Source organism: Hyphomicrobium sp. (genome assembly GCF_036780825.1).
Lineage (GTDB): Bacteria > Pseudomonadota > Alphaproteobacteria > Rhizobiales > Hyphomicrobiaceae > Hyphomicrobium_C.
Map to the genome: position 1 here is coordinate 26320 of NZ_DAIQCD010000001.1, position 115343 is coordinate 141662.

103 protein-coding genes, 1 pseudogene and 3 riboswitches (1 of these 107 running past the window's edge) are annotated in these 115343 nt (G+C 64.6%); of the genes and pseudogenes, 35 read left to right on the plus strand and 69 right to left on the minus strand.

Annotated elements, in window-relative coordinates:
* Positions 1–432: 432 nt before the first annotated feature.
* The 4 genes from V7P99_RS00115 to V7P99_RS00130 all read right to left on the minus strand — a co-directional run bounded on the left by V7P99_RS00115 (position 433) and on the right by V7P99_RS00130 (position 4896).
* Positions 433–645, minus strand: coding sequence for a hypothetical protein (locus V7P99_RS00115; RefSeq protein WP_333792782.1), 213 nt, complete (start codon positions 643–645; stop codon positions 433–435).
* The gene (locus V7P99_RS00120) at positions 642–1799 is read right to left on the minus strand and encodes a PepSY-associated TM helix domain-containing protein (protein WP_333792783.1); all 1158 of its coding nucleotides are present in this window, start codon (positions 1797–1799) and stop codon (positions 642–644) included. The genes V7P99_RS00115 and V7P99_RS00120 overlap by 4 nt, the downstream gene beginning before the upstream one ends.
* 73 nt (positions 1800–1872) lie before the next feature.
* The gene (locus V7P99_RS00125; RefSeq protein ID WP_333792784.1) at positions 1873–4173 is read right to left on the minus strand and encodes a TonB-dependent siderophore receptor; all 2301 of its coding nucleotides are present in this window, start codon (positions 4171–4173) and stop codon (positions 1873–1875) included.
* A gap of 243 nt (positions 4174–4416) precedes the next feature.
* Positions 4417–4896, minus strand: a complete 480-nt coding sequence (locus V7P99_RS00130; RefSeq protein WP_333792785.1) for an Lrp/AsnC family transcriptional regulator — start codon at positions 4894–4896, stop codon at positions 4417–4419.
* A 379-nt stretch (positions 4897–5275) separates the two neighbouring features.
* On the opposite strand from V7P99_RS00130, the gene alr reads away from it, so the two are divergent.
* Together alr and V7P99_RS00140 are read left to right on the plus strand one after the other, a co-directional pair.
* Positions 5276–6394, plus strand: coding sequence for an alanine racemase (gene alr / locus V7P99_RS00135; RefSeq protein ID WP_333792786.1), 1119 nt, complete (start codon positions 5276–5278; stop codon positions 6392–6394).
* Complete coding sequence (locus tag V7P99_RS00140; protein WP_333792988.1) at positions 6394–7683, plus strand: D-amino acid dehydrogenase; 1290 nt, start codon at positions 6394–6396, stop codon at positions 7681–7683. The genes alr and V7P99_RS00140 overlap by 1 nt, the downstream gene beginning before the upstream one ends.
* A gap of 148 nt (positions 7684–7831) precedes the next feature.
* On the opposite strand, the gene fae is transcribed toward V7P99_RS00140, so the two are convergent.
* From fae to V7P99_RS00165, 5 genes are all read right to left on the minus strand, one after another.
* Positions 7832–8371 carry a formaldehyde-activating enzyme gene (gene fae / locus V7P99_RS00145; RefSeq protein WP_333792787.1) on the minus strand — a complete coding sequence of 180 codons (540 nt, stop codon included), beginning with the start codon at positions 8369–8371 and terminating at the stop codon, positions 7832–7834.
* 194 nt (positions 8372–8565) lie between these two features.
* Positions 8566–9528 carry an electron transfer flavoprotein subunit alpha/FixB family protein gene (locus V7P99_RS00150; RefSeq protein WP_333792788.1) on the minus strand — a complete coding sequence of 321 codons (963 nt, stop codon included), beginning with the start codon at positions 9526–9528 and terminating at the stop codon, positions 8566–8568.
* Between the two features lie 3 nt (positions 9529–9531).
* Positions 9532–10326, minus strand: a complete 795-nt coding sequence (locus V7P99_RS00155; protein ID WP_333792789.1) for an electron transfer flavoprotein subunit beta/FixA family protein — start codon at positions 10324–10326, stop codon at positions 9532–9534.
* Positions 10327–10329: 3 nt separating this feature from the next.
* Positions 10330–11784, minus strand: a complete 1455-nt coding sequence (locus tag V7P99_RS00160; protein ID WP_333792790.1) for a hypothetical protein — start codon at positions 11782–11784, stop codon at positions 10330–10332.
* Between the two features lie 6 nt (positions 11785–11790).
* Positions 11791–13944: a heterodisulfide reductase-related iron-sulfur binding cluster gene (locus V7P99_RS00165; protein ID WP_333792791.1), complete on the minus strand. Its 2154-nt coding sequence runs from the start codon at positions 13942–13944 to the stop codon at positions 11791–11793.
* 1093 nt (positions 13945–15037) lie between these two features.
* Here V7P99_RS00165 and V7P99_RS00170 point away from each other — a divergent pair.
* On the plus strand, positions 15038–15787 hold the full coding sequence (locus V7P99_RS00170; protein WP_333792792.1) for a TetR/AcrR family transcriptional regulator: 750 nt from the start codon (positions 15038–15040) through the stop codon (positions 15785–15787).
* Between the two features lie 433 nt (positions 15788–16220).
* Here V7P99_RS00170 and V7P99_RS00175 read toward each other — a convergent pair whose 3' ends face one another.
* The 4 genes from V7P99_RS00175 to V7P99_RS00190 all read right to left on the minus strand — a co-directional run bounded on the left by V7P99_RS00175 (position 16221) and on the right by V7P99_RS00190 (position 22886).
* Entirely contained in the window at positions 16221–17405 is a 1185-nt protein-coding gene (locus V7P99_RS00175) for a type III PLP-dependent enzyme (protein ID WP_333792793.1), read from the minus strand.
* Positions 17406–17624: 219 nt separating this feature from the next.
* On the minus strand, positions 17625–19940 hold the full coding sequence (locus V7P99_RS00180; RefSeq protein ID WP_333792794.1) for a Tex family protein: 2316 nt from the start codon (positions 19938–19940) through the stop codon (positions 17625–17627).
* A 16-nt stretch (positions 19941–19956) separates the two neighbouring features.
* The gene (locus tag V7P99_RS00185; protein WP_333792795.1) at positions 19957–21213 is read right to left on the minus strand and encodes a DNA recombination protein RmuC; all 1257 of its coding nucleotides are present in this window, start codon (positions 21211–21213) and stop codon (positions 19957–19959) included.
* Between the two features lie 98 nt (positions 21214–21311).
* The gene (locus V7P99_RS00190; RefSeq protein ID WP_333792796.1) at positions 21312–22886 is read right to left on the minus strand and encodes a DUF4384 domain-containing protein; all 1575 of its coding nucleotides are present in this window, start codon (positions 22884–22886) and stop codon (positions 21312–21314) included.
* Between the two features lie 208 nt (positions 22887–23094).
* Between V7P99_RS00190 and V7P99_RS00195 the strand changes: the two genes are divergently transcribed.
* The 16 genes from V7P99_RS00195 (at position 23095) to cobF (ending at position 42240) form a co-directional block, all read left to right on the plus strand.
* Entirely contained in the window at positions 23095–24759 is a 1665-nt protein-coding gene (locus V7P99_RS00195) for a thiamine pyrophosphate-dependent enzyme (protein ID WP_333792797.1), read from the plus strand.
* Positions 24760–24870: 111 nt separating this feature from the next.
* A complete protein-coding gene (locus tag V7P99_RS00200; RefSeq protein ID WP_333792798.1) occupies positions 24871–26037 on the plus strand; it encodes a GGDEF domain-containing protein in 1167 nt (388 codons plus the stop codon).
* A gap of 282 nt (positions 26038–26319) precedes the next feature.
* Positions 26320–27318 carry a 30S ribosomal protein S2 gene (locus tag V7P99_RS00205; RefSeq protein ID WP_333792799.1) on the plus strand — a complete coding sequence of 333 codons (999 nt, stop codon included), beginning with the start codon at positions 26320–26322 and terminating at the stop codon, positions 27316–27318.
* Positions 27319–27433: 115 nt separating this feature from the next.
* Complete coding sequence (gene tsf, locus V7P99_RS00210) at positions 27434–28393, plus strand: translation elongation factor Ts (protein ID WP_333792800.1); 960 nt, start codon at positions 27434–27436, stop codon at positions 28391–28393.
* Positions 28394–28612: 219 nt separating this feature from the next.
* The gene (pyrH, locus tag V7P99_RS00215; RefSeq protein WP_333792801.1) at positions 28613–29338 is read left to right on the plus strand and encodes a UMP kinase; all 726 of its coding nucleotides are present in this window, start codon (positions 28613–28615) and stop codon (positions 29336–29338) included.
* A gap of 68 nt (positions 29339–29406) precedes the next feature.
* Positions 29407–29970, plus strand: a complete 564-nt coding sequence (gene frr / locus V7P99_RS00220) for a ribosome recycling factor (protein WP_333792802.1) — start codon at positions 29407–29409, stop codon at positions 29968–29970.
* A gap of 168 nt (positions 29971–30138) precedes the next feature.
* Positions 30139–30909 carry an isoprenyl transferase gene (locus V7P99_RS00225; RefSeq protein WP_333792803.1) on the plus strand — a complete coding sequence of 257 codons (771 nt, stop codon included), beginning with the start codon at positions 30139–30141 and terminating at the stop codon, positions 30907–30909.
* An 11-nt stretch (positions 30910–30920) separates the two neighbouring features.
* Positions 30921–31799: a phosphatidate cytidylyltransferase gene (locus V7P99_RS00230; protein WP_333792804.1), complete on the plus strand. Its 879-nt coding sequence runs from the start codon at positions 30921–30923 to the stop codon at positions 31797–31799.
* Positions 31800–31878: 79 nt separating this feature from the next.
* On the plus strand, positions 31879–33132 hold the full coding sequence (gene dxr, locus V7P99_RS00235) for a 1-deoxy-D-xylulose-5-phosphate reductoisomerase (RefSeq protein ID WP_333792805.1): 1254 nt from the start codon (positions 31879–31881) through the stop codon (positions 33130–33132).
* 273 nt (positions 33133–33405) lie between these two features.
* On the plus strand, positions 33406–34812 hold the full coding sequence (gene rseP / locus V7P99_RS00240) for an RIP metalloprotease RseP (RefSeq protein WP_333792806.1): 1407 nt from the start codon (positions 33406–33408) through the stop codon (positions 34810–34812).
* A gap of 277 nt (positions 34813–35089) precedes the next feature.
* Complete coding sequence (gene bamA, locus V7P99_RS00245) at positions 35090–37450, plus strand: outer membrane protein assembly factor BamA (RefSeq protein WP_333792807.1); 2361 nt, start codon at positions 35090–35092, stop codon at positions 37448–37450.
* Positions 37451–37691: 241 nt separating this feature from the next.
* On the plus strand, positions 37692–38750 hold the full coding sequence (gene lpxD / locus V7P99_RS00250) for a UDP-3-O-(3-hydroxymyristoyl)glucosamine N-acyltransferase (RefSeq protein WP_333792808.1): 1059 nt from the start codon (positions 37692–37694) through the stop codon (positions 38748–38750).
* Positions 38751–38814: 64 nt separating this feature from the next.
* Entirely contained in the window at positions 38815–39318 is a 504-nt protein-coding gene (gene fabZ, locus V7P99_RS00255; RefSeq protein ID WP_333792810.1) for a 3-hydroxyacyl-ACP dehydratase FabZ, read from the plus strand.
* Complete coding sequence (lpxA, locus tag V7P99_RS00260; RefSeq protein WP_333792811.1) at positions 39311–40114, plus strand: acyl-ACP--UDP-N-acetylglucosamine O-acyltransferase; 804 nt, start codon at positions 39311–39313, stop codon at positions 40112–40114. The genes fabZ and lpxA overlap by 8 nt, the downstream gene beginning before the upstream one ends.
* 268 nt (positions 40115–40382) lie before the next feature.
* A complete protein-coding gene (gene ada, locus V7P99_RS00265) occupies positions 40383–41417 on the plus strand; it encodes a bifunctional DNA-binding transcriptional regulator/O6-methylguanine-DNA methyltransferase Ada (protein WP_333792989.1) in 1035 nt (344 codons plus the stop codon).
* Between the two features lie 58 nt (positions 41418–41475).
* Positions 41476–42240: a precorrin-6A synthase (deacetylating) gene (gene cobF, locus V7P99_RS00270; RefSeq protein ID WP_333792812.1), complete on the plus strand. Its 765-nt coding sequence runs from the start codon at positions 41476–41478 to the stop codon at positions 42238–42240.
* A gap of 125 nt (positions 42241–42365) precedes the next feature.
* Here cobF and V7P99_RS00275 read toward each other — a convergent pair whose 3' ends face one another.
* Genes V7P99_RS00275 through cbiE form a run of 4 tightly spaced genes read right to left on the minus strand, consistent with a single transcriptional unit; the run spans position 42366 to position 46079 of the window.
* Positions 42366–43709 carry a cobyrinate a,c-diamide synthase gene (locus tag V7P99_RS00275; protein ID WP_333792813.1) on the minus strand — a complete coding sequence of 448 codons (1344 nt, stop codon included), beginning with the start codon at positions 43707–43709 and terminating at the stop codon, positions 42366–42368.
* On the minus strand, positions 43709–44464 hold the full coding sequence (gene cobM, locus V7P99_RS00280; RefSeq protein ID WP_333792814.1) for a precorrin-4 C(11)-methyltransferase: 756 nt from the start codon (positions 44462–44464) through the stop codon (positions 43709–43711). Before cobM ends, V7P99_RS00275 begins: the two co-directional genes overlap by 1 nt.
* The gene (locus V7P99_RS00285) at positions 44461–44847 is read right to left on the minus strand and encodes a cobalamin biosynthesis protein (RefSeq protein WP_333792815.1); all 387 of its coding nucleotides are present in this window, start codon (positions 44845–44847) and stop codon (positions 44461–44463) included. Before V7P99_RS00285 ends, cobM begins: the two co-directional genes overlap by 4 nt.
* On the minus strand, positions 44841–46079 hold the full coding sequence (gene cbiE, locus V7P99_RS00290; RefSeq protein WP_333792816.1) for a precorrin-6y C5,15-methyltransferase (decarboxylating) subunit CbiE: 1239 nt from the start codon (positions 46077–46079) through the stop codon (positions 44841–44843). The genes V7P99_RS00285 and cbiE overlap by 7 nt, the downstream gene beginning before the upstream one ends.
* 25 nt (positions 46080–46104) lie before the next feature.
* Between cbiE and V7P99_RS00295 the strand changes: the two genes are divergently transcribed.
* Positions 46105–46887: a cobalt-precorrin-6A reductase gene (locus V7P99_RS00295; RefSeq protein ID WP_333792817.1), complete on the plus strand. Its 783-nt coding sequence runs from the start codon at positions 46105–46107 to the stop codon at positions 46885–46887.
* On the opposite strand, the gene cobJ is transcribed toward V7P99_RS00295, so the two are convergent.
* From cobJ to V7P99_RS00340, 9 genes are read right to left on the minus strand one after another with little or no spacing between them, the layout of a single operon-like run.
* On the minus strand, positions 46854–47618 hold the full coding sequence (gene cobJ, locus V7P99_RS00300) for a precorrin-3B C(17)-methyltransferase (RefSeq protein ID WP_333792818.1): 765 nt from the start codon (positions 47616–47618) through the stop codon (positions 46854–46856). The two genes, V7P99_RS00295 and cobJ, sit on opposite strands and share 34 nt — an antisense overlap.
* Positions 47615–48373 carry a precorrin-2 C(20)-methyltransferase gene (locus V7P99_RS00305; protein ID WP_333792819.1) on the minus strand — a complete coding sequence of 253 codons (759 nt, stop codon included), beginning with the start codon at positions 48371–48373 and terminating at the stop codon, positions 47615–47617. The genes cobJ and V7P99_RS00305 overlap by 4 nt, the downstream gene beginning before the upstream one ends.
* On the minus strand, positions 48370–49002 hold the full coding sequence (locus V7P99_RS00310; RefSeq protein WP_333792820.1) for a precorrin-8X methylmutase: 633 nt from the start codon (positions 49000–49002) through the stop codon (positions 48370–48372). The genes V7P99_RS00305 and V7P99_RS00310 overlap by 4 nt, the downstream gene beginning before the upstream one ends.
* 3 nt (positions 49003–49005) lie before the next feature.
* A complete protein-coding gene (cobG, locus tag V7P99_RS00315; protein WP_333792821.1) occupies positions 49006–50295 on the minus strand; it encodes a precorrin-3B synthase in 1290 nt (429 codons plus the stop codon).
* Complete coding sequence (cobN, locus tag V7P99_RS00320) at positions 50292–53717, minus strand: cobaltochelatase subunit CobN (RefSeq protein ID WP_333792822.1); 3426 nt, start codon at positions 53715–53717, stop codon at positions 50292–50294. Before cobN ends, cobG begins: the two co-directional genes overlap by 4 nt.
* 8 nt (positions 53718–53725) lie before the next feature.
* The gene (gene cobW / locus V7P99_RS00325) at positions 53726–54766 is read right to left on the minus strand and encodes a cobalamin biosynthesis protein CobW (RefSeq protein WP_333792990.1); all 1041 of its coding nucleotides are present in this window, start codon (positions 54764–54766) and stop codon (positions 53726–53728) included.
* Complete coding sequence (locus V7P99_RS00330) at positions 54760–55164, minus strand: DUF1636 domain-containing protein (protein ID WP_333792823.1); 405 nt, start codon at positions 55162–55164, stop codon at positions 54760–54762. The genes cobW and V7P99_RS00330 overlap by 7 nt, the downstream gene beginning before the upstream one ends.
* A 3-nt stretch (positions 55165–55167) precedes the next feature.
* Complete coding sequence (locus tag V7P99_RS00335) at positions 55168–55902, minus strand: CbtA family protein (RefSeq protein WP_333792824.1); 735 nt, start codon at positions 55900–55902, stop codon at positions 55168–55170.
* 11 nt (positions 55903–55913) lie between these two features.
* Positions 55914–56099 carry a CbtB domain-containing protein gene (locus tag V7P99_RS00340; RefSeq protein ID WP_333792825.1) on the minus strand — a complete coding sequence of 62 codons (186 nt, stop codon included), beginning with the start codon at positions 56097–56099 and terminating at the stop codon, positions 55914–55916.
* A gap of 37 nt (positions 56100–56136) precedes the next feature.
* Positions 56137–56330, minus strand: a riboswitch (cobalamin riboswitch).
* A 199-nt stretch (positions 56331–56529) separates the two neighbouring features.
* Here V7P99_RS00340 and cobO point away from each other — a divergent pair.
* Positions 56530–57141 (plus strand): cob(I)yrinic acid a,c-diamide adenosyltransferase, encoded by a 612-nt coding sequence (gene cobO, locus V7P99_RS00345; protein ID WP_333792826.1) that lies wholly within the window; start codon positions 56530–56532, stop codon positions 57139–57141.
* A 4-nt stretch (positions 57142–57145) separates the two neighbouring features.
* Positions 57146–58606, plus strand: a complete 1461-nt coding sequence (locus V7P99_RS00350) for a cobyric acid synthase (RefSeq protein ID WP_333792827.1) — start codon at positions 57146–57148, stop codon at positions 58604–58606.
* A gap of 22 nt (positions 58607–58628) precedes the next feature.
* Here the strand turns inward: V7P99_RS00350 and V7P99_RS00355 are convergent, their stop codons facing one another.
* From V7P99_RS00355 to V7P99_RS00375, 5 genes are all read right to left on the minus strand, one after another.
* Positions 58629–60767, minus strand: a complete 2139-nt coding sequence (locus V7P99_RS00355) for a TonB-dependent receptor (protein ID WP_333792991.1) — start codon at positions 60765–60767, stop codon at positions 58629–58631.
* Positions 60768–61081: 314 nt separating this feature from the next.
* Positions 61082–61318, minus strand: a riboswitch (cobalamin riboswitch).
* A 103-nt stretch (positions 61319–61421) separates the two neighbouring features.
* The gene (locus V7P99_RS00360; RefSeq protein WP_333792828.1) at positions 61422–62915 is read right to left on the minus strand and encodes a PepSY domain-containing protein; all 1494 of its coding nucleotides are present in this window, start codon (positions 62913–62915) and stop codon (positions 61422–61424) included.
* Between the two features lie 25 nt (positions 62916–62940).
* Positions 62941–65247 carry a TonB-dependent receptor gene (locus V7P99_RS00365; protein WP_333792829.1) on the minus strand — a complete coding sequence of 769 codons (2307 nt, stop codon included), beginning with the start codon at positions 65245–65247 and terminating at the stop codon, positions 62941–62943.
* Positions 65248–65477: 230 nt separating this feature from the next.
* Positions 65478–65697: riboswitch (cobalamin riboswitch) on the minus strand.
* A gap of 177 nt (positions 65698–65874) precedes the next feature.
* Positions 65875–67047, minus strand: a complete 1173-nt coding sequence (locus V7P99_RS00370) for a glycosyltransferase family 4 protein (RefSeq protein ID WP_333792830.1) — start codon at positions 67045–67047, stop codon at positions 65875–65877.
* 63 nt (positions 67048–67110) lie between these two features.
* Entirely contained in the window at positions 67111–68394 is a 1284-nt protein-coding gene (locus V7P99_RS00375) for an O-antigen ligase family protein (protein ID WP_333792992.1), read from the minus strand.
* 467 nt (positions 68395–68861) lie between these two features.
* Here V7P99_RS00375 and ahr point away from each other — a divergent pair, with 467 nt between their 5' ends.
* Positions 68862–69872, plus strand: a complete 1011-nt coding sequence (gene ahr / locus V7P99_RS00380) for an NADPH-dependent aldehyde reductase Ahr (protein ID WP_333792831.1) — start codon at positions 68862–68864, stop codon at positions 69870–69872.
* 212 nt (positions 69873–70084) lie between these two features.
* Here ahr and V7P99_RS00385 read toward each other — a convergent pair whose 3' ends face one another.
* Positions 70085–70825 (minus strand): YggS family pyridoxal phosphate-dependent enzyme, encoded by a 741-nt coding sequence (locus tag V7P99_RS00385; RefSeq protein ID WP_333792832.1) that lies wholly within the window; start codon positions 70823–70825, stop codon positions 70085–70087.
* Between the two features lie 1001 nt (positions 70826–71826).
* On the opposite strand from V7P99_RS00385, the gene V7P99_RS00390 reads away from it, so the two are divergent.
* The 7 genes from V7P99_RS00390 (at position 71827) to V7P99_RS00420 (ending at position 78521) form a co-directional block, all read left to right on the plus strand.
* Positions 71827–74724 carry a monovalent cation/H+ antiporter subunit A gene (locus tag V7P99_RS00390; RefSeq protein WP_442909844.1) on the plus strand — a complete coding sequence of 966 codons (2898 nt, stop codon included), beginning with the start codon at positions 71827–71829 and terminating at the stop codon, positions 74722–74724.
* On the plus strand, positions 74724–75068 hold the full coding sequence (locus tag V7P99_RS00395) for a Na+/H+ antiporter subunit C (protein ID WP_333792834.1): 345 nt from the start codon (positions 74724–74726) through the stop codon (positions 75066–75068). The genes V7P99_RS00390 and V7P99_RS00395 overlap by 1 nt, the downstream gene beginning before the upstream one ends.
* Positions 75069–75130: 62 nt before the next feature.
* Positions 75131–76708, plus strand: a complete 1578-nt coding sequence (locus V7P99_RS00400) for a monovalent cation/H+ antiporter subunit D (protein ID WP_442909845.1) — start codon at positions 75131–75133, stop codon at positions 76706–76708.
* Complete coding sequence (locus V7P99_RS00405; protein ID WP_333792836.1) at positions 76705–77190, plus strand: Na+/H+ antiporter subunit E; 486 nt, start codon at positions 76705–76707, stop codon at positions 77188–77190. The genes V7P99_RS00400 and V7P99_RS00405 overlap by 4 nt, the downstream gene beginning before the upstream one ends.
* Positions 77187–77471 (plus strand): K+/H+ antiporter subunit F, encoded by a 285-nt coding sequence (locus V7P99_RS00410; protein WP_333792837.1) that lies wholly within the window; start codon positions 77187–77189, stop codon positions 77469–77471. Before V7P99_RS00405 ends, V7P99_RS00410 begins: the two co-directional genes overlap by 4 nt.
* Positions 77468–77860, plus strand: a complete 393-nt coding sequence (gene mnhG, locus V7P99_RS00415; protein WP_333792838.1) for a monovalent cation/H(+) antiporter subunit G — start codon at positions 77468–77470, stop codon at positions 77858–77860. The genes V7P99_RS00410 and mnhG overlap by 4 nt, the downstream gene beginning before the upstream one ends.
* A gap of 292 nt (positions 77861–78152) precedes the next feature.
* Positions 78153–78521, plus strand: a complete 369-nt coding sequence (locus V7P99_RS00420; protein ID WP_333792839.1) for a YbaN family protein — start codon at positions 78153–78155, stop codon at positions 78519–78521.
* A gap of 41 nt (positions 78522–78562) precedes the next feature.
* On the opposite strand, the gene V7P99_RS00425 is transcribed toward V7P99_RS00420, so the two are convergent.
* The 3 genes from V7P99_RS00425 to V7P99_RS00435 all read right to left on the minus strand — a co-directional run bounded on the left by V7P99_RS00425 (position 78563) and on the right by V7P99_RS00435 (position 83542).
* Positions 78563–81106, minus strand: a complete 2544-nt coding sequence (locus V7P99_RS00425) for a bifunctional diguanylate cyclase/phosphodiesterase (protein ID WP_333792840.1) — start codon at positions 81104–81106, stop codon at positions 78563–78565.
* A gap of 459 nt (positions 81107–81565) precedes the next feature.
* A complete protein-coding gene (locus V7P99_RS00430) occupies positions 81566–82903 on the minus strand; it encodes a UDP-glucose dehydrogenase family protein (protein ID WP_333792841.1) in 1338 nt (445 codons plus the stop codon).
* A 285-nt stretch (positions 82904–83188) separates the two neighbouring features.
* On the minus strand, positions 83189–83542 hold the full coding sequence (locus V7P99_RS00435) for a hypothetical protein (RefSeq protein WP_333792842.1): 354 nt from the start codon (positions 83540–83542) through the stop codon (positions 83189–83191).
* Between the two features lie 420 nt (positions 83543–83962).
* Here V7P99_RS00435 and V7P99_RS00440 point away from each other — a divergent pair, with 420 nt between their 5' ends.
* Positions 83963–84463 (plus strand): hypothetical protein, encoded by a 501-nt coding sequence (locus tag V7P99_RS00440; RefSeq protein WP_333792843.1) that lies wholly within the window; start codon positions 83963–83965, stop codon positions 84461–84463.
* 126 nt (positions 84464–84589) lie between these two features.
* Here V7P99_RS00440 and rplQ read toward each other — a convergent pair whose 3' ends face one another.
* The 31 genes and pseudogenes from rplQ to rpsL all read right to left on the minus strand — a co-directional run bounded on the left by rplQ (position 84590) and on the right by rpsL (position 104043).
* A complete protein-coding gene (gene rplQ, locus V7P99_RS00445) occupies positions 84590–85015 on the minus strand; it encodes a 50S ribosomal protein L17 (RefSeq protein ID WP_333792844.1) in 426 nt (141 codons plus the stop codon).
* A 102-nt stretch (positions 85016–85117) separates the two neighbouring features.
* Positions 85118–86143, minus strand: a complete 1026-nt coding sequence (locus V7P99_RS00450; protein WP_333792845.1) for a DNA-directed RNA polymerase subunit alpha — start codon at positions 86141–86143, stop codon at positions 85118–85120.
* A gap of 138 nt (positions 86144–86281) precedes the next feature.
* Positions 86282–86677 carry a 30S ribosomal protein S11 gene (gene rpsK / locus V7P99_RS00455; protein WP_333792846.1) on the minus strand — a complete coding sequence of 132 codons (396 nt, stop codon included), beginning with the start codon at positions 86675–86677 and terminating at the stop codon, positions 86282–86284.
* A 79-nt stretch (positions 86678–86756) separates the two neighbouring features.
* On the minus strand, positions 86757–87128 hold the full coding sequence (gene rpsM / locus V7P99_RS00460; RefSeq protein ID WP_333792847.1) for a 30S ribosomal protein S13: 372 nt from the start codon (positions 87126–87128) through the stop codon (positions 86757–86759).
* A 168-nt stretch (positions 87129–87296) separates the two neighbouring features.
* Positions 87297–87923 carry an adenylate kinase gene (locus V7P99_RS00465; protein ID WP_333792848.1) on the minus strand — a complete coding sequence of 209 codons (627 nt, stop codon included), beginning with the start codon at positions 87921–87923 and terminating at the stop codon, positions 87297–87299.
* Positions 87920–89284 carry a preprotein translocase subunit SecY gene (gene secY, locus V7P99_RS00470; RefSeq protein WP_333792849.1) on the minus strand — a complete coding sequence of 455 codons (1365 nt, stop codon included), beginning with the start codon at positions 89282–89284 and terminating at the stop codon, positions 87920–87922. Before secY ends, V7P99_RS00465 begins: the two co-directional genes overlap by 4 nt.
* 269 nt (positions 89285–89553) lie before the next feature.
* Positions 89554–90084 (minus strand): 50S ribosomal protein L15, encoded by a 531-nt coding sequence (rplO, locus tag V7P99_RS00475; protein ID WP_333792850.1) that lies wholly within the window; start codon positions 90082–90084, stop codon positions 89554–89556.
* Positions 90085–90162: 78 nt separating this feature from the next.
* Positions 90163–90363 carry a 50S ribosomal protein L30 gene (rpmD, locus tag V7P99_RS00480; protein WP_333792851.1) on the minus strand — a complete coding sequence of 67 codons (201 nt, stop codon included), beginning with the start codon at positions 90361–90363 and terminating at the stop codon, positions 90163–90165.
* A gap of 71 nt (positions 90364–90434) precedes the next feature.
* Positions 90435–91013, minus strand: coding sequence for a 30S ribosomal protein S5 (gene rpsE, locus V7P99_RS00485; RefSeq protein WP_333792852.1), 579 nt, complete (start codon positions 91011–91013; stop codon positions 90435–90437).
* 16 nt (positions 91014–91029) lie between these two features.
* Complete coding sequence (gene rplR / locus V7P99_RS00490) at positions 91030–91392, minus strand: 50S ribosomal protein L18 (protein WP_333792853.1); 363 nt, start codon at positions 91390–91392, stop codon at positions 91030–91032.
* Positions 91393–91402: 10 nt separating this feature from the next.
* Entirely contained in the window at positions 91403–91945 is a 543-nt protein-coding gene (gene rplF, locus V7P99_RS00495; protein ID WP_333792854.1) for a 50S ribosomal protein L6, read from the minus strand.
* Between the two features lie 42 nt (positions 91946–91987).
* Complete coding sequence (gene rpsH, locus V7P99_RS00500) at positions 91988–92386, minus strand: 30S ribosomal protein S8 (protein WP_333792855.1); 399 nt, start codon at positions 92384–92386, stop codon at positions 91988–91990.
* 16 nt (positions 92387–92402) lie between these two features.
* Positions 92403–92708: a 30S ribosomal protein S14 gene (gene rpsN, locus V7P99_RS00505; RefSeq protein WP_333792856.1), complete on the minus strand. Its 306-nt coding sequence runs from the start codon at positions 92706–92708 to the stop codon at positions 92403–92405.
* Between the two features lie 51 nt (positions 92709–92759).
* On the minus strand, positions 92760–93422 hold the full coding sequence (rplE, locus tag V7P99_RS00510; RefSeq protein ID WP_333792857.1) for a 50S ribosomal protein L5: 663 nt from the start codon (positions 93420–93422) through the stop codon (positions 92760–92762).
* 3 nt (positions 93423–93425) lie between these two features.
* Positions 93426–93752, minus strand: a complete 327-nt coding sequence (rplX, locus tag V7P99_RS00515) for a 50S ribosomal protein L24 (RefSeq protein WP_333792858.1) — start codon at positions 93750–93752, stop codon at positions 93426–93428.
* Complete coding sequence (gene rplN, locus V7P99_RS00520) at positions 93753–94121, minus strand: 50S ribosomal protein L14 (RefSeq protein ID WP_333792859.1); 369 nt, start codon at positions 94119–94121, stop codon at positions 93753–93755. It abuts the gene before it with no gap.
* A 92-nt stretch (positions 94122–94213) separates the two neighbouring features.
* Positions 94214–94447 carry a 30S ribosomal protein S17 gene (gene rpsQ, locus V7P99_RS00525; RefSeq protein WP_333792860.1) on the minus strand — a complete coding sequence of 78 codons (234 nt, stop codon included), beginning with the start codon at positions 94445–94447 and terminating at the stop codon, positions 94214–94216.
* A gap of 12 nt (positions 94448–94459) precedes the next feature.
* Positions 94460–94699 (minus strand): 50S ribosomal protein L29, encoded by a 240-nt coding sequence (gene rpmC, locus V7P99_RS00530; RefSeq protein WP_333792861.1) that lies wholly within the window; start codon positions 94697–94699, stop codon positions 94460–94462.
* A 25-nt stretch (positions 94700–94724) separates the two neighbouring features.
* Complete coding sequence (rplP, locus tag V7P99_RS00535; RefSeq protein WP_333792862.1) at positions 94725–95135, minus strand: 50S ribosomal protein L16; 411 nt, start codon at positions 95133–95135, stop codon at positions 94725–94727.
* 22 nt (positions 95136–95157) lie between these two features.
* A complete protein-coding gene (gene rpsC, locus V7P99_RS00540) occupies positions 95158–95946 on the minus strand; it encodes a 30S ribosomal protein S3 (protein WP_333792863.1) in 789 nt (262 codons plus the stop codon).
* 80 nt (positions 95947–96026) lie between these two features.
* Positions 96027–96407: pseudogene (rplV, locus tag V7P99_RS00545) on the minus strand (50S ribosomal protein L22); the annotation flags it as partial.
* Positions 96407–96688, minus strand: a complete 282-nt coding sequence (gene rpsS, locus V7P99_RS00550) for a 30S ribosomal protein S19 (RefSeq protein WP_333792865.1) — start codon at positions 96686–96688, stop codon at positions 96407–96409. The pseudogene rplV and the gene rpsS, both read right to left, overlap by 1 nt.
* Before the next feature lie 29 nt (positions 96689–96717).
* Positions 96718–97539, minus strand: coding sequence for a 50S ribosomal protein L2 (gene rplB, locus V7P99_RS00555; protein WP_333792866.1), 822 nt, complete (start codon positions 97537–97539; stop codon positions 96718–96720).
* Positions 97540–97551: 12 nt separating this feature from the next.
* The gene (locus V7P99_RS00560) at positions 97552–97845 is read right to left on the minus strand and encodes a 50S ribosomal protein L23 (protein ID WP_333792867.1); all 294 of its coding nucleotides are present in this window, start codon (positions 97843–97845) and stop codon (positions 97552–97554) included.
* Entirely contained in the window at positions 97845–98495 is a 651-nt protein-coding gene (rplD, locus tag V7P99_RS00565) for a 50S ribosomal protein L4 (protein WP_333792868.1), read from the minus strand. Before rplD ends, V7P99_RS00560 begins: the two co-directional genes overlap by 1 nt.
* The gene (gene rplC, locus V7P99_RS00570) at positions 98495–99187 is read right to left on the minus strand and encodes a 50S ribosomal protein L3 (protein ID WP_333792869.1); all 693 of its coding nucleotides are present in this window, start codon (positions 99185–99187) and stop codon (positions 98495–98497) included. The genes rplD and rplC overlap by 1 nt, the downstream gene beginning before the upstream one ends.
* Positions 99188–99249: 62 nt before the next feature.
* Complete coding sequence (gene rpsJ, locus V7P99_RS00575; RefSeq protein ID WP_023788138.1) at positions 99250–99558, minus strand: 30S ribosomal protein S10; 309 nt, start codon at positions 99556–99558, stop codon at positions 99250–99252.
* Between the two features lie 81 nt (positions 99559–99639).
* Positions 99640–100848 (minus strand): elongation factor Tu, encoded by a 1209-nt coding sequence (gene tuf / locus V7P99_RS00580; protein WP_333792870.1) that lies wholly within the window; start codon positions 100846–100848, stop codon positions 99640–99642.
* Between the two features lie 77 nt (positions 100849–100925).
* Positions 100926–103016, minus strand: a complete 2091-nt coding sequence (gene fusA, locus V7P99_RS00585) for an elongation factor G (RefSeq protein WP_333792871.1) — start codon at positions 103014–103016, stop codon at positions 100926–100928.
* A gap of 57 nt (positions 103017–103073) precedes the next feature.
* Positions 103074–103544, minus strand: coding sequence for a 30S ribosomal protein S7 (gene rpsG, locus V7P99_RS00590; RefSeq protein WP_333792872.1), 471 nt, complete (start codon positions 103542–103544; stop codon positions 103074–103076).
* Positions 103545–103671: 127 nt separating this feature from the next.
* Entirely contained in the window at positions 103672–104043 is a 372-nt protein-coding gene (rpsL, locus tag V7P99_RS00595; protein WP_333792873.1) for a 30S ribosomal protein S12, read from the minus strand.
* 729 nt (positions 104044–104772) lie between these two features.
* Here rpsL and V7P99_RS00600 point away from each other — a divergent pair.
* A complete protein-coding gene (locus V7P99_RS00600; protein WP_333792874.1) occupies positions 104773–105573 on the plus strand; it encodes a zinc metalloprotease HtpX in 801 nt (266 codons plus the stop codon).
* A gap of 166 nt (positions 105574–105739) precedes the next feature.
* The gene (gene meaB, locus V7P99_RS00605; protein ID WP_333792875.1) at positions 105740–106687 is read left to right on the plus strand and encodes a methylmalonyl Co-A mutase-associated GTPase MeaB; all 948 of its coding nucleotides are present in this window, start codon (positions 105740–105742) and stop codon (positions 106685–106687) included.
* A gap of 57 nt (positions 106688–106744) precedes the next feature.
* Here meaB and V7P99_RS00610 read toward each other — a convergent pair whose 3' ends face one another.
* Positions 106745–108433, minus strand: coding sequence for an NAD+ synthase (locus V7P99_RS00610; protein ID WP_333792993.1), 1689 nt, complete (start codon positions 108431–108433; stop codon positions 106745–106747).
* Positions 108434–108551: 118 nt separating this feature from the next.
* Between V7P99_RS00610 and V7P99_RS00615 the strand changes: the two genes are divergently transcribed.
* Together V7P99_RS00615 and ppa are read left to right on the plus strand one after the other, a co-directional pair.
* Positions 108552–109499 carry an AEC family transporter gene (locus V7P99_RS00615; RefSeq protein WP_333792876.1) on the plus strand — a complete coding sequence of 316 codons (948 nt, stop codon included), beginning with the start codon at positions 108552–108554 and terminating at the stop codon, positions 109497–109499.
* A 266-nt stretch (positions 109500–109765) separates the two neighbouring features.
* Complete coding sequence (gene ppa, locus V7P99_RS00620) at positions 109766–110299, plus strand: inorganic diphosphatase (RefSeq protein ID WP_333792877.1); 534 nt, start codon at positions 109766–109768, stop codon at positions 110297–110299.
* A gap of 151 nt (positions 110300–110450) precedes the next feature.
* On the opposite strand, the gene V7P99_RS00625 is transcribed toward ppa, so the two are convergent.
* Together V7P99_RS00625 and rpoC are read right to left on the minus strand one after the other, a co-directional pair.
* Positions 110451–111845 (minus strand): class II 3-deoxy-7-phosphoheptulonate synthase, encoded by a 1395-nt coding sequence (locus tag V7P99_RS00625; protein ID WP_333792878.1) that lies wholly within the window; start codon positions 111843–111845, stop codon positions 110451–110453.
* A 387-nt stretch (positions 111846–112232) separates the two neighbouring features.
* Positions 112233–115343, minus strand: partial view of a DNA-directed RNA polymerase subunit beta' gene (gene rpoC / locus V7P99_RS00630; RefSeq protein ID WP_333792879.1) — the 3' portion only. The gene runs 1116 nt beyond the window's last position; only the last 3111 of its 4227 coding nucleotides appear in the window; the start codon falls outside the window, past its right edge — the gene reads right to left on this strand; it ends in the stop codon at positions 112233–112235.

Consider the following 115343-nt stretch of genomic DNA (forward strand, 5'->3'; position numbering starts at 1 on the left):
CAAAAGCAGCACCAAGAAGCCCGACATGCCGTTCAAGTCCCCCTGAGTCGCTGCTTGAGAGGCTAATTTCCGCTCCCGATGGCCGCTCCCTCACCCAGAGGCAAGCAAAAAAGAAGAATGCCCGCGATTGAACCCGCCTGCGCCGATGAGCGAATCGGCAGGCAGATACACCATTGCGCTGAGGATGTTCAAGCCGCGGCACGCGTCCGGCGATCGGAGATGCCCTTGAATATGCGGCGCTCCTATAAACTTGGCCGCCACACGGGCAGACGAATGCTCAGCCACGCTCGCGCGGTCCGGCTGGCCCCTCATACAAGCAGATGGAACGGAATTGCGACGCGGCAGGTCAGCGGGACAAGGAAGATCCGTCAAGGTCCGGCAAGCCAGTCCCCGCGCCGCCGCCAGCGGCCGCTGATCATGCCAGGATGCCTGCTACCGGCCCTCCTGCGCCCGGAACATGAACCAGAGGCCTACCGCCGCCGGCACGCCCAGTCCGATCCAGGCGATAACATCCAGCAGGCCGTCCCCTACAAGGGCCGTGATCAGGCCGATCGAACTGACCAGGGCGATCAGGATCGGGGCGGAAAAAATCTGCCACAGAGATCGCGTGGCGAGGCGAATGCGTTTTTCGGGATGCCTGGTCACGATACGGGCGCCGCCTCAACATTGCCGTCGGCGGCCGTAAGCCCCAACTGCTCCTCCGTCGTCTTGCGGCGGGTGAAGAAAAGATAAAGTCCGGTCACCAGCACGGCAATGGATATGAGATCCAGGATCACCCACAGTATCTTCATCGGCATGCCGCCGTAGTCTCCGAAGTGCAGCGGTTGCGAAACAAACAGCGCGTCAACGTACCAGGGCATGCGCCGCATGTCGGTAATCTGGCCCGTTTGCGCGTCGACCAACACCGGTGTCAGAAGCCTCGCCGTAAGATGCTCCTCGCCCCGGAGAAAGACGCCGTAGTGATGGGCGCCGGAAAACTGGCTGCCCGGATAGGTTATGAATGAAGGCACGCGCCCTTCTGGAGCGGCTTTCTTTGCGGCCTGATAGGCAACATCGATGCCGGCCGGGCTCTGTGGCGCAGGAAGATCCTTGTAGGGCGCGATCATGTCTGCCAGTTGCCCAAACTGCCAGATCTTGAAGATCGAGTCGGCCCAAGTGTTGATCACACCCGTGGCCCCAACGACGCTGAGCCAGGCCAGCGTAACGATGCCGAGAAGATTATGCAGGTCGAGCCATTTGATACGCCGTCCCCGATTTTGGCGCACCGTGCCGAAATCCAGGCGGCGCATGAAGGGCGCGTAAAGAACGACGCCGGAGACGATCGCGGCAATGAGCAGCAGCCCCATCACGCCGAGGAAAAGCTTTCCCGGAATGCCTGCGAACATATCGACGTGCAGCGTGTGCAGGACATACATGATGCCCTGGGTCAGATCCGGCTCGCCGAGGACCTTGGCCGTGCGGCCGTCGACCGCGACCAGCTTTATCGTGTCCGGCGGCGAGTCGTAGGCCTTGGCCATGCCGACGAACAGCAGGTTCTTGTCGTCCTCGTCCCACGAGATGAAGGGAATGACGAGATCCGGATGGCGCGCGAACGCGGCAGCCTCTACGTCCGCGAGCGGGGCCTCGGGCGTATCGGCCGGCATGGCCGGCGGATCGAGCTCAGCATACTGCCAGTGCAGAATGTCATGGTAGAAAACGAGCGGCAGTCCGGTGATGCAGAGCATCAACAGAAACGCGGTGGATATGATGCTCGTCCAGCGATGCACCTTATACCAGTTGCGCACCGTACGCGGGGTCAATGGAGGCCTCCTGGTGAGGTTCGGCGCGTGGAGTGATCCTCATCGCCGTCGCTTAGGAAAAGAGCGCAGGACACTACCATTTGTAGGCCAGCGTTCCGAGCAGCATCCGCCCTTCGCCGAGGCTGCAGTAGATCAGGTCGCAATATCCCTCGACATAGTACTTATCGAAGATGTTGGTCGCGTTGAGTGAGAGTTGGGCGCCCTCGAACACCGGATCGATGCGGCCGAGATCGTATGACACCATCGCGTCGACGAGCGTCCGGCCCGGCGTCAGCTCCGGCGCATAAAGCTCGCCCTTGTAGCGAACGCCCGCTCCGAGGCTCAAGCCCGTGAGCATGCCTTCCGAGAACGTATACTTCGCCCAGGCCGATGCCTGATGCATCGGAACAAGCTGCACCGGAGCGCCGATCTCGGCGAGATTCGAGCTCTTCGTGATCTCGCTGTCGAGATAGGCATAGCCCAGGACCGCTTCGAGGTTCCGCGTCAGGTTTGCCCGCGCATCGACGTCGAAGCCGCGCACGCGAATCTCACCGGTCTGGGTTTGCGGGAACGCCGGATTGCTCGGATCGATCGTCACGACGTTTTGCTCAACGATGTCGAACGCCGCTGCGGTGATCAGGACGTTCGCCCCCGGCGGCTGGTACTTGATGCCAGCTTCGTACTGGCGACCCTCAGAGGGCTGGAAAGGATTGCCCAGGGCGTCGATCCCGGCGATGGGCTGAAAGGACGTCGCGTAGCTGACGTATGGAGCGATGCCGTTCGCGAACACGTAGCTCAGGCCGGCACGCCCGGTGAAGGCGTCGTCCTTCTGCGTCTCCGCCGTTCCTCGCAGCAAATCCTCGGTCTTGGTCTCAACCCAGTCGTGCCGCCCTCCGAGCGTCAGGATCCAGCCGCCCCATTTGACCTGATCCTGGGCATAGATCCCGATCTGATCCTGCGTGATATCGTTTTTCGCGAACGGAAAGAGGGTCTGCACCCGGGCGCCGTAGACCGGATTGAAAATGTTAATCGGATCGATCCCTATCCCAGGCCAGTCTGGCGTCCCTTTCGGCAAATCACCCGTGAAGTCATAGCCGCCCGACATTCGGAAGTAGTCGACACCCACCAGCACCTGGTGATCGAGCGCCCCGGTCGAAAAATCGGCCTGAAGCTGGTTGTCTGCGGCAAAGGATGAAGCGTCGGTGGCCTGGACATAGGCGCCACGATTGACAGTCTCGAGGTCCGCCTGCAGGCCTTCGACGCGATGGGCCCGGAAAAGATTGTCAACGCGGGACACGCGCGCGTGCGAGCGGAACGTAAAGACGTCATCGAACTTATGATCGAGTTCGTAGCCGATCGCCCATTGATCCCGATCAAACTTGTCCCAGCCGGGCTCGCCCAGGAAGGTGCGGCGCGAGATGCGCCCGTTCGGGTTCGGCAGCAGCGAGCCCTGAGCGGGTACGTACTGGTGCGGATATGTGCCGTAATCGGCGCCATAGTGACCCAAAAGCGTGAACGTGGTGTTCGACGTCGGCTTCCAAGTGAAGGCGGGCGCGATGTAGGCGAGATCGTCGCGCGTGTAGTCGACTTCCGTCTCCGCATCGCGGAAGACGCCGGTCACACGGTACAAGAACTTCTTGTCCGCCGTGGCCGGGCCGCTGAAGTCGAACGCGGTCTGGAAGCGCTCATAGCTGCCAACTTCGAACCTCACCTCGTTGAGGGGCTCGTCGAGCGGTCGCTTGCTGACCATGTTGAGCAAGCCGCCCGGAGAATTCTGGCCGAACAAGAATGACGCCGGGCCCTTCAAGGCTTCGATGCGCTCGAGGCCGTATGGCTCGAAGCGAGGCGTACCGAAAAACGTGTTGTTCGGCACCGCGAGGCCGTCGAGATATTGAACCGGCGTGAAGCCACGAATGCGTGCCTCGCTGTATCGCGAGCTGGCGCCGTTCAACTCGACCACGACGCCCGGCGTATACCTCAGAGCTTCCGACAGTGTTCCCGCACCCTGATCTTCGATCTGATCGGCGGTCACCACCGAGATCGACTGAGGCGTTTCGAGGATGGGCGCACCGGTTTTCGTACCGGTCGCGGTGAGTTTCGCGACGTATCCGTTCACGGGTCCTGTGGCCGACGCCTCGCCCCGGGATGCATCAGGCGGCCCCTGCTCTGTATCGACGGCGGGGGCCGGAGCGGCTGCTTGCGGGGGCGCGGCGACGGGTGCTTTCTTGGCCGCTGCCTGCTTCTTTGCCTTAGGCGTGGTGGCCGTCACCTCGACAGCCGGGAGGGCGGTCGAGGCAGCGGCGGGTGCCGGTTCGGCTGCCTCCTGGCCGACCGCCTGGCCAGCAGCGCAGAAAAGGATGGGCAGGGCGACAAAGGCGGGAGCTTTGCGGTTCATGGTGCGGCGAGGTCCTGGCTGCTGCATTCAAATGCCCGGGCGGCACGAAACCTTTGCTCCGATATAATACCTACGGAGTCAACAATATGTCGCCTTGTTTCGTTCCAGGTTGTTGCATGATGGCAACCGGCACTGTCCGTTCTCGGATCTTAGCCGGGCAAGCCCGGCCAGGCCTTTGATTGCAGACCGAGCGGGCCCCTTTTATGATTTTCACAGAACGCTTTGAATTCGCCTCGCTTTTGATTATCCATCACGCCGCCTGGGCGCCGGGCGGCGTCTCGCGGCGAGGACGTTGCGAATCGAAAAGCTGGAGCGGATGCGCGCCACGCCCGGCAGCATCGATAAAATCTCGGTGTGGATGCGCTCGAATTCCGCAGCGTTCTCGACCTCCACACGCAGCAAATAATCCGAATCACCGGTCATCAGATAGCACTCCTGGATCTCAGGGTGGGACCGGACCGCCTCCTCGAACCGCTTGAAGACGTCCTCGGTCTGCTGCTCGAGCGTGATGTTGATGATCACGGCGATGGCTGCCTCGCCAGAGGAATGTCCGACGATCGCGGTATAGCCGCGGAGGACGCCGCGATGCTCGAGGGCTCGGATGCGTCTCAGGCATGCCGATGCGGACAGCCCCACCTTCTCGGCGAGCTTGGCATTGCTCATGCGGGCGTTCAGGCGAAGCAAGCGAACGATTTCGGCGTCTATGGCGTCCAGGCGCTCCACGGCAGATCCTACGATTCCATTGCATGATTTTTGATGAAATTGATCAACGATCGAACAATCCTGCAACAATAGAATGAACATTGCTCGATTCTTGCGCCATTTTCTACGGCTCGGCTAGCGTGCGCTCGCTCTTGATGAAAGCGGACGGCGGAGGGTGAACGCGCTTCAGGCCTTTGTTTGAGAGACGGGTTCACGTTCTCGATGCGAGCCGCTTGCCCAAGGCAAGCAGGGACCGGAGAGCCTTTCCGATCCGATGAAATCGGATCAGAGGCCCCGGCTCTTTGATGAGACCGATAGATCACGCCTTAGACCGATAGGCTCCGAAGTGATCATCGTCAGACGCTCGCATCTCCAACGATCCGGCTACAGGGAGCGGCGCATGGACGGCGGGTTTGAGGCGCGGCTGGACTGTCAGGGTGCAGCAGGCGTGTTGACAATCGATCTCATTGCCTTGCGCAACAACTATCTTGCGCTGAGGGAGCGGCTTGCCTCGGCGCGCGCCGCGGCGGTGGTTAAGGCGGACGCGTATGGCCTCGGCATGGCTCGCGTCGCGCCCGTCCTGTTCGAGGCTGGCTGCCGGGACTTCTTCGTCGCCCAGCTCGACGAGGCGCTGAAGCTCAAGGATATGGTCCCCGCCGATGCGCGGCTTTTCGTGCTCAACGGGTTGATACCGGGAACGGAAAAGATTTGCGCCGATGCGGCGATCGTCCCGGTGCTCAACTCTCTCGACCAGGTGCGGGCGTGGGCCTCCATCGCGCAGGCGACCCGCACCGGGTTGCCTGCGGTCCTTCAGTTCGACACAGGCATGTCGCGGCTCGGCCTCTCCGAGAGCGAGGTGCAGGCGCTCGCTGCCGAGCCGGACCGGCTTCGCGGCCTCGAGCTTCTTTTCCTGATGAGCCATCTCGCATCGGCGGACGAGCCGGAGGATACGCAAAACAGCGAGCAGCTCGCCGTGATGCGGGCGTTCGCCGAGCGCTTCCCGGGCATAGAGCTCTGCCTGTCGAACTCAGGCGGCATCTTCCTCGGAGCCGACTATCACGGCACCCTGGCACGCCCCGGCATCGCCCTTTACGGTGGTGCGCCGACTGCAAATGCGCCCAACCCGATGCGTCCCGTCGTCCGCCTCGAGGTCCGCGTCATTCAAACGCGAGAGGTGCCGGCCGGTGCGCGCATCGGCTACAATGGCAGCTACGTCACGCCCAGGGTGTCGCGCATCGCGACCATCGCGGCGGGCTATGCGGACGGGCTTCCGATCAGCCTCAGCAATCGCGGCTCCGCCTATTTCGGCGGCGCAAGGCTTCCGATGGTCGGCAGGGTGTCCATGGATACGATCACACTCGACGTTTCCGCGCTTCCACGAGGGGCGTTGGCGCCGGGCAGCCTCGTCGAAATCCTGGGCCCGAACCAGACGTTGGAGCAGCTTGCCGCCGACGCGGGCACGATCTCCTACGAGATCTTGACCAGGCTGGGCCAACGCTACTGTCGTCACTATCGCTGATCGCGAACGAGGTCGAACCGGGGGCTTCCATGAAAATCGTCATTCTCGGCGCGGGCGTCATCGGCGTGACGTCGGCCTACTATTTGGCCAAGGCGGGACACCAGGTGACCGTCATCGATCGCCAGCCCGGCCCGGCGCTCGAGACCAGCTTCGCCAATGCGGGCGAGATCTCGCCCGGCTACTCGGCGCCGTGGGCGGCGCCCGGGGTGCCTCTGAAAGCTGTCAGATGGCTCTTCATGCAGCATGCGCCATTGATCATTCGCCCCTCGGCTGTGCCATCGGCGTGGCGCTGGATGGCCAGCCTGCTGCGCAACTGTACGGCTGCCCGCTACGCCATCAACAAGGGCCGGATGGTTCGCCTCGCCGAATACAGCCGCGACTGCCTGATCGAGCTGCGCGGCGAGGCGAAGATCAGCTACGACCATCGAACGCTTGGGACGCTGCAGGTCTTCCGTACCCAGAAGCAGGTGGACGGAGCCGAGAAGGACATCGAGGTCCTCAAGCGCGGCGGCGTTCCGTTCGAGGTTCTGGACCCCTCAGGCTGCATCGCTGCGGAGCCGGGGCTCGCTTCGGCGCAACACAAGATCGCCGGCGGCCTGCGCCTGCCAAACGACGAGACCGGCGACTGTCTCAAGTTTACGAACGCGCTGCACGAGATATGTGAAAACCTCGGCGTGACGTTCCGCTTCGAGACGGACATCCGCCGGTTGCGCTTCACGGGCCGGCGCGTGGCTGCCGTTGAAACCTCTCACGGGGACATCGAGGCGGATGTGTTCATCGCCGCACTCGGCAGCTACACCCCTGCCCTGCTGCGTCCGCTTGGCATCGCACTGCCCGTCTATCCTGTGAAAGGCTACTCCATCACCCTCCCCATCGTCGATGAGGCGCGCGCGCCCGTTTCCACGGTGATGGACGAAACTTTCAAGGTTGCGATCACGCGCCTCGGCGACCGCATCCGCGTAGGCGGGATGGCCGAGATCGCGGGGTTCAACCTGGATCTTCCCGACGCGCGCCGCGCGACGCTGCGCCAGTCCGTAGAAAGCCTATTCGCGGGCGCTGGCGATCAGGCGCGCTCGACGTTCTGGGCTGGCCTGCGTCCGATGACCCCGGATGGCACGCCGGTGATCGGCCCCGCGCCACGCGGCGACAACCTCTTCCTGAGCACTGGGCACGGGACGCTCGGCTGGACCATGGCTTGCGGCTCCGGGCGCATGCTCGCCGACATCATCGATGGCAAGACGCCCGCCATCACCCCGTCGGACTACACGCTCGACCGCTACGTCTCGTGAGCCCACGCCCGGCTCCGGGCTTTCCACCCGTGGCGTGAGCATTGGCGGCTCGCGCCGCCGGCCGCGTCACAGATGCCGCCGCAGTCAAAAACAAACGCCAGCCGGGAGCGAGCCCGGCTGGCGACAGATATCGAGACGAAGCCGCTGCTCAGTCGATATCGATGCCCGCCAGGGCATAGTGGCGGATCGTCTTGCGGTTGGCGATCAGCTCGTCAACCGTCGGCTCCTGCTTCATGGCCCGCGTCAGCGCCGTGGTCATGGCCTCGTAGTTGTTCTTGTAGAGCTCTTTCTTGTCGAGGTTCGCGTCCGTCGCCGTCCGCGGATCGAGCCACACCGTGGTGATGATCGCCACGTCGTTTGCAATGTCCTTCGGGATGATGCCGTTGGCCACCGCATCGACGATCGCGTCGCCGAGCGCTGCCTGCACCACGCCGCCGAGAAGATCGACGTACTCGGCGCTGGCGATGGTCACCTTCGAGGTCATGATCGCCGCCGGGCGAACCATCTGGTTGCAGTCGCGCAGGATGAACATCCGCGTGTGACCTGCGGACTGGCCCATCATCGTGGCGAACGCCGTGCCGACCGGGCCCTTGACGGAGCCGATCACGACCTCCGGCATCGCATCGGTCACCTGGCCTTCAGACGCGAACACCGTGGCTTCGCCAGTCCTGAACCAAATCTCAGACATGAATTCCTCTTATTCTAGAGTGGATAGATTGAGAGAGAGAGTCGGTTCCTTCGGCGGAGCATCCGCCCTGCGGAACTAAGCAGCCCGTGAGCCGGCGTTCATCTCTTTGAAATCGGAGCGAGCCCCGGTGAACGCAGACTTATTCCGGTGGAGGATCCGAGGCGGGCGACATCCGCCGCACGCCTCGGGAGATCTCAACCGAGCTGAGCCTTGAGCTCCTTCGCGACCTCGAACATGTCACCGACGACGCCGTAGCGCGCCGCGCTGAAGATCGACGCTTCCGGATCCTTGTTGATGGCGATGATGTTCGGCACGTGCTTCATGCCGGCGAGGTGCTGCACCGATCCGGATATCCCCATCGCGATGTAGACCTTGCACGAGCTCACGGTCTTGCCGGACTGGCCGACCTGGCGGTACTTGGGCAGCCAGCCGCTGTCGGCGATCGGGCGCGAGCAGCCGAGCGTGAAGCCGATCGTTCCCGCGAGTTCCTCGAACTGGCCGACGTTGTCTTCTTCGCCGACGCCACGGCCGATGGAGAGGATGTACTCGGCAGCCGTCAGATCCACGCCGCCGCTGGCTTCGGGATCATGGAAGGCGATATGGCGCGTGTGCGCTTCCGCAGCCGGCGCAGCGAAGCTCGTGACGCTCGGCGACGCGGTCTCCTCCGGCGGCTTGAACGATCCGGCGCGGACCGTCAGAAGCACGGTCGACTTGCCCGGGAAATCCACCTCGGCGCGCACTTTCTCCTGGTAGGCCTGCCGCGTGGCGACAAGGTCGTCGCCATCGTAGCTGATCCCGAACACGTCGGTCGCAAAGCCGAAGTTGCCCTTGACGACGAGCGAGGGTGCGTAGCCGAGGCTGTCGATGCTGTGCGGAAGCAGGACGACGCCTGGCTTGCGCTCTTCGATCAGCTTGAGCACGGTCGCCTCGAAGAGATCGCTCTGGAACTCCTCGCTCGCGAGCGCGACCTCGATGATCTCGTCCACGCCCGCGAGGGAAAGCTGCGGCGTGAAATCCGAGGGCTTGCTGGCGAGAATGGCGACCAGCACCTTGCCGCCCTTCGCAGCGGCGAGCTCCTTCGCCACGCTCACCGTTTCAGCAACGACCGGGCTCAAGACGCCGCGGCGCTGCTCGCCGATCACGAGAATATCTGCCATGGCTCAGGCTCCCTTCAGTTCGTTGACGATCTCGATGATGCGCTTGGCCTGCTCGGCGGGCGTGCCGCTGATCAGCTCGGCCTTGCCCTTCTCCGGCACGTACATGCGCCGTACGCGCGAAGCTGAACCCGCTTCGCCGATCTGATCGGCCGGAATCCCGAGATCCTCCGGCGACAGCTCCTCAATGGTCTTCGTCTTCGCCTGCTTGATGCCGCGCAGCGACGCGTAGCGAGGCTCATTGATGCCGAGCTGAATGGTGAGGACGGCCGGCAGCGAGATCTCGATCTCTTCCTCAACGCCACCCTCGAGCTCGCGGCGCACGGTGGCCTTATCGGCACCCGGCGTGTAATTGAGCTCGGAGACGACGGCAACGTGAGGCCAGCCAAGGAGCGCGGCCGTGGCAATGCCCGTCTGCGCGTGGCCGTGATCGGTCGACTGGGTGCCGGCGAGGACGAGCTTTGCATCCTCACGCTTGGCGACGGCCGCGATGACGCGCGCCACCGCAATCGGGTCCGATCCCTCCAGGGCATCGTCCCATACGCGGATGCCGCGCTCGCCGCCCTTGGCGAGGCACTTGCGAAGCCCCTCCTCAGCGTCGTCGGGGCCGACGGTCATCGGCACCGCCTCGACGGCTCCTTCGTTCTTCTCCATCAGCTGCAGCGCAGCTTCCCACGAATAGTCATCCCATTCGTTGAGCTCGTGCTCGATGTAGTCGCCATCGACGGCCCGGCCGTCGTCGCGAATCTCGAAATCCTCGTCGAGGATTTCGACCTGCTTCACCGGAACAAGTATCTTCATGCGCTAGATTCCCACTGATTTGAGAGGTGGTTGCAGAGAAGGTGACGTTGTGTTCGCCCGAGTGCTCGCCTGGGTCCCGGCATCCACGAGTTCCTCCCTTGCAAGCCTCACAGCGGCGGTGAAGCGCACTTGCGGCTCGGGATCGGAGAGAAAGTCGTAGAGGGCGTTAGCCGGAAGCGAAGGGTTTCTGAGGAGGCAAACGCGGTTGAAGACGTACGGGTCTTCAGCCAGGCGGAGCAGAAGATCCGATGGCGCGTGTGCGTTCAGAATGACGGAGCGTCGAAGATCGACGTTGGAGCTTTCCGCAATGCGCTCGAGCCAGGCGTGCGGCGTCACAGGATTACGGCCAAGCCCGCTTAGAACGTCGATATTCTCCTCATGCTCGAAGAGCGTGATCATCTCGGCATCGATATCGGTGCGGAAGCTCACACCGGCACGCACCCAAGGATGGTCGTCTCGGGCGAGCGCAGCGAGAAGATCCTTCGGGCAATTCGGATTGCGGGCGACGCCGCGGCGCACCTCATGCTCCGGATCCCGCGAGAGGCGCGCCAGACTGTCGATACCGACCGACGGGTTGCGCGCCAGCCAGCGCCGCACCCAGGAATCTTCATCCCGGGCCAGTCTTTCGATGAGGGCCGCCGGCAAGTCATGGCGGCGCGCCTTCATTCGGCGGACCGATGCCGCCGGCTCGCAGTCCGGCCCGTCGATGGCGCTCGACGGCGCGCTGCGCGCTGCTGCTGCCCTCACCTCCGACACCGGATCGGCAAGCAGCGCGATCAGGTCAGGCGTGCGGACGTTGGGGTTTTCCGCGAGCTTGCGGCGAACGATAATCGCCGGGCTCAGTCGCGCCGCGTCGTGCAGCTCCGGCGGGCACGATGGATTGGCGACAATCTCGCCCTGCAAATAGCAATCGCCGGCCGAAGCGTCCCACAATGTCCGGAGCAGCGCCGCATCCACAGCGGGGTTCGCTGCCATCAGCTTGCGCTCACCCAAGGTCGCCAGCGGAAAGATTTCGGTCAGCAGATCTTTCGGGCAAGCCGCATTGCCAGCCAATCCTTCGCGGATGGCTGGCGCCTCACGCCACGGAAGACTGCGCAGGAGACCCGCCGAGGCGTTGCGATGTCCGGCCAGCGCGGCGAGGATGGCAAGATCCTCCACCGCGCTGGCAGTGCCACGGATATGCTCCAGGACATCCGCAGGCGTGCGTTCGTGGCGCGCAAGGCGCCGGTTGAGACGCGCGTCGTCGAACCTGGCCAGTGACGCCAGGATCGCTGGAGGTGTGAACGGCTCACCCGCCCAACGCAAACGGTCCCGTGCGGTTGCGAAGATGATGGCTTCCAGCCTGGTCCGCCATGCCGCGTCGACGAAGGCGTGCACCGCCGCCGCGACGTACACGTCGAGCCCCTCGCCGTTCCGCGCTAGCCATGAGCTGAAGGAAGCGGGACCCGGAGCCATCATGATCCATCACACCGCCGCAGGAGCCGCGACCTCGGAGACGTCGGAGGCGTCGTCGAGGCATTCGGCAACAAGCTCGATCACTTCGCGGATCTCGAAGTTCTCCTCGTTGTTCGTCGTCTTGCGTGCGTCCTCGAGCATGTTCATGCACTTCGGGCAGCTCACGACGATGGTCTCGAGGCCTTCGATGCCCGCCGCCTCGCGCACGCGGTTCTCGGACGGCTTCTCGAGCCCGACCGGGTCCGGCGTCCAGATGCGTCCGCCGCCGGCGCCGCAGCAGAAGGAGTTGTCGCGGCTGCGGCGCATCTCCACGAGATCCACTCCGAGGCTCCGGATGGCCTCGCGGGGGCCGTCATAGCCTTTGTTGTAGCGGCCGAGATGACAGGGATCGTGGAACGTCACGCGCCGGCCATCCAGCTTCTTCTTGAGCGGAATGCGGTTCTCGTTCAGCAGACGCGCGATGAAGGCGCTCGCGTGCTCGACCTCGTAGTTTCCGCCGAACTCCGGATACTCGTTCTTGATCGTGTTGAACGAGTGCGGGTCCGTCGTCACGATGCGCTTGAAATCGCAGTCATCCAGAACGGCGATGTTCGTCTCGGCGAGGTGCTGATAGAGCCCCTCCTCGCCAACGCGGCGCACGTCGTTGCCGGAGTTGCTCTCGTCCTCATAGAGGATGCCGAAATCGATGCCGGCCGCCTTCATGATGCGCGCGAAATCAACCGATACACGCTGGTAGCGCGGATCGAACGAGGCGAAGTCGCCCACGAACCACAGCACGTCCACGGGCTCAGTGCGTGCGTCCTTGATCTCGAAGTCGAGCTTCTTGGTCCAGGCCGGGCGCTTCTTCTTGTTCTCGCCGAACGAGTTGCCGCGCTTCTGGATGTTCTGCAGCACCTTCTGGACCATCGGGTCCATGTCGCCCTGCTCGACGAGCGCACGGCGCATCTCGACGATGGCGGGCACGTGCTCGATGCCGACGGGGCAGATCTCCACGCATGCGGCGCAGGTGCGGCAGGCCCACAGCGTCTCGCTCGAGACCTGGAAGATGCCGTTACCCTGGGCAACCAGCTTCTCCGGCTCCGGCATCTTGATGCCGCCGAGCGTGGCCTCGGACAGCTCGCGCAGCGTCAAGATGAAATCGCGCGGCGAAAGCGGTGCGCCGGTAGCGTTGGCCGGGCAGGCTTCATGACAGCGGCCGCACTTGGTGCACGCATCGAAATGAAGAAGCTGCTTCCAGGTAAAGTCGGTGATGTTCGTGGCGCCGACGCGCTCGGCCGCCATGTCGACGGGGGCGAGGCGCTGCACGGGAGACGGGTCACGCGAGGCGAGCGAGGCCATGGCGGTGAAGATGTGCTTCGCCTTGGTGAACGGAAGGAGCGCGATGAAGGAGAGCGCGAGCGCACCGTGGAACCACCAGAGGCCCACGCGCATCGTGGATGCACCATCGGTCCCCATGCCGATGGCGGAAAGGCCATAAGCGATAATCGTGCCGACGGGCGACCACCAGCGATAATCCCAGACCGTAGGATTGTCGCTTAGCCACACGAGGCGTGCGGCCTCGAGCAGGAAGCCCGTAATGCCGATGATGATGAGCAGCCAGAGGAATGCCCAGTCCTCGATGCGATAGAACGACCGATCGGCATCGGGCGCATCCGGGGCGCGATCCGGGCGCTTGTAGTCGAGCTTCGGCGGTTTGATCCATCCGCGCCGGACCATCATGTAGATCAGGCCGGCGACCAACCAAAGGCCCGCCAGATCGAGGACCAGGGAGAAGATGAGATAGAAATCGCCGTACCAGAACTTGAGGCCGGTCAGCGGCTCGAGGATGTCATACTCGAGGGTGATGGTGGCGGTGCCGATGAAAAGCAGCGCAAAGCCGAAGAAGATGAGCGCGTGCGCGCGGCCCGCGGGCTTATCGCGGCGGCGCAGCGTCCGGTGCGTGCCGACGGCGGCAACCATTTCACCGATCCGGTCCGCGAGACTCGGGAGCACCTTCCGCAGCGGCTGGCCGCGGGCATATTTCCGATACTGCGTGTAGCAGCCGTAGAGAAAGATCGCGATCGCACCAAAGCCGATCACATAGAACAGGCCGATGGCCAAGCCAGAGAAATTCTCGAAGAGTATCCGTGTGACGTCTTCGGGATTATGGTTTTGGTCGATCATGGCGCAGGTATCCTGTGTTGCCGGCGAACCCCCTCCCGAGCCACCGGCGTATGATCTCCTTCCGCATGAGCGGAAAGGCTGGCGTCCTTCCGGATCCGATGCGTGATCGCGCACGATCCCGCCCGCGTGCGCGAGCCGCTCCGGTCCGTTCCCATCCCCTGATGCAGAGGCTCCGGCACGCCTCGAAAGTCCGCCCCGTGGCCGGGCCAGAAGCGCTTTCAGACGGGAATGGGTATTGGTTGCTCACGTTTTTTCTTCCAAGATTCCAATAGTTCGATCAGCCGGCATACGCGCGAAAGAACAACGCAACTTCCAATCCCAAATGGGGACCGTCAGCGCACTCTTTGCGACAGCAATAACCATGCTCGGAACACCCGAAGGCGCTCAGCGGATATCTTGAATTGGACGTGTCTTGAGGGGCGCCTCAATCGAGCTCAGGATTGCGAACGCCTACCTCCTCAAGGGCCGGCAGGACGTGCTCAGCGCTCAGTCTTGTTGGTCATTTGAAAGTCCTCCCGATGATTTTTCTTTTATGAAATTTAAAATAGGTCGTCTGACCAAGATGTGTCAAGCTGCGATTATGCAGGCGCGGGGGAAGCGGTGTGCGGATGCGAATAACGTGTCGAGGGCGGCGGTGCTCAGCACAAGGTCCGCGTGCAATGAGGCGGCGCTGTCAGCGCAACCCCGAGACGCGCGCTCCCCTGGCTGGACGGCACGCTTTGCATGCGTACTGCCGTACGATCCTGCGCCCCCGCCTCGAAAAAATCGCCCCGATCCTCGCACTTCTCCGGCATACCGGGGCGCCTCGCCTGCACTCGGATCCTCAGCGAGATGTGCCTCGCCCCTTGCGATATGCGCGCGTTTGGCCCAAGGCTTACACAACGCCCGCGCGAACCAAATCGATTGCGGCCAGAATAACCGGCCGGCATATCTCGCACCCCCGTCCACCGCCGCGTGGATGTCTTTCGCCAAAAGACCGAGCGTTCGCCCTGCAAAACAAATCAGGGCGAGATTCTTTGCGGCGCAATTGGAACTACGGATCGCGCGACGCAAAATATTTTTATGACACACCCGATCTTTCTGGGATGACGGCATGATGGAAACACGATCGAACCGCCGCACGGACGTGCAGAAGAAAACACAAAGACTTTCCGCAACGACCGAGAAACGGTGCGCGAAATCCATAACCGACGGCGAATTCAATCTTCCTGCCAATGCGGACTATTTCTTTTCGACGTATATGGCCGATCGCAAACTGACCCAGAAAGGCAAAGACGTCACACTGAAGATTCTCGAAGCGGCCCGGTCCATCCTCGTCGAGAAGGGATACGGCAGCCTCACCCTGCGCGAAGTGGCGCGGACAGCGGGCGTTCGCCTCAGTAATCTGCAGTACTACTATTCGACCCGGGAACGCCTGATCGAGGATCTCCTGCCTCTGGTCTTCTCAATCTACCATCAAAGATACAACCAAATTTCATTCAGCGAAACTCTTTCTCCCCGGGAGAAACTATCGACGATGGCGCAGTATCTGCTGACCAACGTGCGGGAGCCCTCCATAAACAAGCTTTTCCTGGAGCTCTGGGCACTCTCACGGCGCAACGAGTACGTGGCGAAGCTGCTGTCGGGAATGTATGAAAAATATTGTCAGCGCCTTGAAGAAATCATCGCCGAGGTAAGCCCGTCCATGCCTGCCGAAAAGCGCAAGGAACGCGGCGTTCTCATTGCATTCCTGATCGAGGGCATCATGGTGCACGTGAACATAACGCCCTTGCGGAAAAGCCAATCCGCCGCGATCGATCGCGAATGCATAAAGCAAATTCAGCAGATGGCGCAGTGGCCTTGAAGGCGGCGCAAGACGTAGCGAAAAACGCTCGGCAACGGTTCGCGAGGCGGGACGCGTAGGCGGCAGGAGCCTCGTGCCCGAGACCTGACGGCGCGTCACCACCGGGGCCAGGATTGCCGCCGCAGCCGGGCTTTCGTTCGCGATATGCGCGGCACGCAGTCTTCGAGCAGCGGCGCCGACCACCGACGCGCGGCCATGCACCGAGAGCGCGACGGGCCCGCGCCGCGGGCCGCCGTCCGGAGCCTATCCACCTATCCTAGAGGTTGCAGTCAGCGCTCTGCGGAGTGCGACTGGCTCAAGCGAGCATTTTCACCCACTTGGTGCGATTCGGCCCGAACGGAGCCCGCCGCTATCGAGCCGTCCCGATTTAAGTGGAAACGAGGAACAGCTCTCAGCTTTTGTTTCTTCGTGCTTCTCTCCGGACGGAAGCGCTCTAGCCGAGGAGTGCCTCGGGAGCCTTCGTTTCCCCGTAGAGCGTCATCATCGGCTCGTCGTCGAGGATGGCCTCCTCGTACTTGCCGTAGCCGTTGAAGTCGCCGGCGATGGCGCGGCCATAGGCCCCGACATTGCCGATTTCGAGATAATCGCCCTCGCGGATGCAGTCCGGCAGGAGGAACGGGCCCTTCATGTGATCGATGGAATCGCAGGTGGGCCCCCACAGCTCATAGGGAATGAGCTGCTCGGCCGCAGGCGGCCGGCCGATAAGCCGCGCCGGGTAGATCCAGCCCAGGTGCGCCGCGTCGAAGAGCACCCCGTAGCCACCGTCGTTGATGAAGAGGTCGTTGCCACGCCGCGCCTCGACGCGCACGATCAGCGCTTCGGCCTCGGCTACCAGCGCCCGACCGGGCTCGCACATCAGGCGCACGTCCTCGCGCACGGGCAGGCGCTCCACGCCCTCATCGATGGCCTTGAGGAAACGCTTCAGCGGCGCCGGTTTCATGCCCGGATATACCGACGGAAAGCCGCCACCGACATCGAGACGGTCGACGACGACACCGGCCTTGACAATCAGGCTCTGCACCTCGCCCAGAGCGTTGACGTAGGCATCCGGCGTCATGGTCTGCGAGCCGACGTGAAAGGTGATGCCGAGCTCGGCGGCCACGCGGCGCGCCTCGACCAGGAGGCGAGCCGCCTTCTCACCGGCGGCGCCGAACTTGCGCTCAAGTGGAATGCGGCTGTTGATGGCCGGGACGACGACGCGCACAAAGAGCGCGAGGTCGCGCGCGCGCCCCGAGGGGCCGGAGGTCTCCTCGACGATCTTCCTCAGTTCGTCCTCGGTATCGAGCGCGAAGCTCCTGACGCCGTGCTCGTGATAGGCGCGGCGGATCGATTCCCGCGACTTCACCGGGTGCATGAAATGCAGCTCGACGCCGGGGATGGTGGCCGCATCCTCGATCTCCGGCATCGAGGCCACGTCGAAATGGCGGATACCGGCGCCAAAGAGCGCCCCGATCAGGAAGACCGAGCTATTGGCTTTGTAGGCGTAAGCTACGTCGCCGTTGAAGTTTTCGATGAACCAGCGGGCTGCACGGGCAGCCGCATGAGGACGGGCACAAACGACGGGCCGCTCCGGCTTGCGGATGGCAACAAGCTCTGCCGCTGAGGCATATCGCTCCATATCTACGGACCTCCACCAACTCCGGTTGGACGAGAAGCGCCGTGCGAAGCGAGATCGCCGCCGTGCGTGGGCTGCATTTAGGGTCTGCGGCCCGTCATGTAAAGACCTTTGGCGCCTGTGGAATTCAAGGACAGTTCCATGACGGCAGAATGACCGCCCGGAAACGAATTTCGTGCGTAAAAAGGGGCTCCTCTGCCGGCTCGCGGCAGAGGAGACCGATCACTTCCGCTCCTGGGCCCGGCGGAGAGCAGCAGCGAGAGCGCTTTCGCCCGCCGGCTCGGCGGATTTGCGCGGCGGCGGCTCGTGGTGGCGGCCTTGCTGCGAGGCGCCGCCCGGAGCCCGAGCCGGGCTGCCCACAGGGGCGCCGCGGTCGATCGTTCCGGACCGCATCGTGAGCCCGATGCGCTTCCGCTCGACGTCCACCTCCTTGACGCGGACCGTGACCACATCGCCCACCTTCACGACCTCGCGCGGATCCTTCACGAAACGATCAGCGAGCTCCGAGATGTGTACGAGGCCGTCCTGGTGCACGCCGATATCAACGAAGGCGCCGAAGGCGGCGACGTTGGTCACCGTGCCTTCGAGCTGCATGCCGGGCTTCAGGTCGGTGATCTTCTCAACGCCCTCCGCGAATGCCGCCGTCTTGAACTCCGGGCGCGGGTCGCGGCCGGGCTTCTCGAGCTCCGAGAGAATGTCCGTCACGGTCGGGATGCCGAAGGTCTCGTCGGCGAACTCGGCGGGACGCAGCGCCTTGAGGAAGGCACGATCGCCGATCATCTCTTTCAAGGGCCGCCGCGTCTTTTCCGAGATGCGCTCGACGACAGGATACGCTTCAGGGTGGACCGCTGAGCCGTCGAGCGGATTGGTACCGTTCATGATGCGCAGGAAGCCGGCCGCCTGCTCGAACGCCTTGGGACCGAGGCGCGGCACCTTCTTCAAGGCCGTGCGGGTCTTGAAGGCGCCGTTCTCATCGCGGAAGGCAACGATGTTGCTGGCAAGCGTCTGATTGAGGCCGGACACGCGCGATAGAAGCGGAGCGGAGGCCGTGTTCACATCAACGCCCACCGAGTTCACGCAATCCTCGACGACGGCGTCGAGCGAGCGGGCGAGCCCGGTCTGATCCACGTCGTGCTGGTACTGGCCGACACCGATGGCCTTGGGCTCGATCTTGACCAGCTCGGCGAGCGGGTCCTGCAGGCGGCGCGCAATGGAAACGGCGCCGCGCAGCGAAACGTCGAGATCAGGGAATTCTTTGGCCGCCAGCTCGGAGGCGGAATAGACTGAGGCGCCCGCTTCCGACACCATCACCTTAGTGAGCTTGAGCTGCGGCATCTTCTGCATCAGCTCGGCGACGAGTTTGTCGGTCTCGCGGCTGCCGGTGCCGTTGCCGACGCTCACGATATCCACCTTGTGCTTGGCCGAGAGCGCCGCCAGCGTGGCCAGGGAGCCGGCCCAGTCGCGCCTCGGCTCGTGCGGGTAGATCGTCGCCGTATCGACGAGCTTGCCCGTGGCGTCGACGATGGCGACCTTGACGCCGGTGCGTAGGCCCGGATCGAGGCCCATGGTGACGCGCGGGCCGGCGGGCGCCGCGAGCAGCAGGTCCTTTAGGTTCGAGGAAAAGACCGTGATCGCCTCCGCGTCGGCGCGCTCCTTGAGGCGCGTCAGCAGGTCGGACGTGATGCTCGTTGCGAGGCGGGCCTTCCAGGCGAGGCGCACGGTCTCGCCAAGCCAGGCGTCGGCGGGGCGGCCCTTGTCGGCGATGCCGAAGGCGGTGCGGATCTTTCCTTCCGCGGGATGCGGCTTCGTCTCGTCGTGCTCGACGTCGAGATCGATATCGAGCACGCCCTCGTTGACGCCGCGCAAGAGCGCCAGCGCGCGGTGGCTCGGCATATCCTTGATGGCCTGCCCGAAGTCGAAATAGTCGGAGAATTTGGCGCCTTCGCCCTCCTTCCCCTTCTTCACCTTGGAAACGAGGCGGCCTTCGCTCCACTTCCATTCGCGCAGGCTCTGCACCACCTCGGCGCGCTCGGCGATGCGCTCGATGAGGATGTGGCGTGCGCCATCCAGGGCCGCCTTCTGATCGGCGACGCCCTTGTCGGCGGCGATGAACTTTTCGGCTTCGGACGCGGGATCGAGCGCCGGGTTGGCGAGCAGCGCATCGGCCAGGGGCTCGAGCCCCGCCTCGCGCGCGATCTGGGCCTTGGTGCGGCGCTTCGGCTTATAGGGTGCGTAGAGATCCTCGAGCTCGACCTTGGTCGCGGCGGCGTTGAAAGCGCGCTCGAGCTCGGGCGTCAGCTTGCCCTGCTCCGTCACGCTCTTCAGGATCGAGACACGGCGATCCTCCAGCTCACGCAGATAACCCAAGCGCTCGGAGAGCGTGCGGAGCTGCGTGTCGTCGAGACCGCCCGTCTTCTCCTTGCGGTAGCGGGCGATGAAGGGAACCGTCGCGCCCTCATCGAGAAGGGCCACGGCGGCGGCCACCTGGCCCGAGCCAACGCGCAGTTCGTCTGCGATACGCTGATTGATCTTGTCCATGGACGTGCCTTTAGAATCAGGAAGCGCTTGCGGTCAACTTGCCCGCGGGCGCGGAAGATGCGCCGGATTCGTCCTCGAGGTCGAGAGCCGTCAGGCGCTCTCCCCGGCCGCTGATGCGGGCCGCAGACGTTGCGACCTTCTCCAGCGCCTTGACCGACAGGCCGAAATGACGCTCGAGATCCGAGACGCGCTCAACGAGCCGCGCCACGTCAGCGAGAAGAAGCCCAACCTCGCGCTGGATGAGGCCGGCCTGGTCGCGCATCTTGGCGTCCTTGATGACGGCCTGGACGGTCTGCACGGCGAGCATAAGCACATTCGGTGCCACAATGACCACGCGTGCGCGGTGGGCGCGCTGCACGAGGTCCGCGAAGTGCTCGTGCAGGTCGCCATAGACCGATTCCGAGGGCACGAACATCAGAGCCGTGTCCTGCGTCTCGCCGGGAAGCAGATACTTCTCCGCGATCTCGTCGATATGACGGCCCACGGCGGCACGAATGGCGTCGCGCGCAGCTTTCACCTCGTCGGGGGCGCGCGCCGTGCGCAGGGCCTCGAAGCCTTCGAGCGGGAACTTGGAATCGATGACCAGCGCCGCCGGCGTGTTCGGGAGGCGGATGATGCAATCCGGCCGCTTGCCGTTCGAGAGCGTGGCCTGGAACTCGTAGCAGCCGGCCGGCAGCGCGTCGCGGATGATCGCCTCCATGCGCACCTGCCCGAAGGCGCCGCGGGCCTGCTTGTTGGCGAGCACGCCCGAGAGCGACGTCACCTCGGACGAAAGATCGGCGAGGCTCTGCTTGGCTTCGGCGATGACGGCCAGTCGCTCGTTCAACGTAGACAGACTTTCGGACGTTCGCCGCCCGGCCTCGGCGAGGTTATCGCCCATGTAGCGCGCCAGCATATCGACGCGCTCGGAGAGCCGCTGCACGGTGGTGCTCGTCTGCCGCTGCGTCTCGGCGAGGCTATCGGTGAGGCGCCGGCTCACGCCATCGAGTGTCACGCCGAGGCGGGCCGCCACCTGCTCGACCCGCTCGTCGAGGGCGTGGGCTTCCTCGGACTGGCGGCGCGCTGTCATCTCGCTCATGGCGGTGAGGCGGCCTTTGATTTCGGCGAACTCGGCGGCCGCGAGCGCACTCTGGCGGCTACGGCGCAAAGCGCGTGACACGAGCCAAGCCAACAGCAGCGCCACGCCCACGGCGACGAGCGGGTCGAAGGCCGCAATCGTCTCGCGCAGGGCGGCGAGCCAGTAAGCCAGACGTTCTTGAGCCACCTCCATCATGATGGTCCTGCGATATCCGATTCGACGGCTTCAAATTCGTCCGGCACGCGGCGGATGGTCTCTGCACCTTCAGCCTCACGCGTGCATGCCTCCCCACGCTACCTGCCGCCTTGCTGAATGGGTATCGAAATGGCGGCGCGGCCTTCGATCGCCACCGGATCGCCGGCGCCGATGACGGGCGGATCAGGCTCACGAGGCGGCGGTGACCGCCCGCGTCGCCTGCGCTGTGCGGCTTGGGCTCGCGCCGTCTCTCTCGCGCGGATTTTCTTCTCGCGCTCTGGAATGGTGCGCAGAAAAGCGCGCCAATCGCCAAGGGTCGCAAACCGCTGGCGCTCGAAATCATAGGCGATGCCGGCCGGACGACGCGATTTGCGCTGGCAGATGGCGACGATTCGCTCCGTCCCGCTCTTATCGAAGCGAAGCTGATAGCCAGCGCTGCGGCCCGGCACGATCAGGAGCCCGGACGGCAGGACGAGATTGTCCGGCTCGAGCTCGTTCGGAAACAGCACGATGGCCTTTCCATCATCGTCCACGTCGATCAGCGTCAGATAGCACGGCTTGCTGACGGCCGCGTGGATCCTCACCAAGTCGCGCGGACGGTAGGCGGTCTTGTTCGTCCAAAGCGCCACGTCGATCTCCGTATCCGCAACGGCGCTGCCCAATTCTGCCGACCCCGGTGGCGCTTCGCCGTCGAGAGCACGGGACAGGCTGTCCCACGCCGTGCGCGTGAGTGTGCCGCGGATGAGACGCCGAGCCGGAACGAGGAATTCGCCACCGACCCCCATAAGCATTCGTGCCAGCGCATCGGGGAGAACGGCACGCTCGGCGGCCGCGCGGCGGAGATCGACGTCTCGCGTCCAGGCACGCGCCAAGCGTTCGACCGCACGCTGGCTCGCCGCATCGAACAGTCCATCGGCTTCCGGGCGCGACAGGACATCCGCCGCAAGCCAATCCGCCGGCATGACGGCCGCCGCGCCGGGGGAGCGCGGCACTTGCGCGAGCATCCGGTCCCAATCGGCTGGCGCAAGACCGATTTCACTCAGGCGAACGGCGAACAAGACTCGCTCCACACCGATCGCCGGGAGAGGGATCATCTCCTGGCGGCGGGCCACAGCACGCAACAGGATGGCGGCGGCATCGCGATCGTCATCGAGCCGTGCTCGCGGCGCGCAGGCGTTCCAAAGGTGGACCAGCGACAGTACCCGCGTATCGGCCACCTCCTCCGGCCTTCGCACCGCCTTCCATGCACGGAGCTCTGCATCCATAGCGCCGGCTTCGATCATCCGACGGCCCGCACAGGCCGCATCGCGTGGGGGCAAGGCCACGATCCAATCGCGCACGGCTTCGGCATCGTCCGGCGTCGGCGCCGAAGAGGGGCTTCCGGTCACCGGCAGGGCCTGGTCGCGCAGGAGATGCTGATAGATGCGCGATGCGTCGGGCTCGCCCGGCGCGATACGGCGCGGGTCGTCAGCCAGCGTCCCGAGATCCAGCCGCCCTCCATTGCTGCGCAGCTCCTGGCAGTCCCCACAGTGGACCTCGAGCACCGCGCGGGCGCGCTCCTCGAGCGGAATGGCATCGGGCTCCGCGCGGGATGGCGTGACCGCCGCCGCGCTGACCGCTGCCAGCAGCAGGAGCCCCGCCCTCATCGCCCAATCGCGCCCTTGCCCGCTCATCGTGCATCGCTCCGTCTCGGCTTCGCGGAGACTATCCGACGCCGTCGCCCGCCGGTAGCGCAGCCGCATGGGTTGTCTTTGCATCCGGCAACTAAGGAATGGCGAGGCGCGCGCTGGTCACGCTCGAGTGCTCGCATCTCGAACGATCAGGCTCTATGTGTTGGGCACAAAGTCTCACGGACCTTCTCAATCAGGCCTCGCATCTCTCATGTCGCACGGCGGAAAGCTCCTCATCGACCAGCTCGCAGCGCACAGCATCCAGCGCATCTTCGAGGTTCCAGGCGAAAGTTTTCTCGCCGCCCTCGACGGCCTCTACGATACGCCGGCGATCGAGACCATCATCTGCCGGCACGAAGGCGGGGCGGCCCTGATGGCGGAAGCGACGGGCAAGCTCACCGGGCAGCCCGGCATCGCCTTCGTGACGCGGGGGCCGGGCGTCGTCAACGCGGTGGCAGGCGCTTACGTGGCCCAGCAGGACGCGACGCCGATGATCCTGTTCGTCGGCCTGCCGACGACGCCGCTCGAGGAGCGGGCACCGTTCCAGGAGATCGACATCTGCGCTCTGTTCTCGGGCATCGCCAAGTGGTCGGCCGTGATCCGGGAGGCCGACCGCATCCCCGAGTATGTGGCGCGCGCATTCCGCGTCGCCCTCGCCGGGCGGCCTGGACCGGTGGTGATCGGACTGCCGGAAAATATTCTGTCTGCGAAAAGCGCGGCGCCCGTACTGGCGCCGGCCGTGCTCACCGGCGCAGCCCCCTCCCAGCGCGACATGAGCGATCTCGCCCAGCGCCTCGGCGAGGCAGAGCGTCCGCTGCTCATCGTCGGAGGGCCGGGATGGAGCCCGGACATCGCGCGTGCCGTCCAAGACTTTGCGGCAGCTTTCGACCTCCCGGTGGCGGCCGCCTTCCGCTGCCAAGACTACATCGACAATCGCCATGCCTCCTATGTCGGCCATCTCGGCTTCACCACCGACCGCGCGCTCAAGGCGGGGCTCGCAGCCGCCGATCTCGTGATCGCGCTCGGTGCCGAGGTGGCGGACATCGCAACCGACTCCTATGCGCTGCTCGGCGGACCGCGGCAGACGTTCGTGCAAATCCATCCGGAGCCCAACGCCATTCTCGGCTACCGGGACGCGGGGCTCGCCATCGTGGCGACCACCGAGGCGTTTGCCGGCGCGCTCGCTGACTTCGCGCCCAATCTGCAAGGAGCGGCCGAGCGGCCCTGGCAGCACTATCGGAGCGATCTGCGGGCCGCTTACGAGGCGAGCCTCGTTCCTTGTGACACTCCAGGGGCGGTCCGCCTCGCCGGCGTGGTTCAGACCGTATCCGCTCTGCTGCCAGAGAATGGCTTCGTCACCAACGGCGCCGGCAACTACTCGCAATGGGTGCACCGCTATTTTCAGTTCAAGGGCTATCGCACGGGGCTTGCACCCACGTCGGGATCGATGGGCTACGGACTGCCGGCTGCCATCGCGGCCAAGCTCGCGCACCGGCAAGCGCCCGTCGTCTGCTTCGCCGGCGACGGCTGCTTCGCCATGACGTTCAACGAGCTCGGAACGGCGGTGCAGTACGGTCTCCCCATGGTGATCTTGATCGCCAACAACGGCATGTACGGCACCATCCGCATGCATCAGGAACGTAACTTCCCTGGGCGTCCGAACGGGACAACCCTCGTCAATCCTGATTTTGCCGCGCTCGCCAGAGCGCACGGCGCTGAGGGAGTGACCGTCACGCGGGGCGAGGATTTCGAGGCCGTCCTCCAGCAAGGGCTCGCCGCAGACCGACCGTTCCTCATCGATCTCCGGCTCGATCCGGAGGCAATCACACCGACGGAAACGCTCAGTGGCATCCGTTTGGCCGCCAGCGCGAAGTAGACGCCTGCCGGAGACGGTTGGATACATCCAATCGTCTCCCGCCGCTTTGGAATTCATTGACGTAAAGCCATTACGTGGACCGCGGTTTCATTGCGCGGCAGCCGGATTGCAGTGCTGGATTTTTTCACCCTCTATATCGTCATCGTTCTCATGTCGTTCGCGCTCGCCGCGATCTGGGGCACGATCGTCTACAGCTACCGGGATTTCTCGCCGGCCTACGTCTGGCTAGGCGCCTGCCTGCTCACCGGGCTTGGCGGGCTGATGCTGCCGTTTCAGCACTGGACCGAAAGCGCGCTACCCGCAGCGGCCGGAAACGGTCTCGTCATTCTCGGATTCTGGGGATTCTGGGTCGGAGCGCGCCGCTTCTACGCACTCGCTGGCGGATGGAGGTGCGCGCTCTTCGCAACGGCCCTCTGCGCCGCGCTGACCCTCCTGCTCTACGGCAACAACGAGCTGATCTCCCTCGTCTACGCCATCGGCCAATCCATCCCGATGGTGCTCAGCCTCGTGCTTCTGCTGGGTGGTGGCCGCCGGTCTATCGGCAGCAGCCTTTCGAGCGCCGGGATCCTCATCGGCCTCGGTGGCCACGCCGTAGTGATCGCGATGAACGTCTGGCTGCTGTGGCGCGCGGGACCGTTCATCGATCTTTCAGCCATCGGCTCCACGACGATGCTGTGCGTAATCCTCAGCGGCATTCTTTGGCATTTCGGGCTTGCGGTGATGACCATCGACCGGCTGAGGGCGGAAGTCGCCGACCTCGCTCGCGTCGATGCGCTCACCGGGGTCTGGAACCGGCGCAAGTTCGACGAGATCCTTGCCGGTGAAAGAACGCGGCCGGGGCGCAGCGGGCGCTCCTACGCCTTGATGCTCCTCGACCTCGATCACTTCAAAACCATTAACGACACCCTCGGCCATGCCGGCGGCGACCGCAGCCTGATCCATTTCGTCGAGGTCGTTTATGGATGCATCCGCAAGAGCGATCTCCTTGCGAGGCTTGGCGGGGACGAGTTCTGCATCCTCATGCCGGAGACGACGGTCGCGGAGGCCAGTGTGCTCGCAAACCGCATGGTATGCGCTTTGCGCGAGGCGCCGCTCCGCTATCTCGATCAGAAGGTGACCCTGACCTGCAGCATCGGCATCTCCATCCTTGAGGCGGGCGACAGCCTCGATGACGCGGTCGCGCGGGCCGACAAGGCCCTTTACGTCGTGAAGCGCCAGGGGCGCGACGGATTCGCGGTAGCACACGCGGGCGCGGCCGGATTGCAGGCGGCGGTCTGAGGGCGTGTTCACTCACACAGCGGGTGCTCCGCCTTTTCGCCCGCCACGGGCCAGGCTCGCATCTCAGACAATCAGGCCTTGATCCAGGGCGATAGAGGCTTATCCGGCTTGTGTTTCTAAGGAAATCCGGGTAGACAGCGGCCATCTCACACGCATGCCCCATGCGCCCTGCGGATTGAAAGCCCCGCAGCGACGCTCCGGTGGGAAAGCCAAATACCCGAAGGTATTAGCTTTTCTTCTCAAGGCTTGCGGAGGATCAACCGGAAAAGGAACGTTACGCACATGACCGTGCCGCAATTCAACATGCGCCAGCTCCTGGAAGCCGGCGTGCACTTCGGCCACCAGGCGCATCGCTGGAACCCGAAGATGGCGTCCTTCATCTATGGCGCCCGCAACAACATCCACATCGTCGACCTGACGCAGACCGTGCCGATGCTGCATCAGGCACTGAACAAGATTTCCGATACTGTCGCAAGCGGCGGGCGCGTGCTCTTCGTCGCCACCAAGCGCCAGGCATCCGACGCGATCGCCGATGCCGCCAAACGCTCCGCGCAGTACTTCATCAATCACCGCTGGCTCGGCGGCACGCTGACCAACTGGAAGACCATCTCGACCTCGATCCGGCGCCTCCGCCAGCTCGACGACATCCTCGCCGATCCGCAGGGCCGCACCAAGAAAGAGGTGCTCAACATCCAGCGCGAGCGCGACAAGCTCAACCAGGCGCTCGGCGGCATCAAGGACATGGGCGGCGTGCCCGACCTCCTGTTCGTCATCGACACCAACAAGGAAAGCATCGCGATCAAGGAGGCCCGCAAGCTCGGCATTCCGATCGTGGCCATCGTCGACACCAACTGCGATCCCGACGGCATCGACTTCCCCGTGCCCGGCAACGATGACGCGGGCCGCGCCATCACGCTCTACTGCGATCTCGTGGCGCGCGCAGCCCTCGACGGGCTCGAGCGCGGCCAAGGCGCGTCCGGCATCGACGTCGGCGCCTCGGAAGAGCCGCCAGCGGAAGTCCTGCCGGACGGCAGCGTCAAGACCTGGAAGGGCATCGATGCGCCGCGCGGCGAGGCCGACGATCTCAAGCGCATCACCGGCATCAGCACAAAGCTCGAGCAGAAGCTCAACGATGCCGGCGTGTTCCACTACTGGCAGATCGCCGATCTCGACGCTGCGAATCAGGCGCTGCTCGACCGCGCGCTGAAGCTGCAGGGCCAGATCGAGCAGGAAGGCTGGGTCGCGCAGGCCAAGAAGCTGGTCGAAGCAGCCGCCGTCTGACGCGCACGCACAAGAAGGCAAGCGCGCCAGCCCGTAACAGGCTGGCGCGGCCCACACAGGGCCGCCGCTCGCCTTTTCATCATCGGACACTCGCCCGAGTGCGAAAGGAGTAGTCATGAGCACGATTACCGCCGCATCCGTCAAAGAGCTGCGCGACAAGACCGGCGCCGGCATGATGGACTGCAAGCAGGCCCTCACGGAGACCGGCGGCGATATGGAGGCCGCCGTCGATCTTCTGCGCAAGAAGGGGCTTTCGAAGGCCGCCAAGAAATCCGACCGCGTGGCGGCCCAGGGCCTCGTCGGCATCGTCGCCGACGGCCAGAAGGGCGCCCTCGTCGAGATCAACTCGGAGACGGACTTCGTGGCCCGCAACGAGCAGTTCCAGGCGCTCGTACGTGACATCGCCGCCCTGGCACCCAACGCCAATGGTGACACGGCTGCGCTGCTGGCGGCGAGCTATCCCGGCGGCAAGGGCACGGTCGAGGACCAGATCAAGGATGCCATCGCCACCATCGGCGAGAACATGGGCCTGAGGCGGACAGCGGCGCTGGCGGTCGAGACCGGCGTGGTTGCGGACTACATCCACAACAAGGCTGCCGACGGCCTCGGCAAGATCGGCGTGCTGGTGGCGCTCGAGAGCACGGGCGACAAAGCCAAACTCACCGCCTTCGGACGCCAGCTTGCGATGCACATCGCCGCCGCGAGCCCGCAGGTGGTCAATGTCGAGGATCTCTCGCAGGAGGCCTTGGAGCGCGAGCGGGCCATCTACGTCGATCAGGCTAAGGCGGACCCCAAGAATGCCGGCAAATCGGATGAGATCCTCGCGAAGGCCAGCGAGGGACGCCTGCAGAAGGAGTTCGTGAGCCAGGCCGTCCTCCTCAAGCAGGTGTTCGTCCTCGACGGCAAGGCGACGGTCGCGGAGGCTCTCAAGACGGCCGAGGCGGATGTGGGCGCACCGGTGAAGGTGGCGGGCTTCGTGCGTTACGCCCTCGGCGAGGGCATCGAGAAGAAGGCCGAGGATTTCGCCGCAGAAGTGGCGAAGACGGTCGGTGCCGCGGCGCCCAAAAAAGACTAGACGAGACTGGGAAAGCCGGCGCTCCCGCCGGCTTTTTTTTGCCAACCACCGCATTTTCCGAGAGCCGAATGGCGCTCTCATCGGGGAGAATGCAGGAGAGCAAAGCCCCGGGAGCGCAGCGGTTCGGCCAGATCGCGCGGCGTGTACGCGCTCCAAGCCGTTCTATGCGAGACTGTAGGACACACTGCCCGGCTGGGGCGGGATAGTGAGGAGGCCGGCATGTCCACTCTTGGAGCGCTCAAATATCCGCGCCTGCTCGTGAAGATCTCGGGCGAGGCGCTGATGGGGCGCAACGGTTTCGGCATCGACAACGTCGTCGTCGAGCGGCTGGCCGGAGATCTCGCCGAAGCGCGCCGGGCCGGGTGCGCCCTCTCCGTGGTCGTCGGGGGCGGAAATATCTTCCGTGGACTGCAGGGCACCGCGCGCGGCATGGACCGGGCCACAGCCGACTACATGGGCATGCTGGCCACCGTCATGAACGCGCTGGCGCTGCAGAGCGCGCTCGAGGCGGCGGGGGCTCCAGCGCGCGTCCTTTCAGCCATCACCATGCCGACGGTCTGCGAACCCTACGTTCGCCACCGGGCGCTCTATCATCTCGATCGCGAGCGGGTGGTGATTTTCGCGGCCGGCACGGGAAATCCCTTCTTCACCACCGACACCGCCGCCACGCTGCGCGCCATCGAGATGGGCTGCGATGCCGTCGCCAAGGCAACACAGGTGGATGGCGTCTATTCCGCGGACCCCAAGAAGGATCCGGCGGCAAAGCGGTTCGACACGCTCACCTACTCCGAGGTGCTGGCGAAGAACCTCAAGGTCATGGATGGAGCGGCGATCGCCCTTGCCCGTGACAATCATATTCCGGTAATTGTCTTTTCCATCGATGAGCCGGGCAACGTGAACAAATTGCTCCAGGGAACCGCCCGAGCAACGATCATCCACGGATAGATCCGCAGTGCCGCGCCGCACAGAGGCGCCGCCATTGGCCGACAACTTCTGATAAGGAGAACAGCTCAGTGTCCCTCACGACATTCGATCTCAGCGAAATCGAGACGCGGATGCGGGCTTCGCTCGAGGCGCTGAAGCGCGAGCTCGCAGGACTGCGGACGGGACGCGCGAGCGCCCACCTGCTCGATCCCGTCCAGGTCAACGTGTACGGCTCGAGGATGCCGCTCGTCCAGCTGGCAACGGTCTCCGTGCCGGAGCCGCGCATGATCACGGTTACGATCTGGGACAAGAGCAACGTGCACGCCGTGGAAAAGGCGATCCGCGAAGCCAACCTCGGCGTCAATCCGATCCTTGACGGCACCACGATCCGGCTGCCGATCCCTGCACCCACGGCGGAACGGCGCCAGGAGCTTGCGAAGCAGGCGCATAAATATGCCGAAACCCATCGCGTCGCCGTGCGCAACGTGCGCCGCGACGGCATGGAGCTGCTCAAGAAGCTCGAGAAGGACGGCAAGATGAGCGAGGACGAGCAGCACAAGAACTCCACAAAGGTGCAGGAGCTGACGGACAAGCTGGTGAAGGAGATCGATCAGACCTTGGCGGCCAAGGAGGCCGAGATCCAGAAAGTGTGATCGGCAGCGATTTTCGGCTCGCGATGGGATAAGCAGTTTCAGCCCAGCTCGCGGGGCTCAGCTCAGGGATCCAGACGCCATGCTCCAAAGCAACGCCGATGCCCAGCCCCGCCCGGCCGCGCACCCACTGCGTCGGCGCATTTCCCGGCCGTCCGCCAATTCCGCTCCATGAAGCTCGACGCCGTGGAAAACAAAGCGAAACCCTCCGAGATGCCCCATAGCGCAGCCATGCCGCGCCACGTGGCCATCATCATGGACGGGAACGGCCGCTGGGCGGCGGAGCGCGGCCTGCCGCGCGCACTCGGCCACCGCTCCGGCGTCGAAGCAGTGCGCCGGACGGTCAAGGCGGCAATCGAGCTCTCGATTCCCTATCTCACGCTTTACAGCTTCTCATCCGAGAACTGGTCGCGCCCCAAGGACGAGATCGACGATCTGATGGGGCTCATGAAGCGCTTCATCCGGCGCGACCTCGCGGAGCTGCATCAAAACAACGTTTGCGTGAAGGTGATCGGTGAGCGCGAGACCATCGACGCCGAGATGCGCGCCCTCATCGAGGAGACGTGCGAGCTGACCCGTGGCAACACCGGACTCACGCTGGTCATCGCCTTCAATTACGGGGCGCGTGCGGAGATCACGCGGGCGGCCCGTCGCCTGGCTGAGGAGGTGGCTGCCGGCCGCCTCCTGCCGTCGGAACTTTCGGCCGAGCACATGGCCGGCGCGCTCGACACCGGCGGCCTGCCGGATCCCGACGTGCTGATCCGCACCAGCGGAGAGCGGCGCCTTTCGAACTTTCTCCTGTGGCAGTGCGCCTATACGGAATTCGTCTTTCTCGACGCCTACTGGCCGGACTTCGGCCGCGAGCTGCTGCTCGAGGCCATCTCGCAGTACAGGACGCGCGAACGCCGCTTCGGCGGCCTGCCGTGCCTGTCAACGGCGTGAGGACCGGGAAAATGGACGACGACCGGAGGCTCGCTGCAGCGTCGGACGCGATTGCGCCGCCCTCCCAGGCTACACAGCTTGCGCTTAGGCTTTTTTCCGGCGCGGCGCTCGCCGTCATCGCGCTGGCCTCTGCATGGTCGGGCGTCCCGGCGTTTGCGGCCCTCGCGCTCGCGGTGGCGCTCATCATGAGCTGGGAATGGTCGGGCATGGTGCGGGGCGCGGGCCTCGACATATGCCTCATCGTGCACGGACTCGCGGTGGCAGCGGCCATTGGGCTGGCGGCCGTTGGACTAGCCGGGCTCGGACTGGCGGCGCTTCTCGTCGGCACCATCATCGTGCTCGCGCTCGAGTTCGGCCGGCGCCCGATCCTCTCGGCGGCCGGCGTGGCCTATGCGGGGCTGCCGGCGGTCGCGCTGATCTGGCTGCGCGCCGACGAGCCCCACGGCCTGCTGGCGGTCATCTTCGTTGCGCTCGTCGTGGTGGCGTCCGATACCGGCGCCTTCGCCGCCGGTCGGCTGCTCGGCGGCCCTCGCCTCGCTCCGGCCATCTCGCCGAACAAGACCTGGAGCGGGCTCGCGGGCGGGCTCGCCTCCGCGGCCGCGGCGGCTGCGGCTTTTGCTTATGCGAACGGCGCGCCGCTCACGGTGCTGGCCGTCATGGGCTTTCTCATGGGCGCGATCGCACAGATGGGCGACCTCGCGGAATCGGCGATGAAACGCGCCTTCAACGTCAAGGACGCAAGCCAGCTCCTGCCGGGACACGGCGGGTTCATGGACCGTATGGACGGCCTCTCCCCGGTCGCGGTGGCGGTGGCCGTCGCAGCGCTGTTCGTCGATCCGCAGGCGCCAGCCAGCGCGCTGCTCGCGGGTCTCTCGCACGGGGCGCCGTAAAACGGACAGGACGGGCTATGCTCCCGGGGCGTGCAATCCCGGCAGCGCGCCCCCTATGATGAGTGGAGAAGGGCTGAGCATGGCTCCCGCAGGCAGGGCATCGGGTGCGGCGGCGCATCGGGCGGAAACGGCCGACGGCGCCGGGGTGCAGGCACCCGTCAAGGCTGCGGCACCGCTGCGGCTGACCGTGCTCGGCGCCACCGGCTCGGTCGGCACCAGCACGCTCGATCTCGTCGGGCGCCATCCGGGCCGCTTCGAGGTGGTGGCGCTCACGGCCAACGGCAACGCGGAACGCTTGGCCGAGCTTGCGATCGCGCACCGGGCCAAGCTCGCGGTGATCGGCGAGGACACTCATTACGGAACACTCAGGGAACGGCTTGCGGGCACCGGCATCCGCGCTGCGGCTGGGGCGGCCGCCATCGAGGCGGCGGCCCGCGAGCCCGCGGACTGCATCATGGCCGCCATCGTGGGAGCGGCCGGCCTGAGGCCGACCTTCGCCGCCGCCGAGCAGGGTACGCGCGTGGCGCTTGCCAACAAGGAATGCCTGGTCTCGGCGGGTGAAATCTTCCTTACGCATCTCGGACGGAGCGGCGCTGAGCTCATGCCGGTGGACAGCGAACATTCGGGTGCTTTCCAGGCTATCGGGCGCACGGCCGCCCGCTCCATCGAAAAAATCGTCCTGACGGCGTCCGGCGGACCGTTCCGCACCTGGGACAAGGAGCGCCTGGCGCGCGTGTCTCCCGAGGAGGCGCTGCGGCACCCCAACTGGTCGATGGGGGCCAAGATCACGATCGATTCCGCGACGCTCATGAATAAGGGGCTCGAGCTGATCGAGGCCTTCCACCTGTTCCCAGTCGCGGCGCATCAGCTCGAAGCGGTCGTGCATCCGCAGTCGGTCGTGCACTGCCTCGTCATGCTCGAGGACGGCTCGGTGATGGCGCAGCTCTCGCATCCCGACATGCGCACACCGATCGCGCTGGCGCTGGCCTGGCCCGAGCGCCTCGCGACGCCGGTTCCGCGACTGGATCTCGTGACCCTCCAGAGCCTGACCTTCGAGGCGCCGGACCACAGCCGATTCCCAGCCCTCAAGATGGCCGGTGAGACGCTCAAGCGCGGCGGAACGGCGCCGGCCGTGCTCAATGCCGCCAACGAAGTGGCCGTCACCGCGTTCCTCGAACGGCGCATCGGCTTCCTGGATATCGCATCGACGGTCGCCGCATGTCTTGAAAAGGCCGAAGGAAAAGGGCTGATTGGTTATGCCGATACGCTGGACGGCGTGATCGCAGCCGATGGAGAGGCACGCCGGCTGACGCGGACGCTGCTGCCGGGTTAAGCGGCCCCATTCGCGTGGTCTCAGCGGACGGCTTCAACTTTTTTGTTTGATCGTGCTTCCCCACCGGAAAACCGGTACCCACGTGTGCGGAAGCACTCTAGAGCATTTTCCGTTCGCTTATGCTCACGGCAAATTCTCTAGTTGCTCGCTTAGGCGAGCATCTTCACCCATGCGGACGATTCCCTCCGAATGGGATCTGCTCTAGGACAGCGTGGCCACTGACACGGCTCGCAGAACAGCAAGACTTCAGCCCAGCCGACGGGATTGTGCAGCATGATCGAAGGGTTAATCAGCCAGGTTTCCTCGTGGGGACTCAACATACTCGCCTTTTTCTTCGTGCTTGGCGTGGTGGTGTTTTTCCATGAGCTCGGACATTTCCTGGTGGCCCGCTGGTGCGGGGTGACGGTCACCACCTTCTCGATCGGGTTCGGGCGCGAACTCGGCGCGTTCGTGGATCGGCATGGCACGCGCTGGCGGCTCGCGGCCATCCCGCTCGGCGGCTACGTCAAGTTCCTGGATGATGCGAACGCCGCCAGTCAGCCCTCCGCGGCCCAGCCGGAAAGCCTTCCGCCCGGCTCGTTCCATGGCAAGCCTGTCTGGCAGCGCTCACTCGTCGTCGCCGCCGGACCGGCTGCGAATTTCCTTGTTGCTGCAATCATTTATACGGCTGTTAATGCCGTCTACGGCGTCTCCATCATCCCCGCACGGGTCGACCAGGTGGTGGCCGGAATGCCGGCGGAGCGAGCGGGCATGAAAGCCGGCGACGTCATCACCGACATCGACGGCTGGAGCATCGAGACCTTCGACGACGTGATGCGCATCGTCACGGCGAGCAGCGGGCGGACGCTTTCGGTCACCGTCGAGCGCGACGGCCGGCCCCTCACCTTCCCCGTCACCCCGGATCTCAAGGATCAGAAGAGCGACCTCGGCGTGACGCTGCGCCTTGGGGATATCGGCATTGTGCGCGCGTTTCCGGCGCGGATCGGCACTGTGGTGCCCGACTCGCCCGCCGAAAAGGCCGGTCTCGCCCCCGGGGATCTAATCCTGGCCATCGACGGCGCGCCGGTCTCGTCCTTCGACGACGTGATCGACATGGTCGGGCCGGCGGCTGGGCGGCAACTCGCCCTTACGATCGAGCGCGACGGCACGCGCCGGACCCTCGACGTGCTGCCCGCAACGGTCCAGGGAACCAAGCCCGACGGCACCACGGTTACGCAGGGCCGCATCGGCGTCTCGCCGGAACGCCCGGCTCCGGTCAGCGTCTCGCTTCTCGAATCGACCCGCCTCGGCGTGCGCGAGACCTACACAAACATCGTTCAGACGATCACAGGCATTTGGGACATCCTCGCCCAGCGGCAATCGGCCGATCAGGTCGGCGGCCCGATTCTCATGGCCGAGGTGACGGCGCGCGTGGCCGAGCTTGGCTGGGAGCCCCTCCTGCGCTGGACCGCCCTCATCTCCGCCAACATCGGACTGTTGAACTTGTTGCCTATTCCGATGCTGGATGGCGGACATCTCGTGTTCTACGCCATGGAGGCCGTACGACGGCGGCCGCTGAGCCAGCGCGTGCAGGAGATCAGCTTCCAGATCGGTATCGCCATGGTGCTCCTGCTGGTGGCCTTCGTGAACCTCAACGACTTGATGCGACTCGGCAAAAGGTGGCTGTTTGGTGGCGGCTGAACGACCGTTCGAATCCCCCGCGGGTGACGTAAACTTGCCACTTCCCCGTGGCTTACCCAGTTGTTAAGAATGCCAAAGTGAACGGTTCTGGCGGCTCGATTCGAGGCTGGGGGCTTCGAATTGAATTGGGTTGCGCGTTTCGTCAGACCGATTTTCGAGTTCGCGGCGAGGGTCCAAACCTCGACCCAATGCGTGAGACGACAGCTCTAGAGCCTTCTGCCGACGGGTTCTACGAGTTGAGGGGGATCGGCACAAAACAAGGCGAGCAGATCCGCACATGGTGCAGTTCCGGATCATGTCGTTGAGGGGGATGCGCCTGCTTTTCTGGCTGGCGGCCGCTACTCCCGCAGTCATCATCACGCAGTTCGCAGCGCTCGATGCCGCGCAGGCGCAAAGCGCGGTTCGCGACATCCGCGTCGAAGGCAACCGGCGCGTGGAGCCCGAGACGGTGCGCTCCTACCTGCAATTCTCCGTCGGACAGCCCTACGATGCAGGCCGGGTCGACGCCTCTCTACAGGCGCTGTTCGCGACCGGCCTCTTCGCCGACGTCTCGATCCACCAGGAGGGCGGCACCGTCGTCGTCTACGTGGTCGAGAACCCGGTCATCAACCAGGTCGCCTTCGAGGGGAACAGCGAGGTCGATACCGACACGCTGAAATCCGAGGTGCAGCTCAAGCCGCGCTCCGTCTACACCCGCGCCAAGGTGCAGGCGGACGTGCAGCGCATCCTCGACGTCTACCGCCGCCAGGGCCGCTACGCTGCGACGGTCGAACCGAAGATCATTGAGCTCGAGCAGAGCCGCGTGAACCTCGTGTTCGAGATCAGCGAGGGCGGGGCCACCAAGGTGCAGGGCATCAACTTCATCGGCAACCACGCCTTCACCGATGCTCAGCTGCGCGACATCATCTCGACGACGCAGAGCGGCTGGTTCGACTTCCTCAAGGGAACGAGCTTCTACGATCCCGACCGCATGAACCTCGACCGCGAGCTTCTGCGCCAGTTCTATCTCAAGAACGGCTATGCGGACGTGCGCGTCGTCGCCGCCCAGGCGGAGCTCGACCGCGAAGGCTCCGGCTTCTACATCAACTTCGCCATCGATGAAGGCGAGCGCTATCAGTTCGGCTCGATCACCATCGAGAATTCGCTGCCGGACCTCGATCCCAACAGCCTCACCGGAAACATCCTGACCTTCCAGGGCGACACCTACAATGGCTCGGACATCGAGAAGAGCGTGGAGCGGCTGACGCTTGCTACCGCAGAGCAGGGTTTCGCCTTCGCCCGCGTTCGCCCGCGCGCCATGCCTGATCCGGCGTCGCGCACGATCTCGCTCGCCTATATCGTGGACGAAGGGCCGCGCATCTACATCGAGCGTATCAACATCAACGGCAACCTGCGCACGAAGGATTACGTGATCCGGCGCGAGTTCCGCCTCGCTGAGGGCGACGCCTACAATCCGCTGCTCATCGACCGTGCCAAGAAGCGCCTCAACGCCCTCGGCTTCTTCAAGTCCGTGGACGTGAAGCGCAGGCCGGGCACGGCCGCGGACCGGGTCGTTCTCGACGTCGATCTCGTCGAACAGTCCACGGGCGAACTCTCGTTCGGCGCCGGCTACTCGACGGCAGAAGGCGTGATCGGCGACGTCTCGATCACCGAGCGCAACCTGCTCGGTAACGGCCAGTTCCTGCGGCTCCGGCTTGCCGGCTCCATGGAGCGTATGCAGGTCGACCTTTCGTTCACCGAGCCGCGCTTCCTCGACCAGAACCTCTCGGCGGGCTTCGACCTCTTCCACAAGGAGGTCGATTACTCCCGCGAGGCCGGCTACGATTCCAAGCGGACGGGCGGCACTGTGCGCCTTGGCTTCCCGCTCTCGGAAGATCTGTGGATGCAGACCGGCTACACCCTCGAGTACACCTCGATGGACGTGGACCACAGGTACATCGGCAACGTCTCCAAGGTGGTCGAAGACGAATATTTGAACAACAGCGACGCCCTTACCTCATCGATCGGCACCTCGCTGACCTACGACCGGCGCAACCATCCGCGCAATCCGACCAGCGGCTACTATCTCCAGCTCGCGACCGATATGGCGGGCCTCGGCGGTGACGTTCAGTACGTCCGCGTCAATGGTGAAGGTCGCGCCTACTATCCGATCACCGAGAAGATCACCTTCGTCGGCCGGCTCATCGGCGGCCATATCGAAGGCTGGGGCGGCGACGACATCCGCCTCACGGATCTCTACTATCGCGGCGGTGAAACGATCCGCGGCTTCGACCGCGCTGGCTTCGGCCCCCGTGATATGTCGAGCTCGCGCAAGGATGCCCTTGGCGGCCGGAGCTACTGGGCCGGCACCGCGGAGGTTCGTTTCCCGCTGCCGTTCGTGCCGGATGACCTCGGCCTCTCGGGCGCCGTGTTTGCCGACGCCGGCTCGCTTTGGAACGCCAACGACCGGGCGAAGGAACTGGCCAAGGAAGGGGTAATCGATCTCGCAGACGACTCGAGCATCCGCTCGTCGGTCGGTGCCAGCATCATGTGGGAGTCGCCGGTCGGCCCCATCCGCATGGACTTCGCCAAGGCGCTCACCAAGGAGAAGTACGACGAGGAGCAGTTCTTCCGCTTCGGTGCTTCGACGAAATTCTAAAACGGACGCTGCCTGAGAATAAGAAAAGTCCGGCAATTGCATGCCGGGCTTTTTTCTTTCGCGGCGGGAGTGGGCGCGAGGCGATATTTCGCCCAGGCATATGGACCGGCGGCGCGTCTGGCCCTATGAGAGGGGCGATCGAGCGACCGAGCCAGCAGAGCCTGCGTTCGCAGCCTCTGAGACCATCGCTCCGGTTCCGACTGTAAAGCCCGTTGCTCAGAGTTAGCCGAAGGCCAACGCCATGAACCATCCCGGTTTCTTCACCATCGCCGGGCCCTTCACACTCTCGGAGATCGCATCCGCGACAGAGGCGGAGGTGAAGGGCGACGCAGAGGCGGCGGCTAAGACCGTGGAGGGGCTCAAGCCGCTTTCGGAAGCGACGCCGCGCCATCTCTCATTCTTCGAGAACAGGAAGTACCTGCCACAACTCCTAGAGACGCACGCCGGCGCCTGCCTCGTCGCGGCGCAATTCGCCGACCGCGTCCCCGCGGGGGCCGTGGCGCTCGTCACCAAGTCTCCCTACCGCGCGTTCGCGCAGGCGCTCGCCCTTTTCTATCCCGAAGCCATGCGCTGCAAGGCGGCTGCAGCCGGCACGGAGGAGCGCATCTCTTCGTCCGCCGTCATCGAGGACGGCGCCGAGATCGAGCCGGGCGCCATTATCGGTCCGGAAGCGAGGATCGGACGGGGAACGCGCGTCGCGGCCGGCGCCGTCATCGGCTATCGCGTGGCCGTTGGGCGGGACTGCTATATCGGACCGCACGTGACGCTCATGCATGCCTTGGTCGGAGATCGGGTGATCCTGCACGCGGGCGTGCGCATCGGACAGGACGGATTCGGCTTCGCCATGGGCAAGCAGGGCCACCTCAAAGTGCCGCAGGTAGGGCGCGTCATCATCCAGGATGACGTGGAAATCGGGGCCAACTCGACCGTCGATCGGGGGGCCCTTAAGGATACGATCATCGGCGAAGGGACCAAAATTGATAATCTGGTCCAGATCGGGCACAACGTCGTGATCGGACGGCATTGCGTCATCGTCGGACAGGTCGGCATCTCGGGCTCGACGGAGCTCGGGGACTTCGTGGTCATGGGCGGCCAGTCGGGCGCCGTGGGACATATCAAGATCGGACATGGCGCCCAGATCGCCGGCGGCTCGCACCCCAAGGACGACGTACCACCGGGAGCGGTGCTGGCGGGCACACCGGCCAAGCCCTTCAAGCAATGGGCGCGGGAGGTTGCGGCCGTGACCCGGCTGGCGCGCCGGGATGCGGACCGGACGGATGATGGCTCGGGCGGCGCCTAAGCTTTGAAGAAAGATATGCCTACGCCGGCGGCAGGCCGCCGGACAGAATTGGAGTTAGACGGGAATGGATGACGCAACAAAAAAGTCGCAGGCGACCACTGCGGACATCGGCACGATCCTAAAGCTGCTGCCGCACCGCTATCCGTTCCTTCTGGTTGACCGTCTTTACGACATCAACGGCGACGAGACGTGCGTCGGCGTCAAGAACGTCACCATCAACGAGCCGTTCTTCCAGGGCCACTTTCCGCAATACCCGGTGATGCCGGGCGTGCTCATCATCGAAGGGCTTGCGCAGACGGCCGGTGCACTGTGCGTGCATAGCCTCGGCGAGGATTACAAGACCGAGCTCGTCTATTTCATGGGCATCGACAAGGCCAAGTTCAGAAAGCCCGTCGTGCCCGGCGATCAGCTCCACTATCACGTGCGCAAGATCCGCAATCGCGGCCGCGTCTGGCGCTTCTACGGCGAAGCGAAGGTCGATGGGCAGACCGTGGCGGAAGCCGAGATCAGCGCCATGCTCGCCGATACGGCAGAGGCTCGGGCATTCGCTGCGAGCAAGAATGGCTAACGTGAAAATCCATCCCACTGCCATCGTCGAGGACGGGGCCAAGCTCGCGGACGGCGTGATCGTGGGGCCGTTCTCCATCGTCGGCGCGGACGTCTCGCTCGGCGAAGGCGTGGAGCTCAAGAGCCATGTCGTGGTTGCCGGGCGCACCACAGTCGGGGCGCACACACAGATCTTTCCGTTCGCTTCCATCGGCCACCAGCCGCAGGACCTCAAATACAAGGGCGAACCTTCCACTCTCGACATCGGCAGCGATTGCCTGATCCGCGAGGGGGTGACGATCAATCCCGGCACCGAGGGCGGCGGAATGGTCACCACCATCGGAAACGGCTGCGCCTTCCTCGCCAACTCGCACGTGGGGCATGATTGCCGGGTCGGCAACAACGTCGTGTTCTCGAACAACGTCATGCTGGCCGGCCATTGCGAGGTGGGCGACTTCGCCATCCTCGGTGGGGGGGCGGCCGTGATTCAGTTCGCGCGCATCGGGCCCCACGCTTTCCTTGGCGGCATGAGCGGCCTCGAGCAGGATCTCATTCCCTACGGCATGGCGCTCGGCAACCGCGCGCATCTCTCGGGGCTCAATATCGTCGGGCTGCAGCGGCGCGGCTTCTCGCGCAACGAGATCCATGATCTGCGGCGCGCCTACCGGCTCCTCTTCGCGCAGGAAGGAACGCTTCTCGAGCGCGTCGCAGACGTCGCCGAGGAGTTCAAGGACCACACGATCGTGATGGAGATCGTGGCCTTCATAAAGGCCGGCGGCAAGCGCTCCATGTGCACGCCGAAGAACGGGGCGGAGTAACGCAACGGCACCCGTTTCCGCTTACCGCCCGGCTTCGGCGAGCCGGGCGTCGTGCTTGCGCTCCAGAGCCACAGGCGAACGCATTCGTGCGGCTGCCGGCGCATGTCCTGTTGATCTCGCCAAAAACAAATCCATTTTGAGAGCAAGGATCGGAGTGAGACGAGGTTGCGGAGGTCCTATCCTGCAGGTCATCGCAATGAGGAAAGCCCGAACGATGCCCGTAATCTCCGAACAGACGCCGCGACGCGCCGGTGAGCAGCCTCCCGGCATGGACGCCGCCTACTGGACCGCCGTGCGTGCCAAGGACCGCGCCTTCGATGGAACGTTCTACTATTCCGTCGCCTCGACCGGCATTTACTGCCGGCCCTCATGCCCAGCTCGTCTGCCGAAACGGGAGAACGTGGCGTTTCATAGCTCCTGCGCCGACGCCGAGCGCGCCGGTTTCCGTCCCTGCAAGCGCTGCAAGCCGAACGATGCGGCAGCGGAAGGCCGCCATTCGGCCCTGGTCGCCCGGGCATGCCGGCTGATTGAGAAAGCCGAGGAGCCGCCCAAGCTTGACGACTTGGCCGAGGCCGCGGGCCTGAGTACGTTTCACTTCCATCGCCTCTTCAAGGCCGTTGCGGGCGTTACGCCGAAGGCATACGCCGACGCATACCGGCAGCGGCGGGTTCGGGCCTACCTGAAATCGAGCAAATCCGTAACCGAGGCCTTTCATGACGCCGGGTTCAATTCGAGCAGCCGGTTCTATGCCAGCGCAACCGAGGTTCTCGGCATGACACCGACCGATTTTCGCGCGGGCGGCGCCAATGCCGATATGCGGTTCGCCGTCGGCGAATGCTCGCTCGGCTCCATCCTCGTTGCCGCGAGCGACAAGGGCATCGCGGCGATCCTTCTCGGCGATGATCCGCAGGCGCTCGTCCACGATCTCGAGGACCGCTTTCCGAAAGCCAATCTCATCGGCGGCGATCGCGCCTTCGAGGACGTGATGGCGAAGGTGGTGGGCCTAGTGGAGGCGCCAGGCACGGGCCTGGACCTGCCGCTCGACGTGCGCGGCACGGCTTTCCAGCACCGCGTCTGGGAAGCTCTCCGCGAGATCCCCGCCGGCAGCACGGCAACCTATACGGATATCGCCGAACGGATCGGCATGCCGAAAGCCGTGCGCGCGGTGGCGGCGGCGTGCGCGGCCAACAAGATCGCCGTGGCCATTCCCTGCCATCGTGTGGTTCGCAGCGACGGCTCCCTTTCAGGTTACCGATGGGGCGTCGAGCGCAAGCGTACGCTTCTCGAGCGCGAAGGCAAATGACAGCAGATTTTGCGGCGATGGTCTTCGCAGCGACGCGGACGTCGGTGGGCGATGCTTCATGAGAACGTTGCTTGTCATCGGCATCGGCGCCGGCAACCCGGATTTCATGACCGTGCAGGCCATCGATGCGCTCAAGCGCGCCGACGTCGTCTTCGCCTTCGACAAGGGTGAAGCAAAGGACAGCCTGGTGCGCGTGCGCAAAGAGATCTGCGAGCGCTTCATCGGAGACCGCCCCTATCGCTTCGTCACCATCGAGGACCCCGTGCGCGATCCGCGTCAGCGTGGATACACGCGTGGTGTCGAGGATTGGCATCGCGCGCGTGCTGAAAAACTCGCAACACGGCTTGCGATCGAGATTCCGGATGGCGGGTGCGGCGCCTTTCTCGTCTGGGGCGACCCGGGGCTTTACGACAGCACGCTGCGCCTCATCGACATCGTGCGCGCCGATAGCGGACAAGCCTTCGCGTGCGAGGTGATCCCCGGTATCAGCAGCGTTCAGGCACTCGCCGCCCGCCATCAGATCGTGCTCAATGCCATCGGCGGCGCGGTGACCATCACCACAGGGCGCGCGATCGCCGAGCGGGGCCTGCCACGCGATGCCGAAAGCATCGTCGTCATGCTGGACGGGGGCGAGGGCTTGAAAGCTGCAAGCCGCGAGGACGTGGACATCTACTGGGGCGCCTATCTCGGCACGCCCGACGAGCAGCTCACGGCGGGCCGGCTGGCCGATGTGATCGACGAGATCGAGCGCCTGCGGGCCGAGGGAAAAGCGCGCCACGGCTGGATCATGGACACATATCTCCTGCGACGGCGTAGTGCTTAGAGCACGTTCACGCGTGATGGAATCCGCCGTTGTTGGGTGAACGCGCTCTAAGTGTTTATTTGAGAGACTGATTCACGTTCTCGGTGGGTGCGTGTCCGCGCCCGCCGAGAACGATCAGGCTCTAGTCAGGCACGCGAAACCGACAGAACGTGGAAGAACGATCCGGTCACGCTGCCGGCACGCGAGCCCGCGGACGTCATCGCGCTCGCTTCTTCATCGGGCGCGAGCAGCGGCTCGCCGGCATCGGATATGAGCGACGCGTAATGGAACTCATGGCCGTAGAGCCGCGTGCCTTTGCGGCCCAGCGCGCAGTCGGCTTGCAGAACCGCCCGGCGATAGCCGAGGTGCAGGCGCCGATCGCGAAACGATGTCTCGGCGGGCAGCAGCCCGGCCATCGCATGGCGGTGACCATCCGCATCCTCGAGCCCACGGCCGAGCACCATGTAGCCGCCGCACTCGCCATGGATCGGCACGCCGCGCACCGCCATTGCACGAAGGCCCGCCATGAACGTTGACGCGGCAGCGATGCGACCGGCGTGCAGCTCTGGATAGCCGCCGGGCAGCCATACGGCATCTGCATCACGGGGTGGTGCCTCGTCCGAGAGCGGGGAGAACGGCAAGATTTCCGCCCGTGCCACACGCCAACCCGCGATCACATGATGGTAAGTGAACGAGAACGCCGCATCGCAGGCGAGAGCGATGCGCTGCCCTGGCGGAGCGACAGCGCAGACGGTCGGCGTGACGCCCTGTGCAGAGCCACTCGCTTCCCATGCCGCCGCGAGCAGCGCGTCGAGATCGACGGACGTCGAGACACCGTGCGCGATGCGCTCGATGCGGGCGGCGTAGTCCGCCTGCTCCTCGGCCTGCACGAGCCCGAGATGGCGCTCTGGAAGCCGCATGCCTTCGCTCCGGTGAAGCGCGCCGAAGATCTCAAGCCCGATACGGTCGAACGCGGGGCGGATCAGCGCTTCATGGCGTGGGCTCGCAACCCGGTTCAGAATGACGCCTGCCACCTGTACGTCCGACCGATAGCGCACGCAGCCGAGCGCCAGCGCGGCGGCCGTTTCCGTCTGCCCGGAGACATCCAGCACGAGCACGACCGGCCAACCGAGAAGCGCCGCCAGATCAGCTGTGGATCCGGAGCCAGAAAGACCGCGGTCGGGGCCGCCGTCGAAAAGCCCCATGACGCCTTCTACGATCGCGAGGTCAGCACCGGCGGCCGCGTGGGTGACGATGCTCGTGATCAAGCTGCCCGACATCGCCCAGGTGTCGAGGTTGTAGCTCGGACGCCCGGCCGCGCGCTCATGATGGCTGGTGTCCAGATAATCCGGGCCGACCTTGAATGGCTGAACCGACACGCCCCTCTGTCGAAGCGCGGCCAACAGGCCGAGGGCGACGGTGGTCTTGCCCGAGCCGGAACCGGGCGCGGCGATGATGAGGCCGGGTGGCCTGCGTGATCCAAGAGACATCAGCGCCCCCTGTAGCGGCGCTGGTAGTCGGCGCTGTAGAGCGCACTCTCGCGGAAATCGTTGCAGGCGAGCGCGCGCCCGACGAGGATCAAGGCCGTGCGATCGATACCCGTTTTCTCGACGGCACCCGCGATGGTGGCAAGCGTTCCGCGCACGATCTCCTGATCCGGCCAACTCGCCCTGGCTACGACGATGGCCGGGCAGTCGGCACCGTAATGGGGAGTAAGCTCGTCCACCACGCGATCGAGGCTCTGGATCGAAAGATGGATCGCGAGCGTCGCGCGCGTTGCGGCGAAGGCGGCCAGCGTCTCCGTAGATGGCATGGCCGAGGCGCGGCCGGGCGTGCGCGTCAGCACCAGAGACTGGGCCACCTCAGGCAGCGTCAGCTCCTGCCCAAGCGCCGCGGCCGCCGCCGCGAAGGCAGGCACGCCGGGCGTCATCGTGTAGGGAATGCCGAGCGCCTCGAGGCGGCGGATCTGCTCCCCCACCGCGCTCCAGATGGATAGGTCGCCCGAATGCAGGCGCGCGACGTCATGGCCGGCGCTGTGCGCGATCTCGATCTCGGCCATGATTTCATCGAGCGAGAGCGGCGCCGTATCGACAATACGCGCTCCCGGCGGGCAGTGCTCGAGCAGCGCTTGTGGGATGAGCGAGCCCGCGTAAAGGCAAACCGGCGAGGCCGCGATGAGGTCGCGGCCGCGCACCGTGATCAGATCCGCCGCGCCGGGCCCTGCGCCGATGAAATGCACGGTCATGATGCGCTCCCATCACCGATAGCGAAGGCGCACGTTGCTTTAGGCAGCGTAATCCGCGGGCCGAGAAGCCGTGCGTTTGGTCCGCCCGCGAGCAGCGCTGCCGCCTCGGCGACCGAGGGCGTGCCCTTATGCAGGAGCGCCGGCGGCGAGTGCGTCAGCACCGTGGGCGCGGTACTGCGCAGCTCGTCGGCCGTGAACGCCACCAGCTCGACGCCAAGGCGGCGCGCCGCTTCGCGCAGACCCGGCTCCTCGCACTTGGAAGCCTCCGTGGCGATGACGGCGATCTCCCCGACGCATCCCAGGCTCGTGCGCGCGGTCTGGATCGCCGCCTCGATCTCCTCGACAGACGCTCCCCGCCGGCAGCCGATGCCGCACACTAGCATGGCTTCGTCACTCGCCAGTGCATCACCGGCCGCGCTGGCGACCAAGCCAGTTCATGACCCAGCGGGCTCGCGCGTGCCACGGAGAGGCGCACGAGATCGCCGCCGAGCTTGTCGTGGAGTGCGAGCATCCTCTGCTCCGTCCTGAGCGTGACCGCATTGGCGACGAGCCGCCCTCCCCCCTTCAGCGCCGCCCATGCCGCTTCGAACACGCCCGCGTCACACATGCCGCCGCCGAGGAACACGGCATCGGGCGCGGGTAGCCCAGCGAGCGCGTCGGGGGCGCGGCTGGTGACGATCCGCAGCTCCGGCGTGCCAAGCGTGACCGCGTTACGCGCGGCCCGCTCCGACCGCTCCGGCCGTTCCTCCACGCCTATCGCGCGCATGGACGGATGGCGTAGCAGCCATTCGATGGCGATGGATCCGGCGCCGAGCCCGACATCCCACAACAGCTCGCCCGGCCTGGGAGCGAGAGACGACAGCGTAACGGCGCGGATCTCGCGCTTCGTCAGTTGGCCATCGCTTTCGAACAGACTGTCTTCGAGACCGGATGCGAGGCCGGGCACCAGCGCACTTGCCGGCCGGGGCACTTCGACCGCCACTGTGTTCAGAGCTTCGACATCCGCGTAAGCAAACTCCGACGCCAAAGCCGCCCGGATGCGCTCGCGCGGCCCACCCAGCGCTTCGAGAACGGTGAGCGACGCCATCCCGAGACCTTTCGCCGTAAGAAGCTGGGAGAGACGGCCGGGTGTCTCGCCGTCCCACGAGAGCGCCAGGATCCGCGCGCCGGGGTGCAGATGCCGGATGATGCTCTCCAGCGGACGACCGTGCAGCGTGATGAGCGCGGTATCCTGCAACGCCCAGCCGAGCCGCGCCGCCGCTAAGCTGAACGCCGAGGGCTGCGGCAGGCAGAGGATCTCGTCAGGCGGGATAATCTCAGCGAGCTGCTTGCCGACGCCATAGAAGAATGGATCGCCGCTCGCCAGCACGGCAATCGGCCGCCCGCGCCGCGCAATGATCTTTGGAAACGCCTCGCTGATGGGGCTCGGCCATGGCAACGGCTTGCCCCGAATAGCGTCCTGCGCCAACATGAGATGGCGCTTGCCTCCGACGACGAGTTCGGCCTCCCCGAGGAGCGCCGCCGCAACGTCGGAAAGCCCGGAAAGGCCGTCCTCACCGATGCCGATTAGCGCCAGCCAACGCTTGTTCGGCCGCTCCTGGGGCTGCTCACTCATGAAACCCCTCTTGGACGCACCCTCGATGCAAGCCACCGCAAAGCGCATCCTGATTCTCGGCGGCACGACAGAGGCGTCTGCCCTGGTGCGCCGTCTCGCCGCTGATCCGCGTTTCGATGCCACGCTCTCGCTGGCCGGGCGTACGCGGAGCCCCGTTGGCATCGCGGGAGTGGCGATGCGCGTTGGCGGCTTCGGTGGGGCGGACGCTCTCGCCCATTGGCTGAGGACTTCCGGCATCGATGCCGTCATCGATGCAACGCATCCCTTTGCGGCGCAGATCTCGGCCAACGCGTATGCCGCCGCCATCGCCGCGGGCATACCGCTTTGCACGGTCGTGCGCCCGCCGTGGTCCGCCGTGCCTGGTGACGTATGGCATACCGTTGCATCCGCAAAGAAAGCAGCCGTTGCTTTGGGAGCAGAGCCGAGACGCGTGCTCCTGAGCATCGGCCGGCAGGAGGTAGGCGCGTTTCGAGGCGCGCCGCATCATGCCTATGTCATCCGCTCCATCGAGCCGCCGGACGAAACCACGCTGCCACTCGATGTGAAACTCATCCAGGCCCGCGGCCCCTTCGCCCTCGCGGATGAGATGCGGCTGCTCACGTCCGAACGCATAGACGTGGTCGTTACCAAGAATGCCGGGGGCGGCGCGACCTATCCTAAGATCGCTGCAGCGCGTGAGCTCGGCCTTCCCGTCGTCATGATCACGCGTCCGTACAAAGCCAGCAGCCATGCTGTGGCCAGCGCTGAAGAGGCTGTTGCCTGGCTCGAGCGCCATCATGGCATGTCTCGCTCGGAGCGCGGTGTGTAGACCCAGCGCATTGCGCCGCCGCACTTGATGACCCGCGTCCGGCTCGAGCCGATGAGAACGAGCGTGCGCATGTCGGCGTGAGCGGGATCAGCCCATCCCAGCCGCTCGATGCGCATCGTTACATCCGATGTACCGGCCGCCCTGACGAAGACGACGGGCGTATCGTGCGCCTTCAATCCGCGAAGCACCGCCAGCGCATCACCGAGCTGGTGCGGGCGCGCGCGTGATGCCGGGTTGTAGAGCGCAATGACAAAGTCTCCATACGCAGCGGCCTCCAGGCGCCGCACGATGGTCGCCCAGGCCTTGAGGTTGTCGGAGAGCGAGATGGCGCAGAAGTCACCGCCGAGCGGCGCTCCCGCATGGGCGGCCGCGGCGAGCATCGCCGACACGCCCGGCTCGATGCGGATGTCGAGCACGCGCCATGCGGACGGGCCCCCTTCGAGCGCCTCGAACACAGCCGCGGCCATGGCGAACACGCCTGGGTCTCCGCTGGAAACGATGACGACCTTGTTTCCTTCTGCCGCCAGCGTCAGGGCGTGGCGGGCACGCTCGATCTCGACACGGTTGTCGGAGGCGTGGCGGCGCTGCCCGTTCGCCGCGAGCGGCACGCGATCGAGATAGGTCGTGTAGCCGACGAGGTCCGTCGCCTCAGCGAGTGCCCGGCTCACGGCCGGCGTTGTCAACTCGGCGCTGCCGGGCCCCAATCCCACGACGGCCAGCGTTCCCTTCATAGCCGCCGACCCTGACCGGGAATGATCACCATGGCGAAGTAGGTTCCTTCGACGTCATCCATTTCGGCGAGTGGAACGATGCGCTCGTCTGGCATCGTGCCGCGCTCGACGTAGATCGCGCGCTCAATCAGGCCCGCCGCATGCACGGCACGGCGCACCTTCGCGAGGTTGCGCCCAATCTTCATGATGACGGCAGCATCCGACGCGGCAAGTCGATGCGTCAGGCTCGCCTCATCCAGCGTTCCGGGCAGAACAGTCAGGATATCGTCGCCCCAGGTGATGGGCGCGTTGGCGCGCGTCCAGCAGCCGGACATGCCGGTCACGCCAGGGACGACCTCCACCGGCACGATCGGCGCGAGGCGGCGCCACATGTGCATGAACGAGCCGTAGAAGAAGGGATCGCCCTCAGCCAGGAGGCCGACGGAGCTATGCCCCCTCACCTCAGCCTCCAGGACCTCGGCCGTCTGGCGATAGAACGCGGCGATCTGGGCTTCGTAGTCGGGATGCCCGGACGGGATCTCATCGGTCACGGGGTATTCGAACCGGAGTTCTCGGCGGCCGGAGCCCACCAGCGGCGATACGATCCTGCGAGCGTTGCCCTGCCGGCCCGTCTTCGCGAAGTACGCGAGCACGTCCACGGAGCGCACGAGAGCCGCCGCGCGCAACGTCATGTAGCGGGCATCGCCTGGGCCGACGCCAATGCCGTAAAGCGTGCCGGCCTTCGCCTTTCCGGCGATGTCCTCGAGCGTGCTCATTCGATCTCGCTTGCGAGCGCATTGACTGCAGCCGCCGCCATGGCGCTGCCGCCCTTGCGGCCGGTGACGATCAGGTGCGGACAATACTTCGATGCCCTTAGCGCCTCCTTGGATTCGGCGGCGCCGACGAAGCCGACTGGAATGCCGATGATGGCGGCCGGGCGCGGCGCGCCCTCGTCCAGCATCTCGAGCAGCCGAAATAGCGCCGTCGGCGCATTGCCGATGGCGACAACGGATCCGGCGAGCCGAGGCAGCCAAAGATCGAGTGCCGCGGCGGACCGCGTCGTGCCCATCGCGCGCGCCAGTTCCGGTACGCGCGCGTCTCCTAGCGTGCAGATCACCTCGTTGCGTGCGGGCAGGCGGCTGCGGGTGACGCCGTGGGCGACCATATTGGCGTCGCATAGGATGGGCGCGCCTGCGAGCAGCGCATCGCGGGCCGCCTCGGCGAAATCCTCCGACATGACGACGTCCCGGGCGATCTCCACCATTCCGCACGCGTGAATGATGCGCACCGCGACCTTCTCGGCATGACCGCTGAACCGCGAAAGATCGGCTTCGGCGCGGATGATCGAAAACGAATTGCGATAGATCTCCGATCCATCCCGGAGATATGTGCGGTCATGCTGCATGCGTCAGACTCTGGCATTCAGAATGGCGGGCAAACGGTGAAACGCGGCGGCGTCAATAACGGCGCTCTGAGGAGTCGCAGCCGTGCCGTCACGGACAATGGCGAATCCGTTCGGATTGCCGACCAGCACGAGATCAGCGGGTTGCGAGCGCGCGCACCCCTTGGTGCAGCCGGAAACGTGAACAGAGGCCACGCCGTCAAGCGGCATCAGCGCTGCGATCTTTCGTGCCGCCGAACGCGTATCGGCACACGCCGAACGGCATGCCGGCGCACCCGGGCACGCGTCGATCGACATCAGCGGATCGCCGGGAGCGATGACGAGGCCAAGCTCTTTCGCCACCGCGAGCAATCGCATTGTCTGAGCGTCGCCTGTCACCGGTGCATAAAGTGCACGCCACGGCGAAAGCCTGAGTTCACCGACGCCAAGATGGAGCGCCGCCTCTGCGAGGCGCGAAAGATCATGCGCCGTGATGCGCCCGAATGGTGCGCCTATGCCAACCGCGATCGGCTTGCCTGCGCCGATGACACCGAGCCGAGTATCTTGGCCCGCATTGGAGATCACTGCCTTGCAGGGCATTCCATGCTCTGCCAGAGCCTCGCGCAAAACGGCAACGGCTGCGGGATCTAGGTTGCGCATGCGTGTGCGTTCGCTCAACCGTGCGAGCGAGATGAAAGCCCGCGCCAGCTCGATCGCCGCCATGTGCGCTTTATCGGGGGCGAGCAGCCGTAGCCATTCCGTATTCAGCGTCGTGTCGATGCCGATGGCGATCCTGGTTCCGTCCGGCGTGGATACGGCCTTGAGCCGGATGTCGGCTCGCTCGCCGTCGAGAAACAGCACGCCGCCGCCATCGGCGATGAACCCGAATTTTCCTGGAAGCGCCCACAGTGCAGGCGTTTCGCAAAGAGTCGTTTCCAAAGCCGCAGCGATCGGCCGGACATCGCAAAGCTGCGCAGCATCGATGCCGGCAAGCGGGCTCACCATGACGTTGCGCACGGCCTCCGCTTCGGCGTGCACATCCAAGAGGCCGCTTTCCGACAAGGCGTGCCAGACCGCCGGAAGATCGCTCTCATCGAGGCCGCGGATCTGTAGGTTTGCCCGGCGCGTGAGATCGATGAGACCGTTTCCGTGACGCCGTGCGATCTCGGAGAGAGACAGCGCTTGCCGTGCGCTCAAGGCGCCGGTGCGAGGGCGCACGCGGACGATCAGGCCATCGCCCGTTTGCATGGGCCGCAGTGCTCCCGGACACCATCCCTTCACCGTGGCAGGAGCAGCCGCATCCAGGCGCGCGCTCATGATGCGCCCTCCTCGCCTTTTTCGCCCTTGCCCGCATACGCGAGCACCTGCGCAAGCTCGGCCTGCACGGCGTTACGGCGCGGCGTCCAGAGCTGCCGGTTGATTGCGTCCTGGAGGCGCTCGGCCATGGCGTGCATGGCCGAGGCATTGAGGTCGAGCAGCGCCGAGCGCCTCGCCTCATCCGCGATGATGCTGTCGTGGACGGCATCGAAAAGATGATCGCCGACGATGCCTGCCGTGGCTGCGAACGCATAGAGCACATCGATGCCCTGGGCGATCTCGGCCACGCCGCGATGGCCATGCCCGATCATGCCGGCAATCCAGCGTGCGTTGGTGAGACGCCCGCGCACGATGCGGACGATCTCCTCCTCGATGGTGCGGGCACGCGGCGCCTCGGGCCGGCTCGTGTCGAGGTGATAGAGCGAGGGCGTGCGTCCCATCTGGGCGGCTGCGGCGGCGAAGCCGCCGGCGAAATCAGCAACGCCGTCGCCATCGAGGAGATCGCGCTCACGATCGTCCTGCGGGTGGACGAGCGCATCCGCGGCGGCGACGCGATCGGCAAACTCCTGTGGCGCTGGCCGCTCGGCGCTGTCCGTACCGTAGGCATGGGAAGACGCCTCGAGATAGGCGGCGGCGATCTCGTCACGCGTCTCCCAGGGCCCATCGAGGACGGCGGAAGCCGCGCCCGCGCCATAGGTGCCAGGCTCGCTGCCGAAGATGCGTGTGAGGCTCTCGCCCCTGCGGCTTGCAGCAGCCAGCGGATTCCAATCATCGGGCTCGTCCCGTTCGGCGACGTGGCGCACGGCAAGATCGAACAGCGCGATTTGGGCCGGGAAGATGTCACGAAAAGATCCCGATATACGCAACGTGACATCGATGCGCGGACGCTCGAGCTTGGCGATCGGCAACACCTCGATGCCGACGACGCGGTTCGAGCCATCATCCCATTGGGCCCGCGCGCCAATGAGCGCGAGTGCCTGGGCGAGGTCGTCACCTCCCGTGCGGAGCGACGCGGACGCCCATAGGTCGAGCATGAGCGCGCGCGGATAATCGCCGTGATCCTGGAGATAGCGGCGCACCACCTCGTCGGCGGCGCGCTGGCCGACGATGGCGGCCGTGCGGGTCGGCACCGCACGCGGATCAATGGTCGTGAGGTTGCGGCCCGTCGGCAGCACGTCGCGCCGGCCGCGCGTGGGCGCGCCGGACGGGCCGGGCGCCACGCGGCGCCCATCGAGCGCGCTAAGCAGGGCTTCCCGCTCGTGTTCTGCGCAATCGGCGATCGCGGTTTCCATCGCCGCGATATCAATACCCGGAGCTGCGCGCACGATGGCGGCCGCCAAACTGGCGCGAGGCTTCGCCGATGGGGTCCGCCCGAAGACGTGGAGATGATCGCGGATCGCGAGGTCCTTGATGTCGCAAAGCTGTGCGTCGAGCTTGGCGATCGCGTCGCGCGGCGGATCCCCCACCTCGACGCCGCAATCCTTAGCGAGACCCGAGCGCCAGGCCCGGTCCAGGATCTCACTCTCGAGAATCGCGATACGGCGCCGGTCGACGCCGTCGGCTTCGGCATATTCCTCGATCAGGCCTTCGAGCTCTCCGAGAGGACCTTCGAGACCCGCTTCGCACAGCGGCGGTGTCATGTGTCCAATGGTGATAGCGGAAATGCGCCGCTTGGCTTGCACGGCCTCGCCGGGGTTGTTGACGATGAACGGATAGATCACCGGAACAGGGCCGAGAACGGCTTCGGGGAAACACGTGTCTGACAACGCCAGCGCCTTGCCGGGCAGCCATTCAAGCGTGCCGTGCGTGCCCATGTGTACGAGCGCGTCGATCCGCTCTTCGTGACGCAGCCAGGCGTAAAGCGCCACGTAAGCATGGCGCGGCGGAAGTGCGAGATCGTGGTAGGCGGCCTTGCGGTCGCTGTGGCTGCCGCGATCCGGCTGCAGCGCCACGACGAGATGCCCGCGCCGGACACAGGGGAAGCGGAAGCGCCCATCGCGGCACGCCGGATCACGATCCGGCTCACCCCATGCGCTCACGAGCGCTTCGCGTATCTCCTGCGGCAGGCTCGCGAGATGGCGTTCGTACCATTCGAGCGGAACTTCGATTGTCTCGGTTAGGATCTCGCCGGCAAGCCGGGCGATGAGATCACCCGGCGCGACGGGATCGGAACCGACCCTGTATCCCGCGGCACCGAGCGCTTTTACGATCTCAACCACGCTCTCTGGCGTATCGAGACCACACGCATAGCCGGTGCGGCCTGCGCGATTGGGATAGTCGGAGAGCATCAGCGCGAGCTTGCGCTCCGCTGCCGGCTTGCGACGCAGGCGCACCCACGCCGTGGCGAGATCCGCCACGAACCCGACGCGGCCCGCATCCGGCTCATGAACGACGCGCGCATACTCTAGGCGAGGCTCGGCCGAAAGATCGGCCTTGAACGAAATGGCGCGCGTGAACAGGCGGCCATCCAGCTCGGGCAGCACAACGTTCATCGCGAGATCGCTCGGCGACAGGCCGCGCGACGCCTCGCTCCACGCCTCCCGCGGATGCCCCGCAAGCGCAACCTGCAGCACGGCACAGTCGGCTGCATCGAGAAGCGTCGTCTCGTCGGCGCGCAATGCGGAGAATGCGGTCGCGTTGAGGATCACATCGGGGCGGACGCGGGCGATCAGATCTTCGACCGGGGCCGCGACCTCCGGATCCTTGAGGCTCGTCACGGCGACCGAGATCGCGCGAAGGCCGCGCCGCGCGAGCTCTTTGGCAAGCATAGACACGGGCTTCATATCGCCCGCGAGCAGGCTTGCACGATAGAAGACGACGAGTGCAACGGGCTTGCCGGGCGCGCTCTCAATGCTCGCGAGCGGGATCGGCGTGCCGTGCGTATCGACGGCCAGCACAGATGCGAGTTCGGTGGGCGGATCCGCTTGCGCATCTCCGCCAAGCAGACGCACGGCATAGAGCAGCAGATTGCGCGCGTTCGCCGGCCCGCCAGCGCGGAAATAGCTATCGAAGGCAATCAGCGTTTCACGCGGCACCGTGGAGATCGCATCGAGGCGCGGATCGCGCCGATCGTCGCCCGGCAGAGCAACGAACGGCAGTCCGCGCTCGCGCGCAACGTCGGCGATCCGCTCGAAGCCGTAGCGCCAGTAGTCCAGTCCGCCGAGTCCACGCACGATGACGAGACGGGCGCCCGCGATGACGCGATCGATATAGAGATCGACCGACATCGGGTGACGAAGCTTCTTGAGGCTCGCCAGGCGGAGCGTCGGAAAGCGCGACGGCTCCTCGCTCCAGACAGTTGCGAGCGCGGAGAGATCGCTATCGCTGAACGACAAGACGACGACGTCGGCCGGGGTCTGGCCCAGATCCACCGCGCCGTCTATCTCATCCAGCGAACCCGTCTCGACCGCCAACAGATGCATTTTTTATCCTACGCGCGCCCAATCGCCGCTGCGATCGCCTCGCGGTCGATCCCCTTTTGCCCGATGACGACGAGGCGTCCCTGGCGAGAGTCTTCGGGGGCCCAGGGGCGATCGAACTGATGCTGAAGGCGCGACCCCACGCCCTGGATGAGCAGGCGCATGGGTTTGCCCTCGATCTCGGCGAAGCCTTTGATCCGCAGGATGTCGTGCGCGTCGGCAGCACTCCGGATGCGCTCCAGGAGGCTTTCCGGCGTTGCGAGCCGCGGGATATCGATCACGAACGTGTCGAAATCGTCGTGGTCGTGCTCGGCCTCGCCGTCATGATGGGAGGGGCGCGCGGCAAGGTCACTCTCCGCCGCCGCACCAAGGCCGAGCAGCACGTTCGCGTCGAGCGCTCCGCGAGCTGCCTCGATGACCTTCACCGCGCGGGGGACAGCGGCCCTGATTTCAGCGGACACCGTCTCGCGCTCCGCGTCCGTCATGAGATCCGTCTTGTTGAGCACGATTAGATCGGCGCAGAGAAGCTGATCCTCGAAGACCTCTTCGAGCGGGTTCTCGTGATCGACGGACGCATCCTGGGCCCGCTGAGCGGCCAGCGCCTCGGGATCGTCGGCGAAGCGGCCCGCAGCAACCGCCGCCCCATCCACCACGGCAATGACGCCATCTACCGTCACGCGCGAGGCGATGGCCGGCCAGTTGAACGCCTGCACGAGCGGCTTCGGGAGCGCGAGGCCCGAGGTTTCGATCAGGATATGCTCGGGCGGTTCCGGGAGTGCGAGAAGACTTTCGAGCGCCGGCACGAAATCATCCGCCACCGTGCAGCAGATGCAGCCGTTGGACAGCTCGACGATGCGATCCCCGCTACAGCTTTCGATGCCGCAGCCTTTGAGGATCTCTCCGTCGATGCCGACATCGCCGAACTCGTTGACGATGACGGCAAGACGCCGGCCGGCGCCGCTCTCAAGGATGTTGCGCACGAGCGTGGTTTTGCCGGCGCCGAGAAAGCCGGTGACGATGCTGCACGGCACTTTGGCAAGCGCGTTCACGATGGAGTCTCCTGCGGGTGAAAAAAGCCGAGCGGCGGCACGCGGGCGACAACGCCCTTGCGGAAGGCCTCGGGCCGCTCCTTCCAAGGAATGATGCCGTTCTCCGACTGCGCATAGGCGCGCGCGGAGGCGATGATCTGATCGAGATGCGTCTCCTGCTCGAGGTTGCCGATGAGGTAGGTCCACTTCTCCCGGCCCACGAGCGCGATGGTGCTTGGGCGATTGCACACGGCCAAGCACTCGACGGGCGTTACCTTGATCGCCTCGTCCCCCGCGAGCTTCTCCTCGAGAGCCGAGGCAAGCTCGCGGCCCGGCTGACGGAAGCCCTCGCCGTCCGGTTTCGCCTGTCGGCACGAGACGCATACGAACACTGTGATGGCCGTCGTATCGGTTATCGACATGGCCTAGCCCTCGGCCGTTGCGAGGCGCTCGTTCCGCTGCCAGACCCAGCCGACGAAGACCCCGGTCAGAGCCCAGAGCACGGCGTGCACGGCAAGGGAGAGAGATGCGAAACGGGCCGCCAGTTCCGCCGGAACACGGCTTGCGTCGATCTCCGCCGGATGCGGAGCGCCGACGACATGCGGAGCCAGAAGCAGCAGAACACCGAGAGCCGGCAGGGCAAGGCCGCGCGACCGGAAAAGCAGCCACAGCGCGACGGCCGTCGCCATCGCCGTCGCGATCCACCATGCTTGCCGCTCAATCAGGTCAGCCGCCTGCATACCCGGCAGCTCGGGGGAGAGACCGGCTGCAGGCGCGAGGCCTGTCGCTACGAATCCGGCCGCCGCCCAGGCCAAAGCGCGCCGCGTATCGATCGGATCGCCGGAGGCCAGCAATCCGGCGAGCAGCAGGAAGGCAAAGCCGACGGCCGTCGCAACCGTTACGGTGCTGGTATAGAACGTGCGCTCGAACCCATCGGCGGGCGCCCATTCATGATCGCCCTCCCCGTGCCCCGCATGAGCGAGGAAGAGGCGGGCCCCATGCATCTCGTAGAGCGGCGTTTGAGCCGATGCATGCGTCGAGCCTTCATACGCTTCGGCCGCGATGATGAGCGGCGTCGTGGTGACATGCTGCAGCGCCGCCACGAGCAAGCCAGCGGCGAAACCGGCCGCAAGAGCGGCCGCGAGAACGCGCGTGATCATGGTCCGCTCGCTCAGTGGCAGGGAAAGCTGAGCGCGTGGCGCGTGTCGTGTCCGGCGTTGTGCAGCGTCGCCGAGTGCGAGAAGCCGGCCGTAAAGACCAGGCCGACGCCGAGCAGGAGAGCCAAGGCCGCAGCCTTAAGGGCCTCCGACCGCTGTCCGGCGGACGATATGGAAACGGAATAGGATTGTGCGTTCACGAGACATCTCCTTGACCACCCCTCCGGGGTCATATGAGCTCATTCGATCGTGACGGCCGGTCTCCTGGCTCTCGGGTCTTCGTGTTTGGCCGCCTTCCCGGTTTCCCAGTGGCATTCCGACAAAACACTCGCCGATTACAGTTGCGGGGGCAGCTGCGGATTTGCCGTTGGCACGGCGCACCGTATTCCCGTTCAATCCTCTTGCGAGGAACCGTCTCCCGGTTTGATAGAGGCTAGCGGCGCCGCGCGTCAATGGAAATCAGGCGGACGCCAAGCTGCGGCCCGCGCATCCTCTCTCGTGAAATGCTCGAAGCCCAGCGCCGTCTCAGGCGCTATACCCTTGCGAGGATCTGCGCGCGGCTCGATAAACTTCGCCACGCGTCAATCGCGGCCGGACGCTCCGAAGCGCCCAATGAAGGAGATAGTACGCATGCAGACAAGCGGACACGACGATACGAGGCACAAAGAGAAGATGGCCAAGCGCAAGGCGGTTCAGGACGCAGAGGTGGCGTCCAAGACCGTCGAGAAAGGCCTTCTCATGGTGCATACGGGCACGGGCAAGGGCAAATCGACCGCCGCCTGGGGCCTTCTGTTGCGCGCGCTCGGGCGCGGCATGCGCGTCGGCGTCGTGCAATTCGGCAAAGGCGCGTGGCAGACGGGCGAGCGCAAGGCGATCGAGACGTTTGGCGATCAGGTCGTGTGGCACACGCTCGGCGAGGGCTTCACCTGGGAAACGCAAGATCATGCGCGCGACGTCGCCGCCGCCGAGGCGGCTTGGTCTGTGGCCAAGAGGCTGCTCGCCGATCCGTCCTTCAGCCTCATCATCCTCGACGAGCTCAACATCGCGCTGCGCTACGAGCATCTCGCGCTTGGCGATGTGGTGGCGACGCTGAAGAGCCGGCGACCCAATCTGCACGTCGTAGTGACCGGCCGCAACGCGAAGCCCGAGATGATCGAAGCGGCGGACCTCGTGACGGACATGACGCCCGTCAAGCACCACTTCGCTGCTGGCGTCAAAGCGCAGGCGGGCATCGAGTTCTGAGACCATGAAAGCCATCATGTTCCAGGGCACCGGCTCCGACGTTGGCAAGTCGCTGCTGGTGGCAGGCTTGGCTCGCGCCTTCACCAATCGCGGCCTTCGCGTGCGGCCGTTCAAGCCCCAGAACATGTCGAATAATGCGGCTGTGACGGCCGATGGAGGCGAGATCGGCCGGGCGCAAGCGCTGCAGGCTCGCGCGGCACGCGTTGCGCCCAGCGTGCATATGAACCCCGTGCTGCTCAAGCCGCAGAGCGAGATCGGCGCGCAGGTGGTCGTGCAGGGACGCGTCGTCGGTAATGCGCCGGCGCGCGCGTATCACGGCATGAAGCCACGGCTGATGGAGGCGGTGCTGGAAAGCTTCCGACTGCTCGCCAGCGAAGCCGACATCGTGCTCGTGGAAGGCGCTGGCTCCGCCTCCGAGGTCAACCTCCGGAGCGGCGATATCGCCAACATGGGCTTTGCGCGCGCTGCCAACGTGTCCGTCGTCCTGATTGGCGACATCGAGCGGGGCGGCGTCATCGCAAGTCTCGTCGGCACCAAATGCGTGCTCGAGGCTTCGGACGCCGCGCAAATCGAGGGGTTCATCGTCAACAAATTCCGCGGCGACCCGACGATGTTCTCGGATGGCATGTCTCTCATCGAAGGCCGCACCGGGTGGAAAGCGCTCGGATTGGTGCCCTACTTCGATGGCGCCAATCGCCTGCCGCCGGAAGACAGCCAGTCTCTTTCGGCCACAAGCGCCCAAGCTGCTGGTGCGCGGCCATTGATCGCCGTGCTTGCCTATCCGCGCATCGCCAACTTCGACGACATCGATCCGCTCCGCCTCGAGCCCGGCGTCGAGACCGTATTCCTGCGCCCTGGCGAACCCATCCCCGGAACTGCGTCGCTCGTCATCCTTCCCGGCTCGAAAGCAACCATCGCCGATCTCGCGGCGCTCCGCGCGGCGGGATGGGATGTCGATCTATTGGCGCACGTCCGCCGCGGCGGGCATGTGCTCGGCATCTGCGGCGGCTACCAGATGCTGGGCCGCAAGGTGGCGGACCCGGACGGGATCGAAGGTCCGCCAAGCGTGGTGCCGGGCCTCGGCCTGCTCGACGTCGCAACCGTGCTCGAAGGCGGCAAGGTGCTCGCCGAGGTCGAGGGAGCGACGTCGGATGGCACGCCGATCAAGGGCTACGAAATGCACGTGGGGCGCACCACCGGCCCCGGGTGCGCGGCTCCCATGATCCGCTTCGCAGGCAGGCGCGGCGATGGCGCCGTCAGTGCATCCGGCCGCGTTTCCGGCTGCTATGTGCACGGGCTGTTCGCGAACGATCACTTTCGCGCGCAACTCCTCGAGCAGATGGGCGCGTCGGGCTCCGCGCTCGACTACGAGCGCGAGGTGGACGCGACGCTCGACGCGCTCGCCGCCCACCTCGAAGCCCACATCGATTGCGATCGCTTGCTTGATCTCGCGCGCGCCGTCTGACCGTCAGCGCGCGCATCCTGCATCACCAAGTGACGCCTGCCTTGACCAGGAACGTGCGGCCAGGCTGCGTATAGGCATTGTATCTCCCGAGCACCGATGGGCTTGCGATCGCATAGTCGAAATAATCGACGTCGAAGAGGTTCTGCACACCCGCCGACCAGAAGAACCGGTCGATCTCACCGCCGAGCCGCAGGTCGACCGTTGTGTAGTCGGAGATCAGGGGCTGGACATTCGCCTGGTCGTTGTCCATGCGGCGCTCGCCGACATAGGTGACGGCTGCGTCGAGCGTCAGCCATGTCTCGATGATATCCCAGGACAAACTCATATTGCCGGTCCACGGCGAGACGAGCGGCACGTCATTGCCTGCAAACGGTCCAGCCCGGAACTCGGCGTCGGTGTAGGTGAGATTGCCGCGCAGCCGGACATCTTTCATGACTTGCCAGCTCGCGATCGTCTCGACGCCGCGGCGACGCGTGGGGTCGAGGTTGGTGTTGCCGAATACCGCCGGGCTGTAATGCAGCTCGTCAGTCAGGTGCATGTCATAGTAGCTCGACTGAACCTCGAATGACCCGAGCTGAAACCGCACACCGACTTCCCAATCGTCTGACTTCTGCGTGCGCAGTCTGAAGTCCGTAGGATAGACAACGGGCGAAATGCGCTCGTCGATATTCGGGACGCGGAAGCTCTGGGCCAGGCGCCCGAGCAGTGTCACTCCCGGAATGAGTTTGTGCTCAGCGCCGAGATGCCAGGCGTGGTTGGTCTTGCTCTCGTCGAGCGCCTGGCCGCCCGCGTCCGGTAAAGGCTGTGGCGCAAGCGGATCGTAAATATCCTGTATCGTCGTCTCGTTGCGCTGGATGCGGCCGCCAGCCGAGACATCGGTTGTTGGCAACACGCTTACCGTCTGCTGCCAGTAGCCGGCGAAGGTTTTCTCTCGACCATCGAACGTGTGGATGGGAGCCAGGCCTTCCAACCAGCTTCGATGCGACTCGTAATCGGTATCGTAGAAATCGATACCGGCGATGACGCGTGACGGCAGCCCGAAGAACGGCAGAGTGATTATGGTGCGTGGTGTAAGTGATGCCGTGGTGAGGTCCGTGTCGGAATACCTGTGAAAGAAATCGAAGTCGTAATCGAAGTAGGCCGCCTGCTGCTCCTTTCTCCGAATTCCGCCGTCAACGATCAGCTCAACGTCGCGTGTCAGCATGTAGTTCAAGCCGATCGTCGCGCGGATACCCTGCTTGTCGGCAAAATCGAGCGGCGTGGCCGTGCCGCGGGGATCATCGCGAACCAGATCGATCCCCAATGAGGGATCGACGAGGCGCCCGCCAGGCAAACGCATCTTCTGATCGTCGGCCGCCAGATTGAGGAAAACGCTGCCACGGCTGAACGACCAGCGGAAATCGCCCACTGCAGATTTTTGCCGCGTTTCGTTGTTGTCTCGGTAGCCATCGGACTCGAAATAGTTGCCGTTGACGAAAGCTGAGAAGGGACCCGACGAGCCGCTCGCGGAAATGTTGCCGTCTCGGGTTTCGAAGGAGCCCAAGCCGCCCTCGATGCGCACCTGATTGGGCAAGTCGGCGCCGCTGCGTGTCACAATGTTGATGACGCCGCCGACAGCGCCGTCGCCGTAAAGCACCGCGCCTGAATTGCCGCGCGTGATCTCGATGCGCTCAACTGAGTCCTTCGCAATTGTAGACAGGTCAAAGCCTGCCAAGTCCCAGTCGTTCAGCCTGCGTCCGTTGACCAGAACAAGAGTGTTGGAAGACGCCGCAGCCCCGAAGCCGCGAATATCGACCGACGTGCCGACGCCATTGACGCCACCGTAGAGGGTCTTCGCCTGTACCCCCGCCTCGCGCGCAATGATGTCGGCAAGTGTGGTCTGCGGTGCGCGCTCGATCTGCTCGCGAGAGACGATCGTCGTGGACGAGCCGGTGATGCCGCCGCCGCCCGCGACCGGTCCACCGGCGCCACCTGTTGCCGAGGCGCCGGACGTTGGACCCTCTCCAGGCGTGGCGCCGACATCGGTCAGCCTGGTGTCGGTCGCGTTGGCGGCCTTCTTGCGCCGCTTCTTGGCCGCGTCCGCCGTCTCGACGACGAGGGCGGGCAGCTCCTCCGCCTCCTGAGCCAGTGCGCTCGAGCTTGGCGTTGCAAGAACAGCCACGGACGACAACAGGAGTGCGCTCAGAGAGACGCCACAGGCGCGCGTTGCGGTGACACGATGAGACTTCTGCAAAGGTTTCCCCGTCACGGATGATGACGAGAGCCCCGTCCAGTGCGGCCGTTCCGGATCGCCATGCAAAACGCATATCGCGGGCGCAGCGGATGCTCCGCAGCGCCGCTCCATGCCGCAGAGCGATCTCGTTATCTTGCGATCAGTGGGTGAAGGAAACCCCGGCCATACCTGACGTCGCTCCCGATCGGTTGCACATCAGCCGCCACTACGGGTAACCGTTCCTTCGGGCGTCCCGCACCGAGGATGGGCAGCTTGCAACGGCAGGTCTCCTGGCTCACGGCTCAAGCGTCGCTTTCCAGCCTTCCCGAGGTTTCAAGAAGAAGCCTCAGTGGCATCGTTGGAAAGGACTTGCCGCTAACAGTTGCGGGCGCAGCCACGGGATCGGCACAGGATGCTTCGAAAAGCGTGCGCCTCACCGTGTTCCCTTTTGGTCGCCGAGCGCTTTCGCGCGCAGTGACACCGTCACACGATCAGTGCGCCCGAGACAGAACACAATGTCAACGCAATTCATCAGGGGCAAACGCAGGTGCCGCACGTCACGCGGCACTTCTGCAACAAGCTGCCCTTAGGCATTGAGCCAGATCAATCCCGATACCGGATCAATGTTCGGTAGCCGATCACAACTCCTGTGACGGAGACGATCAGGCCGGCGATCGACAACAGCCAGACGACGATGTCGCGTGCGGGCTGGTTATGCAGCAACACCGGCAGGTCGTAGTCGTGCAGGAAATTGAAGAGCCAACGATACGTCCGCGCGCTGCGATCGATGACGCCGGCGATCGTTCCCGTTGTGGGATCGAGGAACAGCCATGTCGCGGACGGATCATCGAACTGCACCCTGATGGCCGGAAGCGGACGGCTGTGGTGGTGAGAATACCAATAGACATCCTCTTCCGCCACACGCGCGGCCTTTACAGCCGACGCGGCCGGAAAAGCGCGGCGCGCGGCCGAGATCAGCTCCTCGTCGCCGAACGTCATGGGTGCTCCGGACCGCGCATCTGCCAGCGAAAGGCTTTCAGCGTTGCGGACGATCATGTATGCGCGGCCGGCAGCCCACGCGAACGCGATCTCTGTCGCGCCGCTGCGAACGGCAGCTCGCGCGAGCGCTTCGGTCGTGATGCCGTAAGGTGCTCCTTCGCGCCATCCTGCGTAGGCGATGCGCTGTGCGTCCGAGAACTGAGTTCGCGCAAAGAGATGAAACGGGTTCACCGAAAGCCAGCCGCTGGCGATCCAGGCGGTGAGGAACAGCCCACCTATGAGGCCACCGACATGGTGCCATTTCATCCAGCCGCGATAGGGCGTGACACGCCCTTTCGAATAGGGTTTGCGCACGCGCAGGCGCAGGATGCCGATCCAAAGACCGGTGACGGCGCCGATGACGAGCGGTCCTGATAGCCACATGACGGACTGGCGCCAGAGCTCCTGGCTCGTGCGGATCGGAGAGAAGTAGATCCAGTGCGGCACGGCGCCGAGCCAGTTCCAAAACCGCTCGCTGCGGGTGGCGTTCTGCACGATCTCGCCGGTCGTCGAGGACACGTAGACGCTTGTGCCGAGGCCACCGTCGAGGCTGAAGCGGTAAAGCGGCCGATGCGGCGCGAAGCGACGCGTGACGGTCCATTGATCGTAGTCGAGCGTTTCTACGAGCGTGGCGGACACACTCGGGAACGCTGCCGCAACGTGGCGATAGGCTTCATCAGGGGTGACGTTACGGATCGGCCGGCCCGTCAAAGCCGAGATGGCCGTATGGTTTCCGTTCGCGACGATCCGGTAGACCGGCTCGTCCGCCAGCATTTCGAGCCGGAACGTCGCGGGCAGCGTTTTCACGCCTGCGGCTTCCAGAGCTTTGTCGGGTGCGATGCTTACGCGCTCCGCCGCGATCGGCGGCAGGCTCGCGACGCGTTCCTCGTCGGTCCACGACGGGAATGGCACGTAGAGCATCACGAGGCCCGAGAGGAACCACATGACGCAGAGCAGGCACGTCACAACGCCGAGCCAGCGGTGGCCCCAATAGAGCCACCGCTTGCCCGCTTTCACCATGCCGCGCCACGCCTCCGATCGAACGCGCGATGCCGGCATAATCCTGGTCTCATGACGTCCCATCTCAATACTTGATGCGGTAGCTGAGCTCCGCCGAGCGCGGCGGCGCGAGCTGCCATTCGTAGGAGCCGCCGCCCGTCGCGTACTTCTCGTCGAAGACGTTGAACACGCGCAGCGCGATCGCGCTCTTCTCATCGACGTCGTAGGAGAGGCCCATGTTGACGACCGTCGACGAAGGCCGCTTCACCGCGTTGGCGTTGTCGTTGTAGATCGAGCCGATCCACTGAATGCCAGCGTAGGCTTCCCAGCTGGGCAGGAACGCCCACGTCAGCCAGCTGTTTACGACCTGCTCCGGAACGTTGGCTGGCCGGTAGCCCGCATAGTCGATCGCCGGATCGGTGCCGCTGCTCGGTACCATGAAGTCGTCGTAGCGAGCTTCCAGAAGCGCGACGTTGCCGTCGTAGCGAAGCGTGTCCGTAAGCTGTACGCCGAGCGACGCCTCGACGCCGCGCGATGACTGCTGGCCGACTTGGCGCACGATCTGGGAGTTGTTCGGATCACGCGAGAGGATATCGCTCTTCTCGATATCGTAGGCTGCGAGCGTCCACTCGCCCCGGCCCTGCCAGAACGACTGCTTGACGCCGATCTCATACTGACGGCTCGACGAGAGCTTATACTCCGATTGCGTGAGGTTCATGCTGATGAGCGCGCCGCTCACGGGATCAACGGCCGTTGCATATTGCGCGTAGAAGGCCAGTCCCGGCACTGGCGTATAGACGGCGCCGACCCGCCACGACGTTTCCGAGAAATCCTTTTCGAAATAGCTGTCGGGCGTGATGGGATCTTCACGCTTCAGCGTCACCTCGTCGAGTCGGATACCGGCGACGAGCGTCAGCTCCTTTGACAAGGTCAGCTGGTTCTCGGCAAAGAACGCGTATTGGAACGTATCGGACTCGACGCGCGGACGGACGGGATCATTGTTCCTATCGGTGAACCAGCCAGGATCCGGATTGAACAGATCGACATCGGACGTGCCGGCATACGGACTGTTGCTCCGGTTCAAAAAGTCGATCTGATTGACATCGAAGCCGACCACGAGCGCGTTCTTGACGCCGCCGCCAAGAGATGCGCGGAAGGTGGCGTCGAAGCGGTTTCCGATCTGCTCCTGGTCATGGAAGATCTCGATGTAGTCCGTACGGGTCACCTTCCCGATATCGGCAAAGTAACGATAGCCTTCCACGTTGTGCCAGTGCCGGTTGCTCGTCAGGCGATAGGCGACGTTGCGCAGTTCCAGCCAGTCGGTCGGGCTCCACTCAGTCTTGAATTGGGTCCAGTTGTCGACGTAGCTCACGTCGCTGTCGCGCACGTTGTAGCTCTTGTCGCGGATGCTGTCAGGGATGCGGCCGTTGACCAGCGGCGTACCCCAGTAGCGCAGCGGCGACTGATCGGCGTGGTCGTGCGAGACCGTGAACTGGAGGTCGCTCGATGGGCGATAGGTGAGCGCGCCGGAGAACGCCAGGGAGTGAAAATCGCCTTCGCGCTCCAGCCATCCATCCGATCGGATACCGCTCGCGTCGAAGCGATAGAAGAGCTGGTCGCTGATGGGGCCACCCGAGCCGACGCCGAAACGCTGCGTGTTATCGGTGCCGATCGCCACCTCTCCCTCATGCGCGACGTAGTCGGTCGGCTTTTTTGGCACGACGTTGATAACGCCACCGACGGCGCCTTCGCCGTAGAGCACGGAAGCTGGTCCGCGCAGCACTTCGATGCGTTCGGCGGACCAGGTATCGAACGGAAACGTCACCGTTCCGGAGCCGACGTAGAGGCGCGTGCCGTCATAGAGCTGCATGACGGAGCCGTGACCTGCGAAGCCGCGCGCTGCCAGGCCCGTGCCGCCGTTGCCCGGCGCAGCCGTGGACGAAAAGCCCGCCGCGTTCTGCGTGATCGCCTGGTTGACGTTGGTCTGGCCACGATCGCGGATCGTATTGCCGGGAATGATCTCAACGCTCGCCGGTGTCTCGAGGGGCGAAAGGCCGAGGCGGCTGCCCGTCTGCGCGGGAGCATCGAGGTTGAGCCCGGGGCGGGTTTCTCCGCCCTCCCCGGCGCCACTTGCGAACTCGACGTCGCCCAAGGGCTGCGATTGGGCGGCCGCGGATTGCGCAGGCTCGCTCGTTGATTTCTTCTTGGCCTGCTTGGCCGCCGCCTTCGTCGTCACCTCGACCGGTGGCAGCTCCTGCGCCTGCTCAGCAGACTGCGCAGCCTCCTGGGCCACGGCGCTGGAAGCGGCGGGTGCAAGGGCCGCACAGCCCGTCAGCAGAATGGAGCGGATGGAGTGGCTTGCAAAAGATTTCGTCCGAATTTGAAACAGCATGAGATCCCGTCACGATTGATGGACGGGAGCCCGCAGTCACGCCTCATGAGACCAGCCGCACGGCATGGCGAGCCCGCGGGAAACGCGGCGCCTGCAAGGCTTGCAGCCGAAGTCTCAGATCAGTTTGTTAGAGAAACGAAATTTCCCTCGGCATGCCTGACGTCGCTCCCGATCGGTTGCACATCAGCCGCCACTACGGGTAACCGTTCCTTCGGGCGTCCCGCACCGAGGATGGGCAGCTTGCAACGGCAGGTCTCCTGGCTCACGGCTCAAGCGTCGCTTTCCAGCCTTCCCGAGGTTTCAAGAAGAAGCCTCAGTGGCATCGTTGGAAAGGACTTGCCGCTAACAGTTGCGGGCGCAGCCACGGAATCAGCCTTTTCGGCTTCACCGTGTTCCCTCTTCGTCTCCAGCCGCTCGCGCGTCTGGAGACACCGTCACGGCTCTAAAGCGCATCACCATCGTTCGCATGTCAATCGCCCCGGCCGAGAGGCGTGTCGATTAACATTCGTCGCGACGCTCTTCTGCAACACTCGGCCCGTCGGCTAGTCTGGAAATAGGAATCTTGCAGCGGATTGTCTTGATGCTGGTACTCCGTGCCCTCGCCGCCTTCGGCAGGGTCTCGAAGGATCAGGCTTGGGCCGAACCCGGTGGGAGCGTGGAGGCAAGCTCGTCATAAACCTCGAGCGTGCTTCTCAGTATACGCTGCAATGAGAAGCTCGCCTCGACCATTTCCCGCCCGCGAAGCCCGTATTCAAAGCATCTGGCTGGATTTGCGATCGCTTCGCGGATGGCTTCGGCGAGCGCGGCGGCGTCTCGCGGCGGCACCAGCCAGCCGTTCACCCCTGGGGTGACGATCTCCCTGCACCCCGGCATGTCCGTGGTTATGATGGCGCGCGCGCTCGCCGCCGCCTCGATCAGGACCTTGGGGATGCCTTCGCCATAGTAGGAGGGAAGGCAGACGACCGTTGCTTCCGCCAGGAGCTTTGGGATGTCGCGCTGCCAGCCGAGGTACTCCACCGCGCCACCGTTCTGGATCGCGAGCAACTCCTGTTTCGAAATCGAATCCGGATTGGAAGGATCGGGCTCCCCTGCCAACGCAAAGCGCGCTGCAAGCCCGGTGCTCTTGAGACGCTGGGCTGCCTCGACGAACTCGAGCACCCCCTTTGCCTTCAAAAGACGCGAGGGAAGGAGGACCAATGGCGGCACTTCTTGTGGAGACGGATTGGCTTGGTAGAGATCCGGATCGACGCCGGACCCGGGAATCAGCCGCAGGGTGTCCGCCGGCGCGATATGAAGGTCGCGGAGAAGGGCATAGTCGTCGCGATTCTGAACGATCGTGCGCGTCCGCGGCCGCGACAGGCAACGCCGCAAGAGAACGGAGACGAAAGGCTTGAGGGTCAGCGCTTTCCGGGAGTTCGAGCTGAATACGAACCCAAGCCCCATGAGCGCGTTCACGACACCGCGGGTGCGGGTGGCACGCGCGGCAATGGAGCCATAGACCACGGGCTTGATGGCGATGTGGTGAACGAGATCCGGCGCCTCCCGGCGATAGAGAGCAATCAACGAAGCGAGGGTTTTCAGCTCAGCGAGCGGGGATAGGCGCGAGCGTTCGAAATCGATAGGGATGAGACGCAGGCCGGCATTTCGGATTTCCGCTCCCGCCTCTCGCACGCGGGCTGCGACCACGACGTCATAGCCGGCTTCCTTGGCCGCGACTGCCAACGACAAACGATGGGAAACGAAATACCAATCCTCGGATACGAGATAGATGAGCTTTGGTCGCTTGCCTGCTTCGCTCATTGTTGCCGCCGTGATTATCGTATCTCCAAGGCGCCGATCTCAGCGCTTGTATGAAGTCTCGCCTCACTCCTCCACGACACGCTCCGATCGACCCTCAGCGCTGCGGATTCCCAGCAGCAGGTAGATCATCGCCAGCGCGAACAAGGCGGCGAACCAGCGTTGCCAGAGCTCCCAGCTCGAGCCGATTTCCACCATGAAGGCCGTGAACGCTGCAAGCGCATAGGGCTGCGCATTGCGGGCTATTCCTCTCATGCTGTTCAGGACGACCAGTCCTGCCGCAATAAACAAAAGGACGCCCGCTACGCCGAGTTCATACCAGTTCTGCAGATAGACGTTATGAGCATGCGTCCCCACCTCAGCGTCCCTCGCCGACGGAGCGGGTCCAAAGGTTTGGCCGTGGGCGCTACGCACGCCCATTCCGACGAGGGGCGATTGTGCAACGCCGTCAGCAATATCATCCCAGATCTCGATGCGGCGCTGCGCCGAGGGCTGCAGCCACTCGGCCCGATGAAGCGCGAGTTCATCATGGGCGAAATGGGCGGCGGGAACCATGGCGAGCCCGAGCACGACCCAGGAGCATGCCACCGCTACAAACGCTGCCCGGCGCCAAAGAGATGCCAGGCCGAAACACAGCACGCCCCCAATGAGCGCCAGCTTGGACGTTTCATGAACGGAGCCCATAGTCGCGAGGACCGCGCCGCTCCCCAATATCGCAGCGATCAGCGCGAACTTGCGGCCGGACCAGAGCGAATACGCGCAAAGGATGGCCGGCCACAGATACATGTTCAACACGGCGATGGAGCGGTTCGGCTCGAAGCGCTTGATGCGAATGCTGCCGGACTGGTCCACCGAGTAGTGCCTGCCAAGTGTGGGGGGCACAAAAATGCCGAAGGTATCGACGAGCCATCGGCGGATATACTGCTCCGCAAACACTTCGTGCGTCAGGAATGCCATGCCCAGGGCCACGGCAACGACAAACCAGTAAGCCATGTGCCGGACGCGCCGGATCGGCTGTGCCCGCAGCCAGCGATCCACGATATGCCAGAGAATGAAAATCAGGAGGACGGTGAGCGTACTCTGAAGCGTGTCGACGCCGTCGACGGACCACGCGGCACTCAGCACGCCGAGGCTCAGAAATGCGGCCACCGGAAGAGCGGCCGGCGACGGGCGGAGAAACGTGCGGAACGCATTTCGCTCGATGTAAGCGACCGCAAGCGCCATGAGCGCAAGGCTCACCAGCGCGATCACCGTTGATCGGCCGGCCATGACGGTAGCCGTGGCGCCCACAAGGACAAACGTCCCCACGACGCGGTCCATCAAAGTTATGCGGTCTGCCGGATCGTTCATTGCAGGCACGCGGCGCGTTCCCAAGCTTCCCTGGGACGCATCGTGATGAAGCTCTTCCGGCTCAAACCTTGGCTGGCGACTGGTGGCGCCTTCAACATCATTAAGCCCCCGGCGTCTGCTCTCCCCATGCTCGGAGACGCACCCACCGGATGGCGGTGGATGCACAGACGCTCACTCTCGATGGAGAAGCGAGACCTTCTTCGCAGTTCTTGAAACGCGGTGCTCCAGGGCCCTTATATCCAAGGCGACGGAGCAGGTGAGTAAGATACATAATCCGAATGGAGAGGATAGGCTACGCCCTTGTCGAGGGCTGTGGAATAGACCTCCTACACGTTGTTTAGCTATGGTCATTGTCGTACGCAGCCGCTCTTTGGTGATCGCGCGGCAGCACCGGCCAAGTCGTTTGACCCGGCGACTTTTCTTCCCGCATCTCCCCCCCCTGCCAAGCTTAAAAGGACGAACGATACATGACGATCAAAGGATGGGCGGCGACTGCCGCCAACAGGCCGCTCGAGCCGTACGAGTACGATCCCGGTCCGCTCCGCCCCGATGACGTCGAGATCACTGTCGAGACGTGCGGGATCTGCCATTCCGACGCATCCGTCATGAACAACGAATGGGGAATGACGAAATATCCGGTAATCCCGGGACATGAAGCGATCGGGCGCATCAGTGCGCTCGGCAGCAATGCCAAGGGCCTGGAAGTCGGCCAGCGCGTCGGCGTGGGCTGGGCCTCGGCCAGCTGCATGCATTGCCAGCCCTGCCTCGGCGGAGAACAGAACCTCTGCCTCGAGAACGTCCCTACGATCATCGGCCGCCACGGCGGGTTTGCCGACAAGATCCGCGTGCAGTGGCCGTGGGCGATTCCGATCCCCGAAGGCGTGGCCGCTCGTGAGGCGGGGCCGCTTCTCTGCGGCGGCGTTACTGTGTTCACGCCGTTCTATACCTATGGCATCAAGCCCACGGATCGTGTCGGCGTCGTCGGGATCGGCGGCCTCGGTCACCTGGCAGTCAAGTTCGCCCATGCCTGGGGATGCGAAGTGACCGCCTTCACATCCACCGATGCCAAGGCCGACGAAGCACGCGCCTTCGGAGCGCATCATGTCGCCAATACGCGCAACGACGAAGACCTGAAACGCATGACAGGCACGCTCGACCTGCTACTCGTGACCGTCAACGTGCCGCTCAACTGGTCGGCCATGATGGCGACGCTGCGCCCGAACGGGCGAATGCACGTCGTGGGCGCCGTTCTCGAGCCGATCCCTACCAACGCGTTCGCGCTCATCGAGGGGCAGAAAAGCATTTCCGGCTCGCCCAACGGCGCGCCGGTGACGTCGCAACTGATGCTCGAATTCTGCGCCCGCCACGACATCGCACCGCAGACCGAGCATTTCCCGATCGCAAATGTCAACGACGCGATCCAGCACCTGCTCGACGGCAAAGCCCGTTACCGCGTGGTGCTGGACATCGCAGCTTAGCGAGGCCTGGAGCGGCGGAAGCATTCTCCGTTCGTTTGCGCTCTGTGTTTGTTTAAGCGGACGACCCTCACCCATTCGGGCCATCCCGCCCGAATGGGATCTTCTCGAGCGCCAAACCTTCGAGACGCAGCCTGCATGAGCCGCATCTCAAACAATCCGGTTTTTAGCATGACGCCGGAGCGGATCGCGGCGCGTCCAGGCGCACCGAACCGTCAGCCCGGCGAGCCTGCTGTGGGCGTGCCGGGCCAATAATAGGAATCCGGGAGGGGCCTCGGCCCGAAGATGGCCTGCCCGATGCGGACGATCGTCGCCCCTTCCTCAATCGCCGTCTCATAGTCGCCCGACATGCCCATCGAGAGCTCGGCCAACGCAGCCCCCTGGGGCGCATCCTCGAGCGCTCGATCGCGCACCGAGCGCAGCACGCGGAAACAGCGCCGGACCTCGGCCTCATCCGGCGTGAACCGTGCGAGCGTCATGAAGCCCTTGGGGCGCAGCGTCGAAAAAGCGGTCAGCTCCTTCAGAAAGGCAGGCACCTGATCGGGGGCCAAGCCGTACTTGCTGGCTTCGCCCGATGTGTTGACCTGCACCAGAACGTCGAGGCCCTGGCCCAAGGTTTCGAGCCGCTTTTCCAGCGCGACGGCCAGGGACAGGCGGTCGAGCGACTGCACCTCACTGGCAAACTCCAGCACGTGGCGGACCTTGTTGCTCTGAAGGTGGCCGATCATCGACCAGCGCACAGGCTCTCCAGCGAGGGCCTCGGCTTTTTTATGCCCCTCCTGAACCTTGTTCTCGCCCAGATCCGTCTGCCCTTCACGCACGGCCTCGAGGACGCGCTCCGGCGCGACGGTTTTCGTCACGAGCACCAGCCGCACGGCATCTGCTGTCCGGCCAGACCGCTCAGCCGCTGCGGCGATACGGGCACGCGCTTCGCCAAGCCTCGCTGCAATGCTCATAATCTTCCTGATCTTCCCTGCAATCGCACATCAAGCGAGCCTGCGACGGCGGCCCGCTTCATGTTTTAGCGCTGCTTCTCCATTCGGAAAAGGGCACCGATCTCACGCGCGGCGCGGGGATACTGGCGGCGGCGCAGCCAAGCATCGCCGCAGCAACGGGCGCGCCCCTTCCGGCCTTCTACTGAGGGCTGGAAGTATCTCCCACCGGCAGATCGCGATCTGGGCGCCGAGATGAACCACTGAACTTTTGTTTCGCTGCCCACGATGGTGCGCGAGCAGATGCAATCATCTCATTTGGTCTTCGTAAGCGCATCAAATCTGATCATAAATGACACAGGCGCAAAGCAATGCTTGCAGGATGTTTTTTCAGGCACGACGATTGATCGTACGATTCGCCTTGGCGTCCGGCTCCCTCCCCGTGATGGCGACCGCCGCGCCGCCAACCTTCGCAAGTTCATTGGCCGCGCCCGATCTGCGGATGCGCCCGGAGCGATATGTTTCCGTGCATGCAGGCCCTTCGCTCACGCGCACCCATCGCCCGCTTCCGTTCCAAGGCAGTGACCAACTCGACATGACAACTGAACGCATCACCGGTTCCATGACTGAGACGCGCGTGAGACTGCCGCGAGGCTTGGCCGGGTCACGAAAACGTTGTCGGCAGCCCCCTGCTTATGCTCTCCTTCCGGTATTGAGGGCGAGGCCCGTTGCAGCCTTGGCGACAACCGCGACGCGGGCTTTGTCCAACTGTCCCCATCTTCCGCCCGCACAAACGGGCGGCGCCCTTCAAAGCTAATGTCCCCTTTCCGAAGCTCGCCAGCGTCCGCGGCCAGGCTCCGGAGTGAGCGTCGGAATCATAAGGGACACTAGAAACATGGACTTGCTAGCCTCAGGGAGAAAGGCAGAACCGGGTCTCCTTCGGTCAGGAACCGAAAGTCTCTCGCCCTCCGGGGTCGCACCACACTTCTGAAACGCGCAACCGAACAAGGTTTCACCCGTCGATGATGTCGAACGAGACGCTCCTTCTTGCCACCATCGTGGTTCCATTTCTCGGTAGTCTCGTCGCCTCGTTGCTTCCTACCAATGCGCGCAACGCCGAGGCGTGGCTCGCGGGTGTCATCGCGCTGTCGCTCGCAGCCGTGTTCGCCCTCTTCTATCCTCAGGTCGTCGACGGGCAGATCGTGCGCTCGGAAACCGCGTGGGTGCCCGCGGCGGGGCTTGTCTTCGTGCTCAGGCTGGACGGCTTCGCATGGATGCTGTCCCTTCTCATCACCACCATCGGCTTCCTCATCTTCCTTTATGCGCGCTATTACATGGCGCCTGAGGATCCGGTCCCGCGCTTCTTCTCGTTCCTCCTCGCGTTCATGGGCTCCATGCTGGGCGTCGTACTCTCCGGCAACCTCATCCAGCTCGTATTTTTCTGGGAGCTGACGAGCTTCCTCTCGTTTCTCCTCATCGGCTACTGGCAGCACGACGCCAGCGCACGATCGGGGGCGCGCATCTCGCTCACGGTTACAGCCTCGGGGGGCCTGGCGCTGTTTGCAGGCGTCCTGATCCTCGGCCATATCGTCGGGAGCTACGATCTGGACCGCGTGCTCGCCGCCGGCGAAACGATCCGCGCACACAAGCTCTACCTTCCGGCCCTGATCCTGATCCTTCTCGGAGCGCTGACGAAGAGCGCCCAAATGCCGTTTCATTTCTGGCTGCCACGCGCCATGGCAGCGCCGACGCCCGTGTCGGCCTACCTGCATTCGGCAACGATGGTGAAGCTCGGCGTGTTCCTGCTCGCACGGCTGTGGCCGGCAATGGCTGGAACCGAAGAATGGCTATGGCTCGTCGGCACCACCGGGCTCGTAACGTTCGTGACGGCCGCATTCCTCGCCATGTTCCAGAACGACCTCAAGGGCGTGCTCGCCTACTCCACGATCAGCCATCTGGGGCTGATCACGCTGCTGCTCGGCATGGATACGCCGCTTGCCACAGTGGCCGCCATTTTTCACCTCATGAACCATGCGACGTTCAAAGCCTCGCTGTTCATGGCGGCCGGCATCATCGACCATGAGACGGGCACGCGCGACATCCGGCGGCTCAGCGGGCTCTACCAGTTCATGCCGGTGACGGCGACCCTGGCCATGGTCGCCGCCGCGGCAATGGCCGGCGTGCCGCTGCTCAACGGCTTCCTGTCGAAAGAGATGTTCTTCGCCGAGACGATCGAAACCCACGATGGCTCGTTCATCGACCGGTCGCTGCCCTACATCGCCACACTGGCCGCGATGTTCAGCGTCGCCTACTCGCTGCGCTTCATCCGGGACGTGTTCTTCGGCCCTCCTCCGACCGACTTGCCGCTGACGCCGAAGGAGCCGCCGCATTGGATGCGCTTCCCTATCGAGTTGCTGGTCGTCGTTTGCCTGGTGGTCGGCATCGTGCCGAACCTCACCATCGGCCCGTTCCTGCACGTCGCCGTCGCTGCCGTGCTCGGCACGGAAGCGCCCAAGTTCAATCTCGCGATCTGGCACGGCTTCACGGCCCCGTTCGTAATGAGCGTGATCGCCATGGCGGGAGGCGTGGCCGTCTATGCGATCCTGCGCCGCTACGGACTTGACGGCCTCACCCTTCCCTGGCGCGGCAAGGGCGAGCAGCTTCCCAGCGACCGGATCGGTGCCGCGGCACGCTACCTCCTTGGCATCGTCGGCACGCGGCGGCTGCAGCCGCAGTTGCGCGCGCTCGTGTGCGTGGCGTTCGTAGCCGGCCTCCTGCCGCTCGCGGGGGCGTCCCTGCTGCCGAGCTCACTCAACCTGACGCCGATCGACCTTGCCTTCGCACTGGTCTGGATCATCGGCATCGTGTGCGCGCTCGCCACCGCCCAGCAGGCAAAATACCACCGGCTCGCGGCGCTCATCTTCATGAGCGTGTGCGGCCTCGCGACGTGCATCACCTTCGTCTATCTCTCGGCGCCGGATCTGGCGCTCACCCAGCTCCTGGTCGAGGTCGTAACCACGGTCCTCATCCTGCTCGGTCTGCGCTGGCTGCCCAAGCGGCAGGACGACGGCCTTCTCAAAACCGACTCCTCAATGCTGATGCGCCGCTATGTGGACCTTTCGATCGCGATTGTCGCAGGCGCGGGCGTCGCCGTTGTCGCATTTGCGGTGATGACGCGGCCGCTGGCGGATGGCGGCGTCGCCCAGTACTTCCTCGAAAAAGCCTTCGCCGAAGGCGGCGGGCGGAACGTCGTCAACGTCATTCTCGTCGATTTCCGCGGCTTCGATACGCTCGGGGAAGTCACCGTGCTCTGCATCGTCGCGCTCTCGGTCTTTGCGCTGCTGCGCCGCTTCCGCCCAGCGCCTGAGAGCATCGAGGTGCCGGAGCAGAAGCGCGTGCAGGAGGCCTTCGATATCGAGCATCCCGATCGGCACCCCGGCGACACGATCGCCGACTACCTCCTCGTCCCATCCGTGATCATGCGCCTCCTCTATCCGCTGATCGGCCTGCTCGCGGTCTATCTGTTCCTGCGGGGACACGACTATCCCGGCGGCGGCTTCGTAGCCGGCCTCACGCTCGCGGTGGCCATCATCCTGCAGTACATGGCCGGCGGCACGGTCTGGGTCGAATCGCGCATCCGGGTCTTTCCGCTGCGCTGGATGGCCGTCGGCTTCCTCTGCGCGCTGGTCGCCGGCACCGCCGCCTGGGCGTTTGGCTATCCGTTCCTGACATCACAAATGACGGACATCCACCTGCCGCTCATCGGCGACGTCCATCTCTCGAGCGTGATGCTGTTCGACCTCGGCGTGCTGGCCATCGTGCTCGGTGCGACAATCCTGATCCTGATCGCGCTCGCGCACCAGTCGATCCGTACGCACCGCAAGCCGAAGGCCGCAGTCGGCGTAACGGAAGGAGCCGCGTGATGGAAATCATTCTGGCGCTCAGCATCGGCGCGCTGACGAGCTCCGGCGTCTGGCTGATCTTGCGCTCGCGCACCTATCAGGTGCTGATCGGGCTCTCGCTCCTCTCCTACGCCGTCAACCTCTTCATCTTCGCCATGGGCCGGGTGCGCACCGGCGCACCGCCCATTCTCGAGCCAGGCGTGGCAGAGAACCTCACCCATTACACCGATCCGCTGCCGCAGGCGCTGGTGCTCACCGCCATCGTCATCAACTTCGCCATGACAGCGCTGTTCCTGGTGGTGCTGCTCGCGGCCCGTGGCCTTGCTCGCAACGATCATGTGGACGGACGGGGGGCCGGACAGTGACCAACTGGCTATCCGAGCATCTCGTCATCCTGCCGATCCTCGTGCCGCTCGCCGCGGCAGCGATGATGGTGCCGCTCGATGACCGGCGACGGCCGCTTAAGGCTGTCATCGGCTTCATATCGGCCATGATCACGCTCGTCAGCGCGTTCGCGCTGCTCGGGAACGCCGATGCCATGCCGCCGGGCGCAGGCCATGAGGCCAGCGTCTATCTCCTCGGCAACTGGCCGGCGCCGTTCGGCATCGTGCTCGTCGCCGACCGCCTGTCGGCTCTGATGCTGACCCTCACCAGCATCCTGATCCTGGCCACGCTCGTCTTCTCCGTGGCCCGCTGGCACAGCGCGGGGCCCCACTTCCATCCGTTGCTGCAGTTCCTGCTCGTCGGCCTCAACGGCGTGTTTCTGACGGGAGACCTCTTCAACCTCTTCGTCTTCTTCGAGGTGACTTTGGCCGCATCCTACGGCCTCGTGCTGCACGGATCTGGCTCGCTGCGCGTCAAGGCGGGGCTGCATTACATCGCTGTCAATCTCGCCGCGTCGTCGCTATTCCTGATCGGGGTGAGCCTCATCTACGGCGCGACCGGCACGCTCAACATGGCGGACCTTGCCGCCCGGACGCCGGCGGTGGACGCGAGCGACCGCATGCTGCTCGAAGCGGGGGCCGCGATCCTCGGCATCGCTTTCCTGACGAAGGCCGGGATATGGCCGCTCTGCTTCTGGCTGCCGGGTACGTATTCGGTCGTGGCCCCGCCGGTCGCCGCCATATTCTCCATCATGACTAAGGTCGGGATCTACGTGATCCTGCGCCTATGGCTCATGGTGTTCGGGATCGATGCCGGCGTCTCGGCACAGCTTGGTGGGAGCTGGCTCCTGATCGCCGGTATCGCGACGGTGGCATTCGGCTGCATCGGAGTGCTCGCCTCGCAGGATCTCGCGCGGCTCGCTTCGTTCAACGTCCTCATCTCCTCCGGGACGCTGCTCGCCGTCATTGCGCTCGGCAATTCCGCGGTGACGGGCGGGGCGCTCTACTACCTCGTGATCTCGACGCTGGCGGTGAGCGCGCTCTTCCTTCTGATCGAGCTAATCGAGCGCGGGCGCATCGCGGGCGCCGACGTGCTTGCGGTGACAGCGGAGGCGCTTGGCGACGAGGAGGATGACGAAGAGGTGGAGCCGGTCGGCATCGCAATTCCGGCGATGATGGCGATCCTCGGCGTCGGCTTCGCCGCTTGCGCGCTGCTTCTCGCAGGGTTACCGCCGCTCGCCGGCTTCATCGCCAAGTTCCTCATGCTGCATGCGATGTTTCTCCCTTCGCCGAACGAGGCCGGCGGCGGCGCGGACGCCACCACGTGGGTGCTGCTGGCGGTGCTTCTGATTTCGGGGCTCGCCGTCATGATCGCCATGATGCGTGCCGGGATCCGCGTGTTCTGGGTACCGCTCGAGAGCACGGTGCCGACGGTGCGTTTTCTCGAGATGGTGCCGATCGCGGCATTGCTCTTTCTCTTGGTGGCGCTAACGGTCGAGGCGGGGCCCGTGTCCCGCTTCATGCAGACAACCGCGGAAAGCCTGCATGCGCCCAGGGGCTATGTGACCGATGTGTTGTCCGCGCCCCGCGTTCAGCCCGCCACGACGGAGGCCGGACCATGACGCGCCTCATGCCCTATCCCATCCTTTCCGCCTTCCTGCTCGGCATGTGGCTCCTGCTCAACCAGTCCGTGGCTCCGGGGCACATCCTGCTCGGTGCGGCCGTCGCCTTGGGGGGCGGGATCGCTATCTCGGCGCTGCAAATTCCGAGCGGACGCGCGCGCAAGCCGTTCACCATGATCAAGCTCGCGTGGATCGTGCTCCTGGACATCATCCGCTCGAACATCGCGGTCGCGCAGATCATTCTCACCCCCGGGCGGAAGGCGAAGTCCGGTTTCGTCGCGATCGATCTCGACTTGCGCAACGAATACGCGCTCGCGATCCTCGCCTGCATCATCACGTCAACGCCGGGAACCGTGTGGGTTGATTTCGACAGCAGCAAGCGCGTGCTCGTCATCCACGTCCTCGACCTTGTCGACGAGCAGGCGTGGGTCAACCTCATCAAGACCCGATATGAGCGGCTGCTGATGGAGATCCTCGAATGAGCGCACACGCCTTGCTGGTCTGGTCGCTGATACTTGCGGAACTCGCTCTCGTGGCTGCCATGGCGCTGGCGGCCTTCCGCCTCTTGCGCGGGCCCCGGGCGCAAGATCGCGTGCTAGCGCTCGATGCGTTCTACGTCTCGGGCATGATGCTCATTTTGACATTCGGCATCGAGACCGGCGATACGATCTACTTCGAGGCTGCGGTGGTGATCGCTCTGCTCGGCTTCGTCAGCACGGCGGCGCTCGCGAAGTTCCTCATGCGAGGGGAGACGATCGAATGACGGGACCTCAGGACCTGCCCGGCTGGGCCGCGATCGCCACCTCAGTCCTCGTGCTTCTCGGATCCGGCCTGGCGCTGATCGGCACGATCGGACTTCTCCGCCTCAAGACTTTCTATGCGCGCGTGCATGCGCCGACGCTCGGGACCACGCTCGGCGTAGGATGCGTGCTGCTCGCCTCGATGCTCTATTTCTCGATCCTTGAGACGCGCCTCGTCATCCACGAGATATTGATTGCCATTTTCGTGACGATCACCACGCCCGTGACGTTGATGCTGCTGGTGCGCGCCGCGCTTCACCGCGACTGGGGCCAGGGGCATGAGGATATGCCGATAGGCCCTCCCCTCGGCCTGAACGGCCAGGCCCGCGAAGACGAGCGCGCGGAGCCATAAGGCATGCGGCCGGAATGGGAACCCTGCATGCCTCGCCCGCAGGCTTGACCTTCGTCACGGGTTCCAGCGCATCGCTGCCGCAGCGCCCCTAAATGGGGTATGATAAAAGCGCGCTCAACGCGAGGGCCAGGGCGTCATGCCGCTCCCGTTCATACCCGTGTCGGGCGGAGCGGTGCGGCGAAGAAAAGCATCCGGCCGACTATCGAAACCTTTCTTATTTGGACGTCTTGAGTCAAGATTAGCGGGTGCGCGGGCTCAGCCCGCTTGTCGCTCAATCGGAGACGTGACCCACTTGTCAAGGCTGGCTTATCTCCTCATCGGTGGGCTCGCGACGGTGCTGGCCATCGCCGGGGCAATGCTGCCAGGCCTGCCGACGACACCGTTTCTGCTCCTTGCGCTGTGGGCCTTCGCCCGCTCGAGCGAACGGATGCTCTCTTGGCTCGAGCGATTGCCCCTCCTTCGGCATGCCCTGGCGGAAGCCCGCCGGTTCGAGGAGCGCCGGGCCATTCGCCGCTCCGTCAAGCTGACCGCGGTGGTGATGGCATGGGGCTCGGTGCTCCTTACCGCGCTTGCGTCCTCAAGCGTGCTGTTGACCGGCATCGTCGCCACGGCAGCAATCAGCGGCACCTTCGTGATGCTGTGGTTTCCCACCGATCCTTGAGCTTGAGCCCGCTGGCGAATGACGATCCGCCGGGGCGGCGATCAGGCTCTCGCGAGGCTCGACGGCGGGCCATGCGCCGAAGCCGCATCGGTGCCGAGGCCGAGCTCATCAAAGCTCATGGGCCGGCCGAGGAGATATCCCTGCAAATGATCGCAGCCGGCAAGAGCGGCAATGATGCGCTGATGCTCGGTCTCGATGCCTTCGGCGGTCGTCTTGATGCCGAGCGATTTGGCCAGGGACACGACAGCAACGAACACCGAGCGCGCCTTATGATCGCTTGCGAGATCGCTGATGAAGGAGCGATCGATCTTGATGCGTCCGATCGGCAGGCTCTTGAGGCAGCTCAGCGCCGACTGGCCGACACCGAAATCGTCGATGGCAGCGGTGATGCCGAGGGCCTGCAGCTCCTGGAGCACCTTGCGGGCATTCTCCTCGTCCTGGATCACGGCCGTCTCGGTCACCTCGAACTCGAGGCGTGCGGCAGGAAGCCCGGTGCGGGCGAGCGTCTCGGACACCCGGCTCACGAAATGCGGGTCGCACACCTGCACGCGCGAGAGGTTGACCGAAATCCGGATGTTGGACGGCAGACGCGCGGCATCGCGGCATGCTTCCTCCAGCACCCAATCGCCAATCTCGGAGATAAGGCCGTTGCGCTCCGCCAGGGGGATGAACTCGGCTGGAGAGATCAGCCCGAGCTCCGGATGATGCCAGCGGATCAGCGCCTCCAGCGCCGCAATCTCACCCGTGCCGCCGCTCGTAATCGGCTGATAGACGACACGGAATTCCTTTTCTTCGACAGCACGCCTCAGCTCGCTTTCCAGGCGGCGCGCCGAGCAGGCCATGGCATCCTCGGCGGCGTCGAAGAACGCGAAACGGCCACGCCCCGTGCGCTTCGCCTTGTAGAGGGCGACATCGGCGGCCTTGAGGATCTCGTCCACAGTGGTGCCGTCGGCCGGCGGCCGGGCGATGCCGATGCTCATGCCGATGCGAACCGGCTTGCCGTCGATCTCGATCGGCTTCCTGATCTCTTCGAGGATACGCTGCGCGACGGTCCCCGCGTCGGTGCTCGAAAGCTGATCGTTGCCGGAGAACAGCAAGGCGAACTCATCTCCGCCGAGCCGGGCGACGGTATCCGCTTCGCGCACACATCCGACGAGGCGCCGCGCCACCACCCTCAGCAGCTCGTCGCCGGCGACATGGCCGAGCGTGTCGTTGATGGACTTGAAGTCATCTATGTCGATCAGCATCACGGCGACGTCCCTGCCGCGCTTTGCTGCCGTTAATGCTTTCTTGATGCGCTCCACGAGCAAGCGGCGGTTTGGCAGGTCGGTCAGCACGTCATGGAGCGTACGGTGCAGCAGCTCGCCCTCGACGCGCTTCTCCATCGTGAAGTCGGTATAGGTGCAAATCACGCTTCCTTCCGGCATGACCCGCTGACTGATGCGAATGTGCCGGCCGTCCGTGAGCTGCTGCTCGATATCGCAATCGACGCTCAGGTCGAGCAGTGCACCGCCGTCTTTGGGTATGGCGCCGGCCGCCTGGCACTTCTCCAGGAGAGAGACGAGTGACGTGCCAATGCGGGCCTCCGGCCTCGTCAAACCATAAATCTCAAGGAAGCGGCTGTTGCGCAAGGCGATGCGCCCGTCGCTGTCGAACAGGCAGATGCCCTGAGACATGGCTTCCATCGCCGAATCGAGCAGGCGGCGGCGATCATCCGCAAGGGCCGAAACGCGCATCAGCTCGCCCCGGAGCCGATCGCGGTCGGCAATCTCTGCCGCAACAGCGAGCGAGGTGAGGAGATTGACGAAGCAGAAGAGCTGAATGATCCAGATGCGCGTGGTGGGCTCGCCCATCAACGCCGCGGGGCCCATGACCTGATAGGTGCAGACCAGTGACAAAGCGGTCAGCCAAAGGGTGCCCATGGCGGCATATTGCGGGCCCAGGCGAAATGCGATCAGGACCGAGACGGGAATGATCAGGAACAGCAGCGGAACGGACGACTGCACGAAAACGATGAGCGAGACGCCGGTCAGCAATAGGAAGTGGCGGGCAATCTCTTCGCCCGAGGGGGTCGGCACCGCCAGCCGCGGCTGTTGCCAGATCAGGAGGATCGCCGGCGTCAGCACGAGAATGCCCAGGGTATCGGAGAGATACCAATTAACGAAGAGCATGTCGTAGCCGTCGCGGAGACCGCCTGCGGCGACGAGCGCGCCTGCAGCCGCGGAAAAGAGCGGCACGCCGGCAGCGACTGCGACGAACCTCGAGACGGTCCAAGGCCTGGCGAAATCGAGAGGGCGCCGCCCGCACACGAGCCCGAGCAAATAGGCCGAGACAAGGCATTCCGATACGTTGATCACGGGGAAGGCAAGCGCGTTGCTCCACGGATCGCCGTTGCCGAGATAGCCGGCGGCGCCGAAGACGAAGCAGGCGACTGCAATCTCAAAGCGTGTGCGATCCCGAGGCGCGATCAACAGCGCAGCCAGGAGAATGCCGTTCGCGGGCCATATAACGGAAATATCGGAGGCATCGCGGGTCCATGCCGCCGCCAGATAGACCGCGGTGCCATGCGCCATGGCCGTCGTCATGACAAAGCCGGCGCGCCGACGGAGTCGCTTCCCGTCGCGTACACCAGTAAACCATGTGTAGAAACCCGCGAGATCCATGATCCCTTGCCCGAGCCATTGCCTCAGGGAGGGACGATAGCCTGTAAAATTCTAATAAAATCGTGAATATAGGCCGCGGAACGTCGCCGCGGCTTCAACTGGACGGCCTCAGGACGGAGAGCGGTCCGCGCAATATTATCCCACTATTGGCTTGTCACAGGATTAAAATTTTAAAACCCAGCGTGTGACGACTCGTTATTGAATCCCGTATTCTCATGCGGCCTGGATCGAGCGGGCTTTGTTTTCTCACTCTTTTCTTCAAGGGAACGCGTTCCGGCGGGGTCGCAGGCGCTCGCGCCGGCAATGGATCGAGCCGCAGCGGCATGGGGCCAGTTCCTTGCGCAAACTGGCCGCCGGCGGAAGGCTACCCCGGGGCAGCCTCTATTCGGCTGCCAAGGCGACGGGTATGTCCTCTTCCGGCCGACCCACGCTGATGTAGCGGAAACCGTGCTGCGCTATGAACTCGCGCCGGTAGACGTTACGTAAATCGACGAGGAGAGCCGCCTTCATAAGGGTCCGGAGGCGAGGAAAATCGAGGGCGCGAAACGCGTCCCACTCCGTGACGAGAACCAAAGCATCCGCGCCGGCCGCCGTATCATAGGCGTCCGTGCAGTAGGTCACGTCGGAGAGGCAGGCCTTCGCAGCTTCCATGCCTTCGGGATCGAAGGCCCTGATCGTGGCGCCGGCATCCTGGAGCCCCTGGACGATCGAGATCGCCGGGCTGTCGCGCATGTCATCGGTGTTGGGCTTGAAAGTCAGGCCGAGCAACGCCACCGTCTTGCCGCGCACGTCACCCCCCATGGCGCGCACGATCTTACGCGCCATGGCGCGCTTGCGCTGGTCGTTGATGGCGACCGTCGTTTCGATGAGGCGCAGCGGACTGGCATAGTCCTGCGCCGTCTTGACGAGCGCCAGGGTATCCTTGGGAAAGCACGAGCCGCCATACCCCGGGCCGGCGTGCAGGAACTTCGAGCCGATTCGATTGTCGAGGCCGATGCCGTGCGCCACGTCCTGCACGTTGCTGCCCACCGCCTCGCAGAGATCGGCCATCTCGTTGATGAACGTGATCTTCATGGCCAGGAACGCGTTCGAGGCATATTTAATCAGCTCAGACGTACGCCGGGCCGTGAACATCAGCGGAGCCTTGTTCAGGTACAGCGGCCGGTAAATCTCCGTCATGACCGCGCGCGCCCGCTCATCCTCGATGCCGAGGACGATGCGGTCCGGACGCTTGAAGTCCTCGATGGCCGCGCCTTCACGCAGGAACTCCGGATTGGAGACGACAGCGACATCGGCTTCAGGGTTCGTCTCGCGGATGATGCGCTCGACCTCGTCGCCCGTGCCGACCGGCACAGTGGATTTGTTGATCACCACGGTGAAGCTGCGGATGTTGCGCGCGATGTCGCGTGCAACGGCATACACGTAAGACAGGTCGGCGTGCCCGTCGCCGCGGCGCGAGGGCGTTCCGACCGCTATGAAAACCGCCTCCGCCGATTGCATGGCGGCATCAAGATCAGTCGTGAATAGCAGACGGCGAGCTTCGCTGTTCCGCGCGACAAGCTCGTCGAGACCGGGCTCGTAGATCGGGATAACGCCCTTCTTAAGGGCTTCGATCTTGCGCTCGTCGCTGTCGACGCAGGTCACCTCATGCCCAAAATCGGCAAAGCAAGCGCCCGACACCAGCCCCACGTAGCCGGAGCCAACAACAGCAATACGCATTTTCCAAGCTCTCCCTTACCGGTCACGATCCCAGCGATACTCATCGCATCCCGCCGGCGCAAGGTCCACCGGAGCAGTCGCTCATCCACCGAAACGCGCTTGGCGCAAAAAGGATCGGGCCCTCGCCTCGCCGGCTCGCCTACCTCATGAGCAACTTTCGATTCTCTGCTTCGGCCACCCGGCCGTCAGACTTCGGAAAGAAGCCGACGGCCGTGCGCCGCACGTACCCGGATAAAGCGGAAAAGGCGCCGCTGGCGCCTCGGCTTGCCGGGTTGCCGCGATATCTTAGAAGTTATGCTTGATCGTGCCGCGAACGGTGAGATCCTCGGCCGGCTTATCCACCACGGGGTCGGACGGCTTGCTGTCGTTCGCCCCATAGAGAAGCTCAAGGCCGAAATCCATCTTCGGCAAGACGCCGAGCTTACCCAGGCCCGGAATACGGACCTCGGTTCCGGCGCTGCCGCTATCCTCTACTCTCGGCGCGGAGAAATCGAGTTCCTTCTCCGCGGGAGCCGACGACTTAGCGTCAGACGGCGTGGGCATGGCCGGGGCCGGGGCACCCTGCTCCTGGAAGGCAAGGGCCGACGGGCCGGCGAGCCCCAGCACCATTCCCAATCCAATGTAGCCCAGCAACCGCATTGCGTTCCCCAGAGTGCCTGTCTTCGTGTCAGCGAAGATGAGGCCTTGGATTGCACCTGACAAGAATGAACCCGCGCCCGTACGCCCGGAAAGACGTTTCCGCCCATAGGTGTGGTTTGCTTGCCATGTGTCTCGCAAGGCACATTTGCATCGATTTGGCTTGCCGCTCCCACGTTCCCCGGCAGTCACTTGATATGGCCATATTTTCGCCCATCACCCTGCGTTGGGGCGCCGAGTCTCGAGGTGCACATATCCGCACCACGGGACTCAAGAGGACCCAGTTTGCGCGGCCAGCACCTCATGGTCTCGTTCGCCTCGCCACCAATAAATCGCCAGAATCACCCGGCTCGGAGCGGCGCGTTAACGTTTCCGTAACCGTTTGCGGCAAGACTTCGTTAACCCTTTCCAACGCGCCGTCCCATGCCCGATCCTCATAGCTTTGCCGCCGCGATGACGTCATCCCTGAACGATGCACGCAACGATACGGGGCGCATGGCCTTCTGCGGCCCCTACGTGCTTTCTGCGATCACGGGCTATCCGATCAGCAAGGTCGAGACCGCGGTCAATGCCTACCGCAACCTGCCGCCGGACCTGCGGTTCCGTGTGAAGGGTACGTACGCCGACGAAGTCGAGGGGGCACTCGCTGTCTACGGCTACGAGATGACGCTCAAAGAGACCTTCATGCATCTCGAGCGCAAGAAGCGGCCGACGGTGTGGACCTGGATGCAGAAGCCGCGCAACGCCTGGGCCCACTACATCCTCGCCATCCATAAGGGCAAGGAAGGCCATTGGATCCTGATCAAGGGCGTCAAGATGTGCGACACGTTCACGGAGGGCCGCTGGACGTTCGTCTGCGACGGCCCGCACCGGGGCGCGCGCATCATGGAGGTGTTCGAGGTGCGCAAGTCTCTGGCGCTATGACACGGCACCTGCCGCCGGGTGTCTGATGCCCTGCGAGCGGCCATCGGAACACGCCGCATCTTTACGAAAAACGGCCCCGCGCGATGCACGAGGCCGTTCCGAATTCTTCATCGATTCGAACGCGACTTACGCGTTCTCTTCGGCTTCCTTGCGGGCCGCGTCGCGGGCCTTGTCCTCGGCGCCCTTGACCGACGTGTCGCGGTCGACGAGCTCGATGACGGCGCGCGGCGCGCTGTCGCCATAGCGGAAGCCGGCCTTCAGCACGCGCGAATAACCGCCGGCGCGGTCCTTGTAACGGGGGGCGAGCACATCGAACAGCTTCTTCACCTGGTCCTCGTCACGCAGGCGTGCGATCGCGAGGCGGCGCGAGTTCAGATCCCCGCGCTTCGCCAGCGTGATGTACTTGTCGATCACGCGCTTCAAGTCTTTGGCTTTGGGCAGCGTGGTGACGATCTGCTCGTGCTTGATCAGAGCAGCCGCCATGTTCGAGAACATGGCCTGGCGATGCGCGCTATCGCGGTTGAAGCGGCGGCCTAGCTTCTTGTGTCGCATATCTTTTCTCTTTCTCTACCGGTTGTTACGGGGAGGTTCTTCGGCCTCACCTCGGTTCGTGGGCAGCGAGGCGGCAGGTGTCCCCTGCCGCCTCGCGCCAAATCAATACTGGTCCTCGAAGCGCTTCGCCAGCTCCTCGATGTTATCCGGCGGCCAATTGGGCACCTCCATGCCGAGGTGCAGCCCCATGCCAGCCAGGACTTCCTTGATCTCGTTGAGCGACTTCCTACCGAAGTTCGGCGTGCGCAGCATCTCGGCCTCGGTCTTCTGGATGAGGTCGCCGATGTAGACGATGTTATCGTTCTTGAGGCAGTTCGCCGAGCGCACGGAGAGCTCGAGCTCGTCGACCTTCTTCAGCAGGGCGGCGTTGAAGGCGAGTTCCGGATGGCGGCTCTCCTCGACGGCCTTCTTCGGCTCCTCGAAGTTGATGAACACGGCGAGCTGATCCTGAAGAATGCGCGCAGCAAGCGCGACCGCATCCTCAGCCTTCACCGAGCCATCGGTGTCGATGGTCATCGTCAGCTTGTCGTAATCGAGGATCTGGCCTTCGCGCGTGTTCTCCACCTTGTAGGAGACCTTGGTCACGGGCGTGTAGAGGCTGTCCACGGCAATCAGGCCGATCGGCGCATCGTCGGGACGGTTGCGCTCGGCGGGCACGTAGCCCTTGCCCATGTCGGCCGTGAACTCCATACGGATCTGCGCGCCCTGGTCCAGGTGGCAGATGATGTGCTCGGGGTTCAGGATGTCGACGTCGGAACCGGCCTCGATGTCGCCGGCCTTGACCGGGCCGGGGCCTTCCTTCTTCAGCACCATGCGCTTCACACCTTCCGAGTGGATGCGCAGTGCAATTTCCTTGATGTTGAGGACGATGTTGGTCACGTCCTCACGCACGCCGGGAATCGACGAGAACTCGTGGAGCACGCCGTCGATCTGGACGGTCTTGATCGCAGCGCCCTGAAGCGAGGAGAGCAGAACGCGGCGCAGCGCGTTGCCGAGCGTCATGCCAAAGCCACGCTCGAGCGGCTCGGCGACGACGGTGGCCGTGCGCGTGCGATCGCGGCCCGGGTTGATCTCAAGCTTCGAGGGCTTGATCAGGTCTTGCCAGTTCTTTTGAAGTACGTTCGTCACGGGGGGTCCTCGTAGCGGTTCTCGGCGCCGCCTCGCCCTAGAGCGGCACGCTTCCAACAGAGGATGGGCTCGGAGCCGGAGGCGGGAGCGTGGCGCCGCTTGATCACCCGCCCAGGGATGACCCGAGCCCGCTTAATCTTAAACGCGGCGGCGCTTGCGGGGGCGGCAGCCGTTGTGCGGGATCGGCGTCACATCGCGGATCGAGGTGATCTGAAAGCCCACGGACTGAAGCGCGCGGAGTGCCGATTCGCGGCCAGAGCCCGGCCCGCACACCTCGACCTCGAGCACCTTCATGCCGTGCTCCATCGCCTTCTTGCCGGCGTCCTCAGCAGCCATCTGCGCCGCGAACGGCGTCGACTTACGCGAGCCCTTGAAGCCCATGGTGCCGGAAGACGACCAGGCCAGCGTGTTGCCCTGGGCATCCGTGATGGTAATCATCGTGTTGTTGAACGAGGCGTTGACGTGCGCAACGCCGGAAGAAATGTTCTTCTTCTCCCGGCGGCGAACTTTCGTGCGTGCCTGATCTTTCGCCATGAAATCGAAACTCCTCATGCCCGGCGCGCGGGCCAAATGCTACGGCCGGCAAGCGGCCGAAATTGCTATCTGAACGCCCTTAGGCCTTCTTCTTGCCGGCGATCGGCTTCGCGGGGCCCTTGCGGGTGCGCGCGTTGGTGTGGGTGCGCTGGCCGCGAACCGGCAGGCCCCGGCGGTGGCGGAGGCCACGGTAGCAGCCGAGATCCATGAGGCGCTTGATGTTCATGGCCACGTCGCGGCGGAGGTCGCCCTCGACGACGTAATCGCGGTCGATCGTCTCGCGGATCTGCAGCACCTCGGCGTCCGTCAGCTGGTTCACGCGCCGCTCGGCCGGAATACCGACCCGGCTGCAGATTTCCTCAGCGAACTTAGGCCCGATGCCATGGATATACTGAAGCGCAATCTGAACACGCTTCTGCGTCGGGATATTCACACCAGCTATGCGGGCCACTTCCGTCTCCTGGGGGCTTCTTCATCGACCGCGAGGCGGCCTCATTCATCTGATTTTCAACGCGAAAACGCGGACCGGCCGCATCCAGGCGAAGTTCGCCACCCGGAGCAGGCCTCCCGTTCCATCATGCTCGAAAGCGCGGTGTTGTAGCGTAGTCATACTAGGCCGTCAACCTGCGCCTTGTTCTTGTGACATCTTTTCCAGACCTGAACCGCCGGCGTCGAGCACGCCGTCGATCTGGCTGGCCACCTCATCAATCGGCGCCATGCCGTCGACGGAGTGCAGTTTGCCCTGGGCAAAATAGTAGCCGATGAGCGGCGCCGTCTCCCGGTAGTAGGCAAGCAGGCGCGTCTTGAGAGCCTCGGCGTTATCGTCGGAGCGGGGCGTCCCGCCGGCGGCGATCGTATCGCTGGCCCGCTTCTCGATGCGCGACGCCAGCGCCTCGTCGTCAACCTTCAGCTCGATCACGAGGTCGAGGCCGGCGCCCTTGGACGCGAGCAGCTTGTCGAGGGCCGCCGCCTGCTTCAGCGTGCGGGGAAACCCATCGAGGATGAACCCGCGGGCGCAGTCCGGCTCGGCAATGCGGTCAGAGATGATGCCGATCACGATGTCGTCGGACACGAGGCCGCCGCTCTTCATGATCGACTCGGCCTTCCGACCAATCTCCGTTCCGGCCTTCACGGCCGCGCGCAGCATGTCTCCGGTGGAGAGCTGAACGAGGCCCCGGCGCCGGGCAAGCGCCTCGGCCTGGGTGCCCTTACCGGCACCCGGAGGACCTAAAAGGATGAGTTTCATCTACGCCCCCCACGCGACGTCGCGCCACGAAGCTTCGCCTTCTTGATCAGTCCCTCGTACTGGTGCGCGAGGAGATGGCTCTGGATCTGGGCCACCGTGTCCATCGTGACGCTCACCGCAATGAGCAGGGACGTGCCGCCGAAATAGAACGGGATTCCCGCATAAGCGGTCAACATCTCGGGCATGACGCAGACGGCGGCGAGGTAGATGGCACCGACAACGGTGATGCGGGTGAGGACATAATCGATGTACTCCGCCGTCTTGTCACCAGGACGGATGCCGGGCAGGAAGCCGCCGTGCTTCCGGAGGTTATCGGCCGTATCCTTGGGATTGAACACCACCGCCGTATAGAAAAAGGCGAAGAACACGATCAGCGCGACGTAGATCGCGAGGTGGAGCGGCTGGCCGGCACCGAGCGAGGCGACCAACGCCTGCAGCCACTCCGGCCCGCCGCCCTGGGCAGACGAGAACTGCGCGGCCGTGATCGGCAGCAGAAGCAGCGACGAGGCGAAGATCGGCGGAATGACGCCCGACGAGTTGAGCTTCAGCGGCAGGTGCGAGGCCTCGCCCTGGAACATGCGGTTGCCGACCTGACGCTTCGGATACTGGATCAGCAAGCGGCGCTGTGCGCGCTCGATGAACACGATGGCGCCCACGACAGCGAGCATCAAGACCACCAGCGCCAGCAGGAGGAAGGTCGAGATGGCACCCGTGCGGGCCATTTCAAAGAGGCCGATGATGGCGGACGGCGCGCCCGCCACGATACCGGCGAAAATAATCAGCGAAATGCCGTTGCCGACGCCGCGCTGCGTGATCTGCTCGCCGAGCCACATCAGGAACATAGTGCCGCCCACGAGGGTGATGACCGTGGTGGCGCGGAAGAACCAGCCCGGATCAGCGACGACTGCGCCCGCCTGCGAACTCGAGCCCTCGAGGCCGATGGCGATGCCGTAGGCCTGGAACGCGGCCAGGATGAGCGTGAGATAGCGCGTGTACTGGTTGATCTGCTTGCGGCCCGATTCGCCCTCTTTCTTGAGGGCTTCGAGCTTGGGCGACATCGAGCTCATGAGCTGCATGATGATCGACGCCGAGATGTAGGGCATGATGTTCAGCGCGAAGATCGCCATACGCTCGACGGCGCCGCCGGCAAACACGTTGAACATGCCGAGAATGCCGGACGACTGGGCGCGGAATGCTTCTGCGAAGGCGCCAGCGTCGATGCCGGGAATCGGAATGAAGGTTCCGAGGCGATAGATGACCAGGGCGCCAAGCGTGAACCAGATCCGGTTCTTCAAATCCTGGGCCTTGGCGAAGGCGCCAAGGTTGAGATTTGCGGCAAGCTGCTCGGCAGCGGAAACCATCTCGTTTTCTCCCGGCTCTCTGTTGAGCCCTCATACCTGGTGGCCAACGGCCACCGTGTCGAGCCCCTCTCGCCTCTCCCGGCGTTGCCCTGGGCTTTATCGATCGCGACGCGAAACGCAAGCCTGGCATCCAGGGTGCGCGAGTGGCGCTCCACACGACCCTGGGGCGCTTTGCAGCCCCACGGACCGGCGTATCCCCCACAAGACGGCCTTAGAGCGCGAGCGGCGTCCACGATCGTCACCGTGGAGCCTCCTCAAATACCCTGCTCTTAAGCCTTCTTCGCGGCGCCTTTCTTGGCTGCCGTCTTCTCGCGCTTCGCCACGTCGGCCGCCAGCACCTTCTTCTCGATCAGGCTGACGGTGCCGCCCGCCTTCTCGATCGCGGCCTTGGCCGTAGCCGTGGCGTGGTTCACGGTCAGCTCCAGCTTGGCGGTGATCTCGCCAGAACCAAGGATGCGCAGGCCGTCCTTCGGGCGACGCAGGATGCCGGCGTCGACGAGTGCCGTCACATCCACCGGCTGGCCGGCCTTGAGCTTACCCTCATCGACGGCCTTCTGCAGCGCGCCGACGTTGATCTCGTTCCAGTCCTTGCGGTTCCACTTGTTGAAGCCGCGCTTCGGCAGGCGGCGATGGAGCGGCATCTGGCCACCCTCGAAGCCGCCGATGGCCACGCCCGAGCGCGCCGTCTGGCCCTTGCCGCCGCGTCCGCCCGTCTTGCCGACGCCGGAGCCGATGCCGCGGCCGATGCGCAGGCGGCCCTTGCGGGCGCCGGGATTGTCCTTGATGTCGTTGAGCCGCATTTTGCCTCAAGCTCCTTGTTCGTCTTCAGCAGAGCGCGATCCGCGCAGAGACCCTAGGGGTCTTCCGCGCGCCGCAACTCACGCCTTATCCGCCTCGTCCACGATACGGACGAGATGGGGAATGCTGTTGATCATGCCACGCACAGCCGGCGTGTCCTCGAGAACGCGGCGGCGATGCAGCTTGTTGAGACCGAGACCGATCAAGGTCTTGGTCTGGATCTCCGGCCGGCGGATCGCGCTCCGGTACTGTTCGACCGTGATCGTGTTCTTGGCTGCCATGTGTCGGTCCCTTCTCGAATACCTTGCGCCGCTCGGCGATCGGCACCGCCTCCTCGCGGAGGCGTGTCCGATCAAGCCTCGGCGGCGATCTCGGCTGCCGATCCGTCGCGCCGGCGGGCGACGATCTCGGAAACCTTCTTGCTGCGCCGCGCGGCGACGGAGCGCGGGTTCTCCTGCTCCCTCAGCGCATCGAACGTAGCGCGCACGACGTTGTACGGGTTGGTCGAACCCAGCGACTTGGCAACCACGTCCTGAACGCCGAGCATCTCGAACACGGCGCGCATGGCACCGCCCGCGATGATCCCGGTACCCGCCGGAGCGGAGCGCAGGACGACCTTGCCCGAGCCGTGACGGCCCGCGCTGTCGTGATGGAGCGTGCGGGCGTCGCGAAGAGGCACGCGGACGAGGTTGCGGCGCGCCTGCTCGGTGGCCTTGCGGATCGCCTCCGGCACCTCACGGGCCTTGCCATGGCCGAAGCCAACCCGGCCCTTCAGGTCGCCGACGACCACGAGTGCCGCAAAGCCGAAGCGCTTACCGCCCTTCACGACCTTGGCGACGCGGTTGATATGGACCAGCTTGTCCGAAAACTCGCTGTCGCGCTCATCGCGCTCGCGCTCCCGGCCCCGGTCTCTCGATGCTGGACGTGCCACTATCAAATTCCTTTCATCAGAAGCTCAGGCCGCCCTCGCGCGCGGCGTCGGCGAGTGCCTTGACACGCCCGTGATAGAGATAGCCGCCGCGATCGAACACAACCGAGGTGACGCCAGCCTTGAGAGCCCGCTCCGCGACGAGCTTGCCAATGGCAGCGGCCGCGGCCTTGTCGGCGCCGGTCTTCATGGATCCGCGCAGATCCTTCTCGAGACTCGAGGCGGCGGCCAGCGTCTTGCCGCCAGCGTCGTCGATGATCTGAGCATAGATGTGCTTCGAAGAGCGATGCACCGATAGACGCGGACGCCCAACGGCGTGGGCCTTCAGCGTGCGGCGTACACGGGCGCGGCGCCTTTCGAACTGATTGTCTTTCTTGGCCATGGCCTCGGTCCTACTTCTTCTTGCCTTCCTTACGGAAGACGTGCTCGCCCTTGTAGCGCACACCCTTGCCCTGATACGGCTCCGGCTTACGCGAGGCGCGGATCTCGGCGGCAACCTGGCCGACGAGCTGCTTGTCGATGCCGGATACGGTCACGAGCTCCTGCTTGGCGCCGGCAACCTTAACCTCGACACCAGCCGGGATCGTGTGCTCGACCTCATGGCTGAAGCCGATCGACAGCGTGAGCTTGTCCTTGCCCTTGAGGGCCGCCTTGAAACCGACGCCGTGGATCTCGAGCGTGTGGGTGTAGCCCTCGGTCACACCGACGATCAGGTTCTCCACCATCGAGCGCGACATGCCCCACATGGAGCGCGCACGCTTGGTGTCCTCGACCATCGACAGCTCGATGCTGTCAGCGGTCTTCTCGATCTTGATTTCCTCGGGCAGCGTGAAGGAGAGCTCACCCTTGGCGCCCTTCATGGTGACCGTCTGCCCGTTGACCGTCGCCGTGACGGCGGCGGGTACGGGAACCGGCTTCTTTCCGATGCGTGACATGGGTCTTGTCCTCGCGATACCGGCCGCAGCCGGCATCCTTCGCTAGAATACGTTGCAGATGATCTCGCCGCCGACGTTCTCCTCCTTGGCGCGCGCATCCGACATCACGCCCTTGGGCGTGGAGAGGATGGCAACACCGAGGCCGTTGGCGACACTCTTGAGGTCGCGGACGGGCGAGTAAACGCGCCGGCCGGGAGTCGACACGCGGCTGATCTCCTTGATCGCCGGCTGGCCGTTGAAATACTTGAGCTCGATCTCGAACACCGGCTGATCACCCTTCTGCTCCACCCGCGTGTAGCCGCGGATGTAGCCTTCCTCGACGAGAACGTCGAGGACGCGGGCGCGCATGTTCGATGCGGGCGTCACGACCTTGGGACGGCGGCGGAGCTGCGCATTGCGGATGCGCGTCAGCATATCGCCGATGGGATCATTCACTGCCATGAGCTTCCACCCCTTCTTACCAGCTCGACTTGACCATGCCGGGGATCAACCCCTGCGAGGCCAGCTCCCGAAGCTGGTTGCGGCACATTCTAAGCTTGCGGTAGTAGCCACGCGCGCGGCCGGTGATCTCGCAGCGGTTACGCACACGCACGAGCGCGCCGTTGCGCGGCATCTCGGCAAGCTTGAGGCGCGCGGCGAAGCGCTCCTCCGGCGGAAGCTTGAGATCCTCGGCGATGGCCTTGAGACGCTTCCGCTTCGCAGCGTGCTGCGCGGCAAGCTTCCGGCGCCGGTTATTCTTCTCGATGGAACTGGTCTTAGCCATTCATATCCTCCAAAGGCCTTTCGGGTCCCGATCCGGGTTGGCCGAGGTCCTCTAGCTGCGGAAAGGGAAGTTGAAGCTGCGCAGCAGCTCGCGCGCTTCGTCGTCGGTCTTGGCCGAAGTGCATACGATCACGTCGAGGCCCCACACCTGATCGACCTTGTCGTAATCGATCTCGGGGAACACGATGTGCTCCTTGAGACCACAGGCGAAGTTGCCGCGGCCATCGAAGCTCTTCGGATTGAGCCCGCGGAAGTCCTTCACGCGCGGCAGCGCGATGGTGACGAAGCGGTCCAGGAACTCATACATGCGGTCGCCGCGCAGCGTCACCTTGCAGCCGAGCATCATGCCCTCGCGCACCTTGAAGGTGGCGATGGACTTGGTGGCCTTGGTAAGGATCGGACGCTGACCGGCAATGAGCGCGAGATCGGACGCGGCATTGTCGACCTTCTTGCGGTCGGCGGTTGCCTCACCCACGCCCATGTTGATCACGATCTTCTGGATCTTCGGGATCTGCATAGGATTGGCGTAGGCGAACTTCTCAAGAAGCTGCGCGCGCACGACCTTGTCGTAGTGCGTCTTGAGACGCGGCCGGTAATCGGCGGGACGCGGCTTCCACTCGCGCGGAGCGGCGCTCGTCTCGGCGGCCCGCGCCGATCCGGCGTCCTTGCCCTTGCCGCCGGCCTTCGCCTTCTGCGGTTTCTCTTTGTCGGCCATGGCTTAGTTCTTCTCCCGGATGATCTCGCCCGAGCGCTTAGCGAAGCGGACCTTCTTGCCATCCTCCAGGATGCGGAAGCCGACACGGGTCGGCTTGCCGTCCTTCGGGTCCTCGATGGCGAGGTTGGAAATCTGAATCGGCGCCTCTTTCGAGATGATGCCGCCTTCCTGCGATGCGGTCTGGCGCTGATGGCGGCGCACGATATTGATGCCCCGCACGAGCGCGCGGTTCTCCTTCGGACGCACCTGGATCACCTCGCCGCGCTTGCCTTTGTCGCGGCCGGTGAGGACGATCACGCTGTCGCCCTTCTTGATCTTAAGCGAGGCCATTTAGAGCACCTCCGGCGCAAGCGAGACGATCTTCATATGATTCTTGGAGCGCAGCTCACGGGTTACCGGCCCGAAAATGCGCGTCCCAATCGGATCGCCCTGGTTGTTGATCAGCACGGCGGCGTTGCTGTCGAAGCGGATGAGCGAGCCATCGGGGCGGCGCACGCCCTTGGCGACCCGCACGATCACGGCCTTCATCACCTGGCCCTTCTTGACGCGCCCCTTCGGAATAGCCTCCTTCACGGACACGACGATCGTGTCGCCGATGGTGGCGTATTTGCGCTTCGAGCCGCCCAGCACCTTGATGCACTGAACGCGCCGTGCGCCCGAATTGTCGGCGACGTCGAGATTCGTCTCCATCTGGATCATCGCACCGTCTCTCTTCCTGCCGCGGACCCCGCGGCGTCAAAATTCTGCTTGGCTTCTTGAGCGACGCTCCCGAAAGACGCGCCGCCGAATTCTCAAATCTTCTCCAGCGCAACCCAGCGTTTCAGCCTGGAGATCGGCGCGGACTCTTGGATCTCCACGCGGTCGCCTTCCTTGAAGGCGTTATTCTCGTCGTGGGCGTGATACTTCTTCGTGCGACGCACCGTCTTCTTGAAGAGCGGATGCGTGTAGCGGCGCTCCACCTCGACGACAATGGTCTTGTCGTTCTTGTTCGAAACAACCACACCCTGCAGGACGCGCTTCGGCATCGTTCTCTCTCCTTACGCGCCGGTCTTCGATTTGTCGGAAGCCTTCGACGAGGACCCGCCCCGCTTCTGGCCGGCAAGCGTCAGCACGCGCGCGATATCGCGGCGAACCTCGCGCACGCGCGAGGTGTTCTCAAGCTGTCCGGACGCCTTCTGAAAGCGCAGGTTGAACTGCTCCTTCTTGAGCTTGGCCAACTGATCGTCGAGCTGATCGAGCGTCATGCTCCTCAAATCACTCGCTTTCATCGTCGTCATCCCTATCCTCGCCCGCGCCCCGGCCTCAGCCGATGCGCGTTACAATGCGCGTCTTGATCCCGAGCTTCGCGGCGCCGAGCGTCAGCGCCTCGCGCGCCACCTGATCGGGGACGCCGTCGAGTTCAAACATGATGCGTCCAGGCTTCACCCGCGAAACCCAAAGCTCGATGCCGCCCTTGCCCGAGCCCATGCGGACCTCGGCCGGCTTCTTGGTCACCGGCACGTCGGGGAAAATGCGGATCCAAACGCGGCCGGCGCGCTTCATGTGGCGCGTGATGGCACGGCGCGCGGCCTCGATCTGGCGCGCGGTGACGCGCTCGGGCTCCACGGCCTTGAGCCCGTGCGAGCCGAAGTTCAGCGACGTGCCGCCCTTCGCAGCGCCGTGAATGCGGCCCTTGAACTGCTTGCGGAACTTGGTTTTCTTCGGTTGCAGCATGGATCTTGTCCTTCAGCCCTGATCAGGCCGTCTCCTGTCCTTCACGGCCAGCCTCGCCACCGCGGGGTCCGCGCGGGCCACGGCGATCGCGACGGTCACCGGCGCCGTCCTCACGACGGCCACGGCCGCCCGACCCGTCGCCGGCTCCTTCCGTCGCACGGCGCTCGGACGCCATCGGGTCGTGCTCCATGATCTCACCCTTGAAGACCCAGACCTTGATGCCGATGGTGCCGTACGCCGTCTGCGCGACGCCGTAGCCGAAATCGATGTCGGCGCGGAGGGTGTGCAGAGGCACGCGGCCTTCGCGATACCATTCCGTGCGCGCGATCTCCGCCCCGCCGAGGCGGCCCGCAACGTTGATGCGGATGCCGACGGCGCCTGCACGCAGCGCCGTCTGCACCGCGCGCTTCATGGCGCGGCGGAATGCGACGCGGCGCTCGAGCTGCTGGGCGATGTTCTCGGCGACGAGCGTCGCGTCGATATCAGGCCGCCTCACCTCAAGCAGGTTCAGATGCACTTCCGACGCCGTGAAGCGCGACAGCTCGTTGCGCAGCTTCTCGATGTCGGCGCCCTTCTTGCCGATCAGCACACCCGGCCGGGCCGTGTGCACGGTGACGCGGCACTTCTTGTGCGGGCGCTCGATGACGACCTTCGAGATGCCGGCGGCGCGCTGCATCTTCATGATGTGGGCGCGGATGGCGCGATCCTCATGAAGGAGCTTGCCGTACTCGCCCCTGCGGGCGAACCAGCGGCTATCCCAGGTCCGGTTGATGCCGACGCGCAGGCCGACGGGATTGACTTTGTGACCCATTACTCGGCCTCCTTCTCAGCCGCGGCAGGCGCAGCACCAGCACCGGCGCCCTTACCCTTGGCCCGCTTGGCCTTGGGCTCCGCAGCCACTTCCTCAGTCTCGCGGACCACCACCGTGATCTGCGAGAACGGCTTCCTGATCGAGAAGCCACGGCCGCGGCCGCGCGCCGCGAAACGCTTCATGACCAGGTTCTTGCCGACATATGCCTCGGATACGATCAGCGCATTGACGTCGAGATCGTGGTTGTTCTCGGCATTGGCGACGGCGCTCATGACGCACTTCCGCACGTCCTGAGCGATCCGCTTCCGCGAGAACTCGAGATCCGCCAGCGCGCGATCGACCTTCTTGCCACGGATCAGACCCGCAACGAGATTCAGCTTCTGCGGCGAGACGCGAAGGTTCTTCGCGACCGCACGCGCCTCCTTGTCGGAGAGGCTCCGTTCCCGGCTCGGCTTGCCCATCACTTCCTCATCGATGCTTTCTTGTCACCGCCGTGGCTCTGGAACACGCGCGTGGGCGAGAACTCGCCAAATTTGTGCCCGATCATGTCCTCGGTGACGCTCACCGGGATATGCTTCTGGCCGTTGTAGACGCCGAACGTCAGCCCGACGAACTGGGGCAATATCGTCGAGCGACGGCTCCAGGTCCTGATGACCTCATTGCGGCCCGACGCACGCACCTTCTCCGCCTTCTTGAGGAGGTAGCCGTCGATAAACGGGCCTTTCCATACTGCGCGTGTCACTCTCGTATCTCCTCGATCGTCTGCCCGGCTTACTTGCTCTTCGAGCGGCTTCTGACGATGAACTTGTCCGTCTGCTTGTTCTTGCGGGTCTTGAAGCCCTTGGTCGGCTTGCCCCAAGGCGTCGCCCAGTGCTTACCGCCCTTGGTGCGGCCGCCGTTGGGATGATCGATCGGGTTCATGGCGATCGAGCGCACGGTCGGACGGATGCCCTTCCAGCGCGAGCGCCCGGCCTTGCCGATCACCTCGTTGGTGTGATCCGGGTTCGAGACGGCGCCGACCGATGCCATGCATTCAGCCCGCACCTTGCGCGTCTCGCCCGAGTTGAGCTTCAGGATCGCCCAGCCGGAATCGCGCCCCACGAGTTGCACAAACGCCCCAGCCGAGCGGGCGATCTGACCGCCGGCACCGGGCTTCAGCTCCACGTTGTGCACGATGGTCCCGATCGGCATCGACGACAGCGGCATGGCGTTGCCGGGCTTCACGTCGACCTTCTCGCCCGAGACCACGGAGTCGCCCACGGCCAAGCGCTGCGGCGCCAGGATATAGGAGAGATGGCCGTCCGCGTATTTGATCAGCGCGATGAACGCCGTGCGGTTGGGATCATACTCGAGCCGCTCGACCGTCGCCGCGATGTCGTGCTTCCGACGACGGAAGTCGATCAGGCGGTAGGACTTCTTGTGCCCGCCGCCGATGTGGCGCGTGGTGATGCGGCCGTCGTTGTTGCGACCGCCGGTCTTGTGCCGGCCTTCGGTCAGCATCTTGATCGGCGCGCCCTTCCAGAGCTGCGCGCGGTCGACCTGAACGAGCTGCCGGAGACCCGGGGATGTCGGACGGTATGTCTTCAATGACATTGTGGATCTCCCTTAAAGGCCCGTCGTGACGTCAATCGTTTGGCCTTCCTCGAGCGTCACGATGGCCTTCTTGACATCGCTCTGGCGTCCGCGAATGCCGCGGAAGATCTTCCGCTTGCCCTTGCGCACGAGCGTGTTCACAGCCTTGACCTTGACGTCAAAGAGACTTTCGACAGCGGCCTTGATATCGGTCTTGGTGGCACCCTGGGCGACCTTGAAGATCACCTGGTTCGCCTCCGAGACCTGCGTGGCCTTCTCCGTGATGACCGGAGCGAGGATCACATCGTAGTGCTTCAGCTTGACCATCACTTCGCCTCCGCGACTTTGGCCTTCACATCGGCGAAGCGAACATCGAGCGCTTCGACAGCGGCCTTGGTCAGCACGAGCTTCTCGCGACGCAGGATGTCAAAGACGTTGATGCCGGCGATCGGCAGCACGTCGATGTGCGGAATATTGCGCGCGGCGCGAGCGAAGGCGTCGTCGAGGGCGGCGCCGTCGATGATCAGCGCGCTCTTCCAGCCAAGGGTCGCAAACTGCTTCTTCAGCGGACCGGTCTTGCCGTTTTCGGAGCGCGCCTCGGACAGCACGACGATCTCGCCGGCCTTGGCTTTTGCCGAAAGCGCATGACGCAGCGCCAGAGCGCGCACCTTCTTCGGCAGGTCGATGGCATGGCTCCGCGGCTTCGGCCCGAACGCCTTGCCGCCGCCCCGCCACTGCGGCACGGACTTGTCCCGATGGCGAGCACCGCCCGTGCCCTTCTGCTTGTACATCTTCCGGCCGGTGACCGAAACCTGTGAGCGGTCTTGCGTCGCGTGCGTGCCGGCCATGCGCTTCAGCTGCTGCCAGCGCACCATGCGATGCAGAATGTCCTTACGCGGCTCAAGCCCGAAGATGGCATCGGCGAGCTCAATCTCGCCGGCCTCTTTGGCCTCGAGCGTGGTGACGGTGGCTTTCATCACGCCTTCTCCCTATTGGCCGGCTTGAAGGCGCCGGGGGCCGGCGCATCAGCGTGAGGCTTCTTCTTCACCGCATCGCGCACGATCACCCAGCCGCCCTTGGAACCGGGAACAGCGCCGCGGATCATCAGCAGGCCGCGCTCGGCATCCGTCTTGACGATGACGAGGTTCTGCGTCGTTACGCGCTCGTCACCAAGATGGCCGGCCATCTTCTTGCCCTTGAACACCTTGCCGGGGTCCTGGCGCTGACCGGTCGAGCCGTGGGAGCGGTGGACGATCGAAACGCCGTGAGACGCGTTCATGCCGCCGAAGTTCCAGCGCTTCATGACGCCCTGGAATCCCTTGCCCTGGCTCGTGCCCGTCACGTCGACGAACTGGCCCGGGACGAAATGGTCGGCGGTGATCTCGGCGCCGACCTCGATCAGGTTGTCGGGGCTGACGCGGAACTCGGCAAGCTTGCGCTTCGGCTCGACGCTGGCGACAGCAAACGTCCCGCGCTCCGACTTGGTCAGGCGCGAGGGCTTCCTGGTGCCTGCGCCAACCTGGATCGCAGTGTAGCCATGCTTGTCGGCCGTGCGCTGCGCCAGCACCTGCAGCTTCTCCAGCTTCAGGACCGTCACAGGAATGTGCTCGCCCGCTTCGGTGAAGATGCGGGTCATGCCGACTTTCTGTGCAATCACTCCGGAACGCATGTCTCGCATTCCTTCCTTCATCATTCGCCGCCTAGGGATGAAACCGCCCGGCGCGGCATCCTCTAGAGCTTGATTTCCACATCCACGCCCGCGGCCAGGTCGAGCTTCATCAGCGCATCGACCGTTTGCGGAGTGGGATCCACGATATCCAACATGCGCTTGTGGGTGCGCATCTCGAACTGCTCGCGGCTCTTCTTATCGACGTGCGGAGAGCGGTTGACGGTGAAACGCTCGATGCGAGTCGGCAACGGGATCGGACCCCGCACCTCCGCGCCGGTGCGCTTCGCCGTGTTCACGATCTCACGCGTCGACGCATCGAGAATTCGATGATCGAACGCCTTGAGACGGATGCGGATGTTCTGGCCGTTCATTATCCTGACCCGCTAAATGAGGAGAAGCGCCCTTCGCTCGGCGTTGCCGCCGGCCTCACGAGCGCCTCTCTTCTTTCCTTGTTACTCTACGATCTTCGTGACGACGCCAGCGCCGACCGTACGGCCGCCCTCGCGGATGGCGAAGCGGACCTTCTCCTCCATGGCGATCGGCGAGACGAGCTCGACTTCGACCGCAATGTTGTCGCCCGGCATCACCATCTCAGTGCCCTCCGGCAGCGTCACGACGCCGGTGACGTCGGTCGTGCGGAAGTAGAACTGAGGACGGTAGTTGGAGAAGAACGGCGTGTGACGGCCACCTTCCTCCTTGGTGAGGATGTACGCCTCAGCCTTGAACTTCTTGTGCGGCTTCACGGAGCCTGGCTTCGCGAGCACCTGGCCGCGCTCCACCGAATCCTTATCGATGCCGCGCAGGAGGCAGCCGACGTTGTCGCCAGCCTCGCCCTGGTCGAGCAGCTTGCGGAACATCTCGACGCCGGTGACGACGCACTTCTGCGTGTCGCGGATGCCGACGATCTCCACTTCCTCGCCGACCTTCACAACGCCGCGCTCAATACGGCCGGTGACGACGGTGCCGCGGCCCGAAATCGAGAACACGTCTTCGATCGGCATCAGGAAGGGCTGATCCTTCGGACGGTCGGGGAGCGGGATGTAGGTGTCGAGAGCGTCGTAGAGACGGATGATCGCCTCGTCGGCCAGCTCGCCCTTCTCGCCGTTCAGAGCCTTGATGGCAGCGCCGCGGATGACGGGCGTGTCGTCGCCCGGGAACTGGTACTTCGAAAGGAGCTCGCGCACCTCCATCTCGACGAGATCGAGAAGCTCGGGATCATCGACGATGTCGCACTTGTTGAGGAACACGACGATGCGCGGAACGCCGACTTGGCGGGCGAGCAGGATGTGCTCACGCGTCTGCGGCATCGGGCCGTCAACAGCCGACACGACGAGGATCGCGCCGTCCATCTGTGCGGCGCCGGTGATCATGTTCTTCACGTAGTCGGCGTGACCCGGGCAGTCGACGTGCGCATAGTGACGGTTCTCCGTCGCGTACTCGACGTGCGAGGTGGCGATCGTGAGAATCTTCGTCGGGTCGCGGCGGCCCTGGCTCTCGGATGCCTTGGCGACGTTGTCGTAGCTGATTGCGGTCGACGTCCAGCCGCGATCGAAAGAGACCTTCGTCAGAGCTGCGGTCAGGGTGGTCTTGCCGTGGTCGACGTGACCAATGGTGCCGACGTTGCAGTGCGGCTTCGTGCGCTCGAATTTCGCTTTGGCCATCGTTGGCTCTCCTTAACTCGTTCGTTCAATTCCTGCCGGTGGAACCGGATTTTTTCGCCTCAGCCGGGGCACCCGGCTCAGGCATATTTCGCCTTCACCTCGTCCGCCACGTTGCGCGGCACTTCTGCATAGTGCGCGAACTGCATCGTGTAGGACGCACGCCCAGTCGACATCGACCGGAGCTGGCTGACATAGCCGAACATGTTGGCCAGCGGAACGAAAGCCCGGATCACGGTCGCGTTGCCGCGCATCTCCTGGGTGCGGATCTGACCGCGCCGTGAGTTGATGTCACCGATGATCGAGCCGACGAAATCGCCCGGCGTCACCACCTCGACGTCCATGATGGGCTCGAGGATCTTGATGCCACCCTTGTCGCAGCCTTCCTTCATGGCTGCGCGGGAGGCGATCTCGAAGGCGATTGCAGACGAGTCCACCTCGTGGAAGCCGCCGTCGAACAGTGTCACCTTCATGTCGACGATCGGGAAGCCGATGAGCACACCGGAATCCCACACCGACTTGACGCCCTTCTCGACGCCCGGGATGTACTCGCGCGGAACCGCGCCACCCACGATCGTGCTTTCGAAGAGGTTGCCCTTACCGATCTCGTTCGGCTCGAGCCGGAGCTTCACGCGCGCGAACTGACCGGTGCCGCCGGTCTGCTTCTTGTGCGTGTAGTCAATCTCCGCCGGACGCGCCAGCGTCTCGCGATAGGCGACCTGCGGCTGACCGACGTTGGCATCGACGTGATAAGTCCGCTTCAGGACGTCGACCTTGATGTCGAGATGAAGCTCGCCCATGCCCTTCAGGATCGTCTCGCCGCTCTCCGGATCGATGGAGACGCGGAAGGATGGGTCCTCGACCGACATCGTGTTGAGCGCGATCGCCATCTTCTCCTGGTCGGCCTTGGTCTTGGGCTCGATCTTGAGATTGATGACCGGCTCGGGGAACTCCATCCGCTCGAGGATCACGGGATGCGCCGGGTCGCACAGCGTCTCGCCGGTGCGGGTGTCCTTGAGGCCCTGCAGCGCGACGATATCGCCAGCGAAGGCTTCCTTGATCTCCTCGCGGTCGGCGGCGTGCATGAGATACATGCGCCCCGCGCGCTCCTTCTTGTCACGCGAGGTGTTCGCGAGCGCCATGCCCTGCTCGAGCTTGCCCGAGTAGATGCGGCAGAAGGTGATCGAGCCCACGTGCTCGAAGCTCATGATCTTGAAGGCGATCAGCGACAGCGGCTCGCTATCCGACGGCTTGCGCAGAAGCTCGTTGCCGGTCTTCGGATCGATGCCCTTGTAGGCTTCGCGATCGCGCGGGCTCGGCAAGAAGTCCACGACGGCATCAAGCAGCGGCTGAATGCCCTTGTTCTTGAACGCCGAGCCACACAGCATCGGGTAGAAGGCGCCGGTGATCGTTCCCTTGCGGATCAGCTTGCGGAGCGTGTCAGCGTCGGGCTCCGTACCCTCTAGGTACGCTTCCATCGCCGCGTCGTCCATCTCGACCGCGGCCTCGATCATGAGGCCGCGCGTCTCGAGAGCCTTGTCGAGAAGATCCGCCGGGATCTCCTCTTCCTTCATCGTCGAGTCCTTGCCGTCGCCGTCCCAGACGATGGCCTTCATCTTGATCAGATCGATGACGCCGCGGAAGTTGGCTTCGGCACCGATCGGAATCTGCACGGGCACCGCACGCGCGCCGAGCTTCTCCTTGAGGTCAGCGACGCACATGAAGAAGTCAGCACCGGTCTTGTCCATCTTGTTGGAGAAGATGATGCGCGGCACGTTGTACTTGTCGCCCTGGCGCCAGACGGTCTCGGTCTGCGGCTCGACGCCCTGGTTCGAGTCCAGCACGCACACAGCGCCGTCGAGCACACGCAGCGAGCGCTCGACCTCAATCGTGAAATCGACGTGACCCGGCGTATCGATGATGTTGAGGCGATGCCTCTTGTTGTTCCGATCCACCCAGAAGCAGGTCGTCGCCGCGGACGTGATCGTGATGCCGCGCTCGGCCTCCTGATCCATGAAGTCCATCGTGGCAGCGCCATCATGCGTCTCGCCCATCTTGTAGGATCGGCCAGTGAAAAAGAGGATTCGCTCGCTCGTCGTGGTCTTCCCGGCATCAATGTGAGCCATGATGCCGAAGTTGCGATAATCCTCGATGGGGTATTGGCGGGCCATGCGCGTGCCTCAGAGCTTTCCCTTTGAGCCTCGGTTGCCGTCTGGCAACCCTTCGGCTTACCAGCGGTAGTGGGAGAACGCCCGGTTGGCGTCCGCCATCTTATGTGTGTCTTCGCGCTTCTTGACGGCCGTGCCGCGATTGGCAGCAGCGTCCAACAGCTCGCCCGACAGACGCTCGACCATCGTGTTCTCGTTGCGCGAACGCGCCGCCGCGATGATCCAGCGGATCGCGAGCGCCTGGCGGCGCTCCGAGCGAACCTCGACCGGGACCTGGTAGGTCGCACCGCCGACGCGCCGCGAGCGAACCTCGACAGCCGGCATGACGTTATCGAGCGCCTGATGGAACATGGCCATCGGGTCCGACTTCGCCTTCTGCTCCATGCGCTCGAGCGCGCCATACACGATGCGCTCGGCGACGGACTTCTTGCCGTCCGACATGACAGCGTTCATGAACTTGGTCAGCACCAGATCCGCATACTTCGGATCGGGATTGACCTCGCGCTTCTCTGCACTGTGACGACGGGACATGTGTCCTGGTCCTTCGCTTCGATCTTGCCTTCCGGCTCACTCCCGGGCGAGCCGCTTTGGAACTTTAGAGATCCCGGATCCTTCCGCTCCCAAGCGGCTCGTCCGGGATACCTCTCGCGAGAGAGACCTACTTCGGCCTCTTCGCTCCGTACTTCGAACGACGCTGCTTGCGGTTCGCGACACCCTGGGTGTCGAGCACGCCGCGCAGAATATGATAACGAACGCCGGGCAAGTCCTTGACGCGGCCGCCGCGGATCAGGACCACCGAGTGCTCCTGAAGGTTATGGCCTTCGCCCGGAATGTACCCGATCACCTCGTGGCCGTTGGTCAGGCGGATCTTGGCCACCTTGCGAAGCGCCGAGTTCGGCTTCTTCGGCGTCGTGGTGTAGACGCGCGTGCAGACACCGCGCTTCTGCGGGCACCCTTCCATGTGGCGCGACTTCTCGCGGTAGACCTTCGGGCTCCGGGGTTTCCGGATGAGCTGTTGTATCGTCGGCATCAAGCGCCCCGTTTCTCGTTCGGCTCCAGACCGTGCTCTGGATCGTTCTGGCGCCGCGCGTCCGAGGGATGAGCGCATGCACCACGCGAAACCTGCCGAGCCCCGGAGACCCGGAAGCCTGGCACGGAAAAAACCAGAGGATCATCGACTTGCCCTTCGGCTCGCCGGCGATCTTGGTCCGAAAATGTCCTCTGCTTTAGGGACGGCAGCGTTTAGGCTGGAGCGCAGGAGCGCAAAGATGGCCTACCACCTACCGTGAGAGTGGCGTTCGTATAACCATTTGTGGATTCCCGGTCAACACCTTGCGGGCATACTTTTCGCGTGTCATGGCCGCGGTGGGACATAGTAGGCGATAATCGGCGGGGTCCCCGGGGAAAATACGGGTGCTTTTCGCCCGAATACCGCCGTTTATCATAGGAATGTCGCTTTTTAAGCCGAGATCGTAAAATCGCGGGGTGGCTCGGTCGGCGAGGGTGCGACCGGCCTGATGTTTTGGTGTTTTCTCCGCTGGAGGGCGCCTTGCCTTCTAACCTCGACTCGGCCGCGCCTCGAGGCCTCCTTGGTGGCGTCCCGCGTGCCAGCCTGGAGCAGGGGGCCTTCCTACTTCTCGGATTTTTCCTTCTGGCCGCCGTTCCGGGCGGCTTGCTTTTCGGAGCTTGGGGAGTTGCTGCGGCTGCTTTCCTTACGGCCGCTGCCCCGCTGGCGGCTCTCCACCTGCCGCCGGAGGCCATGACCTCCCTCTACCGAGCCAAGCGCATTCCGCCAGACGGGACTCAGCTTTCGGACCTATTCGACGTTTTGTCGAAGCGGGCGAATCTGGCTCGGCGGCCGTGCCTCCACGTCGTTCCGAGCGCGACTCTCAGCGCCTTCGCTACGGGATCGCGAAAGCGCCCGGCCGTGGCCGTCACGGAAGGGCTGCTGCGCCGTCTCTCCCTCGCCGAGACGGCCGGCATCCTGGCGCACGAAGTGGCACATATCCGTCACGACGATTTGCCGCTCCTGGGCCTCGCGGACGTCCTCAGCCGGATGGTGCAAGTTCTCGGCTATGGAGCGCTCGCCCTCGCCCTCTTCAACGTGATGCAGATCACGACGGGCGAGGATGCGGCATCCTGGTGGGCAGTGCTGGTCCTCTATCTCGCGCCCGCGCTCTTCAGCCTGCTGCTACTCGCCCTTCCTCGAACACGAGAGTTCGAGGCCGACCGAACCGCGGTGGCGCTGACGGGCGACGCGCAGGCGCTGGCCTCGGCGCTTCGGCGCGTGGACACCTACACGGGTCATCTATGGGAAGATCTCATGCTGCCCGTGCCGGCACGGCGGGTTCCCTACCCATCTCTCCTGCGCTCACACCCAGAGGCCGAGCTCCGTATCCGCCAGCTCACCACCGCACCCGAGGCATCGCCGCACGCCCGGCCAAGCGGACCTCCCGTTCACGCCCCGCTCGTCATCGTAGAGGAACCGATGCTCTCGCTCGTGGGCTATGGACCCGGCACCATGCGCCCCCGCTATCGCTGGCCGGGCCTCTGGTTCTGAGCAGGAGGCCCGTGCCTGCCGCGAAGAGGCTTCGCCGCAAGGCTCGCTTGCGGATCAGGGACGCCCACGCACGCAAACGCGGGGCATCACGGCAGGAGGACTTGCCTCCGCGGCTGCTCACGCGTATCAGCCGAACATGGACCACGCTCCGACACCGGCGCCGCCGATGCCCCGCTCGACACTGAAGATCGAGGACATCCCCGATCTCGTGCGGCGCCTGCGCGCTGGCGAGCGGCGCGCGATCGCAGCCACCGTGACCGAGCTCGAAAAGCTTTCAGCCAGCGCGCCGCCGCTGCTCGAGGCGCTGCAGCCCTATCTCGGCAACGCGCTCGTGGTCGGCTTCACGGGGCCGCCAGGCGCAGGCAAATCGACGCTCGTCAACGCCGTCATCGCGCACGTCCGCAAGCAGGGCGGCACGGTCGGCGTGATTGCCGTCGATCCGTCGAGCCCGGTATCGGGCGGCGCCATTCTCGGCGACCGCATCCGCATGACGGCGGCGCTCGACGACGACGGTGTGTTCGTGCGCTCGTTGGCAAGCCGCGGCTATCTCGGCGGCCTCTCGCCCGCCGCGGTGCGTGTCATCGATGCGCTCGATGCCGCGGGCTTCGACCTGATTCTTCTCGAGACCGTCGGCACCGGACAGAGCGAAATCGACGTGGCGGAGGTCGCGGACGTGCGCGTGGTGATCTCGGCGCCCGGCCTCGGCGACGACATCCAGGCGATGAAGTCGGGCCTCCTCGAGATTGCCGACATCCTGCTCGTCAACAAAGGCGATCGGGAGGGCGCCGAGCTTACGCTGCAACAGCTCATGGGCGCGCTCTCGATCCGATCGCTGCGCACGCCCGTGCCGGTGCTCAAGACGACAGCGACAACCGGCGAGGGTGTGGCGGAGCTCGTCGAGACCATCCGCGAGGTCGGAGCGCGGGGCGCTCCGGCAGGGCCCATGGCGCGACGCCGGCGGCGGGCTCGCTATCTCATCGCGCGCGCCGCGGCGGACGTGGTGGCCCGGCGCATCAAGGACGACAGCGGCCGCGAAATCGACGGCCTCGCCGACGAGGTGCTGTCCGGGCGCACGAGCCCCGACGCGGCCGCCCACAAGCTCCTGTCGAGCTGAACTCGCCATAGCCGCGGCAAGCGGCTCTCGGACAAAGCTCCGGTGCGTGATCGCGCTCTATTCGCGAAAGCGGTTCGTGATCGGATAGCGGCGGTCACGGCCGAAGCTGCGGCTCGAGATCTTGACGCCAGGAGCCGCTTGCCGCCGCTTGTACTCGGCCGCGTACAGCAGCCGCTCGACCTTACGCACGGTCTCGGGATCATGGCCGCGGGCGATCACGTCGGCCACTCGCATTTCCTGCTCGACGAGGCAGACGAGGATGTCGTCGAGCACCTCGTAGGGAGGCAGGCTGTCCTGATCCGTCTGATTCTCGCGCAACTCGGCGGACGGCGGGCGGGTGATGACATGCTCGGGGACGACCTCGCCCGATGGCCCCAACGCGCCCTCTGGAACGGCGGTGTTGCGCCAGCGCGAGAGCCGATAGATCTCGAGCTTGTAGAGATCCTTCACCGGATTGAAGCCGCCGTTCATGTCGCCGTAGAGCGTGGCGTAGCCGACGCTCATCTCGCTCTTGTTGCCGGTGGTCAGCACCATGGCGCCGAACTTGTTGGATATGGCCATGACGATGACGCCACGGGCGCGGCTTTGAATGTTCTCCTCCGTGATGTCGTGCGGCCGGTTCGCGAACAGGCCCGACAGTGCGTTCGAGAAGGCGTCCACCACCGGCTCGATCGGCACCGTATCAAGATGAATGCCGAGCGCATCAGCGCAAGCGATCGCGTCGGCGATGCTCTGGCTCGACGTGAAGCGATACGGCATCATGATTGCGTGCACGCGCGCGGGGCCCAGCGCGTCGACGGCCATCGCAGCGACCAGGGCGCTATCCACGCCGCCCGAAAGGCCCAGCACGACGCCGGGGAATTTATTCTTCTCGACATAGTCGCGCAGTCCGAGCACGCAGGCCTGATAGGCGGCCGCGTCGCCTTCGGGAAGACGATGCAAAGCGCCTTCGTCCCGGGCGCATACCCAGCCCGCGTCCGTCTTCTGCCATTCGGTGATGGCGACATGCTCCTCCCAGGCGGGGAGCTGGACCGCGAGGCTGTGGTCAGCATTGAGCACGAAGGACGCGCCGTCGAAGACCAACTCGTCCTGCCCCCCTATCTGGTTGACGTAGGCGAGCGGCAGCCCCGTCTCTGTGACGCGCGCCACCGCGACGTTCATGCGCAGGTCCGGCTTCTTCCAATCGAAGGGCGAGCCGTTGGGCACGACCAGAATCTCGGCCCCGCACTCGGCCAGGCACTCGGCCACCTCGTCCTTCCAGATGTCCTCGCAGATCGGCACGCCAATGCGCACGCCGCGGACCGATACCGGGCTCGCGAGATCGCCCGGCGAGAAAACGCGCTTCTCGTCGAACTCGCCGTAGTTCGGCAGATCGACCTTAAAGCGAACGGCGGCGACGCTGCCGCCATCGAGAAGCACCATGGCGTTGTACACGCTGCCGCGCTCCGGCCAGACGGTGCCGACGAGCACCGCCGGCCCGGGGCCTAAGCGCGCCGCCAACGCTTCCACATGCTCGCGCGCCGCCATCTGGAAGGCGGGCTTCAGCACCAGGTCCTCCGGCGGGTAGCCGGTGAGGAACAACTCCGGAAATACGATCAGGTCGGCGCCACGCGCTGCCGCTTCCGCGCGGGCGTCGAGCAGCTTCTGCCCGTTGCCGGCAAGGTCGCCGACGACAGGGTTCAGCTGGGCCAGGGCAATCTTCAGTGAGGTCGGCTCGACGGGAGCCTCGGGGGCGGTGCTGCTCATGAGCGACATGTACGGCCCCGTGCCGTCGCGGTCCAGCGGCAAGCGGCCGCGCGCAGTATCACGCGCAGGGGAGACGGGTTAGGATCCATCTCTCCGCCCTCCCCTCATCCGACATCCCATGCTTGCCATCCTCTCGATCATCGCACCGGTGTTTGCGCTCGTTGCAAGCGGCTACGTCGCCCGACGCGCCGGCGTCATCGGTGTTACGGCCATGTCGGAGCTCAACCGGTTCGTCGTCTATCTGGCGCTGCCTGCCCTCCTCTTCGACGTCATGGCGCATGCAAAACCGAGCGAGCTCATGCAGCCCGGCTTCATCGCCGCGTTCGGGCTCGCCTGCGGGGTGGTGTTCTACGGCGTGGTCGGCGTCCGCCTGCTGGCCGGGCGGAGCGTCGCGTCCGCGAGCATCGATGGCCTGCTAGGCTCCTACGCCAACACGGCCTACATGGGCTTTCCCGTGTTGCTGATGCTGTTTGGCAACGACAGCCTGGTGCCAGTGACCATCGCATCCATCATCACGGTCTGCGTGCTCTTCGCCTCCGCCATCGTGCTGATCGAGATCGCGAGCCATGGCGCCCACCGGCCTGCAGCGCTCGCCTCAAAGGTCGTCGCTTCGCTCGCCCGAAACCCGCTTCTGGTCGCGCCGCTGCTCGGCATGCTCTACGGGGCAACCGGCCTTGCCGTTCCGGGACCCGCGGAAACCTATCTCAAGCTCCTGGGCGGCGCCGCGAGCCCGCTCGCGCTCGTGGTCATCGGCCTCTTCCTTGCCGAGCCGCGCCGCGTGGCCTCCCAGGACGTGCACGCCTCGGCCGCACTGGCAGGCGTGAAGCTCATCGTGCAGCCGGCCCTCACGTGGGGACTCACCGTGCTATTCTCTGTGCCGCCGCGCCTCGCGGCCATGGCCATCCTGCTGGCGGCTATGCCGACCGGAACCGGCCCGTTCATGCTGGCCGAATTCTACAAGCTGCCGGCGGTCGTGACGTCGGCCGTCATCCTCGTCTCGACGCTCGGCACGCTGGTGACCTTGCCGCTTCTTCTGCTGGCGCTCGGCGTGGGGGCGCAACCTTAACAGTTGGACGCATCGCTTAACGGTGGAGCATCGCTTAAAGAACGGCTACCTAGAGCACGTTCGCAGCTATGGGAGCCGGATCGCGCTGCGTGAGCGCGCTTCAAGTCTTTGTTTGAGCGTCTGATTCACGTCTTCAATGCGAGCGTCCCCAGGCTCGCGCGCCGTCTGCAAGGCAGCTCGCATCTCAAACGATCAGGTTCTACATCCCCTCGATGCCGTTTCCCCTCGCGTAGGACGGCACCTCTAAATTCAAGTGAGACTTCCCCATGCGCATCGACGCCATCACCATTGGCAACAACCCGCCCCAGGACATCAACGTCATCATCGAAGTCCCGGTCGGGGGCGAGCCAATCAAATACGAAATGGACAAAGCGTCCGGCACGCTGATCGTCGACCGCTTCCTCTACACGCCGATGCGCTATCCGGGTAACTACGGGTTCGTGCCCCATACCCTCTCGGACGACGGCGACCCGATCGACGTGCTCGTCTGCAATACGCGCACGATCATGCCCGGAGCCGTCATCAACTGCCGCCCGGTGGGCGTGCTGGTCATGGAGGATGAGAGCGGCGGCGACGAGAAGATTCTCGCGGTGCCGTCGGGCAAGGTCTCGCGGCGCTACGAGAAGGTGCTCTCGTATTCCGACCTGCCGGCGATCTCACTGCAGCAGATTGAGCATTTCTTCACGCACTACAAGGATCTCGAGCCCGGCAAGTGGGCCAAGATCGGCCACTGGGGCGACCGCGCCGAGGCGGAGCAACGGATCGAAGAGGCGATCCGGCGCGCCCGGAGCAAAGGCTAGCTCCGGCACACAGCCCGCCGGCCCGTCCGTGAGGCCGGCGAAGCTGCTCTTGCTTAGAGCCGTTCCGTGAGGGGACTCTGGGAACGGCTCAAAGTTTTGGTTTCTTCGCGCTTCTCGTTGGAAAACCCGCTCCCACTTCTCCGGAAGCATTCTAGCCGGCCAGGGCGGCCGCCGGCTGGAGGTGTGTGCCGCGCCCCTCACGCTCGAGCTTCATTCGCTCGGCCACCAAGAAGGCTAGCTCCAGCGACTGGTCGGCGTTGAGGCGGGGATCGCACTGCGTATGGTAGCGATCCAGAAGATCGGTTTCCGAGATCGCCGTGGCGCCTCCGGTGCACTCCGTCACGTTCTGCCCCGTCATCTCGACGTGGATGCCGCCCGCGTGCGTGCCTTCCGCGCGGTGCACGTCGAAGAACGCCTCCACCTCCTTCAGGATACGGTCGAAGGGGCGCGTCTTGTAGCCGTTGACCGCGCTGATGGTGTTACCGTGCATCGGATCGCATGCCCACACCACCGTGTGGCCGGCCTTCTTCACAGCGCGGATGAGCTTCGGCAGGTGCTGGCCCACCTTCTCGTGTCCGAACCGGCAGATCAGCGTGATCCGGCCCGCCTCGTCCTTCGGATTGAGAATATCGATCAGACGCAGCAAACCGTCCGGCTCGAGGGACGGGCCGCACTTGATGCCGATCGGATTCTTCACCCCGCGGCAGAACTCGACGTGCGCATGATCGGGCTGGCGCGTGCGATCGCCGATCCACAGCATGTGGCCGGACGTGGCGTACCAGTCGCCGCTCGTCGAATCGAGACGCGTCAGGGCCTGCTCATAGTTGAGCAGCAGCGCCTCGTGGCTGGTGTAGAAGCTCGTCGTGCGGAGTTGCGGCGTGTTCGCGCTCGTGATGCCGCAGGCGCGCATGAAGCCCAGCGTCTCGGCAATGCGGTCGGCGAGCTCCTGGTAGCGGTGACCCTGGGGGCTGTCCTTGACGAAGCCCATGTTCCACTGGTGCACCCGCTCGAGGTCAGCGTAGCCGCCCGTGGCGAAGGCCCGGATGAGGTTCAGCGTCGCCGCCGACTGGCGGTAGGCCTCAAGCTGGCGCTGCGGATCGGGGATGCGCGCTTCCGGCGTGAACTCGGGTCCGTTGATAATGTCGCCGCGGTACGAGGGCAGCTCTTCCCCGTTCTTCTTCTCGGTCGGCGAGGAGCGCGGCTTGGCGAACTGGCCCGCGATGCGGCCCACCTTCACGACGGGGCTGCCGCCGGCATAGGTCAGCACGACCGCCATCTGCAGGAAGACGCGGAAGAAATCGCGAATATTGTCGGCGCGGTGCTCGAGGAAGCTCTCGGCGCAGTCGCCGCCTTGCAGCATGAAGCCCTCGCCGCGGGCCACCTCGCCGAGCGCCTTCTTCAGCTCACGCGCTTCGCCTGCAAAAACGAGAGGCGGAAACGCGGCCAAGCGTGCCTCGACGCCGTTCAGCGCCGCCTGATCCGGGTAATCGGGGACCTGGACGATCGGAAGCGAGCGCCAGCTTTCGGGTGACCAGGTTGCAGGCATGTCGTCAAATTCTCCACGTTAGGCGCCGGCAGTTGCTTCGGGCCGGCTGCCCTTCACTCTCTGCAGGATATGCAAATTTTATTGCGCCTTATAGGCCCTGATCGCTCAAATTGCGAGCGACACCGCAGACACGCCGCCAACTGAGGTGCGGTTCGACGAGGAGCAGATAGTGCCGTCATGCCCGGGCGCCAATCAGACGGCGCGAGCAAGGGCTTGCGGCAAAGCCGCACATTGGCTCCGCGCGACGAAAGCGATCGCGCCGGCCCCCAAGACGAAGGCCACCAATGCGGCGCGGCGACCCGCAGGGAGACCGTTCCAAAAAATGAGGAAAGCGGCCGGTCACCGGCCGCTTTCCGTCTGTCTTCCAAGATCAATCGAGGTTCGCCGCTACTCCGCAACGCGCCGGCGGCGGCGGGCCACCCCGCCCGCCTCGACGCCGCCGGGAGCCGCCAGCGCCCGCTCGGCCTCGCTGCGCGCCCGCTCCTTGCTGATCAGCTCGTCCCGCTTGGCCGCAATGCGGCGCAGGCCGCGGAGCATGCCGCCCGTGCCGGCCGGGATCAGACGGCCGACAATCACGTTCTCCTTGAGACCCTCGAGCGTGTCGCTCTTGCCGACAACCGCGGCATCGGTGAGCACGCGCGTGGTCTCCTGGAAGGAGGCCGCGGAGATGAACGAGCGGGTCTGCAGCGACGCCTTGGTGATGCCGAGCAGAACCGGTGTCGCGGAGGCCGGGCGCTTGCCCGCCTTCTCGACCTTGGCGTTGACCTCATCGAACTCGATGCGGTCGATCTGCTCGCCCTTAATGAAGTCGGTCTCGCCGGTGTCGGTGATCTCGACCTTCTGGAGCATCTGGCGGACGATGACCTCAATGTGCTTGTCGTTGATGGTCACGCCCTGGAGACGATAGACGTCCTGGATCTCGTTGATCAGGTAGTTGGCGAGCTCCTCGACGCCCTTGATGGCCAGAATGTCGTGCGGCGCCGGATTGCCGTCGTAGATGTAATCGCCGCGATCGACCCGGTCGCCAGGCTGGACAGCCAGGCTCTTGCCGCGCGGGATCAGATACTCGACGGGCTCCGCATTCTCGTCATCCGGCCGGATGCTGACGCGCTGCTTGTTCTTGTAGTCCTTGCCGAACTCCACCGTGCCGGAAACCTCGGCGATGATGGCGTGATCCTTCGGACGGCGCGCCTCGAAGAGTTCCGCCACGCGCGGCAGACCGCCCGTGATGTCGCTCTGCTTGGCCGTCGCCAGCGGAACGCGGGCGATGACGTCGCCGGCCTGGACCTCCTGGCCGGGCTCGACCGAGAGAATGGCGTCCACCGACAGCAGGTAGCGGGCATCGCCGCCACGGGCCACCTTCACGTGCTGGCCCTTGGCGTCCTTGATGACGATCGCCGGCTTCAACTCGGCGCCGCGCGGCGTCGCACGCCAATCGACGATGACGCGGTTGGTGGTGCCCTTCACCTCGTCCGTCTGCTCGCGCACGGAGACGCCCTCGATCAGGTCCTCGAACTCGATCTTGCCCGAGCCCTCGGTGATGATCGGGCGGGTGTAGGGATCCCATTGGGCAAGGCGCGTGCCGCGCTTCACCTCGTCGCCCTCGTCGACGTGCAGACGGGCGCCGTACTGGATCTTGTGCGTCGCAAGCTCCTTGCCCGACTGATCGACGATTCCGATCGACATGGTACGGCCCATGGCGACGAGGCGGCCCTGGCCATCCTTGACGACCGAGCGGTTCTTGATCCTTACGCTGCCGTTGAAGTTGCTTTCGATGAACGACTGATCAACGACGTTCGCCGTGCCGCCGATGTGGAACGTGCGCATGGTGAGCTGCGTGCCCGGCTCGCCGATCGACTGAGCGGCGATGACACCGACGGCTTCGCCGATGTTGACGGGCGTGCCGCGCGCGAGGTCGCGGCCGTAGCAACTGGCGCAGACGCCGGTCACGGTCTCGCACGTCAGCACCGAGCGGATCCGCACCTCCTGCACCTGCGCCTGCTCGATGGCATCGGAATGACGCTCCTCGATCAGCTCGCCCGCCTTGACCAGGACGATCTCCTCGCCGTCCGGACCCGGTGCCGTGACGTCCTCTGCCGCGGTCCGGCCAAGCACACGGGCGCCGAGCGACACGATCACCTGGCCGGCGTCGACCACCGCCTGCACCTTGATGCCGCGATCGGTGCCGCAGTCCTCCTCGGTGATGATGCTGTCCTGAGCGACGTCCACGAGACGGCGCGTCAGGTAGCCGGAGTTGGCGGTCTTGAGCGCCGTATCGGCAAGGCCCTTACGGGCGCCGTGCGTCGAGTTGAAGTACTCGAGAACCGACAGGCCTTCCTTGAAGTTCGAGATGATCGGCGTCTCGATGATCTCGCCCGAGGGCTTGGTCATGAGGCCGCGCATGCCGGCGAGCTGCTTCATCTGCGCCGGCGAGCCGCGCGCACCCGAATGGCTCATCATGTAGATGGAGTTGATCTGCATCTCCCGCCCCGCAGCATCCTTCGGGTTGGTCGAAATGCGATCCATCATCTCCTTGGCGATCTGGTCGGTGCACTTCGACCAGGCGTCCACGACCTTGTTGTACTTCTCGAGCTGCGTGATGAGGCCGTCGTTGTACTGCTGCTCGAACTCGCGCACCATCTCGGTCGTTTCGTGCACGATCTTCGACTTCGTGTCGGGGATCACCATGTCGTCCTTGCCGAACGAGATGCCGGCCTTAAACGCATGGTGGAAGCCGAGCGACATGATGCGGTCGCAGAAGATCACCGTCTCCTTCTGGCCGCAGTTGCGGTAGACGGCGTCGATCATGGCCGAGATGGCCTTCTTCGTCAGAAGCTGGTTGACGAGCGCGTACTTCACACCCGGCATCTTCGGCAGCACCTCGCCCAGGATCATGCGGCCGGGCGTCGTTTCGACCAGCTCCACGACCTCCTCGCCGTTCTGGTCAACCGACCGGAACCGCGCCTTGATCTTGGAGTGGAGCGTGACGGCGCCCGCCTCGAGCCCGTGGCGGATCTCGCCCACGGACGAGAACACGGATCCTTCGCCGGGCTCGTTGTCGCGCACGATCGACAGGTAGTAGAGGCCGAGCACGATATCCTGCGACGGCACGATGATCGGCTGGCCGTTAGCGGGATGCAGAATGTTGTTCGTGCTCATCATCAGCACGCGGGCTTCAAGCTGCGCCTCGAGCGACAGCGGCACGTGCACGGCCATCTGGTCGCCGTCGAAGTCGGCGTTGAAGGCGGCGCAGACCAGCGGGTGAAGCTGAATGGCCTTGCCCTCGATCAGCGTCGGCTCGAACGCCTGAATGCCGAGGCGGTGCAGGGTCGGCGCGCGGTTCAGCATCACCGGATGCTCGCGAATGACCTCGTCGAGCACGTCCCAAACCTCGGGACGCTCCTTCTCGACGAGCTTCTTCGCCTGCTTCACGGTTGCCGCCTGGCCGAGCGTCTGCAGGCGCGCGTAGATGAACGGCTTGAACAGCTCGAGCGCCAT

Bases quoted from the DNA above. Each gene is read 5' to 3' on its own strand.
- V7P99_RS00125 (WP_333792784.1), bottom strand. From the start codon at position 4,173: ATGAACCGCAAAGCTCCCGCCTTTGTCGCCCTGCCCATCCTTTTCTGC.
- alr (WP_333792786.1), top strand. From the start codon at position 5,276: ATGGACGGCGGGTTTGAGGCGCGGCTGGACTGTCAGGGTGCAGCAGGC.
- fae (WP_333792787.1), bottom strand. From the start codon at position 8,371: ATGTCTGAGATTTGGTTCAGGACTGGCGAAGCCACGGTGTTCGCGTCT.
- V7P99_RS00150 (WP_333792788.1), bottom strand. From the start codon at position 9,528: ATGGCAGATATTCTCGTGATCGGCGAGCAGCGCCGCGGCGTCTTGAGC.
- V7P99_RS00155 (WP_333792789.1), bottom strand. From the start codon at position 10,326: ATGAAGATACTTGTTCCGGTGAAGCAGGTCGAAATCCTCGACGAGGAT.
- V7P99_RS00160 (WP_333792790.1), bottom strand. From the start codon at position 11,784: ATGATGGCTCCGGGTCCCGCTTCCTTCAGCTCATGGCTAGCGCGGAAC.
- V7P99_RS00165 (WP_333792791.1), bottom strand. From the start codon at position 13,944: ATGATCGACCAAAACCATAATCCCGAAGACGTCACACGGATACTCTTC.
- V7P99_RS00170 (WP_333792792.1), top strand. From the start codon at position 15,038: ATGATGGAAACACGATCGAACCGCCGCACGGACGTGCAGAAGAAAACA.
- V7P99_RS00175 (WP_333792793.1), bottom strand. From the start codon at position 17,405: ATGGAGCGATATGCCTCAGCGGCAGAGCTTGTTGCCATCCGCAAGCCG.
- V7P99_RS00180 (WP_333792794.1), bottom strand. From the start codon at position 19,940: ATGGACAAGATCAATCAGCGTATCGCAGACGAACTGCGCGTTGGCTCG.
- V7P99_RS00185 (WP_333792795.1), bottom strand. From the start codon at position 21,213: ATGATGGAGGTGGCTCAAGAACGTCTGGCTTACTGGCTCGCCGCCCTG.
- V7P99_RS00190 (WP_333792796.1), bottom strand. From the start codon at position 22,886: ATGAGCGGGCAAGGGCGCGATTGGGCGATGAGGGCGGGGCTCCTGCTG.
- V7P99_RS00195 (WP_333792797.1), top strand. From the start codon at position 23,095: ATGTCGCACGGCGGAAAGCTCCTCATCGACCAGCTCGCAGCGCACAGC.
- V7P99_RS00205 (WP_333792799.1), top strand. From the start codon at position 26,320: ATGACCGTGCCGCAATTCAACATGCGCCAGCTCCTGGAAGCCGGCGTG.
- tsf (WP_333792800.1), top strand. From the start codon at position 27,434: ATGAGCACGATTACCGCCGCATCCGTCAAAGAGCTGCGCGACAAGACC.
- pyrH (WP_333792801.1), top strand. From the start codon at position 28,613: ATGTCCACTCTTGGAGCGCTCAAATATCCGCGCCTGCTCGTGAAGATC.
- V7P99_RS00225 (WP_333792803.1), top strand. From the start codon at position 30,139: ATGAAGCTCGACGCCGTGGAAAACAAAGCGAAACCCTCCGAGATGCCC.
- V7P99_RS00230 (WP_333792804.1), top strand. From the start codon at position 30,921: ATGGACGACGACCGGAGGCTCGCTGCAGCGTCGGACGCGATTGCGCCG.
- dxr (WP_333792805.1), top strand. From the start codon at position 31,879: ATGGCTCCCGCAGGCAGGGCATCGGGTGCGGCGGCGCATCGGGCGGAA.
- rseP (WP_333792806.1), top strand. From the start codon at position 33,406: ATGATCGAAGGGTTAATCAGCCAGGTTTCCTCGTGGGGACTCAACATA.
- bamA (WP_333792807.1), top strand. From the start codon at position 35,090: ATGGTGCAGTTCCGGATCATGTCGTTGAGGGGGATGCGCCTGCTTTTC.
- lpxD (WP_333792808.1), top strand. From the start codon at position 37,692: ATGAACCATCCCGGTTTCTTCACCATCGCCGGGCCCTTCACACTCTCG.
- fabZ (WP_333792810.1), top strand. From the start codon at position 38,815: ATGGATGACGCAACAAAAAAGTCGCAGGCGACCACTGCGGACATCGGC.
- lpxA (WP_333792811.1), top strand. From the start codon at position 39,311: ATGGCTAACGTGAAAATCCATCCCACTGCCATCGTCGAGGACGGGGCC.
- ada (WP_333792989.1), top strand. From the start codon at position 40,383: ATGGACGCCGCCTACTGGACCGCCGTGCGTGCCAAGGACCGCGCCTTC.
- cobF (WP_333792812.1), top strand. From the start codon at position 41,476: ATGAGAACGTTGCTTGTCATCGGCATCGGCGCCGGCAACCCGGATTTC.
- V7P99_RS00275 (WP_333792813.1), bottom strand. From the start codon at position 43,709: ATGTCTCTTGGATCACGCAGGCCACCCGGCCTCATCATCGCCGCGCCC.
- cobM (WP_333792814.1), bottom strand. From the start codon at position 44,464: ATGACCGTGCATTTCATCGGCGCAGGGCCCGGCGCGGCGGATCTGATC.
- V7P99_RS00285 (WP_333792815.1), bottom strand. From the start codon at position 44,847: ATGCTAGTGTGCGGCATCGGCTGCCGGCGGGGAGCGTCTGTCGAGGAG.
- cbiE (WP_333792816.1), bottom strand. From the start codon at position 46,079: ATGAGTGAGCAGCCCCAGGAGCGGCCGAACAAGCGTTGGCTGGCGCTA.
- V7P99_RS00295 (WP_333792817.1), top strand. From the start codon at position 46,105: ATGCAAGCCACCGCAAAGCGCATCCTGATTCTCGGCGGCACGACAGAG.
- cobJ (WP_333792818.1), bottom strand. From the start codon at position 47,618: ATGAAGGGAACGCTGGCCGTCGTGGGATTGGGGCCCGGCAGCGCCGAG.
- V7P99_RS00305 (WP_333792819.1), bottom strand. From the start codon at position 48,373: ATGAGCACGCTCGAGGACATCGCCGGAAAGGCGAAGGCCGGCACGCTT.
- V7P99_RS00310 (WP_333792820.1), bottom strand. From the start codon at position 49,002: ATGCAGCATGACCGCACATATCTCCGGGATGGATCGGAGATCTATCGC.
- cobG (WP_333792821.1), bottom strand. From the start codon at position 50,295: ATGAGCGCGCGCCTGGATGCGGCTGCTCCTGCCACGGTGAAGGGATGG.
- cobN (WP_333792822.1), bottom strand. From the start codon at position 53,717: ATGCATCTGTTGGCGGTCGAGACGGGTTCGCTGGATGAGATAGACGGC.
- V7P99_RS00330 (WP_333792823.1), bottom strand. From the start codon at position 55,164: ATGTCGATAACCGATACGACGGCCATCACAGTGTTCGTATGCGTCTCG.
- V7P99_RS00335 (WP_333792824.1), bottom strand. From the start codon at position 55,902: ATGATCACGCGCGTTCTCGCGGCCGCTCTTGCGGCCGGTTTCGCCGCT.
- cobO (WP_333792826.1), top strand. From the start codon at position 56,530: ATGCAGACAAGCGGACACGACGATACGAGGCACAAAGAGAAGATGGCC.
- V7P99_RS00350 (WP_333792827.1), top strand. From the start codon at position 57,146: ATGAAAGCCATCATGTTCCAGGGCACCGGCTCCGACGTTGGCAAGTCG.
- V7P99_RS00360 (WP_333792828.1), bottom strand. From the start codon at position 62,915: ATGCCGGCATCGCGCGTTCGATCGGAGGCGTGGCGCGGCATGGTGAAA.
- V7P99_RS00365 (WP_333792829.1), bottom strand. From the start codon at position 65,247: ATGCTGTTTCAAATTCGGACGAAATCTTTTGCAAGCCACTCCATCCGC.
- V7P99_RS00370 (WP_333792830.1), bottom strand. From the start codon at position 67,047: ATGAGCGAAGCAGGCAAGCGACCAAAGCTCATCTATCTCGTATCCGAG.
- V7P99_RS00375 (WP_333792992.1), bottom strand. From the start codon at position 68,394: ATGAACGATCCGGCAGACCGCATAACTTTGATGGACCGCGTCGTGGGG.
- ahr (WP_333792831.1), top strand. From the start codon at position 68,862: ATGACGATCAAAGGATGGGCGGCGACTGCCGCCAACAGGCCGCTCGAG.
- V7P99_RS00385 (WP_333792832.1), bottom strand. From the start codon at position 70,825: ATGAGCATTGCAGCGAGGCTTGGCGAAGCGCGTGCCCGTATCGCCGCA.
- V7P99_RS00390 (WP_442909844.1), top strand. From the start codon at position 71,827: ATGTCGAACGAGACGCTCCTTCTTGCCACCATCGTGGTTCCATTTCTC.
- V7P99_RS00395 (WP_333792834.1), top strand. From the start codon at position 74,724: ATGGAAATCATTCTGGCGCTCAGCATCGGCGCGCTGACGAGCTCCGGC.
- V7P99_RS00400 (WP_442909845.1), top strand. From the start codon at position 75,131: ATGATGGTGCCGCTCGATGACCGGCGACGGCCGCTTAAGGCTGTCATC.
- V7P99_RS00405 (WP_333792836.1), top strand. From the start codon at position 76,705: ATGACGCGCCTCATGCCCTATCCCATCCTTTCCGCCTTCCTGCTCGGC.
- V7P99_RS00410 (WP_333792837.1), top strand. From the start codon at position 77,187: ATGAGCGCACACGCCTTGCTGGTCTGGTCGCTGATACTTGCGGAACTC.
- mnhG (WP_333792838.1), top strand. From the start codon at position 77,468: ATGACGGGACCTCAGGACCTGCCCGGCTGGGCCGCGATCGCCACCTCA.
- V7P99_RS00425 (WP_333792840.1), bottom strand. From the start codon at position 81,106: ATGACGACGGCCATGGCGCATGGCACCGCGGTCTATCTGGCGGCGGCA.
- V7P99_RS00430 (WP_333792841.1), bottom strand. From the start codon at position 82,903: ATGCGTATTGCTGTTGTTGGCTCCGGCTACGTGGGGCTGGTGTCGGGC.
- V7P99_RS00435 (WP_333792842.1), bottom strand. From the start codon at position 83,542: ATGCGGTTGCTGGGCTACATTGGATTGGGAATGGTGCTGGGGCTCGCC.
- V7P99_RS00440 (WP_333792843.1), top strand. From the start codon at position 83,963: ATGCCCGATCCTCATAGCTTTGCCGCCGCGATGACGTCATCCCTGAAC.
- rplQ (WP_333792844.1), bottom strand. From the start codon at position 85,015: ATGCGACACAAGAAGCTAGGCCGCCGCTTCAACCGCGATAGCGCGCAT.
- rpsK (WP_333792846.1), bottom strand. From the start codon at position 86,677: ATGGCGAAAGATCAGGCACGCACGAAAGTTCGCCGCCGGGAGAAGAAG.
- V7P99_RS00465 (WP_333792848.1), bottom strand. From the start codon at position 87,923: ATGAAACTCATCCTTTTAGGTCCTCCGGGTGCCGGTAAGGGCACCCAG.
- secY (WP_333792849.1), bottom strand. From the start codon at position 89,284: ATGGTTTCCGCTGCCGAGCAGCTTGCCGCAAATCTCAACCTTGGCGCC.
- rplO (WP_333792850.1), bottom strand. From the start codon at position 90,084: ATGCGGCTCAACGACATCAAGGACAATCCCGGCGCCCGCAAGGGCCGC.
- rpmD (WP_333792851.1), bottom strand. From the start codon at position 90,363: ATGGCAGCCAAGAACACGATCACGGTCGAACAGTACCGGAGCGCGATC.
- rplR (WP_333792853.1), bottom strand. From the start codon at position 91,392: ATGGCCAAGAAAGACAATCAGTTCGAAAGGCGCCGCGCCCGTGTACGC.
- rplF (WP_333792854.1), bottom strand. From the start codon at position 91,945: ATGTCACGCATCGGAAAGAAGCCGGTTCCCGTACCCGCCGCCGTCACG.
- rpsH (WP_333792855.1), bottom strand. From the start codon at position 92,386: ATGGCAGTGAATGATCCCATCGGCGATATGCTGACGCGCATCCGCAAT.
- rpsN (WP_333792856.1), bottom strand. From the start codon at position 92,708: ATGGCTAAGACCAGTTCCATCGAGAAGAATAACCGGCGCCGGAAGCTT.
- rplE (WP_333792857.1), bottom strand. From the start codon at position 93,422: ATGGCCGACAAAGAGAAACCGCAGAAGGCGAAGGCCGGCGGCAAGGGC.
- rplX (WP_333792858.1), bottom strand. From the start codon at position 93,752: ATGGCCTCGCTTAAGATCAAGAAGGGCGACAGCGTGATCGTCCTCACC.
- rplN (WP_333792859.1), bottom strand. From the start codon at position 94,121: ATGATCCAGATGGAGACGAATCTCGACGTCGCCGACAATTCGGGCGCA.
- rpsQ (WP_333792860.1), bottom strand. From the start codon at position 94,447: ATGCCGAAGCGCGTCCTGCAGGGTGTGGTTGTTTCGAACAAGAACGAC.
- rpmC (WP_333792861.1), bottom strand. From the start codon at position 94,699: ATGACGACGATGAAAGCGAGTGATTTGAGGAGCATGACGCTCGATCAG.
- rplP (WP_333792862.1), bottom strand. From the start codon at position 95,135: ATGCTGCAACCGAAGAAAACCAAGTTCCGCAAGCAGTTCAAGGGCCGC.
- rpsC (WP_333792863.1), bottom strand. From the start codon at position 95,946: ATGGGTCACAAAGTCAATCCCGTCGGCCTGCGCGTCGGCATCAACCGG.
- rplB (WP_333792866.1), bottom strand. From the start codon at position 97,539: ATGTCATTGAAGACATACCGTCCGACATCCCCGGGTCTCCGGCAGCTC.
- V7P99_RS00560 (WP_333792867.1), bottom strand. From the start codon at position 97,845: ATGGTCAAGCTGAAGCACTACGATGTGATCCTCGCTCCGGTCATCACG.
- rplD (WP_333792868.1), bottom strand. From the start codon at position 98,495: ATGAAAGCCACCGTCACCACGCTCGAGGCCAAAGAGGCCGGCGAGATT.
- rplC (WP_333792869.1), bottom strand. From the start codon at position 99,187: ATGCGTTCCGGAGTGATTGCACAGAAAGTCGGCATGACCCGCATCTTC.
- rpsJ (WP_023788138.1), bottom strand. From the start codon at position 99,558: ATGAACGGCCAGAACATCCGCATCCGTCTCAAGGCGTTCGATCATCGA.
- tuf (WP_333792870.1), bottom strand. From the start codon at position 100,848: ATGGCCAAAGCGAAATTCGAGCGCACGAAGCCGCACTGCAACGTCGGC.
- fusA (WP_333792871.1), bottom strand. From the start codon at position 103,016: ATGGCCCGCCAATACCCCATCGAGGATTATCGCAACTTCGGCATCATG.
- rpsG (WP_333792872.1), bottom strand. From the start codon at position 103,544: ATGTCCCGTCGTCACAGTGCAGAGAAGCGCGAGGTCAATCCCGATCCG.
- rpsL (WP_333792873.1), bottom strand. From the start codon at position 104,043: ATGCCGACGATACAACAGCTCATCCGGAAACCCCGGAGCCCGAAGGTC.
- V7P99_RS00600 (WP_333792874.1), top strand. From the start codon at position 104,773: ATGACCTCCCTCTACCGAGCCAAGCGCATTCCGCCAGACGGGACTCAG.
- meaB (WP_333792875.1), top strand. From the start codon at position 105,740: ATGCCCCGCTCGACACTGAAGATCGAGGACATCCCCGATCTCGTGCGG.
- V7P99_RS00610 (WP_333792993.1), bottom strand. From the start codon at position 108,433: ATGAGCAGCACCGCCCCCGAGGCTCCCGTCGAGCCGACCTCACTGAAG.
- V7P99_RS00615 (WP_333792876.1), top strand. From the start codon at position 108,552: ATGCTTGCCATCCTCTCGATCATCGCACCGGTGTTTGCGCTCGTTGCA.
- ppa (WP_333792877.1), top strand. From the start codon at position 109,766: ATGCGCATCGACGCCATCACCATTGGCAACAACCCGCCCCAGGACATC.
- V7P99_RS00625 (WP_333792878.1), bottom strand. From the start codon at position 111,845: ATGCCTGCAACCTGGTCACCCGAAAGCTGGCGCTCGCTTCCGATCGTC.